We start from the raw sequence: 115,343 nt of genomic DNA, 5'->3' as shown, positions 1-115,343 counted from the left end.
ATAATAATTCTAGATTTTGGTGCACCGGGCGAGACTCGAACTCGCACGTCCTACGGACACCACCCCCTCAAGATGGCGTGTCTACCAATTCCACCACCGGTGCTAAATAGAGTACTTTATTTTTTCGTACTAGTAGAACTTTGATCAATCTCTTTTTGATATTGATCATATTGACTAGCTATAGAGTTATCAGTACTAACTGAACTTACGCTAGCGGTTGTATTTTGACTTTTACCTAAATATCCTAAAGTAAGGCAACATACAAAAAATACTGCCGTAAAGAATACCGTCATTTTAAATAAAAATGAAGCTGCTCCCTTACTACCAAAAACAGTATTAGAAGCACCTGCACCAAAAGAAACACCCATATTAGCGCCTTTACCTTGTTGTAGCAAAACTAGAGCTACAATAGCGATAGCTGCGATAATATCTATAGTTAAAATTATTCCGTACATATTTTATTTGCTTGATTTATTATTTCGTTAAACTCAGAAGCTTTCAAAGATGCTCCACCAATCAAGCCACCATCAACATCTGGCAAACTTAATATATCTTTAGCATTTTCAGCTTTTAGGCTACCACCATACACTATTTTCATATTTTTAGCAAGATTTTCATCAACTTTAGCTACAAGAGAACGAATAAATTGATGTGTCTCTTGTACTTGCTCTAATGATGCTACAACTCCTGTGCCTATAGCCCAAACAGGTTCGTAAGCTATTACAACCTTAGCAAGTTGCTCAATAGACAAATTTTCTAATATTAGACTTAATTGTGTTGTTAGTACTTTTTCTAACCTTCCGCCTTGTCTATCTTCTAGCGACTCACCTATACATACAACTGGCACAACTGTTATATCTATAATTTTATTAAGTTTTTTGAAAACATCTTGATCAGTTTCACCAAACAAAGATCTTCTCTCAGAATGTCCTATAAGTAGATAATTACAACCAACATCATGCAACATCTCTGCAGATAACTCTCCAGTATATGCACCATTATCATAGAAAGTAATATTTTGCAGACCTACCCCAATTTCTTTAGGAAGCTGCGCAAGCACCTCTTTAACATATACACTTGAAGGAAAAACAGCAACAACGACTTTTTCACTATTGTAATCGACTTCTGAAATACCCTTACAAAGCTCTTTAATGCTTGCAGAGCTACCATTCATTTTCCAATTTCCCATTATTAATTTTTGCATATCTACACCAATTTTTGTTTTACCTTTTCAACCAAATGCTCCGCTTCTTTTGTAGCTAAACCTTTAGCATCTGCCTCAACCATAACTCTCAGAACGGGCTCAGTTCCTGAAGGTCTCAACAGTACACGTCCTCGATTACCTAATCGCTCTTCAGCTTTAGCAACATCACTAGCTAGCTTAGCTAAATCATCAGATGTTACTTTAAAATTAAGTGGAACATTGATCATAGTCTGTTGCATTAATTCACCAGGTAATTTAAACGCTGATACTGGTTTATCACTTTGCGAAAAAATCGCTAACAACTGAATAGCTGTCGACAAACCATCACCTGTAGTTCCAAAATTTAGGTTGATAACATGCCCTGATGACTCTCCACCTATTTTATAGCCATGCTTAACCAAATCTTCTAGAACATATCTATCACCAACTTTAGAGCGAATAAATGGTATGTTATTTGCTTTATAATGATTTTCGTAACTCATATTTGTCATCTGTGTACCTACAATACCAATAGTACCACCACAAATATTACTATATTGAGCAATAATATTTAATATTCCATCACCATCAATTTCTTGAGCATTCTCATCAACAATAATAATTCTATCTGCATCCCCATCTAGAGAAATCCCTAAATCAGCATTATGCTCTTTAACTGCTTTTTTAATATTTGAGGTACAAGTCGCCCCACAATCAACATTTATATTTAAACCATCTGGATTAGATGCTATAGAAATATAGTCAATACCAAATCTATCAAGCAATGCTTCAAAATGATTCGAAGCAGCGCCATGAGCACAATCTATGACAACTTTACCTTTATAATTAACCAAAGAACCAAAACTTTCAAATAAGTTTTCAATATACCCATCTATAAAGTTTTCAGCAATCTTATAATTACCAAACTTACACTCTGCCTGATAAATAAAATCAGAGTCAATTTTAGCTTCTACTTCTTCTTCTAGAGCATCATCTAATTTAAACCCACTTGATGAAAAAAGCTTAACACCATTATCAGTAAACTTATTATGTGATGCTGTGATAACGAATCCAACAGCTGCTTTGTATTTAACAGTCATAAAAGCCACAATAGGTGTAGGGATTACACCTAGATCAATCACATCTATACCAGCTGCATTTAGACCTGAAACTAAAGCAAATTTTAAAAAATTACCAGAACTACGCGTATCTTGTCCGACAATAACAAACTTCGGATAATCCCTTTCATTTATTAATGCTCCAACCGCATTTCCAAGCTTTTGCATAAATTCTGCTTTTATAACAGATTTACCTACTTCACCACGAATACCATCTGTACCAAAATACTTAGCCACAATCATCTCCTAATATTTTACTAATGCTGAAACATTGTGTCCTTCAAGAACTTTTCTACCATTCAGATCTTCAAGCTCTATTACAAATATAAGACCTACGACACTTGCTTGAGTTTTTTCGATAAGCTGAACAGTTGCTTTTGCTGTGCCACCAGTTGCTAACAGATCATCGACAACCAGTACTTTATCTGTAGGCTTAAAAGCATCTTTATGAATCTCTAAGCTATCACTACCATACTCTAATTGATAGCTCACTTTGTAAGTTTCTCTAGGAAGCTTGCCTGGTTTTCTTACAGGAACAAATCCTAAGCCTAAAGCTTCTGCAAGTGCTACCCCAAAAATAAACCCTCTACTTTCAGTACCAGCAATAATTGTCGGCTTTATACCTTTCGACTTCAACTCTTCAGCCATAGCTTTTGCGGTCATTTTTAAACCTTGAGGATCTGCTAATAATGGAGTGATATCTCTAAATACTATACCAGGCTTCGGAAAGTCTGGCACAGCAACGATTCTGTCTTTTATAAAATCTAAATTCATGAGAAAAATACCTTTAGAATAAATTGAAAGAAAAATAATTAAACTTGCAGTAAAATTCTATTTGGATCTTCTAACAATTCTTTAATCATTTTCAGGAATCGTACAGATGTACCACCATCAATAATTCTATGATCATAAGATAATGCTAAATACATTATTGGACGGATTTTAATCTCGCCATTTACAACTACTGGTCTTTCAACGATATTATGCATACCTAAGATCGCACTTTGTGGTGAGTTAATGATTGGTGTAGATAACATAGATCCATAAGTACCACCATTAGTAATTGTAAACGTACCACCTTGCATATCCTCTAGGCTTAATTTACCATCGCGACCCTTAATTGCTTTATCAAGCACATCTGCTTCAAGCTCTGCTAAAGATTTACCATCTGTATCTCTTAAAACAGGTACTACTAAGCCTCTATCTGTACCAACAGCTATACCAATATCAAAGTAGTTATGATAAACAATCTCATCACCATCAATAGAAGCATTAACATCTGGGAACTTTTTAAGTGCTTCAGTTGCTGCTTTAATAAAGAAAGACATAAAACCAAGCTTTGTATCATGCTCTTTAAGGAATATATCTTTATATTTATTTCTAAGCGCCATAACTGCACTCATATCAACCTCGTTAAACGTCGTCAAGATTGCATTAGTATGCTGAACCTCAACCAATCTATTTGCTATAGTTTGACGTAAACGAGTCATCTTAACTCTTTTCTCGTATCTTGGACCTTGGTTAGCGACTATAGCAGGCTGTTGTGGCTTGCTACTAGATACCGCTTTTTTAACATCTTCAGATGTTATACGTCCTTTCTTACCAGTACCTTCAATACTTGCAGCAGAATCTAATCCACTTGCATTAAATGCTTTACGTGCAGAAGGAACTAAATGAGGATCATTGCCTTTATCCTCAGTCTGGGCTTTTGTTTCTGACTTAGGTGCTGCAGATGCCACTGCGCCCTCAATAACTTTTGCTATTAGCTCTGACGAAAGAACTGTTTCACCAGCAGGTTTTAATATTTTTGATAAAACTCCATTAGATGTCGCTGGAACTTCCATGACCACTTTGTCTGTTTCGATCTCAGCTAAAATATCACCTTCTGCTACAGCATCACCTTCTTGCTTATGCCACTCAGAAACTGTACCATCTGCAACAGACTCTGGGAAAACAGGTGCTTTAACATCTACTTCTTTGCCAGAAGTTTGTGAAGAAACCTCTGCAACAACTTCTTGCTTTGGCTCAGAAGCTGAAGCATTAGTATCAATATTTGCTAAAAATTCTTCAGACAAGACTGTATCACCTTCCTGCTTTTTGATTCCTTTTAGAATACCGCTAGCAGTAGCTGGAACTTCCATAACCACTTTATCGGTTTCGATTTCAGCAATTATATCGCCTTCTTCAACAAAATCACCTTCACTTTTATTCCACTGAGCTAATGTGCCATCTGCGACAGACTCTGGAAACATAGGTACTTTTAATTCAATCATTTCTTACTCCTAGTAACAACTTAAATTTTAAATTTCTAAAGCTCTATTAATAATTTCTTCTTGCTGTTTGACGTACAACGCATGATAGCCCACTGCAGGAGTAGATGATCTCTCTCTCGCGACACACAGCAACTCTTGGTTTTTTAATACAAGCTTTTCTATGAAGTGTCTAATATTATACCAAGCACCCTTATTCTGAGGCTCTTCTTGTAGCCACACCACCTTGTCAGCATGCTTATACTTAGCAAAAATATCTGCAAGTTCTTCTTGTGGGAACGGATACAACTCCTCAAGTCTTACTACAGCAACATCTTCATGAGCATCTTGCTTTTTAGCAATTAGATCATAATAAACCTTACCATTACAAAGTATAAGTTTTTTAACCTTCTCTTTATTGGCACTTGCATCATCTATAATAGATTCAAACTTACCTTTTGAGAGCTCTTCTAGTGTAGACACAGCCATAGGGTTTCTTAATAAACTCTTAGGTGTCATTACAATCAATGGCTTTCTAAGCGGTCTAATCACTTGACGTCTCAGCAAATGATAGATTTGTGCTGGAGTGGTAGGAGTACAAACTTGCATATTTCTATTCGCGCATGATTGTAAAAATCTCTCTAAACGTGCTGAAGAATGCTCAGCACCAGCACCTTCTTGGCCATGAGGTAAAAATAGTGTCAACCCTGACAAGATACCCCATTTTTCTTCAGCCGCCACCAAAAATTGATCAATAACTACTTGAGCTGTATTTACAAAATCACCAAACTGAGCTTCCCAAATTACTAACGAATCTGGACTATAACAACTATACCCATATTCAAATCCTAAAACACCATATTCCGATAATGTAGAATCTATAACATCAAATCGAACTTTTCCATTAATATGTTGAAGTGGAATATATTCTCTTAGTTGTGAGCTAGTATCCATATTTTTAACAACCGCATGACGATGAGAGAATGTTCCTCTACCACTATCTTCTCCAGATATCCTTACCGAATAACCTTCATCAAGCAATGTTGCATAAGCAAGAGATTCAGCAAACCCCCAGTTTAATGGAAGCTCGCCATTCGCCATCTTGACTCTATCTGTTATAGCTTTTTTAACCTGCATCTGAGCCTTGACTTCTTCAGATACTTCACTCATTCTCAAAGCTAACTCTTTGAGTTTATCCTCAGATATTGCATGGTAAGTATACTTAGTCTCCTGCTTACCAATATATGGCAACCAATCACAGACATTAAGCTTATCTTTTACAACTTTTCTATCAAGAATATCTATGGTAACTTGACCATTATCAAGCTTACTACGATAGTTAGCATTTAATTGTGCAAGAAGATTCTCATCAACAACTCCTTCTCTAAGAAGTTTTTCACTATATAATTTTAATGTCGAAGGAAGCTTTTTAATCACTTCATACATCTGTGGTTGAGTTCCTGAAGGCTCATCAGTTTCATTATGTCCGTTTCTACGATAGCAAACCAAATCAATAACTACATCCTTGTTAAATTTCATGCGATATTCAAGAGCTATATCAGCAACCTTAAGTACAGCCTCAGGATCATCACAATTTACATGAAAGATTGGTGCATCTACCATTTTTGCAATATCCGTTGAGTAGTTGCTACTTCTATTCACGCCAAATGTACTACTAGTAGTAAAACCAACTTGGTTATTTACAACAAGATGAACTGTACCGCCTGTTCCATACGCTTCAGTAAGAGAAAAACCAAAAGTCTCCATTACAATACCTTGCCCACAGAAAGCTGAGTCTCCATGTATCAATATAGGAAGCACTTTGTTATACACATTACCATCTAATTTATCTTGTATAGCTTTAGCAGCACCTTCTACAACAGGATCTACCGTTTCAAGATGAGATGGGTTAAACGCTAGTGCAATTTTTGCCTCTTTACCATCAATACATCTATAGTTCGAATATCCCATATGGTACTTGACGTCACCAGACAGGCTCTTTTCGCTTCTCTTACCTTCAAACTCTTCAAACAAATCTTTAGGATTTTTACCCATAACGTTCACAAGAACATTCAAGCGACCTCTATGAGCCATGCCTAATTGGATAAATCTCGTTGAATGTCTAGATACAGCTTTTTCTATAACATGTTGAAGAGATGGAATTAAAGATTCTCCACCCTCAAGGCCAAATCTTTTTTGACCCACATATCTTAATGCTAAATATTTCTCTAAGCCTTCTGCTGCAACCAACTGTTGCAAAATCCATTTTTTATCTGACTTCTCTGTAGATAAGTTTTTTTCAATCTTATCTTGAAGCCATAATTTTTCTTCTTTATTACCAATGTATCTATACTCATAACCTACACTAGATTCATAAATTGCCTTAGCTTTAGCTATTACTTCTTTCAGTGTAATAGCTTTATTATCAGTAAATTCACCAAGATTAACTTTCTCAGATAAATCTTTTTCAGATAGCCCATGCGCAGTTAACTCTAGATCAGAATCTCTTTGATACTTCATTAATCCTAATGGATCAATATTTGCTGATTTGTAGCCATGAGATCGATAAGCTTTTACAAGAGCTTTTGCTTTTAAGCTTACATCACCCTCACCACTAATAACTGTCGTAGCAGTAGATCTATTTTTAGCCAAAAATTTGAACTCATCAACCAAGTCGCGATGCACAGTATCAGTTGAACTAGCTATAGAATCAAAAAAGGACAACCATTTTGGATCAATGTCCTCATAGTTGCCCATAATATAATCATCATATATTGATTCAAGATATTCTAAATTACCTCCGAAGAGCTGGGTTGTTTCCAACCACTGACTAAAATCCGGTTGTTTTTTTTTCATATAAATACCTAAATGTCAGGTTTTAAATTTTACACATTTTTCTTTAATAGTGCAGATCTGATCTTACCGATAGCTTCCGTAGGATTAAGACCTTTAGGACACACAGAAACACAGTTCATAATAGTTCTACATCTAAATAGACTAAACGGATCTTTTAAGTCTTCAAGCCTTTGTTCCGTAGCAGTATCTCTTGAATCAGCAATAAATCTATATGCCTGTAACAAACCTGAAGGCCCTATAAATTTATCTGGATTCCACCAGAAAGACGGACATGATGTTGTACAACATGCACATAGAATACACTCATAAAGACCATCCAATTTAGCTCTATCTTCAGGTGATTGTAGTCTTTCTTTGACAGGAGGCTCTTCATCATTTATAAGATATGGTTTAACCTTTTCATAGTTCTTGTAGAACTGCTTCATATCAACAATCAAGTCTCTAACAACTGGTAAGCCCGGTAGAGGATTAACTTTAATTGGTTGTTTTAACTCTCCAACTGAGGTAATACATGCCAAACGGTTTTTACCATTAATGTTCATGCCATCAGAACCACAAACACCTTCTCTACAAGATCTTCTCATAGCTAATGTAGGGTCCTGTTCTTTGATAAGCTCCAAAGCAGTCAAGACTTTAACTCCCTCATTTTCTACTGTGACAGTATACTCATCATAATATGGCTTTTTATCTACTTCTGGATTATATCTATAAATTTTAAATCTTACATCCATTTATCAAATCCTCGTATTAATACTTACGTTCTGCTGGTTGGAAAGCTTTAACCTTAGTAGGAGACATATTCACATCACGTTGTGATGTCTTATCACCATCTAAGAAATACAACGTATGCTTCATCCAGTTCTTATCATCTCTTTCAGGATAGTCCACTCTCGAATGTGCACCTCTAGATTCTTTTCTCTCAAGTGCTAACTTCGCTGTAGCTATCGCAGTCAATACAAGATTATCCAGTTCCAAAGCTTCTATTCTCATCATATTGAAAATTCTAGAATTATCTTCCAAAACAGCATTATCAAGTCTTTCTCTAATTTTGAATAATTTATCAAGACCTTCTTTCATTGTACTTTCTTGTCTAAACACCGAGAAGTATTGTTGCATAGTCTGCTGAAGCTCTTTTCTAAGCACTGCTATTTTTTCTTGACAACCTCTTTGCTCAGAAGTATCCCACTTAGTGATTCTAGCAGTAGCTTTTTCAATATTCTCTTGCGAAACTTCTTTTGAAGGCATACCTTCTTTCAAGCTTTGCTCAGCATGCATGCCTGCAGCTCTACCAAACACAACCAAATCTAATAAAGAGTTACTACCAAGTCTATTTGCACCATGCACTGATACAGAAGCGCATTCACCAACAGCATATAAACCACCAATAACCTTATCTTCACCATTCACCTGAGTGATTACTTGGCCATGCTTATTAGTTGGTATTCCACCCATTTGATAATGGCATGTGGGTACAACTGGTATTGGCTTCTCAACAGGATCAATACCAGCAAAAGTTCTACCCAACTCTCTAACTGTAGGTAATCTCTCATCAATAACTTCTTCACCAAGATGAGTCAAATCCAACCATACACAACTTGTTCCAGAGAAAGTATCACCTCGACCTTCCATGATTTCTTGTTGAGATGCGCGCGACACAACATCGCGACAAGCAAGATCTTTGGCATTAGGAGCATATCGCTCCATAAATCTTTCACCATCCTTGTTACGCAGTACTCCACCTTCACCTCGGCAACCCTCAGTAACCAGAACTCCCGCTCCAGCAATACCCGTAGGGTGGAATTGCCAAAACTCCATATCCTGAAGTGGTAAATCTGCTCTTAAAGCAAGACCCATACCATCACCTGTGTTGATATAAGCATTAGTACTAGATTCGTATATACGACCTGCTCCGCCAGTAGCCAATATTGTAATTTTTGCCTTTAAGAAGACAGTTTCTCCTGTTTCTATACTAAGAGCTATTACACCAGCTACACTTCCATCATCAGCCTTGACCAAGTCAACAGCAAACCATTCTGTATAAAAATCAGTCTTATGAGAAAGATTACCCTGATACAGAGTATGCAAAAGCGCATGCCCAGTTCTATCAGCTGCAGCACAAGTTCTCTCTGCCTGATTAGCGGGATCATAATTTCTAGACATACCACCAAATGCTCGCTGATATATCTTACCGTTTTTTAGTCTTGAAAAAGGCATACCCATATGCTCTAACTCAATAATTGACTGCGGCGCATGTTCACACATATATTCGATCGCATCTTGATCACCAATATAGTCAGAACCTTTAACAGTATCATACATATGCCACTTCCAATCATCTGAAGGCAACCCGTCATTGAACTCAACATTCCCTAGTGCCGCTGCAATACCACCTTGAGCTGCAACAGTATGGGATCTAGTAGGAAAAACTTTAGAAACAACAGCTGTTTTAAAACCTGACTGCGACAACTGAAAAGATGCTCTTAAACCAGCACCACCAGCACCAATTACAATAGCATCAAATTCTTGCGTAGCTATACTCATAAAAATAACCTCTTAGTAGAAAAATAAAACCGCAAATAACCAAAAAAAGCAGAATGCATAGACCAATACAAAGCTCAGCATAATAAGAGCTGATGCCCAAGCACACTTAATATAGTCACCACAAATAATCCAAATACCTACCCAAGCATGAAAAAACATCGCCAAATAAGCCATCAATGTAGCAACTCTAAAAAACATGCTATCTGTGAACAATCCTCTCCAGCTATCATAGTTAAGCGCTCCAGCATGAGATAAACACAAAGTCTGAAGAATAAGATAACCAAAATAAACAGCAATAATTACAGCCGTCACTCTCTGTACAAAAAAGTCTTTAATTCCAGAAGAAGTTAATGAAATTACAGCCATAAGTAGCACCCCCATAAAATAGCCGATAAAACACCTAAAATGATAACAAGCAACGAAGTAATCTTAGCTGCTTTCATACTCTCACCAAAACCCATATCCATAATCATATGTCTAACACCCGCATAAACATGATAAGTTATAGATGATAAAAACAGCCAAAAGAATATACTGCACCAACCCTTAGTCAAAACAGCGACAGTTTGCTGATAACCATCGGGACCTGCAAGTGTATAATTCATACCAACAACTGCCAAAGGTATTGCAAAAATCAATACCACACCAGATATACGATGCAGTATAGAACTAATAGCAGTAATAGGAAACTTATAAGATTTAATTGACATCAAATCAACATTCGTAATTTTTTTCATGCTCGACATTCCTCCGAAGCAATTTATATGTATATCAGTAAATCGGATGTAAACCAATGTTATACAACAACTCTTAAATAATATATTTTTAGTAAAACAAATTCAAATACTTAAACAAATTTTTGATTCTATTTCGTCTCATAATCAAATGCAACAAACTATTAAGCAAAATAAATAATATTCACATCATACACAGCTAATGATTTTTTTATTTGCAAAAGAGAAATCTTTAGCTTATCATTCCCCTGTAATGATACCTTATTAGTATATTATTTTTTTAGAAAAGGTGTCTTTTTATTGCAAACCTTTGCATTGTATTTTTTGATCAACTCACTTGGAGGCCTATTAATGAGTAAATATGCAACTCTTAAGTATGCAGATAAAAATATTGAAATAGAATTACCAGTCTACTCTCCTAGCCTAGGTAATGACTGCATAGATGTATCATCTCTTGTAAAGCACGGTGTCTTTACTTACGATCCTGGCTTTATGTCGACAGCCGCATGTGAATCTAAAATCACATATATCGACGGTGGCAAAGGTATTCTTTTACACAGAGGCTATCCAATCGAAGAATGGACTCAGAAATCAAATTACAGAAACCTCTGCTATGCTTTAATTTATGGTGAATTGGGAACAGAAGCTCAAATCAAAGATTTTAGAGAAGAAATCATAACTAAGATGCCAGTATGTGAGCATGTTAAAGCTGCTATTTCAGCTATGCCACAACACACTCATCCTATGTCTGGATTAATTGCTGGTGTTAATGTTTTAGCCGCTGAGCATATTCACAATGGTCAAACTGAAGCACAAGATGAAGTTGCTAAAAATATAGTTGCTAAGATTGCGACTATGACAGCTATGGCTTATAGACATAATCAAGGCAAAAGATTCTTAGAGCCTAAAAAAGAGTATGGTTATGCAGAAAACTTTATCTACATGATGTTTGGTGAAGATGAAAGCTTTAAACCTGATGAGCTACATGTTAAAGCTATGGATACTATTTTCATGCTTCATGCTGATCACGAACAAAATGCTTCAACATCAACTGTTAGACTTTCTGGTTCAACTGGTAACTCTCCTTATGCAGCTATCATCGCTGGTATTACAGCTCTATGGGGTCCTGCTCATGGTGGTGCTAATGAAGCTGTATTAAAAATGCTATCAAAAATTGGTAGTGTTGATAATATCGATAAGTTTATCGAAAAAGCAAAAGATAAAGATGATCCATTTAGACTAATGGGATTCGGTCATAGAGTCTATAAAAATACTGACCCAAGAGCTACAGCCATGAAAGCTAATTGTGAAGAAATTCTAGCTAAACTAGGTAACAGTGATAACCCACTTCTTGCTATAGCTAAAAAACTAGAAGAGATTGCTTTACAAGATAGTTACTTCATTGATAGAAAGCTTTTCCCTAATGTGGATTTTTACTCTGGAATCATCTTAAAAGCTATGGGTATTCCAGAGAGCATGTTCACAGCAATATTTGCTCTTGCTAGAACTTCTGGTTGGATATCTCAATGGATCGAAATGGTTAATGATCCAGCACAAAAAATTGGTCGTCCGAGACAGTTATATACTGGCGCAACAAGCAGAGATTTATAATTTAATCAAAACCGCTTTCTTATTTTATTTACTTTTCTCCTTAATTAAACTACGATTCTTTTATCAAAAAATTTTTATTCTATAGATAATGAATAACTCTCCAACATTTAGTGACAAATTGGTTGCACCATTTAAACAGCCCAAAATGTTTACTATGCTAATTCTAGGTTACGCCTCTGGATTGCCTCTGATGCTTACCGCATCATCATTATTGCTTTGGTATAAAGATAGCGGCATCAATATTCAAAATATAAGTTTTTTAACACTTATAGCAATACCATATACATTTAAATACCTATGGGCTCCGTTCCTTGATAAAGTTAATATCTTAGGGATTGGTAGACGCAAAAGTTGGATACTTACAACACAGACAATCCTAATAATTCTAATAGCTCTCATGAGTCAATTATCTCCCGCAGCTCAACCATTTATGATTGCTTTTATCGGCTTTTTAATATGCTTTACATCTGCAACACAAGACATCGCTATAAATGCATATCAGACTGAAATTCTTAACGAGAGAGAGAAAGCTCTTGGTAATGCTATAGCAGTTATGGGCTATCGTATTGCAATGCTTGTAACAGGATCGTTAGTACTAATATTAGCTGATTATTATAGTGGCGGTGCTGAACCTATAGAGATATGTACACCTAAACTTACTGAACACTATGGTAGCAATGTCTTGTTTACTAATATTGATATTGTTTCTACTCAAAAACTTATATCTAGCAGTTGGAGCCTAGCACTAATAACAATTCTTGCATTTTTCATAATCTGTCCACTCTATTGCTTATTTTTAAAAGAGTCTTCATCAACCACAGTACCAAAAAGTTTCAAAGAAGCCTTCACACAACCGTTTATTGAGTTTTTTAAACGGCAAGGAATTAAAACTGCAATTATAATATTATTGATAATAATTGGATATAAACTTGCTGATGCAATCGCATTTTCACTTAATACGGTCTTTTTTGCTGACTTAGGATTTGATAAAACTACCATAGCTGTCTCATACAAAGCTTTTTCTTTAGCCGCGACTTTAATAGGTCTTATCGTAGGTGGGCTAATTGCAAGGAAAATAGGTATCTATAAAAGCTTTTTCTTCTTTAGCATTATTATGGCATCAGCAAATCTAATGTATGTACTACTAGCAGTTGTCGGTAAAAACTACTATCTAATGGTAAGTTCTGTTGCTGTTGAATATTTTTGTGGAGCAATGGGTACTGCAATACTTGTAGCAATGATTATGAGTCTTGTAAACATAAAGTTTTCAGCAACCCAGTTTGCTGTCCTTAGCTCAATCGATTCATTAGGAAGAGTCCTTGTAGGACCATTTGCAGGATATGTACAAAGCCACTATAAATGGGAAGGTCTTTTTATAGCAAGCTTTATCATAGGAATACTAATATCTGCTATCATCTATCTTTCTAGAAAAAGAATTAAATTAATGGCAAATATTGAATAAACTATCAAATATTCACTTATTTTTTCTAAAAAACAATAAAGAAATAATAAAAGCTATCCAAGGAAGTAAAAGAATTGCTAGTACAATATTTTTTGTGACAGCAGTTATCTGAAGACTTGGAAATAATATAATTACCACTAAAATAAATACTATAGACAATACTCCAACAGTAAAAGGATATAATGGCAAATTATTTTTACTCATTTGATATAGCCTACTTCTCAAATTGCTCAGAAACAAACTCCCAGTTCACTATATCCCATAAAGACTCAACATATTTAGGTCTTGCATTACGGTAATCGATATAATACGCATGCTCCCATACATCAAATGTTAGAAGTGGTTTTTTGTTATCTGTCAAAGGACAGCCTGCATTACTAGTAGTTACAATTTCTAACTTACCTTCCGTATTCTTTACCAGCCAAGCCCAACCAGATCCAAATGTAGCTACAGCAGCCTTAGAGAATTGATCCTTAAAGTTATCTATTGAACCAAAAGTTTCAATAATTGCTGCTTTCAATTGACTAGAAGGTTGAGTTTTACCTGGAGTTAAACAATTCCAATAAAATGTATGATTATATACTTGAGCTGAATTGTTAAATATGCCACCAGAAGAAGTTTTTATTATTTCTTCTAAATTTTTACCAGCATGCTCTGTTCCTTCAATCAGATTGTTTAAATTAGTTACATACGTTTGATGGTGCTTACCATAGTGATATTCAATCGTTTCTTTTGAGATAGTAGGCTCTAATGCATCCAATGCATAAGGTAGTTTTGGTAATTCAAATTTCATCTGATCATTCTCCCTGAACTAAGTTGAATTAATTTATTATAGCATCTCGGTACTATACCCGTTTAGTATAATATGCTATCATTTTTTAGATAAAATTTCTAAACTTAGTTGTCTAATCAAATAAAAAGGAAATAGATATGTACACACCAGAAGAGCAAAAAGTTGTTGATAGAATAGAAAAACAACTAAAAGAAAACGATATTATTCTATACATGAAGGGCTCTCCAAATATGCCACAATGTGGGTTCTCTGCTCATGCTGCTACGGCGATTAGAGCTTGCGGGAAGCCTTTTGCATTTGTTAATATTTTGGAGAACCCTGATATTCGCGCTGTTTTGCCAAAATACGCAGATTGGCCTACATTCCCTCAATTATGGGTAAAAGGTGAATTAATAGGTGGTTGCGATATAATCATGGAAATGAATGAATCTGGAGAACTTAAAGAGCTCATAGACTCCATCAAATAAGCAGCCATATAAAAATTATTTATTACTTATCTTTGTCCAAGCATCTGTACCATACTTACCCGTAGGCTTATATGCACTCATAGTACATAGACTCGATTCAGGACCGATATTACATCTATACAAATCTTTGTCAACGGCTACGACGGTACCTCCTTTATAATCCTCAATACCATAAGGATAGATATAATCAGCACCACTACTAGATTTAATATTCTGTTCTTCACTGGCAAAGTGAGAAATATCGTTTGTAATATTACTCCATGCCAAAAACCCTTTTTCTTTCATAGGACTATAAGAAGAGTCATTACAGTACTCTTCTTTCTGACACTCGAACTCTCTTCCATCAGCAATTACAATCTGACCAAATTTATAACTTCCTATACCTTTCGGATATGTAACAACTTCACCATCTTTTAATCTATATTTTTTCTTTTTTAAAACTTTTTTTGTACTCTGCAGCTTAAGCTCTTCCCAAGCAAGATCTCCATATAAACCATCTGGAATATATGCTTCATCGTTGCATAATTTAATTTCTAGCATAGATTTACACTTATACATCTTACCTGCAAAACTTACAACAGTGTCTGAACCATAACTACCTATTTGATATGGATATCTAACAATTTCTGTATCCAGAATATAGTTTTGTGGATTATCTGAAGAGTTTACTTTTTTTAGATATCTAGCACTATCATTAACAATTGAAGCTACTGGAGGTAGTTCGATACTTGCTATATTATTCGTAGAGCTCCAAGGTAAATGCTGATAGCCATTACTCAAATCTTCTGATTTAATATTTGTAGCGTCAAAGTCCATACTCCAAAGCGCAAATCCAGCAAAAGAAGCTTTGTTTTCTTTCATCAATGAAAGTATTTGCTTTATCTCTGGACTTGATAAAACATAAGTATCTCCTCCATGAGCTGCTCCTTTAGTAGCAGGAACGATAAAAACAAGCTTATTAGGAGGAATTTTGATAGGACTATCAACTTCATATTTTGGATAATTTGCTTCAAATCCTTGTGATGTTGTTAGAGCCCATGCAAGTGAAGCTAAAAATTTATCATATCCATCTAAAGGGGATACTTTAGTGAATTCATTATTTTTATCCTTATAGAATCCTAGAATTGCATCATATGGTCTTTCAGAAAAAGTATTAAGGAAAATATAATTTATCTTACTTATACCTATGTTATCTAATAACTCAATATAGCCATGGCTGACATACATATTGTCTTTATTGTTCTTAGCTAAGGGAGCTACAATATAATCCCACTCAGGAGAAAAAGTTAACCAAAAGTCTTTATCATTATTTCTAAGTGACGTTATGAGTCGATTTATTTTTAGAGCAGCAGTTTGAGCCTGTTTCTCATTTTTTGGTATAACCGTTTTTGGCAGGTCAAAATTTATACCATTGAAACCAAACTCTTTTACAATACTAATTAAATTATCAAAGTTTACGGTTTGCCAATCAATATGTGATGACTTTCCACCAAAAGAAATTAAAACATGCTTACCTTTTGACTCCATATAATTAATAAATTCTTTTAGATCTTTAGTATTGTATAACTTATTTGAGCTACCATTCTCATTATTAAACGATAATTCAAAACCCTTACTACTTGTATGTGTAACATATGCAGCTATTATCACATTATACTTACAGACATTCGGATTTTGATCGCAATATTCTTTATTTTTTGGCATCGATATATCGACTGGCGTTGTATTTATCTGTCTACCCAAGATATTATAGGAACTACTCTTTCCCCACAGTGGTAAGAAGCCGGCAATAACTGGTCCTCTAATTTTGCTATCAACTTGAACACAATCATTATCATAAATACACTTTCTGAGATTTTTAGCAAATATTCCAGAATTATGCAAAGAATCTCCATACAAATCTGCTGCATAATCTGTATTTAAAGACCAGCCTGTCACACCTGCAAATCTAGGTTTAAACTTAAGCTTTTCAAACTGAGGCAACATAAGCTCCACGGCCTGCTCAGTTGTTAATGATAAGGTTGCATTACCTTCAGGATGATATACTGTATTTGTACCTCCCGAGACTGCATTTGTTGGCTCACCTATTAAAATTTTGGTATGGATAGGAATATGTAAATCATTTACAATTTTTAAATAGCTATCCGCTATAAAGCCAGGCTCATACTCTGGATATGTATCATACTCTTGAATAAACAAATAATCTATATATCCGTTCCGAATAACTATATCATAATCAGTACTATTACCAGTTGTTACTAGTTTATAATCATTCACCTGAGGTTCCGCAACAATTACAATTTTGGGATCTAGTTTTTTGATATCTAAAGAAAGTTGATTAATAAAATCTGCTGATGTAAATTTCCTAAAACTATAAACAATTCCATCAATACTATTTTTATGTAAAAAATTAACTATATTACTTGCTAAAGCACTGATCTGTACATCTGGCATATCTTTACCAAAAATATTAGGGGTAATATCTGTTTTACTTACACCTGGATGAAAAGTATTTGGAATGCCTCCAACTGCTAATAAAACTTTCATACCAGCTTCTTTAGCTTGTTTTACTTTATCTATAATAGTTTGTATGGAAGTAGGGCTAGAAGTATAGAATCCAATATCTGTACCATAAACTTCGCCATAGGCTATAACAATAACGTTATATCCATCATCTTTTGCCTTATCAATATTAACTCTAGATGTTGAACTAGGAGTTCTAACATCTAAAAATCCAGCAATAATTCGCTTAGGAAGCAGATATATAGAGTCATTATTCTCCACATCCACATTCATGACCGATTGGGCAATTATATACGTAGGTATGATTAACCAACAAAACACAATTAAAGTAAAAACTTTTTTCATTACAAAATAACATAAATTCTAATCTTATAATTATAAATAATTCTAGATGAATATGTTAGTGATAGTGATTTTTAAATAGATTATTAAAGATAAACTTATAAGTAGAAATTTTTGAAAAATTAATAACTATCGCTATTAATCATCTTTTGAGTAATATAAGCCTTTAGATGAATTGAGAGCCTTAAGACGAGCATCTGCTTCTCTAAGTCTTTTATTTGCAGCTTCCACATCTAATTTAGAAGCATCTGGATTTTTAAGTGCTTCTTGAGCTCTAGCTCTAGCTTTTTCAGCTTCAGCTTGATTCAAGTTTTCTGCTCTCTCCATATCATCTACCATAATTGTAACACGAGTAGGAGTAACTTCTACAATACCACCTGAGACGTATAGTACATCAGTGTGTTCATCTTTTCTAACATTGACCACACCAGCTGGTAGAGTGGATAGAAGCTCTGTATGTCCATATGCTATACCCATTTCTCCAGCAGATCCACGTAGACTTACGATATCAGCCTCGCCTTTAAAAACTGAACCTTGGGGACTAACCACATCAACTTTTAGGTATTTTTTTGTCATATCTACACCCTATTATAGAGTTTTTGCCTTTTCGATTGCTTCTTGGATTGAACCAACCATGTAGAAAGCTTGCTCTGGTAAATGATCATACTCACCATTGACTATAGCTTTAAAACTAGCCACCGTGTCTTTAAGTGATACAAACTTACCAGGATTACCAGTAAACACCTCTGCAACATGGAATGGCTGAGATAAGAATCTCTGAATCTTACGAGCTCTATCAACTGTTCTTTTATCTTCATCAGAAAGCTCATCCATACCAAGGATAGCAATAATATCTTTTAATTCTTTGTATCTCTGAAGCACCTTCTGAACAGCACGAGCCGTCTCATAATGATCTTGTCCTACAACTAAAGGATCTAATTGTCTAGAAGTTGAATCTAGAGGGTCAACAGCAGGATAAATACCTAACTCTGCAATTTGACGCGATAATACAATCGTTGCATCTAAGTGAGAGAATGTTGTAGCTGGTGATGGATCTGTTAAATCATCCGCTGGTACATAAACAGCCTGAACTGAAGTAATAGAGCCCGTCTTAGTAGATGTAATACGCTCTTGTAAAGCACCCATCTCTGCTGCTAATGTTGGTTGATAGCCTACTGCAGATGGCATACGACCTAGCAATGCTGAAACTTCTGTACCTGCTAATGTGTAACGATAAATATTATCAATAAACATCAATACATCACGCTTCTCATCACGGAAGCCTTCTGCTATCGTTAAACCACTAAGAGCTACTCTTAATCTATTTCCTGGTGGCTCATTCATCTGACCATATACTAGGGCTACTTTATCTAGTACATTTGAGTCTTTCATTTCGTAATAAAAATCATTACCTTCACGAGTTCTTTCACCTACACCTGCAAATACTGAATATCCACTGTGTTCTTTTGCAATGTTGTTAATAAGCTCCATCATTGTTACAGTCTTACCAACACCTGCACCACCAAATAGACCCACTTTACCACCTTTTGCAAATGGACAAATAAGATCAACTACTTTAATACCTGTTTCTAATATTTCTGTACTTAATGCTAATTCATCATAAGCTGGAGGTGCCTGATGAATAGACCTAGTTTCTGTATACTGAATTGGTCCCGCTTCATCAATAGGTTCACCTAACACATTCATAATACGGCCTAAAGTACCATGCCCTACTGGTACAGAAATTGGTGCGTTTGTGTTCTCCACAACCATTCCACGTCTTAGACCATCACTAGAACCCATAGCAATAGTTCTTACAACACCATCACCAATTTGCTGCTGTACTTCTAGTACTAAATTTGCTTCTTTTACATTTAATGCATCATATACTTTTGGAGTGTTATCTCGAGAAAACTCTACATCAATAACAGCACCAATTACTTGAATAATTTTACCTGTACTCATTTATCTCTCCTAAACTGCTGCCGCACCTGAACAAATTTCTGCAAGCTCTTGAGTAATCATAGCTTGTCTTACTTTGTTGTAATCTAGTTTCAACTGATCGATTATATCACTTGCATTATCAGTCGCATTTTTCATAGCCATCATACGAGCAGCTTGCTCACATGCAGCATTCTCCAATATTGCTCCTCTTACTTGAGCTTCTATATATCGAATGCATAAAGCATTTAAAACTTCCTCAATATCTCTTTCGTATATATAATCCCAATGCCCCTTAGATGCTTGAGCCTTGTTAGCCTTAAGCTCTTCTTCTGAGAAGATGTCTTGGATAGGTAGTAATGTTTGCAATTTTGGCTTTTGTTTGATTGTACTAACAAATTCGTTATTACTCATATAAAGTCTATCTATCTCACCATTTGTGAACTTATCTAGCATAACTTTAAGTGCACCGCCAATAGCTCTAACACTGCCTTCATTATCCTTATCATTATAATGTGCTGTGGCAACTACGTTAACATCTTTAAGTTTTGCAAAAAATGTCGCCGCTTTTGAACCAATTGCGCAGACATCAATCTCAACTCTATCATCAAGATTCTTTTTGATATCTTTGAGAACGTGCTTAAATAAGTTGATATTAAGACCTCCACAAAGACCTCTATCTGTAGAAGTAACTATATACCCAACTCTTTTTACCTCTCTATCAAAAAGATATGGATTTGGATAGTCAATACTTGCCATTGTAACGTTTTTGATAATAGTATTTGCACTTTCAACATAAGGACGTACATTATTCATCTTGACTATTGCACCCCTCATCTTACTAGCTGCAACCAATTCCATAGCACCAGTGATTTTTTGGGTATTTTTAACACTCTGTACTTTAGAACGTATTTCTCTAGCATTAGACATAGTCTATACTCCTATTACCAAGCTTGATTTGCTTTACAATCTTCAACAATTGTTTTTAACTTCTCAGCAATCTCAGCATCATATTTGCCAGTTTCATTAATCTCAGCCACAACTTCTGCATATTTAGTTTCCGCAAGCGCATGTAATGCTGATTCGAAAGGAATAACCTCTGAAACTTCTAAGCTATCTAAATATCCATTATCAGCTGCATACAATGATAGTGCCATCAAAGCAATTGACAGTGTTGAGAACTGCTTTTGTTTTAAAAGTTCTGTCACTCTTTGACCTCTGTTAAGCTGTGCTCTAGTAGCTTCGTCAAGATCCGATGCAAACTGTGAGAATGCCTCTAGTTCTCTAAACTGTGCTAGGGCTAGACGAATACCACCACCTAACTTCTTGATAATCTTAGTCTGAGCAGCACCACCAACACGCGATACAGAGTTACCAGGGTTGATAGCTGGTCTTAGACCCGAGTTAAATAAATCAGTCTCTAAAAATATCTGTCCATCAGTAATTGAAATCACGTTTGTTGGTACAAATGCAGAAATATCACCTGCTTGTGTTTCAATTATTGGTAAAGCAGTCAAAGAACCTGTCTTACCTTTGACCTCACCATTAGTAAATTTCTCTACATACTCTTCATTTACTCTTGCAGCTCTTTCAAGAAGTCTTGAATGAAGATAGAATACGTCACCAGGGTAAGCTTCACGCCCTGGAGGTCTTCTCAATAGTAAAGAAATCTGTCTATATGCCCATGCTTGTTTAGTTAAATCATCGTACACAATTAGCGCATCTTCACCACGATCTCTAAAATATTCACCCATTGAACAACCAGCATAAGGTGCTATATATTGCAAAGCAGCAGAGTCAGAAGCTGTAGCTGCAACAATAATTGTATGCTCCATAGCACCGTGCTCTTCAAGCTGTCTCACAATATTAGCAATTGATGATGCTTTTTGACCAATAGCAACATAGATACATTTAACACCTGTACCTTTTTGATTAATAATTGCATCAATAGCTATGGCTGTCTTACCAATTTGTCTATCACCAATAATCAACTCTCTTTGACCCCTACCAATTGGAACCATAGAATCAATTGACTTAACACCTGTTTGTAAAGCTTGATCCACTGACTTTCTCCAAATTACACCTGGAGCTATCTTTTCTATTGGAGAAGAATGAGCAGTTTCAATCTCACCTTTACCATCAATTGGATTACCTAAAGCATCTACGACTCTACCCAACAAAGCCTCACCAACAGGAACTTCTAAAATCCTGCCTGTACAATATGCCTTATCACCTTCTTTTATATGTTCATAATCACCTAAAACAACTGCTCCGACAGAGTCAGTATTTAAGTTTAATGCCAGACCATACACATCTCCTGGCAACTTAATCATCTCACCAGCAGTTACATCATCTAAGCCATAAATTGTAACGATACCATCAGCTACGCTAACGATTGTACCTTCTGATTTAAGTTCGACTGAATTATCAAACTTTTCAATTCTTTTCTTTATTAAACCACTTATTTCTGATGGACTTAATTGCATAAGCTCACTTCCTATAATTTATGATAACAAAATACTTTTTAATGTCTCTATACGACCAGATACAGAATCATCTATTACTGTATCGCCAACTTTAATTACCGTTCCACCCACTATAATAGGATCAATAATCACATTCATATTTATCGAACAACTAAGCTTCTCTTCCAGTTTAGTTCTTAATTTAGCTAATGTATTTTTATCAACACTGTAAGCCAAAATAACATCAGCTACTTTTACATTATTATGAACGTTCTTTATAGTTTCAAACTGGAATGCTATTTCAGGTAGTATAGATAACTTTTTATTTTCGGCTATTAGTGCAACAAAGTTGAAAAACTTTTCATCTAGCTGATCTTTTACAGCATTAACAATCTCTGTTTGAGAAAATTCAGGACTAGAAATAATAGCTGCGACAGAGTCATCTTGAACCAGCTCGGCAAACGATTTTAGTTGTGCAGACCATTCTTGAAGTAGATTATATTCATTTGCAAACTCAAATGCAGCTTTGGCATACGGTTTAGCAATCACACTTAGATTTGTCATTTACCTACCTTCTTATCCAAAAGTTATACTTTCTCTACAAAGTCTTTCAAAATTTTTTTACTAGACTGTTCATCAACATTTGCTGATATTATCTTACTAGCAGCTGCCATCGCTAAACTAACAACTTCATGTTTAAGCTCTTCTTTTGCTTTCACTTTTTCTTGCTCTATTTCAGCCATAGCCATGCTCTTAATTTTATCAGCAGCTGCGATAGCCTCTTCTTTAGCTTGTTCATCTACCTTATGTGCTCTTACATAAGCGTTCTCAACTATCTCAGTAGCCTTTGCTTTAGCTTCACGCAAGATCTCAGCAGACTGCCTTTTTGCAACTTCTAACTCTCGAGATGCTCTATCAGCAGATGCCAAACCTTCAGCAATCTTTTCTCTACGCTCATCTAAAGCTTTGCGCAGTGGAGGCCATACAAACTTCATTGTAAATCCAACAAAGATTGCAAACGTTATCATCTGCCCAATTAGAGTTATATTAATATCCATCTACTTATCCTTTAGATAATAAAATTATGATTTTATATTACTTTATTATGCACCAATAACTTTCTGAGCAGCATCTGCTAGACCTGGAATAGCTAGAGGATTTGCGTACAACACTAAGAAACCAATAGCTATTGAAATAGCAGCGAACGCATCCACGAAAGCAGCAACGATAAACATACGACCTAATAACATACCACCTAATTCTGGCTGACGAGCAACACCTTCTAAGTACTTACCACCCAAAACACCAAAACCTACCGCAGTACCTAAAGCAGGTAGTGAGATTAATAAAGCGACTGCTATTGCTGTTAAACCATTTAAGTTGCCCAAAACTTGTAAAGACATATCCATTTTTTATTTCTCCTGTTTATTTATTTTTATTTAGGTTGATTTAAACTTAGTGAGCTTCCTGAGCCATATTCAGATAAACTACAGTCAGCATCATAAATACAAAAGCTTGTATTAATACTATTAATATATGAAATATCGCCCATATACCACCAAGAGTCCATTGGAACCACCATGGCAATAATGCTATCAGGATAAAGATAAGTTCTCCTGCAAAAATATTACCAAACAAACGCAGTGACAATGAAACTGGCTTAACTATCTCATCCACAAGTCTAAAGAATATATTTAGAGGAAATAACCATATTCCAAACGGAGCGCTTAAAATTTCTTTCAGCAGACCAAACCCTTTAGCTTTAAGATTATAAAAAATCACCAAGAAAAATACCGCGATAGACATCGCAAAAGTGACATTAGGATCTGCTGTAGGCACAACCCTAAAATACACATCATGACTACTAGTAAAGAAACTAATTAACCAACCGAAAAGATCTACAGGAAGTAAATCCATCAAATTCATAAGCACAACCCAAACAAATATTGTCAACGCTAGAGGTGTAACAAAATCTCTTTTATGATGATAGTTTTCTGCCACCATACCATCCATCCATTCCCACACTGCTTCAATCATATTTTGAAACTTACCAGGAACACCAGCATTAGCTCGTCTTGCAGCCATAAACATAGCCAAGATAAATACGATACCTAAAACCCCACTGACCAACAGTGAATCTACGTTTAGCTGCCAAAAAGAACCCTCACCTAGGCTTATTTGCCAATGATGTAAGTGATGCTGAACGTATTCTGTAGCTACTTGAGAACCCGCCTCTGTATTTGCCATTACTTATTCCACCAATAATTTAAATAAATTAGTATTTACAACCCTAAAATATACCTATCTTACCCTTCTGAACAAAATAGGTACGAAACACACGACTAATTGTAACAAAAGTAATCCAAAAATGTAAGAAAATAATTTTGGTTTGACATAAACTGCAAGCAGTATTGTAATCAATGCAACAATGCTTAATTTCAGGAGCTCACTCAAATAAAAAATAACTATCTCAATCCCTGGACTAAACTGTTTTTCGATAAACAATCTAAAGAAAAACACAAAATTAGCTAAAAACATTGTTAATGCACCAAGTGCAAATGAATTAGCATAAACATATCCATAAACCATGAGCGTAATAACATAACCCACAAAGCCTAAAAGAAATTGCATCAATACAAACTTCTTTTCGTCAATTCTAATATTTGCCAACATATCTAATATTAATATAAATAAATTTATTGAGCCTATAATATCAAAAATGCTTATATTAGACAAAGAAAAGCTTTAGGCTTGATTTATATATTTCAGGAACTTAAACTTATACTCTTAAGCCAACTAAAATAAATATAGTATGGAACAAAAAATTCACAATATTCGCGGATATGCATGGATAATTATCATTCTTAGTTCTTTTTTGCTTTTTGACAAATATATAATGCAGGTATTTCCTAGTCTTATCACAGATGATATGATGTCTAGCTTCCATACTAATGCAACTCAAACGGGAGCTTTAGGCTCTGCGTTTTTTTGGTCAATAATTATTTGTCAACTGTTTCTTGCCGGCCCAATTATAGATAAGTTTGGTTTTAGACTAATTAGTCCTATATCTATAACTATTTCTGCTATGGGAGTTATCCTGTTTGTTGTTGCCTGTAATCTCGGTAGCTTGAGCATGGCATATATAGCTAGAATTATCACAGGCATGGGTGTCTCTTTCGCTACCATCTCTTATCTTAAGGCCGTTTCAGTTTGGTTTGAGCCTCGTAAATTTGCTTTTGCTGCTAGTTTTCTAGCAACTGCTGCTATGATAGGAGCTCTTTGTGCGCAGGCTCCATTAGCATATTTGATAACATTATGTGGCGATTGGAAGATGGCGATGCTGTTATTTGCGGTAGCTAGCTTATTGATTGGTGTACTTTACTATATAATTGTACGTGACTTCAATCCAAAACAACCAGAAGCTAGCTCACCAAGTAATCAGCTAAAAACTATTGATGCACTCAAAGAAGTCATTAAAAATAAAAATAACTGGCTTTTAACTTTCTATGTCGGTCTAAGTTTTACAGCAGTAGATGCCTTTGCTGGATTCTGGGGCAATGCTTACTTTAGAGAAGCCTATCACCTATCACGTGAAGAAGCAGCCAGTATTATATCAATGATATTTATTGGCATGGCAATAGGCTCCCCGATTATAGGAAAGTTATCAGAGATCCTTGATAGTCGAAAAGGAGTAATGATTTTTTTTCACATAATAGGTTCTATTGCTTTAAGCTTTGTTTTACTTACTAAAACAAGTGCTACACTCTCAGCAATATTACTTTTCATTTTTGGATTATGTCTTGGAATATATATGCTTTCATTTGCCATAGGAAATCGTATAAACCCTATAATCATAACTGCAACAGTAGCAGCTTTTATTAATACAGGAGAACCTATATTAGGAGCGATCTTCGATCCTTTGATCGGCTATTTCTTAGATTGGTCATGGACTGGAAAATACCTAAACAAAGCCGGAGAAATTGTTTCACAACACACAAGTCCTAACGATATTAAATATTTTGATTTAAGTTCTTACCATTTTGCATTTACAACCCTTGTAATAAGCATGATAGCATCACTAGTAGTATTATTAATGATAAAAGACAATAAAGATTAAAATAAAACTATTTTGTTTTAACAAACTCATCAAACCTTGAATCTAATTTTGCTTCAATAGATATCAGCTTCCGCTGTTTCTCATCATAAAACTCTAATTTACCAGCATGAAGTAATAACTTATCAACTCCTTTAGCTAGTAGTTTTTTATCATCAATCATATAACCATATTTCTTATCAGCAACAATCGGATGTCCCATAGCTCTTGTATGAACTCTAATTTGATGTGTTCTACCAGTTTCTAACTTGATTTCTAGTAAGCTGTAATCGCCTATTTTTTGTACTGACAATATTCTTGTAAGAGCTCTTTTACCTTCTCGCTTGTCAACTTTAACTATTCGTTGACCATCTTTAGTTTCTGTACGACTTAACGGCAAGTCAATTGCATCTATTTTTTCATCCCAATGACCATGAACTAAAGCATAATAAATCTTATTTACTTTACGCTCTTTGAAAATATCAAAAAAATAAACCAATGAGCTATGTTTCTTCGCTAACAGCACACAACCTGATGTTTCTTTATCAAGTCTATGCACCAAATCCAAGCGTCTAACCTTAGGACGCAACTGTCTTAACCGTTCCACCAAACCCGAATTAATCCCAGAACCGCCATGGACAGCCATACCTGATGGTTTATCAACAACGATATAATCATCTGTCTCATATAAAATTCGTTGTTCTAAAAAATCCAAGTGAGATTTAGATACTTTTATAACTTCTACACTCTCTTCTAAGCTAAATGGCGGTACTCTAATAATATCTCCAGCACTTACACGACTGGTTTGTTTAACCCTTTTTTTATTAACTCGTAATTCACCTTTACGAATCCAGCGGTAAATTAATGATTTTGGTAAACGTGAAAACTTACTTATCAAGAAATTATCGATTCTTTGTTCTATAACATCATCAGCAACTTCAATAAATTGAACCTTATTCATCTAAAACACCAAAATTAGTATTCTGCATATCATTAAGCCGACTAATTGTTCGCTGAAATTCAAATCTCAGACGTTCACCTTCATATAATTCTGTAAAATCATTATTAGCCAAAATTACGACTTTCTTATTTTGATCATAAAACTCATCTATTAGAGCAATAAATCTTCTTGCCATATCTTCATTATATTGATCAAATCCTGTCAGATTGTATATAAAAATTTGTTCATACTTACTACAAATATCAATATAGTCATAAGAACTACGTCCATCACCACAAATGACTCTAAAATCAAAACATATGTCTTTATGGCTTACAAGCATAGCAAAAATCTTTCTACCCAAAACTTCTATATTAGTATCTTTGTCAAAGTACTGATTTCTAAGGAAAAATTTATCAAAAAAATTTTTACGGTTCTGCTCATTATATGGATAAATATAATTTAAATATTCATTTGGCAAACGGAATCTATAATCAACCCCAGAATCTAGATTTAAAACATGCACGTTTTTTATCAAAACATCAATAGCTGGTAAAAACAACTCTCTCTGCAAACCTCTCTTATACAAATTTTCTGGCTCAATATTTGAAGTTGCTACAAGAGTTACACCAAGTTTAAACAACTCCGTAAAAACATTTCCTAAAATCATAGCGTCAGCTATATCTTCGACAAAAAACTCATCAAAACAAATAACTCGCATATCTTTAGCCATATCATAAGCGACTTTTGATATAGGATTCTTATAACCTTGATACTTCCTTAGTTCAGAATGAATACCTTTCATAAAGTGTGAAAAATGCTGTCTTCTTTTTTGTTCTATCGGTAGATTATTATAGAAAATATCCATAATGAAAGTCTTTCCTCTACCAACACCTCCCCACATATACAATCCCTTTACAGATGGATATAGTGATCTTTTAAGAAAGCCAAATTTTGTTTTTTTATTTACTAATATCTGATCTATTATTTCTTGCAAACCTCTGATAGCTTCAAGCTGTAAAGAATCAACCTTTAAATCAAGCTCGCGAACTTTTTGGAGATAAATATCATCTAAATTCATTATTTAACTTCTTTATCTTTAACTAAAACAAGTAGAAAAAAAGATGCAATCATACTAAACACTAAAATCAAGAAAGCATTATGATAAGCACTTATGTGAAAATACCTATGAGCTCCTTCTGCAGCTACATTCGTAATCTGATTATGAACATCTATATATTGACCAGTCCATGTTAGATCAAGCAAATGCCCTATTAAAGGATCAAATAATGCCCCAAGCAATGGTTCACCAGTATTAATCAGAGCAGCTACAGTAGCAGCTACAACTATTGGATTTATACGATTACCTATCGCAAAAGCAAGCATGTATACTCCTAAACAGAATCCAAATACAAACAATAAAGCTCCTGAAATTCCTGGCGTAAGCTTAAATTGTAAAACCAAAGCCAAACAGATTGTAGCAATTATATGAAAAATTATCATAATTTTAACTCTATTATCAAATTTTTCAGATAACTTACCTATTACTGGTGAGCCTATGGCAAGTCCAAGAAACATCATTGATACAATAAACGAAGCTTCTTTTGCTGGAATAGCATACAATTCTCTGAAATAGTTATTACCCCAAATACCGCCAAAAACATCTATCGTTGTAAAGGTTAGTCCTGTATATAAAGTAAGATACCAATTATTTTTGTTCATAAGTACCTTTTTTATACCTGCAAGAGTCCCAGTATTTCCTTTTGAATCATTTGCAAATGATGCTTCGGGATTATAATCTCTTACTAAAGCCAAATATAATAAAGCCATAACTATACTAAAACAAGCATAACCAATTAATGCTCTATGCCATGACCCTGTAATTTCAATAAGATACACAAGCGGAACTTGCCCAAGCAAAGCACCCATCATTGCAGCAGTCATTAAAAAACTACAAACAAAAGCAAATTTACGTGGATCAAACCAAACTGCAGCAGCTTTAATATAACCAACCGTAGCAAATGAAGCACCTATTCCAATCATCAATCGAGAAACACAACCAAGCGCAAAGCTATGAATGTCAGCTGAAAGAACAAATAGTATCAATCCTATTGCAGATAGAATTAATGAAAAAAAACTGACCTTTCTAAATCCTAGCTTATCTATAATTGGCCCAGCTACAAAAAACTGACAAAACACTACTGACCATAAAAATAATGATACCATAGCGCTCATTTCTGTAGCATTTATCGAAAAACTAGTCATCAATTCATTTGCTATCAGACTAGGAGACACATTCATTATATATTTATCAATGAGTAAAAATGAGCTCAGACCTACAACTATCCAAGCATAACCTTTTATATTATGTAACTTCATATAGCTATTTTTTCTAGAAAATTTATTAATTCATTCAAAAGAATTTGCTCTTGTTGCTTATCTTGTTGTAAATATTTTACACCAACAGTCTGTTGCAATAATTCATCTTGACCGATTATTACAGCAATTTTAGCATCTGATTTATCTGCCTTTTTAAACTGTGATTTAAAGCTACCAAATTTCAAATCCATATCTATTTTTAATGCCGGCAATTCTTGACGAATATTCTCGACTACTAGTAACGATCTATGTAGATGATTATTATCTAATACGAAAAAAACATCACTTCTATTATCTTCAACTGGGAGTTCACCTTCATTCTCAAGTAAAAGCAATAGGCGTTCTAAGCCAATAGCAAAACCAATAGCACCTGCTTTTTGACCACCTAAATTTTCTATCAAATTATCATAACGACCGCCAGCACATACTGCTGCTTGAGCTCCTAACCGATCAGTTGTCCACTCAAAAACTAATCCACTATAATAATCTAAACCTCTAACCAATTTTTGATTAACTCGATAATTAACTCCCAAGTTATCAAGATACTCACATGTCTGCTCAAATCTCACCAATGAGTCTTTATCGATAAAATCAATAAGCTTAGGCGCATTAATCAATATTTGCTGAGTTTGTTCATTCTTAGAATCAAGTATTCTCAGAGGATTTTTGTCCAATCTCTTGATTGAATCTTCATCAAGCTGCGTATGATATGGTTTTAGATACTCTAACAATGCTTTTGTGTATTCTTGTCTATTAGAACTCGATCCAAGACTATTTAACTCTAGTGTTATACATTTAGAAATACCCAGATCTCTAAATAAGTTCCAGCCAATAGTAAGAATTTCTAAGTCTATCGCAACACTATCATAGCCATAAGCCTCAACACCAAGTTGGTAAAACTGTCTATACCTACCTTTTTGAGGTCTCTCATAGCGAAACATAGGACCAGAATACCAAAGCTTTTGTGTTTGTCCCCTATTAGCCAAACTATTTTCGATTACCATACGCACACAACCAGCCGTTCCTTCGGGTCTGAGCGTTAGACTTTCTCCACTTCTATCTACAAAATCATAGGTTTCTTTAGAAACTATATCCGATGTTTCTCCTACACTTCTATGAAATAGTTCACTTTTTTCTAAGACGGGCAGCCTTACCTCATCATAACTATATTTATCTAGAATTGATTTTATTTTTGACTCTAAAAACTGCCACTTGTAACTTTCTTGAGGAAGAATATCATTAAAACCGCGAATAATAGTAAGTTTGCTCATAAGCCACCTACCTTAATTTTTCAACTTTTGTTTCTTTATCACTATCTTTATAGTTTTCTTGTAACGACTTATCATCTTGCTTGATTATTTTAGAATCAGCTTCTAGAGCCTGCTGGATTTTTCCTTCCATTTCCATCCCATAATCAAGAGACTTATCGTAGATAAACTTAAGATTTGGAACTATTCTAAGATTTAGCGATTTAGCTATAGATGATCTAAAAAAACCTTTTGATTTTTCAAAGGCTTTGGCAATACTTTGAGCCTCTTGAATATCCAAACAAGTATAATACACTTTTGCATAAGATAGATCTTTAGAAAGCTCAATCTCGGTAATAGTTGCCGTAGCAAGCTTAGTATCTTTTATTTTTGTACGCAGTAGCAAAGATATCACCTTTTGAAGCTCACTCGCTACTCGCTGCACTCTACCTTCTGCTGCCATAATTATAGCTCCTTAGCAACTTCAATAACTTCAAATACTTCTATCTGGTCACCTTCACGCACATCGTTATAGTTTTTGACACCTATACCACACTCCATACCTTTTTTGACTTCACTTGCGTCATCTTTAAATCTCTTTAAGGATTCAAGTGTGCCTTCATATATTACAACGTTATCACGCAATACACGAATTGGATTTGTACGCTTAACAGTGCCTTCTATAACCATACAACCTGCAATCGATCCAAATTTAGAAGATCTATACACTTCTCTAACTTCAGCTATACCGATAATCTGCTCCTTCATATCTGGAGACAATAAACCAGTCATCGCTTTCTTAACATCATCAATTAAATCATAAATAATGTTATAGTAGCGAAGCTCTACGCCATCGCCTTCAGCTAGTTTCTTCGCTGCACTATCTGCCCTAACATTAAAACCAATAATTACAGCCGTTGATGCAACAGCTAATGTCACATCAGAAGACGTAATAGCTCCTATACCACTTGCAATTATGTCAACCTTAACCTCATCAGTAGAAAGTTTAAGCAATGACTCTCTAATAGCTTCAACTGAACCCTGTACATCACCTTTAAGGATAATTTTAAGAGTTTGTTGCTCACCTTCTTTGCCCATGTTGCTAAACATATTAGAAAGTTTAAGAGACTGCTCTTGAGCTATCTTAGCTTCTTTTTGTCTTTGAGATCTTTGAGCTGCTAACTCTTTAGCTTTTTTCTCATTCTCAATAACAACCATATCATCACCAGCTGCTGGAACACCTGATAAACCTAGTATTTCAACTGGAGTTGCCGGCCCTGCTGACTTGATCTGTTTGCCTAAATCATCATGCATAGCTCTGACTCTACCATACTCAGTACCACACAAGATATTATCACCTTGTTTAAGACTACCATTCTGAACTAGTACTGTTGCAACTGGACCACGTCCTTTTTCTAGACGAGACTCAATAACAACACCTTCAGCTAAACCTTCAGCAAATGCTTCTAATTCTAGAACTTCAGATTGTAATAACACAGCATCTAATAACTCTGCAACGCCTTCACCAGTTTTAGCAGAAACATTTGCAAACATAACTTCTCCACCCCAAGATTCTGGAATAACGTTACGTTGCGCTAACTCACCGACAACCTTATCAGGATCAGCATCTGGCTTATCAATTTTGTTGACAGCAACAACGATTGGAACACCTGCTGCTTTAGCATGCTGAATAGCTTCCTCAGTCTGAGGCATAACCCCGTCATCTGCTGCAACCACAAGGATTACGATATCTGTACTCTTAGCTCCGCGAGCACGCATTGATGTGAAAGCTTCATGACCAGGAGTATCTAAAAAAGTAATAGCTCCTTTACTTGTTTTAACAGAGTATGCACCAATATGCTGTGTTATACCACCAGCTTCTCCTGCCACAACTCTTGCTTTACGTATATAGTCTAATAGAGAGGTCTTACCATGATCTACGTGACCCATAATAGTTACAACAGGCGCACGAGATATTTTCTTATGTAAACTTCTATCAACAGTAGTCACAGCTTCTTCAAGAGCATTTTCATTATGTAATGTATATTTATGCCCCATTTCCTCAACAATCAAAACCGCAGTGTCTTGATCTAATGATTGGTTAATTGTGGCCATCACACCCATATTAAATAATACTTTAACAATCTCAGCGCCTTTGACTGCCATTCTATTAGCCAAATCACTAACTGTAATACCTTCACGTATTTCAACTGTTTTAACAGCACTTTCGACAGGCATTGTAAACTCTTGTTTTTTAACCTTAGGCGCTTTTAACTTACCTTTCTTACTACCAAACTCATCAAATGATTCCAAATCACCCGCAAGTTGTGACAACTGTCTTGGATTAGCTTTTTTGAAACCTTTACCACTAGCCTTTTTAGCTTTGGACTTCTTCTCTTCTTCTTCTCTTTTATATTTAGTATTAGTGCTGTTACTACTTTCAGTAAAGACTTTCTTCGGAGACTTTTTCTTACTATTTTTAGACTCTGTAGATTTATCTTCAGATGACTTTTCTTCATCCTGAGAGTTATTGTCTTGAGTTTTGACTTCAGGCATAGCAGTTATCTTAAAACCATTATCTTTTATAACTGGTTTAGTAACAGGCTTTTCTTGCTGAGGTTGTACAAGACTAACAGACTCTCTTTCTACACTTTCAACAACTTTATTATCTTTGGCATCAAGTGCTACTTGTGGCTTTTCAACAATAGACTCGTCTACTTTAGCCGGAGATTGTTCTTCTACTTTTTTTGCAACTCGTCTTTTTTTCTTGACCGAAACATTTATCTTATGCTTACCATCAAGTTTAAGAGAAGTTACTTTCTTTCTAGTAACAGTATTTTTAGCACTATTAATCTTATCTAAAAGAGTTTTCATTTCTTCCGGAGTCAAAGTATCTTTTTCACTACTTTTTTCTATACCAAAAGATTTAAGTTGCTTCAGTAACGCGCTTACTTCTTTATTTGTTTGTTGTGCCAATTGGCCAACTGTAATCTCTGCCATTTCCCTCTCCTTTGTACTATTTTGATTCGTACTTCCTATTCAAACCAAGGGGCTCTTGCTTGCATTATTAAATCTGTTGCTTGTTTCTCATCAATAGCAACAATGTCAAGCAACTCATCCACAGATAGTTCTGCCAGATTTTCCATTGTCACTATATTATTTTGAGCAAGCTTATCTGCCAACTCCTGATTCATGCTCTGCATATTAAGTAAATCTTCAGCTGGCTTCTTACCTCCTAATGCTTGAGATAAAATCACTGCCTTTGCTCTTTCTTGAAGCTCATCTACAATCTCTTCATCAAAGCCTTCAATTTCCAAAAGCTCGTCTCTATCTAAATATGCTAAATCTTCTAACGTTTCAATACCTTCTTCTATTAGTACTAAAGCAAAATCATGATCAATATCTAACGCTTCAACAAATTTCTCGACTATAGACATTTGCTTTTCTTCTTGCTCAGCATCAGATAAAACATTTATCTTCCAACCGATTAAAGCACTTGCCAATCTAACATTAACTCCACTCTTACCAATAGCTTTTGATAAACTTTCTTGTTTAACAACTATATCCATTGAATTAGTTTCTTCATCAACATTTACTTCCAAAATATCTTCAGAATCAACAGGTGATAAAGAGTTGATCGCATATTGAACCATATCTTCATCCCATAGAATAACATCGACTTTCTCACCATTTAGCTCACTCATAATAGAATGTATTCTTGATCCTCTAACACCCACACAAGCACCACATGGATCTATTCGCTGATCATTACTCTTGACAGTGACCTTTGATCTAAAACCAGGTTCACGCACAACATTTACAACATTTATAAGCTCTTCTTCAACTTCAGGAACTTCTAATTTAAATAAAGCTTTAAGCATCATGTTACTAGCACGACTAAGCATAACCGTGCTTGGTTTACCGAACTCATCAACCTCAACACTCTCAACACATGATCTAATCTTATCACCAACGCGGAATCTCTCTCTTGAGATCAAATCTTTCTTAGGTAGAATACCTTCAGCATTATTGCCAAGATCAATAACTAAAATCTCATAAGTTGCTCTTTTTACTTCTCCGTAGATGATATCTCCAATTTTACCTTGATAAAATCTAGCAGTCTTTTCTCTTTCGAAGTTTTTAATCTTTTTCATTAAGATCTGTTTTGCCATAGTAGCAGCGATACGCCCATACTCTTTAACTTCCACAGATTCACGTATCACATCACCAGCCTTCACATCGTAGCCTTTTTCTTGCGCAACATCTTCGTAAAGCTCTTTAGAATAATCAATCAAATCCTCATCTTCTGACACAATATGCCAAACTCTATCTGCTTTAAAGTCGCCTGTAACTCTATCGATTTTGACTTCGATATTCATGTGCTCGTCAAGCTCTTTTTTAGTTATAATAGCTAACGCTTCTTCCATAGCCTCAAACAAAAGATCTTTTGAAATATCTTTTTCATTTGCTACAGTTTCTAATACTAACAATAATTCTTTGCTCATACCTAATTCCTCTATCTAACTAAAATCTGGCGAAACTCTAAATTTCTTAAGCTCATCAAAATCAAAACTGACTTCTCTGCCATCATCAAGCTTTAGAATAACGTTATTGCCTTCAACTCTCTCAAGCGCACCTTTAAATTTTGTTTGAGACTCAACTGGAGTTATGGTAACTGCCTTAACATTAAATCCTACCAAAGCTTGCGCTTGAATAATATTAAAAATTTGGCGATTCATCCCTGGAGAAGACACTTCTAGAACATACTTATCTGAGATAGGATCTTCCACATCAAAAATCGCACTCACCTCTTTACTTACAACCTGACAATCATCAACCGAAACACCATTCTCATGGTCAATAAAAACACGTATAGTAAGCTTACCAGCACCCACGACCTCTATTCCCCATAAAATATAGCCTAAATCAGCTGTGATGGGTTCTACTATTTCATACAAATCATCTAGTAACATTTTCACCCCTTAGATTTTGCATACCCTTTAGATAGCAAAAAGGCCCTTGAAGGGCCTTTATAAAATAAAAACTTTTGGTAGCGGGGGCAGGATTTGAACCTACGACCTTCGGGTTATGAGCCCGACGAGCTACCAAGCTGCTCCACCCCGCGTCTATGACAATATATAATAACAACATTTTAACAGATGTCAAGCTTTATGACAGTTTGTTTTTTTAAACACTGAATTCTCTTATTGCATCTACCATAATTTTAACATTATCAGGATTAATATCTGGGTAAATGCCATGACCTAAATTAACAATATAGTTATTTAGCTTATCAGACTGAATAAATTCCATATTTTTCTTAACCGTGTTTCTAATACTATCAGATGTGCCATATAAAAATGCTGGATCAAAATTACCTTGCAGAACCTTACCCACACCTATTCTATGACGAGCTTGATCTAGAGTTACATTCCAATCAACACCAACACCATCACATGACTTGTCTTTCAACTCCTCAAAAAAGTTTGAACCTCCCTTTGTGAAGAAAACCACAGGAACATTGGATTTCTGCTTCACATTTTTAGCAATATACTCCATATACTTTAATGAAAATTCTTTATACTGCTCTAAAGGTAGAATTCCTCCCCAAGTATCGAAAATCATTAAAGAACTAGCACCGGCTTTGACTTGTTCAAGTAAGTAAATTACTGTTATATCAGCTAACCTTTGAAGAAGTGCATGCATCAATTGAGGATTTGCGTACATCATTTTTCTTAGTTTACCGAATTGTTTTGAGCCAGATCCTTCAACCATATACGCCGCAAGTGTCCATGGACTTCCAGTAAAGCCTATAAGAGGTACATTTATAGCAGTTTTTGTAGTTCTGACGGCATTATAAACATATTCCAAATCTCCCACGCTATCTTGCGCTGACTTTAACCTATTCAAATCCTTTTCTGACTCAATAGGATCAGAAAATACAGGACCAACTCCCTTAATAAATTTCAGATCCATACCCATTGCTTCAGGAATAGTTAAAATATCTGAAAACACAATTGCAGCATCAAGATCATATCTTTCTAATGGGTGTAGTGCCACCTCACAACAAGCCTCAGCATTGCGACACATATCCATAAAATTCTCAAACTTTGATCTTACTTCGCGATATTCTGGTAAGTATCTACCAGCTTGTCGCATTATCCATATTGGTGGCTTTTCTAATTTCTCATGCTTAAAAGCATCTAAAAACAACTCTCTCATACTTAAAACATACCTTTAAATTAAATTTATTTATGAAGGACTATTTAAAAAACTTGTCCATTTTTCTGTAACCTATAGCTTCTTGGATTGCTAGTTTTTCAATTTTCTTGCATCCGCTTAAATCAGCTATTGTTCGAGCAACTTTGAGTATTTTATAATACCCTCTAGCAGATAGTCCAAGCTTTTCTATAGCTAGTGTTAGCATCTTTTTACTTTCTTCGTTAAGATCACAAACCTCATCCAACTCTTTACTTGTTAGCATTGAATTTATTTTACCTTGCCTAGTGATCTGGATATCTCGTGCCTTTTTAACTCGCTTTCTAATTATATTACTTTTTTCGCCTCTTAATTCTTGATTTGTTAGATCCTCTTTTGCTAGCTCAAGAACCTCAACCTGCAAATCAATCCTATCTAAAAGAGGTCCCGAAAGCTTACTTTGATACCTTCTAATTGATTGAATTGAATCTGAGCACTCTTTATACTGCGATCCTAAATACCCACACGGACAAGGATTCATAGCAGCTATCAATTGGAAGTTAGCTGGATACTCTACCTGACATTTTGCCCTAGAGATATTAACTACACCTGTCTCGAGTGGCTCTCTTAAAACCTCTAGAACTTTACGATCAAACTCTGGCAACTCATCAAGGAATAATACTCCATTGTGAGCTAAAGATATTTCACCAGGCATAGGGTTGCTACCACCTCCGACCAAAGAAACACCTGAAGACGTATGATGAGGATGACGAAATGGTCTTTTATAAAAACTTTCTGCTATCCCTGCTTCACCTTTAATTGAAGCAATCATCGCCGATGAAAGGGCTTCTTTTTTATCTAATGGTGGCAAAATAGAGTTGAGCCTACTAGCAAGCATTGTCTTACCAGTTCCCGGCGGACCAACTAAAAGAATATTATGACCACCTGCCGCTGCAATCTCCAAAGCGCGTCTAGCCTGATACTGCCCTTTGACATCTTCTAAATCAGAATATAATCTTTCAAAATCAATTTCTTGCAATTGCTCTACCGGAGCTTTATCATCACCAGATAAAAAATCTACGATTTCTTTTAGAGTTTCAAAAGAATATGCGCAAACATCTTCAACTAAAGCAATCTCTTTTTCATTATGAACAGGTATCACAAGTTTTCTATCATTCGCAACACACTTAATAGCCATTGGTATCGCACTAGAAATTTTTCTTAGCTCTCCACCTAAAGACAACTCTCCAGCAAACTCAAAATCTTCAACATTTCTAACAATGTTTATTTGGCCTGACGCATATAAAATACCTAGTGCTATAGGCAAATCAAATCTTCCACTACTCTTTGGTAGATCAGCAGGAGCAAGATTAATTGTGATACGTTTATTTGGAAAATTAAATCCAGAATTTATAATAGCGCTTCTAACACGATCTTTACTTTCTTTAACAGCCGCCTCCGGTAAACCTACTATTGATAAACCTGGCAGACCATTTGACAAATGCACTTCTATAGAGACAAGTGGTGCTTCAATGCCCAGTTGAGCTCGACATCTTAGAATAGCTAAAGACATCTCATTCTTTCTCGGCTATTAATTTATCTAATTTAGCCTCGATCTGCTCTAATTTTTGACGTGTCTTCAAAAGAATTTTTTTCTGTATTTCAAACTCTTCTCTACTCACCACATCAAGTTTTTTTAAACTTTTATTGATAATATTATCTTTCGAGTTTTTGATTACATCGTTGATAGGACCTAAAATTTCTTTCATAGAAAAATAGTATTAAATTATCTTTATATAGAAGTATAAAAGTTATGACAAGAATAGGCAATAAACTATTGAAACTTAAATAACGTTAGTAACTTGAGTAAGAACCCCAAGAAGAAGCATTGGCATAATACCTAAAAATAAAAGAACTAAGCCGTTGATGCTTAGCGCTATAAGAGATGTCATTGGCGGTTTAACTGTCTCATTATTCTCTGGCTCATCAAAGTACATAGTCCTAATGACTCTTACATAATAGAATGATGCAACAACAGCCATAAATAGTACAAAACATGCTAATACATAACTACCATCATTAATTAAGCCCATGATGACAAATAATTTTGCTATGAAACCACCAAATGGAGGAATACCAGCCATAGAGAATAATACGATTAGTAATATAAATGCTAACCATGAATCTTTAGTATTAAAGCCTTTTAAATCTTTGAGATCTTGTACTTCATAGCCGCCAACAGAGATTGTAGTTAATACCCCAAATGCTGCTAGAGTAGTAAAAACATAAACTATTACATAGAAACTTGCCGCTGTTAAAGCATAACCTTGTGGATTAAGTGTAGTAGCCAATAAAACAAAACCTATTTGTGATACTGTTGAATAACCCAAAAGTCTCTTAACGTTTGTTTGCGATAAAGCTACTAAACTACCAAAGAATATCGACAATATACCTATAACTCTGAATAGGTATATCCAAGAGTCTTTAAGCGATGGAAAGCCTACAAATAAAATATTAACAAGCATAGCGAATGCCGCTACTTTTGGAATAGTCGCAACAATATTGGCAACAGCGTTTGGCGCACCCTGATAGACATCTGGCAACCACATATGAAATGGGAAAGCTCCTAGTTTGAATAAGAAGGTTGCTATCATCATAACTAAACATACAAGTAAGAACTGCTGTTCTAAGCCTGTGAAATTTCCTTGCGAAAGTGCAGTTGCAATATCTGTAATATCAAGTTGACCTGTCATACCATATACAAATGACATACCGAATAGCAATAAAGCTGAAGCAATAGCTCCTAGTACGAAATATTTAATAGCAGCTTCAAGACCTGTACTAGAATCTCTATAGATTGCTATTAATGCATACATTGGTAATGACAATAACTCTAAACCTATATAGATCGTAACCAAACTATGTGCTGCTGTAAGAACCATCGCACCTAACACACACAGCATCAAAAGTGTATAAAAATCACCGTCTGATATTTTTCTATCTGTTACATACTCTCTTGAATATAGTGCCACAAATACTGCTAATACAAGTATCACTAACTGTAGCGTATAAGCAAAACCACTAAATACAACTTGTCCTTCAAAAACAGAGCTACTATTTTGAATCAAATATTCTTTGGCAAAAGTAGCAACAAGAGCAAGTAGCGTAAATACTTGAAAGAATATGTAGTTAATATTCCTAATTTTACCGTGTAAAAAAAGCCCAGAAAACATTACAACTATCACACCTAGTGCTAATAGTATTTCTGGTAATATATAAAGAATTGATAAACTCATAATCAAAACACCACCCTATAGAGATAAACCAACAATATTAGCCGAAGCAGCTTCTGAAAGATGCAATATCGGTTCTGGATAAAAACCAAACAATAAAGTTGGTACCGCTAACAATATAAATACAAACAGCTCCATCTTATTTAAGTCAGTCAGGTTTGCTACTTGCGTAGATACCACTTCTCCAAAAAACACCCTCTTATACATCCACAGAGTATAAATTGGCGCTATGACCAAAGTTAAACCAGCAATTAATGCTATTAATGGAGAGTACTGGAATACAGCCAATAAAATCATAAACTCACCGACAAAGCCACTAGTACCAGGTAAACCTACATTAGCCATACAGAAAAGTAAGAAAAACATTGCAAATATAGGCATAGTCTTAGCTACGCCTGAGAAATCTGATATTTCTCTTGTATGCATCCTTAAGTACAGATAGCCAATACCGATAAACATACCACCAGAAGAAAACGCATGAGCAATCATCTGAAATACAGCACCCTGTAGTGCTAATTGCGCATTAGTTGTACCAAGCACAGGATCAGCACTCTTAAGTATGAATATAGAGAACAAACCTAATGTAACAAGACCCATATGCGAAATTGATGAATATGCTATTAGTCTTTTGACATCAGTCTGAGCAACTGCAACCACACCAACATAGACAATAGCTATCAAAGACATAATTATCAGTACATACTCTAATGACGCTGTAACTTCAGGTAGCATCGGTATTGCGAATCTTAAGAAACCATAAGCACCTAGTTTAAGCATAAGTGCTGCAAGTATAACAGAACCTCCAGCTGGAGCCTCTGAGTGAGCATCTGGTAACCATGAATGGAATGGCCACATCGGAATTTTAACTGCAAAAGCTAAGAAGAAAGCACCGAATATTAACCATTGAGCAGTAAGTGTAAACTTAACAGAGTCTGCTAACCCATTTGACTGAGCAGCCCATGCGATAAAGTTTTGGATTGAATATGTATCGGCACTTACTAATACATCAGCTGGAGATGCTGCCACTCTTGTTTGAATATATAAAATCGCAGCTAGTAAGAACACCGAACCAAAGAAAGTATACATAAAATATTTAACAGCAGCATACGCTTTATTCTTACCACCCCAAATACCAATACCCAAACAAGTTGGTATCAGTAGCGCTTCCCAAAAAACATAGTAGAGTATAGAGTCTGTAGCACAGAAAACACCATTTGTTAGACCACATGTGATCAAAAATATTGCCATGTATTGTCTAACTTTTGTTTTGATAGAAGTCCAAGCTGCTAGAACAATAACTAAAGTAGCAAAACTTGTTAAAACAATAAATAAGACTGAAAACCCATCAACACCTAGACCATAATAAATATCATGCATGCCAAATACTTTGAACCATTTTGCTGATTCTTGGAACTGCATTGCAGAACTACTATAATCAAAAGATGCTACCAAAGGTATGCATAAAGCTAAAGTTAAACAGCTAAATACCAAAGCTACCCAACGTGCAGCATCACCATGCAACTCTTTTGTTCTTGTCGCTAATACAACAAAGCCACCAACTATTGGAAGCCAAATTATTAAACTTAATAAGTAATTACCTAAATTCATAATACTAGTTTACCCTCTACCTATACTGATATTAGCAAAATCATAAATAACAACACACCGACCATCATTACAAAAGCATAGTCAAACAGATATCCACGCTGAATTTTTCTAAAACTATCGCCAGTATGATAAATTAGACTAGATGTGCCATGTACAATTGTTTTATCTATGATAAAGATATCTACCGCTTTCCATAGGAAAGTACTAATAGCCAAGAAGATATTAACAAATACAACATCATAAAGAGTATCAATAAAGTATTTCTTAACTAAAATATGATAAACAATACCAAACCCAGACTTAGCATTTGCAAGGACTCTTGGTATAACTGGCAACCATACATACAAGATATAAGCCAAAACTAAAGCACTAAAAGCTAACCAAAATGGTACTGTTGATATTGAATGTTTTATAAATGCTATAGAACTAGCAGTAGCAGGTTCACTAGCAAGATGAGCTGTGACCGATTCTCCACCTAGTCCCGCCTGAACATATGAAGTTATAGTATCACCAAATAATCCATGATTTTGCGATAAAATACTTGTGAAGAAATACTCTCCAACAAATACTGAAGGTATAGCCAACAATACTAATGGAATTAATATACTAAACGGCGACTCTTTGATATGAGACTTCTCTTCTTCTGACATTCTTTCTTTACCGTGAAATACCAAGAAAAACATTCTAAAAATATAAAAAGATGTCACAAATGCACATGCTAATACCATGTAGTATGCAAACTGGTGACCGTATACAGTCGTAGACTGCGCTGCTTCAATAATCAAATCTTTTGAAAAGAAACCTGAGAATGGAGGTAATGCTGCAAGTGCCCAAGCACCTATAAGCATACACAAATATGTAACAGGCATATACTTTCTCAAACCACCCATTCTACGAATATCTTGCTCGTGATGCATCGCAACTATTACAGAACCAGCCGCTAAGAATAACAATGCTTTAAACATAGCATGCGTCATCAGATGGAACATCCCAATAGAAAATGCTCCAGCACCTTGAGCTACCATCATATACCCAAGCTGAGAAAGGGTACAATATGCAATTACTCTTTTTATATCTGTCTGTACTATCGCAATTAAGCCCATAAACAAACATGTAATCGCACCAATAATAAGTACAAAACTTAGTGCAGCAGGTGATAGTACAAACATTGGAGAAAGTCTAGCAACCATAAACACACCCGCTGTAACCATTGTAGCAGCATGGATTAGTGCTGAAATAGGTGTTGGGCCTTCCATTGAACCCTCTAGCCATGAATGTAGCGGAAATTGTGCAGATTTACCCATAGCACCAATGAAAAGAAGCGAGCACATCAATGTAACAGGGCTAAAGCTCATACCTAAGAAGTGAATAGTCTGAGTATTATCAATATTTGATAAAGCTGCAAACACCGTTGTGTAGTCAATAGATCCAGTGTATAAAATAACTGCCCCAATACCTAGCAAAAAGCCTAAGTCACCAATTCTATTTACAATGAATGCTCTCAAACTAGCAACGTTAGCCTTATCTCTATTAAAATAAAAGCCAATTAGTAAGTATGAAAATAAACCAACGCCTTCCCATCCAAAAAATAGTAATAAGAAGTTATTACCCATAACTAGGCAGAGCATTGCAAAGGTAAATCCTGAAATATATGCAAAAAATCTTGCATAGCCTTCTTCACCTTTCATGTAACCAATAGAGTAAACATGCACTAATGTCGATACAAAAGTTACTATCAACATCATGTATACAGTTATTTTATTAACAGTAAAACCAACATCAAATGTAAACTTATCTGAAATCGGAGCCCACTGGTAATAACTTACAGAATAAACTTCTGATCCAGCAAAAACACCATAGGCTAAAATTACACTAAGGACAAAAGAAAGGCCACATAAAGAAATTGTAAAAAAGTTAACACCTGCATTCTTTACAGACTTGCCGCCAAATCCAGCAATCAGAGCACCAAGCAATGGTGATAACACTATGACTGCTATTAGTACAGCTGCTACTTGAGTATTTATTATCATAGTTTGCTCTTAACCTCTTAGTGTATTGAGTTTACTTAAATCAATAGTTTTACGTTTTCTAAATATTGCAACAACAATAGCTAAACCAATTGCTGTTTCTGCTGCTGCCACAGCCATTATAAAGAAAACAAAAACGCCGCCCATCGCTTGATGGTGCATATTAGCAAATATCAGAAAATTAGTGTTAACTGCTAGAAGCATCAATTCTATCGACATTAAAAGTATAAGAATATTTCTTCTGTTTATAATTATGCCTGCAACACTTATTACGAATAGCAATGTACTAAAAATCAAACCATTCGTAACTGAAACTGAAATACTATTCATCTCTAGCACCCTCTCTATTACTTGGTATCTTAACCATAGTTAGACGATCTTTTGCTCTAACTTTGACCTGTTGTGCAGGATTTACAGACTTGTTACCTTTACGCTTAGATCTCAATGTTAATGTAATTGCTGCTGTCATTGCTGCTAATAAAATGAAATCAACTAATTCAAACACATATAGATTACTATTATCAAACATTGTTAGACCTATAACTTTAAGTCCACCAACACCACCCTGCATAGAGTCTCCTGCGAATACTTTAGTAGCAGCATAGCTAATCACAGTAGCAAATATTGCACAAACTATAATAGCTGCGAAAGCATAGAAGAATCTTCCGACTCTACCTTGTTTCTCAACATGTAGATCCAGCATAAATACTACGAACAAAAACATTACTAAAACTGCACCAACATATACAACTATAAGCAACAATGCTAAGTATACTTGTTGAAAAATTATCCACACAGCTGCTGTAAATACAAATGTAAAAATCATTGCTATTACAGAGTTTACTGGATTATTCGCCAAAACTAGCACTAAAGCAGAAATAATAGCCAGTGATGCAAATATGTAAAATAAAATATCTGTTACTACCATTTCTCTACCTAAAATCCTTATCTTGTAATCTATCTGCTGCTATCTGTGCCTCGTATTTATCACCAATAGCTAAAAGCTTAGCTTTTGTCATAATATTTTCACCACGCTCTTCAAAGTGATACTCAAGAATATTGGTTTCAACAATAGAGTCTACTGGACAAGACTCTTCACAATAACCACAAAAAATACACTTAAATAAATCTATTTCATAACTAGATGTTCTACGTGACCCATCTTCTCTTTCAGTAGAGTTAATTGTAATTGCCAATGCTGGACATACAACCTCACATAGCTTACAAGCAATACATCTTTCTTCACCGTTCTCATAACGTCTTAAGGCATGTAACCCTCTAAATCTATTAGATATCGGAGTTTTTTCATCAGGATATTGCACAGTAACCTTACGTGTAAAAAAGTGCTTACCTGTGACCTTCATCCCTTTTAGAAGTTCCCAAAGTAGAAAGGTTTTAAAAAAACTTGTTATATTTCTCATAATATTATCCTTTTTACCACCAAGGTCCTACACCAAACCTAACCATACAAGCTACTACTACAACCCAAACAAATGTTAAAGGTATAAATATTTTCCAACCTAGACGCATGATTTGGTCATATCTATATCTAGGGAATGTCGCACGCACCCACAAAAACATAAACATAAATATACCGGTTTTAGCAAACAACCATACAACTCCAGGCACAAAGCTAAATACAGCTTCTAAAGGAGTAGCCTCGAATGGAGAACACCAGCCTCCTAGAAACATGATTGAAGTTAAAATACTAATCAAAATCATATTTGCATACTCTGCTAAGAAGAAAAGTGCAAATCTAGATCCTGTATACTCAATATGATGACCAGCAATAATTTCTGACTCACCTTCAACCACATCAAAAGGTGCTCTATTAGTCTCAGCAATACCTGCAATGAAATACACTACGAATAATGGGAACAAAGGTATAAAGTACCAATGCCACAAACCTCCAGTTTGAGATTCAATAATCCCAGTTATTCCCATAGATCCTGCTGCAATTACAACACCAACGATTGCAAATCCCATAGCTAATTCATAAGATACAACCTGCGCACCTGCTCTAAGAGCACCGAACAAAGAATATTTACTATTAGATGCCCATCCTGCTATTACAATCCCATACACTGAGAAAGATGTCATTGCTAATATATATAGAAGCCCCAAATTCATATCTGACAATACTACGCCTTTTGAAAAAGGAATAACTGCCCAAGCAGCATAAGCAGGAGCAAATGCTAATATCGGAGCTATGAAAAACAAATACCTATTTGAATTTGTTGGGACAATGATCTCTTTAAGAAAAAGTTTTAAAGCATCAAATATCGGCTGTAACAATCCAAACGATCCTACTCTATTTGGACCTATTCTATCTTGCATATAACCAATAACTTTACGCTCAGCGTATGTATAATAAGCAACTACAAGTATAAGAGGAATAACTATTAACAACACATAAAGCACTGTCCATAATATATATGCTAGCATATTATTTAACCTCCTTCACAAGCTTAATACTTACATTATCACCTGATAAAAACATCTTGTACAATGATCTTGGTATCATAATATTTTTAGCCTGCAAACTAGAATCAACAATTACTTCTGGCGTTATCTCATTATCAATGTCATAGATTTTAACAACACCAACTCCAGCTTTTAGACCAATTTCATCAGCCAGTTCTCGTGAAATTCTAACTCCAGAGAAACGCTTAGCATCACGAGTTTTCTGTAAAGGCTCGGCTCTTCTAAGTAAACTATTTGTACCATACATAGAATTTGATGCAACAAATGCAATTTCTTTTTGATAATCCAAATTTGCATTAAGAATCTGAGCAACATGATTAATACCCACTCTAGCTCTATGAGCATAAGCATCAACAGTGACTTCCGATATTGAGCTATACTCAAAACCTTCTAATTCTAAAAGATTACCAACGACTCTTAATACTCTCCACAGTTCTTTATTTTCAGCATATGGTTTTACCACTTGATTAAATGCTTTAGTATTACCAAATAAATCAACAAAACTTCCACTTGTTTCATAATGAGTAGCTACAGGTAAAATAATATCTGAAACATCTTTTGTAAACTTATCAGCAAATGCCGTAAAACTAACAACGATATCTATATTATCAAATGCCTCTCTTAGTTTCTGTTCACCATATAAACAATCTTTAGTTAACTCAGTATGAGCGGTGAATAAAAGCTTAGTAGCTGTTTGACCATTCAAACACTTATATGTACTAAATTTAGATTTAGAGGAACTAAATATTCTCTCAGCTGCGACCGAATTAACATCACTAGCTAACACCCCACCTTTTACACCAATAACTTTTTCTAGTATTTCCAAAATACTGAATACTGTTTCAAAGCCGCTACTGTTAACAATATCTTGACCAACAATGATTTTTGGATTCTCTGCTGCAACAATCCTATCTGCAGTTTCTCTAACTTCTGCTGCCGGATCAACTTTTCTCAAAATTTCATCTAAGTCACCATATGGTAGATTTGCTCTTACAAAAATTGCTTTTAATAAAGATAATGCAATATATTGAATATTATCAGCAGCTAGTTTGACTTGTTTAACATCATAGTTAAAATCATAATCACAAATATTCCAAGCTACCACTTTAGCATTATTTTTTTCTACAGCATCTTTAACTGCAATATTAACTAGTGGATACTCTTTTCTAATATTTGATCCAAAAACCAAAATAAAATCACTTTCACGAATATTATCTAATGAACAATTAAAGCCTTTACCTGCACTTATTCCAGCTATATCAGCATACTGCCTTACTCTACCATCAATATTAGTAGATCCAATACCAGCTAATAGCTTTTTCATTAAATACATCTCTTCAGATGTTGCAGACTCTGATACAATAGCTGATATAGCATCAGCACCATCTTTTTCTTTGGTTTTCTCAATTGCCACCTTGATAAAATCAAGCGCCTCTTCCCAAGATACTTCGACCCATCCACCAGATTTTTTAATCATCGGCTTTTCAATTCTTTCTGGGCTATATAATCCTGTATACTCAAATCTATCTCTGTCAGCTATCCACGTACCAGTAATTTCACTCTCTCTAGGAACAGTTCTGACAATTCTATTTTGATAAACATGAGCATTAATCTCTGTAGCTAAAGCATCTCCTGAGGATACTGTAGGAAATTGTTTTAACTCCCATGCTCTAGCTCTAAATCTAAAAGGCTTAGATGTCAACGCACCAACAGGACAAAGGTCAATCACATTCCCTGAAATTTCTGAGTCAACCATATCTCCTGAAACATATGTACTGATAGCAGAATGATCTCCCCTACCCATAACGCCTAATTCTTTAACTCCAGCAACCTCCTCACCAAAACGAACACAGCGTGTACACAAAATACATCTAGTCATATCCGTAGCAACTAAAGGACCTAGTTCAGGATCTTCAACGGCTCTTTTTGTCTCATGATATTCAGAAGTCGTATTACCATATCCCATAGCGATATCTTGAAGCTCGCACTCTCCACCCTGATCGCAAATCGGACAATCTAATGGATGATTTATTAATAAAAACTCCATTACATCTTTTTGCATTTGCAAAGCCTTCTCCGAACGAGTTTTGACTTTCATCCCATCCATAATTGGAGTAGCGCATGCAGGAGAAGCACGCCTAGCACCTTCTACATCAACTAAGCACATCCTACAATTAGCAGCTACAGATAGCTTTTTGTGATAGCAAAATCTAGGAATATAAATACCATTAGCATCTGCCACTTCTATTATTGACTGATTTGGCAAGGCTTCATAGCTTTTACCATCAATCTCTACATTTATTTTTTTGGATTCTTTATTGTCTGACACTGAACTACCTCAATCAACTATTGATCCACTATACTTTTACCACTATTCTCAATCATATACACAAATTCTTCTCTGAATTTATTTATATAACTTTGGACCGGCCATGCTGCAGCATCTCCAAGACCACAAATAGTGTTTCCTTCTATATTCGTTGCTACTCTCACTAGAGTGTCGATATCTTCAGGCTTTCCTTCACCAGCAACAATTCTATGCAATGTACGAGCTAACCAGCCAGTACCTTCTCTGCATGGTGTACACTGACCACAAGACTCCTCATAATAGAAATCTGCTAATCTAGCTAATGTTTTTACCATACAAGTTGTTTCATCTAAAACAACTACTGCTCCAGATCCCAGCATAGAGCCAGCTTCAGCTATAGACTCATAGTCCATAGTAACCTTAAGCATCTCTTCACCTGTAAGAATCTTAGAAGAACTTCCTCCAGGTATTACAGCCTTTAGCTTATGGCCATTACGAACACCACCACACATTTCTAAAACATCTTTGAAAGGAGTACCTAAACCTATTTCCATTACTTTTTGATGCTTGACATGGCCCGAGATACAAAAAAGCTTAGTACCACCACTTTTTTCAGTTCCAAGATTCTTAAACCATTGACCACCATGCTGTAAAATTACTGGTGCTGATGCGTAAGTCTCAGTATTATTTATGTTAGTTGGCCTGCCATAAAGACCTTTGAAAGCGGGAAATGGTGGCTTAAATCTTGGACGGCCTTTTTTGCCCTCCAAAGAATTAAGCAATGCTGTCTCTTCGCCACAAATATAGGCTCCTGCACCAGTTGCAGAATATAAATCAAATGAAATACCAGAAGATTTAATATTTGATCCCAACAACCCTGCTTGATAAGCCTCTATCAAAGCATCTTCAAACCTTGCAATAGGCTCGTAAAACTCTCCTCGCGTATAGTTATAACCAGCCGTAGCACCAACTACATATCCAGCAATAGCCATACCCTCTATTAACTGATGAGGATTGTTACGCATTATTTCTCTATCTTTACAGGTTCCTGGTTCACCTTCATCAGAGTTACAAACCACATATTTCTGACCTGGAGTATTGCGTGGCATAAAGCTCCACTTAAGACCAGTAGGGAAACCAGCTCCACCACGACCCCTAAGCCCTGATATCTTGAGCTCTTCAATAATCTGCTCAGGCGGAATCTTCTCCGTTAAAATTTTATTCCAATAAGAATAACCTCCTACAGATAGGTAAGACTCTAAGCTGTACGGCTTATCTAAATGCAGGGTACGAAAACAAACTTCATTTGCCATATATAACTACTCCAAAGAATCAATTATTTGATTCACTTTTTCTATAGTTAGATTTTCATAAAAAATCTTGTCAACCTCAAGCATAGGCGAGCCACAACAAGCTCCCTGGCACTCAACTTCTTTTAGAGTTATGCGACCATCTTTCGTAGTCTCTCCAGGCTTGATTCCAAGTTTTTTCTCAATATGCGCCAATATATCATATGCGCCATTTAACATGCATGAAACATTTGTACATAAATTCAATTTATGTCTACCCACAGGCTTTAATTCATACATACAGTAAAACGTAGCAACTTCATAAACATCGACTTTACTAACTTGCAAGTATTCAGCAAGAGCTGTTTGTAAGTCATCCGTTAAATAGCCACCATTTTGATCTTGTAAAATATGCAACCCTTCCAAAATCGCAGATCTACGCTGATCTGCTGGAAATTTACTCAAAACCCTGTCTATATCTTCTTTCGCTTGTGGCGATATCAAATCTACTAAAGACATCTTTTTCCTCTATCTATCTACATCACCAAACACAACATCTATCGTAGAGATAATCGCTGGAGTATCTGCCAACATATGCCCTGACAACAACTCATCCATAGCACTTATGTGAGTAAATCCTGGCGCTTTCATCTTAAGTCTATAAGGCTTATTTGCTCCATCAGACTTAATATATACACCAAACTCACCTTTAGGATGCTCTGTACCAACATAAACCTCTCCCTCAGGAGTACAATAACCTTCAGAAAAAAGCTTAAAATGATGAATAAGCTCTTCCATATTATTTTTCATTGCATTTCTTTTTGGAGGTGCAACTTTGTGGTTATCTGAAAGAACAGGTCCCGGATTAGCTCGCAACCAATCAATGCACTGTTTAATTAACTTATTTGATTCACGCATTTCTGCCATTCTGACAAGATATCTATCATAACAATCGCCATTAGTACCAACAGGAATATCAAAATCAAGCTTATCATAAACCTCATAAGGTTGAGATTTTCTAAGATCCCAAGCCACGCCACTACCTCTCAACATCGGTCCAGTGAAGCCAAGCTCAACTGCTCTCTCTGCTGTAACAACACCAATATCCACAGTTCTTTGTTTCCAAAGCCTGTTATCTGTTAAAAGCGTATCTATCTCATCTAGAGATTTATCAAAATCAACAACAAAAGAATCTAAAAAGTCCAACATACTACCTCGTCTGTTAGCATTGATTTTTTTGGTTTTTCTTTTACTTGTAAATCTAGTTTGCTTATATTGAGGCATTTGTATTGGTAAATCTCTAGCTACGCCTCCTGGTCTAAAATATGCAGCATGCATACGAGCACCAGAAACAGCCTCATAACAATCAAACAAGTCTTCTCTAACCCTAAAAGCATACAAAAATACTGTCATAGCACCTAAGTCAATACCACATGCAGCAACCCAAAGCAAATGATTAAGAATCCTTGTCATTTCAGCAAACATCACACGAATGTACTGAGCTCTTTCAGGAACCTCAAGTTCCAAAAGTTTCTCGATCGCCATCACATAAGCATGCTCATTACACATCATCGAGACATAATCTAATCTATCCATATAGCCAATACTTTGATTATATGGTTTAAACTCAGCAAGTTTTTCTGTTCCTCTATGAAGTAAGCCAACATGCGGATCAGCCCTAACAACCGTCTCTCCATCTAGCTCTAAAATAAGTCTAAGAACACCATGCGCAGCAGGATGGACTGGACCAAAATTTAGTGTATAGTTTTTATACTCTGCCATTGTTACAAACCCATAATTTTATTGATTGCGAATTACTCTTGGCGCATTAACCCTATCATCGATCTCTACAGGCTCATAAACAACCTTACCAAGATTTTCATCATAACGCATTTCCACATAACCTGTCTGAGGGAAATCTTTTCTCAAAGGGTGCCCCACAAACCCATAGTCAGTAAGCACCCTACGTAAGTCTGGGTGGTTATTGAAATAGATCCCAAACATATCATAAACCTCTCTCTCGGCCCAATTAGCCGAAGGCCAAAGATCCTCAACTGAGTCAACCATAATAATCTGAGCATCTTTTAACTTACATTTAACACGAACTCGAACGTTATTAGCCATACTTAGCAACTGATAAATAATCTCAAATCTATTATTAACATCAGCAGTTTTAAAATCTTGTTGCCTCCCTCTTGAAAAACCTTCTTGAGAGACAGCTTTACCAACTTGCCAATCAGACTGACCATAAGTCAAGTAATCAACAGCCGTAATATCAGTAAGTTGCTTGAAGTGATACTCTTTCTTAAGTTTTTTTAGCACAAGATGTATGTCACGCTGATCTTTGATAGAAACATTAATCTCACCATATGCAACATAGCACTCAACACCGAAGCCACTTAATATTTTTTCTACATTATTAAAATGATCTTGTAATCTAGCATTCACGATCACTTCCTCGCTATAGTATCTTTTCTAATAATTTTATTCTGCAGCTGTATTATCCCATAAACCAAAGCTTCTGCAGTCGGAGGACATCCTGGAACGTATATATCCACAGGAACAATTCTGTCACACCCCCTCACCACAGAATAAGAGTAGTGATAATATCCGCCACCATTTGCGCACGAACCCATAGAAATCACCCATTTAGGATCTGGCATTTGATCATACACTTGACGCAACGCTGGAGCCATCTTATTACAAAGTGTACCAGCAACAATAAGAACATCTGATTGCCTAGGAGATGGTCTGAAAACAATACCGAACCTATCTAAGTCATACCTAGCAGCACCAGCATGCATCATTTCAACCGCACAACAAGCCAAACCTGTAGTTACAGGCCACAATGAACCAGTACGTACCCAATTTATAAGTGCATCCGCACTTGCAGTTATAAAACCTTTATTCTCGTTACCTATTCCCACTCTAAAGCTCCTTTTTTCCAGGCATATATTAAGCCCAAGAATAGTACCACCAAAAATATAATCATCGCAAAAAAAGCATGATTTGAAATAGCAGGCATTCCAGCACTAGCCTTTAAATTTATACCCCAAGGAATAATGAACGCCAACTCCAAATCAAATACTAAAAACAGTACAGCTATTAGGTAAAAACGAACGTCCAACTTTTCTCTAGCATCTCCGAAGGTAGGAAACCCACACTCAAAAGTCTCTCCTTTCGTTGCATTCGGGTTATTGGCTCCAACAATCATCGATAAAATTTTACCGATCATTGCAAATGCTGCCCCCAAACCAAAGGCTATGATAAGAAATATCAATATTGGTGCAAATTCTGCATAAACATTAGCGCTCATAGAAAAAGATTGATAAAAATAATTAGTTCGTTAATGATAGCACAATTAGAGTTTAAGTACAAAGTCATAAGAAATTTAAAAGCTTATAGATACTATAAAATAATTATTAGAACTACAAAAACCTAAAATCGTAAAACACTATAGCCTCTAAAGGCTTTACTTAGTCAAGCTTTTCACATAATCTTTAATATTAGAATTTTATACATAATTTATAAACAACATAAGATGAACTCAAATAACTTTGATCTAAAACAATATGGCTTTAAGATTACTCAACCACGAGTTGAAATACTTAAACTTTTTGAAGAAAATACAGACAGGCACCTTAGTCCTGATGATGTTTTTTCTAAGCTCAAATCTCAAGGAAGTAGTACAGGCATAGCTACAGTTTATAGAGTACTTAATCAGTTTGAATCAGCAGGAATAATAAGCCGACTCAAGCTAGACTCTGATCAAGTTATGTATGAGCTAAATCAAGGAGATCACCACGATCATATCATCTGTGTCTCATGTAACAAAATACAAGAATTTTATAGTGAAGAAATCGAAGCCATGCAGAAAAAAATAATTGAGTCTCTCGGAGCTGAAATGGTTGACCATAGTCTAAATATATATATTAAATGCAAATCTTGCTTAAAAAAGTGACTTCTAGTACTCGAAAATTTGATCATATACTCTTTGCAAGAGAGTATCATCACTCTCTGTTAGAAAATATAAGCTATTACCTTTAGTCCCATAACCAACCAGCTTAGTACTCGAGATGCCTAGCCCATCCGAAAGATCCTTAAACAACTGAGGTATCTTATCTAAACCATTTCCAATCAAGGCAGTTAAAGATAAATTACGCTCAAATTCAAAACAATCAGGATGTAAGGCAGTTAAATCACTAATTACAGAATTTTCTATAAATTTATCTAGTCGATTAATAACAAATGAGAATTCTTTGTCACTCAAACTGACTATAACAGGCGTTACTCCATATTTTTTTAGCAGAGAAAAAATATCAGGGGCTACATCTGATATGTCTCTATCTTGAAGTTTTATTTTCATCAAAATTTGTTCATGCTTTTCTGTAATAGCTCTCACCCCACCTCTATTAACCAACTCCTGATTATCTACAATATAAGTTCCTCCTTTATTGGGATCAAATGTTGACCCGACAAATACTTTTGTTCCACTTCTTATTACAGGCCAAAGTGTATCAGGATGTAAAACCTTAGCACCAAAACTTATCAGTTCAATAGCCTCTTCAAAGTTTATCTGTCTTATTACTTGAGATTTAGGTATCAATCTTGGATCAGCTTGATGTATACCTGCAACATCTGTCCAAATATACAGCATATTTGCATTTATAGCTTCAGCAATCAATGCTGCTGAGTAGTCACTCCCTCCTCGACCTAACAATATTGTTTCATTATCTAAATTTGAACCAATAAAGCCGCCCATGACATATATCTTTTCCGGATCAGAAAAATATTTTCTCGTCTGATTTTTTATGTTTTCCAATAAAGGCTTAGCTTCAATATAGCTACCATCGGCTTTAATAATTTTTCTAGCATCTACATGCTCTGAATTTATGCCTTGCACTTGCAAAACCTGATTAAAAATATATGCTGAAACCCTCTCTCCAAAAGATAAGATCTGTGACTGCAATCGCAAATCTAATTCTTCACTTACATACAGTCTCTGACAAAGCTCCTCGAGCTCACTAGATAAGTATTCTATATTAAAACTCTCTGCTGGCAGAACAGATTCAACAATAGGATCTATGATAAGATGTAGGTCTGTACATATTCTTTTATAACCATGAATATCGCTTTTTATAAGCTCCTCTAATAAATTAGTAACTCCAGCTTGCGCACTGACAACAACAACTTTTATATCTTCATTTTTTTTGACTATATCAACGCACTTATATATAGCTGCGATAGTTGCGACACTAGTTCCACCAAATTTTGCTACACTGATTTGTTTTTTCATAAATTTTTTGCTGATTAATGTTGCATTTAAATATAATGTAAATGATAATCATTATCAATAAATAAACAGCAGAGATAAAATATGAATTTACAATCACAACAAACGATGTTAGAAAATCAAGCAACTTGGGAGTCTAATGCTAGAAGCTATCCTAGAAAAAACCCTTTAGTTATAAAAAAAGCTCAAGGTGTTTATTTAACAGACATCGAAAACAAAAAATATATAGATTGCCTAGCGGGAGCTGGAACTATTGCTCTTGGACACAATGATCCGGAAATTACAAATGCCATATCACAAACTCTAAACAAAGGAGTTCCGATACATACATTAGACTTGCTTACAGAAGAAAAACATAGCTTTATGGAAGAGCTACTAAATACTCTACCCCAATCTTACCATGGCAAAACAAAAGTTCAATTTTGTAGCCCAAGCGGTTCTGATGCAGTTGAAGCAGCAATCAAACTATGCAAAACGGCAACAGGTAGAGAGAATATAATTGCTTTTCATGGTGCCTATCATGGTATGACTCACGGAACACTTTCTCTTATGGGTAATTTAGAACCCAAACAAGATATTGCTGGACTCACTCCCTATGTACACTTCCTACCTTACCCTTATTCATATCGTTGCCCTTTTGGCCTCAAAGATGAACAAAGCATAGACATAAATATCCAAATGATCTCTCGTCTATTAAAAGATCCTGAAAGTGGTATAAAAAAACCAGCTGCAATCATACTGGAACCCGTCCAAGGTGAAGGAGGGGTAATCCCAGCACCTATAAAATGGTTAAAGGCAATAAGAGAGCTAACTAAAGAACTAGATATACCTCTAATTGTTGATGAAGTTCAGTGTGGTATTGGCAGAACGGGATACTTATATGCTTTTGAAAAAGCTGGTATTGATCCAGATGTAATTGTTCTATCTAAAGCACTTGGTGGAGGATTGCCAATATCTGTAATACTATACAAAAGTTATTTAGATACTTGGAAGCCTGGCGCTCATACAGGAACATTTCGTGGTAATGTGCTTGCAATGGTCGCGGGAAGCGTTGTTCTAAAAAGAGTAAACAATACTGACTTCCTAGAACAAGTAAGTAAAAAAGGTAATTATCTACTCGACAAACTCCATAGCCTAAAAAACAAATATAGCATTATTGGTGATGTTCGCGGTTCGGGCTTGATGGTTGGTATGGAAATAGTTGATGTATCTTCAAAGCCAGACTCAATCGGTAGTTTGCCTGCTGATGGAAAAAAAGCTCTAGCAATCAAAAAGACTTGTTTTGATATGGGATTGATAGTTGAGTTAGGCGGTCGCTTTGGAGGAACTATTAGACTATTACCCCCTTTAACAATAACTATTGAACAAATCAATGAAGTGGTTCAAATATTAGAAGACTCGATTAAGGAGAACATATGAGTCTAAATCTTGATAATTACTTTCTAAACAGCTCTATAGAAAGTACTAATGCATATAAACAAAGTATAAAAGATACATTAGAAATAATCATAGCCAACTTAAAGAGCTCTAACATTTTTAGTGGGCAAGAGGCAAGACAATTAGAAGGTCTAAGTGCTCAATATAAGATAAATAAAGAACCTAAAAAGTTAGAGAATATAATCCAGAATCAGCTTGGCGAGTTTTTTAAACATTCGCTGAATGTTAATTCTCCAACTTCTATGGCTCATTTACATTGCCCTGTAATGTTACCCTCATTAGTTGCTGAAATATTTATCTCAACTCTAAATCAATCTATGGATTCATGGGATCAAAGCCCTATTGCCACATATATTGAACAAGCTGTTATTAACTGGTTTAGCTCTTTAATTTACAAAGATAATCCATGCTCAGATGGTATATTTACAAGTGGTGGAACTCAGTCAAACCTAATGGGACTACTTTTAGCAAGAGATCATTACTGCGAAAATACCCTAAATCATAAAATAGCAGATTTAGGCTTGCCAAATATTGCTAATAAATTTCGTATCTTATGCACAGAAAAAACGCACTTCTCTGTGCATAAATCTCTATCAATATTGGGATTAGGTAAAAACTCAATCGAACTAATAAAAACAGATGAGAATCTTAAATTAGATGTTAAAGATTTAGCCTCAAGAATAGACTCTCTGAAAGCACAAGACTTAACTCCGATATGTATAGTTACAACTATTGGAGATACTGACTTTGGTTGTATTGATAGTATCAAGTCAATAGCAGAAATAGCAAATAAACATAACATATGGGTTCATGCAGATGCCGCTGTTGGCGGAGCTCTAATACTTTCAAATAAACACAAAGATCGATTGGCAGGTCTTGAACTTGTTGATTCTGTAACTATTGATTTTCATAAACTATTTTTCCAGCCTGTAAGTTGTGGTGCTTTTTTCTGTAAAGATAGACAAGCTTTTAAGCTTCTAAGCTACCATGCTGATTACTTAAACCCTGATGAAGATGGCTTTGATACTATAAATTTAGTAGATAAATCGATACAAACAACTCGTAGGTTTGATGCTCTGAAAATATTTGTCTCATTGCAAAATAGTGGTACTGAATTATTTGCAAAATGGATTGACCATATTATCGAGATTACAAATATAACGATAACAACTATAGAAGAAGACAATAGCCTACAACTAGCTTTTGAAGAGCAGCAACATTTAAACAATCATCTAAATACAATTGTTTTTAGGTATTATGATAAAAATTTAAGTTCTAAGACTCTAAATTTGATTAACAGAGAGGTTCATAAACTTATATTTCATAGTGGTAAATTTGCTATAGCTCAGACAAAAGTGAATAAGGATATTTACTTAAAAATCACCTTAGTTAATCCAATGATAACATCAGAACTAATAAATGCCTGTCTCAAGCAAATAAAACACTATGGCAACTTAGTCAAAAATCAAATAGAGGCAAGCCAACAATGAATAAGTACGCAAATAGAATAACTCTAAAGAATTTCTTAAATTGTTATTATCGTGAATTTAACAATTATAAATTATTCCGAAACAATGATGGTAGTTATAAGTTCAATATCCTTTTGAAATCTATAGGTTCTAGTTTTGAAACTAATGTAAAAATTTCTCCAATATTGAAATCACCAATATGGGAACTACCATGCTATTTAGTAAAACAAGATGAAAAAATAAAGCTTGACCCTCTTGAGGCTGTATTTTTAATTAGCAAGGAGTTAGAAAGCTCTAATGTAATCGCCTTCGATGAGTTATTAGAGAGGATAACCAACTCCGCAACAAATATTGCTCAGATATTACATTACAGAAAACACAAAATTGATGATGCCTTTGGATATGAAAACTCATTTATCACAAATGAGCAAAACTTAATAAGAGGCCATCGATTACAACCAGATCCTAAGAGTAGAGAAGGCTTTTCTAAGGAAGAGTTCGTACAATATTCTCCAGAAACAAATGGCAAGTTTCAGCTTTATTATATGTATATAAGTAAAGATATTTTAGAATCACAATCATTACTTGAAAAAAATACAGATGAGATTTTTTCAGACTTCCTAAAAAATGAGAGTATATACTATAAATCTGATAAAGATTACCAATTATTTGCTGTACATCCTTGGCAAGCAAAATACTTGGCAAAACATGATGAAATCCAAAAATATAAAGCTCAAAAAAAGATAATAGATATTGGCATAACAGGCCCTTGGTTTTATCCAACAACCTCTGTTAGAACTGTGTACTCTCCACAAGCCAACATTATGCTGAAATTCTCGCTAAATATCGCCATAACAAATTCAGTAAGAACGAATTTGGCCAAAGAATGTAACAGAAGTTTGACAGTTCATAAACTATATACAAATCATTTACAGACTATCTTAAATAATGAGTTCCCATTCTTTAAGCTAATTACAGATCCTGCTTATTGTGCAATAAAAGTTAATAATAAAATTTTTGATCCTAGTATCTGCATCATACGCAATGCCAATTTTAATCATCAAGATGATATCGCATGTATTGCAAGTCTAACTGAACCTAATCCTTTTAATGAAGCTACCCGTATTAGTTCATTAATCCAATATTTCAGTGTACACAACAATATCTCTACTTATGAAGCTGCTATCTATTGGTTTGAGACTTACTTAACAGTGGCTATTACCCCTATACTTTGGCTGTACTCAAAATATGGTATTGCTCTAGAAGCTCATCAACAAAACTTGCTAGTCAAACTAGAGCATGGACTACCTGTTGAAAGCTATTATCGTGATAGCCAAGGATATTATTATATAAAAGATCATCCAGAGCTCAAAAAAGCTAATTTTGGAGATATCAATAGTCTATGTGGAGAATCTGAGGACTTTATAGATCATCATTTTTGCTACTATTTCGTTGTAAATCAACTTCTTTCGGTAATAGAAGCCATTACAAATACTGGCTATATTAGTGAACAAGATTTAATAAAAATAACTATAGATTTCTTAGAAGGCTTCCTAGAAAAGTATAAAACCTGCGATAAATTTATCAAAAAGATTCTGAATATAGATCAATTACCTCTAAAGGCTAATCTACGCACAAGACTTAGCGGGCTTGATGAACTACAAGCTCCTTTAACTAATCAATCTATTTATGTAAATACAAACAATCCTTTTAAGGAGGTTATATGAAAATCTATGACATTATTGGCATAGGAATTGGTCCTTTTAATCTTGGACTAGCTGCATTATTAAACGATAAACCTATCAACTGCCTTTTCTTTGATAAAAAAGATAATTTCTCTTGGCACCCTGGGTTAATGATGAACTGGACAACATTGCAAGTACCATTTTTAGCTGATTTAGTAACTATGGCTAATCCAACTAGTGAGTTTACTTTTCTAAATTACTTACATCAAAAAAACCGTATGTATAAATTTTACTTCAAAGAAAATTTCTTTATACCTAGACAAGAGTATAATGACTATTGCTTATGGGTATCACAAAAGTGTAATTCTTGTAAATTTGGCTTTGAAGTTATAAATATAGAGCATCAAAAAGATTCGCTGAACGAGGCTTGGTGTATCACAGTAAAAGATAAAGATAATCTAAAACAGCAATATTTAACAAAGAACATTGTACTTGGGTTGGGTACATCTGCATATTTGCCAAGTAAACTTCGGAATAAAGCAAACATTCACCATAGTAGTGAATATCTGAATATAAAAGATCAAACTCTAAAAGATCAGCACATAACTCTAATAGGCTCTGGCCAAAGTGCTGGAGAGATATTTTTAGATTTAATGAAGTCAAAAGATGATTCTACAAAAATTAGCTGGCTGACTAGGAGTAAAGGCTTTTTCCCAATGGAGTATTCTAAACTTGGTCTAGAACACTTCTCACCTGATTATATTGAGTATTTTTATAACCTACCTAATTTAGAAAAGCCTAAACTTCTAAGTGAACAAGATCTACTCTATAAAGGAATTAGTGCTGAAACAATATCTGACATCTATGATGTCCTTTATGAACAATCTATCGAAGATAAAAACAATGCTGAATTGATTGCAAACTGTGAATGCCTAAATATTGATAACTCACAAGATAAACTTCTCTGCTCTTTTTATCATAGTCAGCAAAATCAAGAGTTCTCAATCGCAACAGATAGAGTTATTGCAGCAACCGGATATAAAGTAAATATAAATAATGTCCTCAAAAATATAGAAGCACTAATTCAACGAGATGATAGCAATAATCTCAAAATATCTCGTGATTATAAAATAATCACACAAAATACGTCCTTAAATATTTTTGTCCAAAATGCTGAGATCAACTCTCATGGTGTAGGTACTCCTGATTTAGGATTAGGGGGTTATAGAAATGCTGTGATAGTAAATACTCTTCTCAACAAAGAGATATACAAAGTATCTTCTCGAACTATTTTCTCAACATTTGGTGTTCCAAAAAAATACTTAACACAAAGAGCAAATATTAAAGTCGCATAAATTACAGGAGACTATTTATATGAAAAATCAAATAAACTACTACAAGATAGCTAGCACAAGACTATTGGAAAAGATAATTTCAGAATTTAGTTATGAAGGAATTTTTAAGCCACTACAAAAAGATATAGATCAAGAAGTATATACTTTAGAGATAAACTCAGATCTATGTTACAAATTTAAGGCTGTGCAAAGAATATACGGTAACTTAACTATTGAAAAGGACTCTGTAACAAGACATGAGAGTAATAGTACAAAACCTGCTGATGATGCTATAAGACTTATCATTGATACACTACCTATAACAAATATTGATTCTGTCACAACGGCACACTTCATAAAAGAGCTAAATAATACAATATTTGCTGATATAGCTATCTTACAAAAAGATAACATCTCAGCAAAAGACATCTACAAACTTCCATATGCCTACATAGAAGGAAACATGACTGGTCACCCTTGGTTTGTGATTAATAAAGGTCGTATTGGCTTTAATGCATCAGACTATGCAAACTACGCTCCAGAGATGCAAAAAATCATCAATTTAGTGTGGATTGCCGTAAACAAAGATTTAGTAACTTTTTCATCTATAGCAAGTACTGATTATCTACAAATTACTAATAAAGAAATTAACTCAGAAACCTTACTCAGTTTCAATAAAACGATAAAAATGAATGGCAAAGAGCCTAGTGATTTTTATATTTTACCTGTTCATCCATGGCAATGGAAAAACGCTGTAATGCAACAGTTCACAAAATATATAGCTGATAAAGATCTTATATTTCTTGGCAAGTCCACTGATCAGCACCTAGCTATGCAATCAATAAGAACTATGTCTAATATTTCTCATCCTGAAAAACATAGTATAAAGCTACCTCTGAATATACTAAATACTGCAGTTTATAGAGGCCTACCTAAAGACCAAACAATTAATGCTCCAATGCTTACAGAATGGGTTAAGAATATAGCCCAAAAAGATGATTTTTTAGCTAAATGTAATTTTATTCTTCTAGGAGAGTTAGCTAGTGCCTACTGCCATCATCCTTATCAGTCAGAAGTTCCTCAGGCACCATACTACTTTACAGAGCAGTTAGGTGCAATTTGGAGAGAAAGTATTCACACTAGACTTAAAAGTAGTGAACAGGCTATAACAATGGCCGCTTTAACTTATGTTGATGCTAATGGTAAAAGTATTATTTGTGAAATGATCAAAGAATCATCTTTAGATATTGATAAATGGCTAGAAATGTTTTTTGAAAATACTGTCCCTGCTCTACTACACTTCTTATACAAATATGGCATGGTTTTCTCTCCTCATGGAGAAAATAGTATATTAATCATAGATGACAATCTCCCTGTTGGTCTAGCGATGAAAGATTTTGTCGATGATATAAATATATGCAAAAATCCTGTTGATGAACTAAGATCCCTTCCACAACAGGTAAAAGATGCTATTCCTCAAGTTGAAGATGATTACCTTCTGCAATTTATTCATACAGGATTATTTGTTGTTCACTATAGATATATCTCCTCGCTACTAGCAGACAAACTAAACTACCCCGAACTTTACTTCTATCAAAAATTAGATGGATGTATACAAAAATATCAGACAAGCAATCCTGAGCTAAAATCTCGTTTTGAACGTTTTGATCTATATAAACCAACTTTTACAAAACTATGTCTAAATAGGCTAAGAATTTTTGAAGTTGGATATAGTGATTACTCAGCAAGACCTAAGGTAATATCTACAGGTCAACTTGATAATCCTCTTTATCTTGCCCAAAGCACCAAAAATATAGATAAGGACTTATTCAAGCATAATAGAGTGTCTTTTAGAACATTTGACTTAGAACATGATTTAGATACTATTCACTCATGGATGAATAAACCTCACGTAGCAAAATTCTGGAGCCTGAATAAATCAAAGTCAGAGCTAAAAAAACATTTTTGCAATATGCTTTCAAAGCCTAACCAAAAATTACTTATATTATCGGTAGATAACTCAGAAATCGCCTATGCTGAAATTTATAACACTCAGACTGATCGTATCGCTGATTATTTTTCCACTGATGATAATGAATATGGATGGCACCTACTAATTGGCCCTGAAGAAGCTATAGGCAAAGGATATTCTAAATTACTTGTAGAAGCTCTTAGCAAATATTGCTTTGATATGCTTAGCGCTAATAATGTTATCTTTGAACCTGATGTTAGAGTGATCCCTTTTCAAAAAATCGCTCCTAAAATCGGATATTCAAATCTTGGTGAGATAGCCTTACCTGAAAAACAAGCATATCTATTTAGTTGTTCAAAGAGCTCTTTTATAGAGGCTGAAACATTATGATAGACTGCGATATTTCAAAATGGCCAATAGTTAAAATGCATTTTGGTAGCTCCCCAAGCTATAAAGATGTACTTAATTGGTTAGATAAGTGTTCTCAAATACTAAAGAAACAACAAAAATTCTTAGTAATTAGTACTTTTTCTGAACAGTATCAGTTTGAACATAAGGCAAGATTAAAACAAGCAAAATGGTTTAAAGAATCTAAACCTGAACTTGCTAAATGGTGCCTAGGTATGATTCGTGTTACAAATGATCCTATCATGATCAAGAAGATTAATGCTCCAGCAATGACAAAGGGCATGCCCTTTAGCTGTATTGCTGTTGGTAATACATGCTCAGCATGGGAAAAAGCTCAACAAATTCTAATTGAAGATAACTTGATATGAAAAAACAACTTGATATAACTATCCTTTATTTAGCACAAGCTATATCACTATATTTCTGTACTTTTGGACTACCAACGATTCTACGTTCTGAAGGAGTCTCTTTAGAGAAAATAGGCCTTTTTAGTATTTTACTATTACCATGGGTTATCAAATTCCTATGGGCTCCTTATGTAGATAGGTTATATATCAAAAAAATAGGCCGAAGAAAAAGCTGGTTCATTGTAATGCAATTTTTGACCATAAGTCTATTTTTAATATTCTCTATTTACACTCCAAAAGACTATACCAACTATATTTTCTTATTTGCGTTTTTATTGTCCTCCATTGCAGCAACTCAAGATATAGCAATTGATGGATTTTCAATAGAACAAACAAAAGCTAAAAGCTTACAATGGAGCAACTTTTGTAGAGTAATTGGCACTACTCTAGGTAGCATGATTGGTGGAGCATCACTAATTGCGCTATACAAAATTTTAGGCTGGCATCAGATTACTCTATATATGACTTTAATAAGTATATGTATTTGTGCTTATATGTTTCTTATAAGAGAAAATCATCACAATGAACAATACCAGCGCCATATACCATCTCTAAAGTCTTTCTTCAGTAGAAAAGAAACCAGAATATTATTACTTATGTGTTTGAGTTATAGAGCCTGTGAAGGTTTGGTTATGGGAATGCAATCATCATTTTTGGTAGATTCTCATATTCCGCTAACAACGATAGGCATAGTTATGGGAACTGGTAGTGCATTAATAGGTGTTTGTGGTGCAGCTGTTATTAGTTACCTCTTTAACTTTTATAAAGAAACTATTCTTTTGACAATATTGGCAGTAATCAGAGGCTTTTGCTATTTCTCTCTAGGATTTATAAGTTTTTATGGCATTGATAATCAAATATTTATCTTTGGTATTGTATTATTGAATATGGCTTCTCGACTTATGGAGATGATAGTTCTATATACTATATTCATGAAATTTAGCTCAAAAGATCAAGCAGGCACTGACTTTACAGTTTTAGTATGTGCTGAACTTCTAATCTATATACTAGGAATGTCACTTAGTGGTTTCTTAGCTGCAAACATCGGTTACTCAATGCTTTTCATACTAGGTGGTATTATTTCCATACCAGGGTATTTAATATCCTTACTGTTATTACAAAAACTATTTCCTAGCGAGAGTGCTAAGCCTATTCTATTGAATAGATAATCTAATTTATTCATCTGCTATAAATGATATTGATTATCATTATCATAATGATATTATCTAAGTTCTAATTTGTTACTTCTAATGCAATAACATTCTTATGAGTTCTAAAATTACAGCGCCTATAATTATATGTATAGCTATTTTATTATCTTACAGCACAGCTTTTTCAAACACTAATGGTCAAGAGCTTAGCTTAAATGAAGAAGCCATCATTGAACTACAGCAGCAGATACGTAAATTACAAGCGGATATTAGTGATATGGAAGAAAACACACTAGACTCCAATCGATTAACAACATATGACTCAAAAATAACCGACCAAAAACCTAATGATATAAGCCTAATATTTGGAAATAGTACAAATGCTTACGAAATCAGCACCAGTATAAATACAAATAATTCAATCATAGATTTAAGAAATACCCTAGCAGGCGGTATCTTTACTCATGATGGTGCTATTAATGTCGGAAATGCCCCAGCAATTACAACCAGAGGACAAGTAACATTTTTAGGAGCCTACTCAGGTAATAATAGTATACCTATAGGAATGATATCAGGCAGTTTATTCTCATCTACGGTAATCGGACAACGCAACAAATTTAATGACTATGCTATATTTTTAGGTGGAAAAATAGAAGTCGATGCTCAAGTATGGTCTGGTAGTGAGGGAATCTCAAATGGCTATACTCTAAATGCTAATGGTCAAAATATTTCTTTAACATCCGCCACACTATACTTTTTAGCCAATGTAGGACACTACGTGACCGCTCAATTTGATATCAGCACTAGTGAGCTTAATAACTTTGGCTTAGGCAATGCTTTTGTCATATTTGGTAATCTAGATACATCGCCATTATTTGTAACTGCTGGAAGAAGTAGGCTTTCTGTGGGTGCTTTTGGAGGTGGTGGTCCATGGACTGGTGGTATAACAGGATTTCTGGCACCGGGTAGAACAACGAATATATCATTAAACTATAAAGATGACATTCTAAATGCTAATATAGCAGTCTTTGGATCTGATGATAATCGTATAAATTTTTCAACTGGATTGTTCTACGCAGAAAGTTGGACTGAGAGCCTAGCTGTTGGCTTTAATACAGGCTATGTCTTTAATATTGCAGGAGCTGGTAATGCTTCTTTTAGTAAGTTTTTGGAGAATCAAAATTCTTCAACTGATAATATAGGCAGTTTCAATATTAATGGTAACCTAACTTACACTATAGGTGGTGGTTTTTTAAACCTAGGAACAGGTTGGGCAAGTACTACAAATAGAAAAGACTTTAATGGTAGTAATCAAAATGTCTTAGCTGGAGGCTGGTATGCTGCAGCAAACTATTCATTACAACTTGGCGGCAGAAATACAAACTTTGGTGTATCATATGGTCAGACATATAATTCTGCTAATATACCGATGTCATTACCAGCATCTCCACTGCTATTTGGTCAATCTCCATCTGGAATCAAAAACCAGCTAATTTTATCAACTCAACGCGCATATTTTGACAACAATGTTTTAATAGGCCCAGAGTATTCATATCAAAAGTTATATAACGACAAGCATATGAATACTTTTACTATAGACATTGCTGTATACATGTAGTCACTGAGTTAATGCTAAGCTAAAGTATTACTATTATTTAGTTTATTTTTTGTATACATGAGAAAGCTTAGTCTGGTTTTTTTGACGTTAACCACTTCCTTAACTGAATTATGCTATGCTGATGCAAGATCACAAATTATTATAGAGAATAACTGTTCAGTCCCAATATCATTCAGTATATCTCCAGGAAATAGCACTGGAAGTGCCATAAACAATCAAGTATTAGATGCAAATCAGTATATCAATATTGGACAGTATACCAATGATAAGTTTGTAGATTATAACTCAACTATAGATATAAACTTCCATTCTGAGAATTTACAACATAGTGGCTCAATACAATATAATCTAAAAAATGGTTGGACAATTAATAGTGCAAATTTTAATAATTTGAATGGTGATATAGCTATAGAGCATCAAAACAATGATTTTAATTATAGTTGGCATAGCTATACAACAACACTAAAATATCGTATACCTATATTTACAATTTCTGCATGTCCAAAATTCACAAATCCACAAAATTCAAAACTCAATGACATACAAAGAATTCTTATATTTGGAGATAGCCTAAGCGATACAGGTAACTTATATGGTTATACAAATGGAATTATCCCAAGATCAACTCCTTATTATAGAGGTATGTTTTCTAATGGCTCAGTTTGGACAACAATGTTAAGTGGAACTCTAGAAAATAAAATCCCCATCAGTAATTATGCTGTTGGAGGTGCCACTGCTGTGTTTGAACCATCTTGGACAGATCTTGGACTACCCTATACAATAGGCACTGAACTTCAAGCATATTCTCTAGATGATGGGGCTCACGATACTACTAAAAATCTAGCAATATTTTTTATTGGTGCAAATGACTATTTAACAATATCAGCAAATCAAGACCCTAACTCACTCAAGAATATTGCTACTGAAGTTACTGACAAGATCATAGCTGCTATCAAAACTGTAAATGCACAAAAGACTCTAGTTATTGGACTACCTAATCTAGGATTGACACCAGAGTCAAAAAATATAGGCAACCAAAACCTCTTAAAAGAAGTATCTTCTCTACATAATCAAATTCTAAAACAGTTTGCTAAAGATCAAACTAATATAGAGTTTGTAGATATGAATCCAATATTTGAGATGCTTGTTAATGATACTGATAATTTCAACAAAAAATATCACACTTCGATAAACCCAAGTAAAACCAACCAAAGTTGCTGGAGTGGTGGTTATTTTTCTTATAATCCAGATGGTCAAAATCCAAAAGATTTTTATGAAAACCTATTAAGAAACAACTCCAAGCCTATTCTACTTCAAGAATCTGAGAATATTTCATCAGGAGAACTAGATATGGGCAAAATTCCTCTGACTCCAGATATTACTAGTGCAATTTTAGCTGCTGAAACTGGTAAATTATGTGATAATCCTCAAGAATATATATTCTGGGATGGTGTCCATCCAACCTGTCAAGTGCATAAAGCACTATTTGAGTATATTGCTAACGAGTATTTAGGAATAAATATATAGGCAGAAAATTACTCGAAATAACCACCAGCAACAAAACGATCAATAAAATGTTGGCTAAAGTGCATTTTATTCAATTTAACATTTTCCAAAAGTTGCTGATATTGACCTGACTTGAAAATATAATCAAGAACATAAAATACATTACCTTTACCAACTATCTTTTCAACCTTTTCTTCGAAATTAGAAAAATCTGTTTTTTCATCAATATAATCATCTAATAAAGAGCAAAGCTTATCTATAGTTTTCTCATCAGCTCTGTCAAAGTACTTTGCAACTTCATAATGAAACTCATACTTACTATCATGAAAAAATGGGTATACATTTCCTTTCCAAGCAACTTTATAAGCATCATCAACGTAGCTACTACTTAAAACATTCAGCTTCATAAGATGATAGTAAAATTTATTTGTATTCATTTGATTTTCCTATTTTATTTATTAAGCTCTTCTTGAACTATTTGATTAACCTGCTTAGGGTTTGCCTTACCTTTACTTGCTTTCATAGCTTGACCAACAAAGAAGCTCATAAGCTTAGTCTTACCAGCTTTAAAATCAGCTGCTTGTTGAGGGTTAGCCACAATTATACCTTGAACTAATTCTCTTATCGCGCCCTCATCTGATACTTGTTTCAAACCTAGTTTCTCGATGATATTAGCAACAGATGTTGCTGACTCAATGTACTCTGCTATGACTTTTTTGGCATTTGCTTGTGAGATAACATCTTTTTGTACATTATCAATAACCTCTAATAGAATCTCTACAGGAATAATATCTGCTGAGAATTCTTTTTCCGCTCTATTAAGAGTTGATATTAGATCAACTGTTATCCAGTTATACGCTGGCTTATAACCTATCACAGCTACTACTTTGTCATAGTAATCTGCTATTTCAAGATTTGATAATAAAAACTCAACTTCTTGATCAGCTAAATGCTCACGATATACCGCTTCACGCTCTTCTGGCTTAAGTGGCATCTGTTTTTTGATACTTTCGATATATTCATCAGTTATTACCAATGGTAATAGATCTGGATCCGGGAAGTAACGATAATCAAAAGCATCCTCTTTTGCGCGCATTGAGCGTGTTTCATTTGCATCAGCATCATATAGACGAGTTTCTTGAACAACTTCTCCTCCAGACTCCAGCACAGCTATTTGACGAGCATATTCATACTCAATCGCTTTATCAATAAATCTAAACGAGTTTATGTTTTTAAGTTCTGCACGAGTACCAAACTTATCTTGACCTTGTGGTCTTATTGACAAGTTGACATCACATCTAAACGAGCCTTCTTGCATATTACCATCACATATACCCAAATGCTTGACTAGCTGATGAAGCTTCTTAAGATAAGAAACTACTTCTTCAGATGACCTAAAGTCAGGATATGTCACAATCTCTAAAAGTGGTGTACCCGCACGGTTATAATCTAGACCTGTCTCGCCAGCAACATAACCATGAACTGATTTACCAGCATCTTCTTCTAGATGAGCTCGTTCTATTCTGATAGTTTTAGCTCCATTAGAAGTTTCAATCTCTAGACTACCCTCTTGTACTATTGGATTATGAGATTGACTAATCTGATAGCCTTTTGGCAAATCTGGATAAAAATAATTTTTACGTGCGAAGAAACTATCCTTTGATATTTTAGCATCTACAGCTAAACCAAATATAACAGCTTTACGAATAGCTTCTTTATTTACTACAGGCAAAGTTCCTGGCAAACCTAAATCTAAAAATGCAGCCTGAGTATTTTGATGCTGCCCATATTTTGTTGCAGAAGTCGAAAACAGCTTAGATTTAGTACTTAACTGAATATGGACCTCTAGTCCTATCACCATTTCCCAATTCACTATTAAATCCTCGCTTGTTCTAAAATAAATTCTTCAATACCATAACTATTTTGATATTGTGTGACCATTTGCGTCAAAACATTATCATTAAATGCTTTAGCCATGAATTGACCACCAACAGGTAAATCATTAGCAAAACCAATCGGAAAAGCTATTGCTGGCAAACCTGATATATTAGCAGGTATAGTATAAATATCTGATAAATATGCCGAAACAGGATCTAACTTATCACCTTTTTTGAAAGCTTCACTTGGAGCTGCAGGCATGAATATAACATCAACTTGCTCAAATATTTGATTAATTTGATCAGTCATTACCTTACGTAACTGCTGAGCCTTATTATAATAAGAGTCATACTGACTTGATGCTAACACATAGTTCCCTATCATAATTCTACGCTTAACTTCTTCACCAAAACCATCAGTACGAGATTTTCTGTATAGCTCATCTAAATCTCTAGCTTCTGGATTACGGTAGCCATATCTAATACCATCATATCTAGCTAGGTTAGCCGCTGCTTCTGCTGGCGTTATGATATAGTAAGTTGAAAGAGCCTCTTTTAAATCGGGAACTTTAACTGACTTTATTTCGGCTCCTAGCTTCTCAAAGTTTTTAAGTGTTGTTGCTACTGCTTGTTGGATTTGCTCTGGCAGGTCTTTGATCAAACTTTCATCAACACCAATTACTTTACCTGAAATATCTTTTTCTAAGTCTTGTGTGAAATGATTTTCTTTGACACCAACACAGGTAGAATCATACTGACACTCTCCAGCGATAGTATCCAACATAATAGCTACATCTTCAGCATAATGCCCAAAAACACCTGCTTGATCAAAAGATGATGCAAAGGCTACCATACCAAATCTTGAAGTACTTCCATAAGTTGGTTTCATAGCTGTTAGACCACAAAAACTCGCAGGCTGTCTTACAGATCCACCAGTATCTGAACCTGTACTAACAGGAGCAAAGCCTGCAGCAACTGCCGCTGCCGAGCCACCTGAAGATCCACCTGGTACTCTATCCAAGTCCCAAGGATTACTAACAGCTCCATAATAGCTATGCTCATTAGTTGAGCCCATAGCGAACTCATCCATATTTAGCTTACCAAGAGTCACCATACCTTGATCTTTACAGTTTTTTGTAACTGTTGAATCATATGGAGCTACAAAGTTATCTAGCATCTTAGAAGCTGCTGTTGTTTTGATACCTTTCGTACAAAAAAGATCTTTATGCAAAATAGGTATACCAGTCAACAAGCCTTGCTTACCTGCAGAAATAATAGCATCAGCATTTTCTGCTTCTTTTAGCGCCTCTGCTTCACATAGTGTAATTACAGAGTTTATATTTTTATCTTGGTCTTTTATTTTTGCTAGATATTGCTTAGCTAATTCAACCGCTGTGACTTCACCACTATCTAATCTAGCTCTCAATTTTTTAATATATGACATTGCTCACCCTATTTAATAACCTGTGGCACCATAAAATAATCATCAACTACTTCACAAGCAAATTTATCAAAACTTGTTCGATTATCTTGATCTTGAGGAATATCTTCACGAAATTTAAAATCAACACTAATTGGAGAAACCATCGGCGTAACTCCATTGGCATCAAAATCTTTGACGGCATCAAGAATCTTACAAATATTAGTAAGATCTTGAGTATATTGCTCTAACTGCTGCTCATTCAAATCAAAACAAGATAGCTTAGCAATATGTTTTACTAGTTTTTTATCCATTTAAACACCCAAATAAATCATTAGAAACAAATACCCATAAATTATAGAATACTCATAAACATAAAGAAAGGTGTAGCTATTGCTATTTTATATTTGATGGCTGATTCTGTATTTGCTCTTTCACTGTTACAGGCTTAATCACTGATTCACTCTTTTTGATACCTATATGTAGCTGGTTACTGTTTAGGTTTATCGGGAAACCATTATATCTACGCCATAGCTCATAACCTAGACTAACATCATTAAGTAATACCCAACCATGTACTTTGGTACCTAATCTTAATACATCAGGAGATGGCCAATCCCTACTACCACTTTGTTTAACAAATATCTTAAACTGTCCTTGGGCATTATTTTGTGGAGAGATAAATATAACCTCACCTTCAAAGGTACCGATTGCTACCTGAGGCCATCCACTAAATTGTATAGCAGGCCACCCCTCAAATTGTAGCATTACCTTATCTCCGACCTTGACCATAGGGACATCCATACTATTAACCCATAACTCAACTATTCTAGACTTACTCTCTGGAACTATAACCGCTAATACATCTGTATCTTTGACTATTACCCCTCCCATACCATGGATACGATCCATTATCACACCATCTGTAGGAGCTTTGACTAGACGACTTTGTTGACGTGCTATTTGTACCTTTACTTTCGCTAGATCAACATTAAGTTTTGATAGTTCTTGAGTATAGTTAACCATCTCCATCTGAGCCTGCTCATATATTCTTTGAGTACTAGCTCCTTTATCTATAAGATATTTATGTCTTTCAATATTGTTTTGAGTGTTCTTTATGGCTAACTTAACTGACTTGATACCTAGTTCAATCGCAGCTTTTTCTTCTTCTAAACGAGAGACAACCTCAGGATCAAGATCAAGTACCTCAACAATAGGATCACCTTTCTTGACAGTATCTCCTTCAAACACATACCACTTACCTAGCCTACCTCCAATAGGTGCAGATATATTTTGCTGGCGCTCAGATGGTGATAAAGTTGTAACATCTCCATAGCCATCAACTGTCTGTTGCCATGGAATCATAGCTAAGACAACTCCAACTACAATAATACTCAATAAAACTAAGAATATAATTTTTTTAAAGCTAGGATCTTTTCTAAGCATTTCTGATGATTTTAATTGCATCACTAAATCCTCATTTATTGAATAGATATGATTAATGTTGGTATTGCTATTTTACGTAGTATATGAGTAATCGCCATATCACCATTTCTATTTGTCAAACCATACGAATCTATTAATATTAATAGCTTAGGTTGTTTTAAAATAGCTCTTATCAAATTCATCTTTAATACCACCATCGTATTAAACTCTAAATTATATTTGATAGTTTGTGAGTCAATTTGTTTTTCAAAATGCTTTTCAAGAAAATTAACACCGAAAATATCTAATAACTCACTTAGATACCCAAGCCTCTCTTGAGAAAAATCACTCTCACATAAATTATCAAGCACAGTACCAGCAATGACTTCTATGCCACTAGCAATATGGATTTTGTCACTAATTTCTTGCTTGGAGTAGTTCGTCAGACAAACTCCATTTAATTTTATTACTCCAAGAGAATCATCATCAAAGAATGAATCTAGAAGCTTTTGTGCGCTATTTATAGATAAACAAAGTTCATAAAACTGATTTTGAGTGTAATCAAAAGTGTACTTTTGCTCATCATCTGCAGATACAACATCCAATGATACAACATTATCAGTCAGCTTAGCCTCTTTATGCTCTGCACGTACTTTATCTTCTTGAGAAATCTCCAATAAATCTAGAATCTTACGCACAGCAACAAGAAAACCATAACAATCATATAAGTATTGACTAAACTTCAGTAATCCAAGTAAAACTATATTGACCAAAAGCTCTGCAGCAATCAACTGTCCGATAGATAATTGTCCATTTATGATAAGATAACTACCGATACCTAATAATAGAATATTTATGAATATATATGTCAAACCTATGTAGACATGTTGTCTAAAAACAACACCGAAGAAATTAGATCTAGCATCTAAATAGTTACATAGTTTGGTATCGACCTTTTTCATAGAATTATTTAGAGGTCGTTGTTTAAATGATAAAAACTCTGCTGTTTTCTCTTCAAGAGAGTCAACAATATCATAAATATTACTCGACTCTTTAAGTCCTGCTCTATACCCAGCGTTCATCGGCACAAATATTGACAGTATGATACAAGTAATCAATAAAATATCGAAGACTAAAAATAATGGATGATAAAACGCTAAAATAATTACACAAAAAAGAGTCTGTAAGAATATATCCAAAAGGGTTATGAAAATAACTGATACCGACTTTTGCAAAAACTTAAGTTCAAAAGCCCTGTTAATTTTCTCGCGAACATTTATCTTATCTAATTTATTAAAATCAACTCGATAGATAGCTGTTATTACTCGCAGTACTACATCTACAAAAATTTTCCTTTGAATATCCTCAACAAGCTTTAGTTGAAAAATCCTCACAAAAAAAGCCGCTGTAAGCAGAATAAACAAAATCGTTATCAACGATATAACTGGCCTAATAGACAAGCTAACGCCAACAAGATTAACCAATGTCTGAACAGATACAGGGATCGTGAGTGATAAAAAGCCTAATAACAAACTATATATAACAAGTGTATATACAGTATGCTTAGGAATTTTCAAAACTGTTTTAATTTGTTTATACAGCATAATAAATAGAAGACAATACCAATAATAAATATACTACTTTAGTATAATATTGTTTTAAATAATGTCTACACTAGGATATTAATTTTATGTAATGATACTACATCGACATCCAGCAAAGATATATATTTACAGTGAAGAGATAATTGAAAACTGATTTAAACTATTCCTAAACATTGATTGACCTTGCAAAAACATGATCAATTTCTTTTAGATAAGTTTTCTTAATACCCTCAAAATCCATTTCTGGAACATCTAAAATAATACTATGTTCATCTTGCATGACTTTTTGTAAGTTCTTCGAGAATGACTCACCTTGCTTAAGATCAAAAGCAACTTGCTGAACAATCTTGTAACAATCCTCACGCATAAATGGTGTATTTGCTACTAAGAAATGTAAATAGAAGCTTGATAAATACGCACTTGTACTTCTTACTCTATCTTCGATAATATCTTTTTGAACTACAAGATTATCGATAGTATTTTTCATTCTACGTAACGCATAAACCATAATACCAAAGTTATCTGGTAAGTAAAAACGCTCTGCTGAAGAATGAGAAATATCTCTTTCATGCCATAGTACACAATTTTCTAATGCTATAGACACATGAGATCTTAACATTCTTGCCATACCAGTTAAATTCTCGGTAGAAATTGGGTTTTTCTTATGTGGCATAGTTGAAGAACCTTTTTGACCCTTAGAAAAACCTTCATAAACTTCAAAAACATCACTTCTGTGTAAATGTCTAATCTCAACTGCTAATCTCTCAATAGCAGAAGCAATAAGTCCATGAATAGATATTAACTTAGCGATTCTATCTCTTGGGATAACCTGAGTTGATACTTCTTCAACAGGTAAACCTAAAATATCAGCGGCTTTTTTCTCATCTTCTGTAGTTAAGATACAATAGTTACCTACTGCACCTGAGAACTGCACAGTCAAGCCATCTTTTTGGAATTCTTTAAGATCTTTCAACCTACGTTTAAACTCAACATAAGCGCCAAGGAATTTTTGCCCGAAACTCATAGGTTCTGCAAACATACCATGACTTCTACCCATTGTGATAATTTCTTTTGTTTCTTGAGCTTTTGCCAATAATGAATCACATAAAGACTCTAAGTCTCTAACAACATACTCCATTGACTCACGGATCTGTAAGCTAAGAGCTGAATCGATAATATCTGAAGATGTAACACCAAAATGAAAAAACTTACCAGTTTCAGCAGTGAATTGCTCAGCAATTGAAGTACAAAAAGCTATAATATCATGCTTGGTAACTTTCTCGATTTCATCAACTCTATCAGGTCTAACCTCTGCTTTAGCACGAATCTCAGCTGCCGTACCCTTAGGAACCATTTTGTCCTCTAAAGCTTCAAGAATTGCTAACTCAACCTCAAGCATTTTTGCATATTTATTTTCATCTGCCCAAATCTTTGAGATTTCTGCTACGTCATACCTTTTTATCATTTTACTATCCTATTCGATAAACATGTATAAGCACCCTCGACACATCAGACACAAAAACATATGGCTAAAAACAAGGTGTGACTATATACAATGATTTATTTGATTCAACATAAATATGTTTTAATTCTCTCAAATGGAGCTATATTGTCAACATTTTTATAAATATTACTCTCCAACGATTTTACTAATTTTTTTCAACTCATTTGCTATAATATTACTTAAAGATTATGACTGAAAATGCTTATTGTATTTAATATACAATTCAAAATAGATTACCTAGTAAAAGGAGATAGCATGAAAAAGCTTATATTCACATCAATCGCAATTATGACTCTAGCATCTACAGGCTATAGCTCGGTATTAAAAGGTAGTGACTATATTTCAACAGATGTTGGTACAACATATAATTTCGAACGTGTTGATGCTGATGATAAGGATAACTTCTTAGTTCAAACAACAATAAAGAACTGTAACGATGATAAGACATCATGTCAGTATTTCAGCGAAATTAAAGATCCATCAGGCAAAGAAGTATCTCAATTAAAATATGTGTATAGTTATATAACGAAAAATAATGGTGATGTATATATCCAATACCCTAATTCTGATAAAGAAACTCTACTTTTACCAGCTAATATAGAGTTTAATAAAATTAGAAAAGAAGAGATAACCATAGGTAACAGCAAGTTCTCAAATACTTACGAATTTAAAAAAGAAATTCCTAAACTGACTATTAACGGTAAAGATTATGAGAGCTGTATTGAGCTAGAAGCCAACTCAACTGTAAAATATAATGGACAGATTGAAAAAACTCAAAGTCTAGAAACATATTGTAAAAAAATTGGGCTAGTCAAAGATACCTTGAAAGAGACTTTTAATTCAGAGAAACCTATCGTCTACAAAAATATTCTTATGTCTATCACAAAGTAAAATATATGAAAAAAACACTCATACTCTTTACTTTAACTTCAATAGCATTATTATCAAGCTGTTCTACGACTATAATTAATGGTAGTGATTACATATCTATGCAACCTGGTACTCAGTACCACTACAAAAGAACAGCCCTAAAAGCAAACAAATCTATTTTTATTGATATAGATATTGAATCCTGTAGCAATAACAACACAAAATGTCAGTATTTTGTAACTGTAAAAAATAGTAAAGATAAAATACTAGAACAGTATTATGAGACTTATTATGTAAATTTCTTTGGTGATGTGTATTTAACCGACAAGGTGTATCCTAATAGCGCCCTACTTTTACCTGCCAGAATCACACTAGGTCAAGAGATGCTTTTGAATAATGGTGATAGGTATGGCGCTGTTAATGAAAAACTACTTGCTTACAAACTTATACGTGAAATACGAATAAATAATCATAACTATGAAAACTGTGTAAATATCTTGTTTGTTTCAACAACTCCAGCAGAGTCTGTTGATTTAAAACTAGTAACTGATGAGATCACTTGTAAAGATATCGGCTCCGTCCAAAAAGAAATGCAGATGTCATACAAACCGAAATATCCTAATACTAGTAAAGAGGAAATAAGTAATAGCGTGATGAAATTTGCAGAGACTAGATCTATGGGGCGCAATATGAGTGAAATAGGCTATCTAAAGCCATTTACACAAAAAAAATCGGCTCCAGACAGTGACGGGTTTATTCTTATCGATACATATTTAGATATATTAGAATCTATTACCCACACACAATAATCTATACTAACCATAGTATCTAAACATTAAACATCTAAAAAATATGTAATATTTAAAATAATTTACTAAGAGCCATTCCTATAGAGTTACTATTTACGATTTTCTCAAGAGGATTGCCATACTCTTCAAGATACTTCTTACCTAAAAGCTGAGAACCCAAATAGTTTAAATGATTTGAATCTGCAAAAATAGGAATACCATCAATAGAAGTATGGCATACATTTTCATCGCATATAGCCTTACTTGGATCTATTATAAATACACTATCTGGATACTTATGTTTTAATTTATTGTAAATGTTTAGCTGTGGCTGTAGCCACTTTCTATAAACCTTAGCAGAGACTCTACAATCTCCATGTATTCTATTAATAGCACAAAGATTCGAGACATTATTATTTGGCAAGAAATTAGGAGCAGGATAACCAAGGTATGGATTATCTACGATTAAGACTACTTTCTTACCATTTTTAAGCGCTTGTTCAGCAATTCTACCAAAAACATCAAAATCTTGTGTTCCTATACCAAATAAATTAGCTATGATTATAATCTGGTAGTTGCTATCCTTGCTTATCGCACTTTTAACAAAAGCAAACCTTTGATCCATAATATCATTACCTGTTTTTTGGTCTAGACTTTCAGGATACTCTACATAGTTATATTTATTTTTAGGATTATTTCTTGTTATTGATAATAATGTTGCATTCAAATCTGCATTTTTAACCCACTCAGATACCATTGGCCAAGCAGATCTAGCATGAGAATTACCAAATAATAGAATTGTTGACTTTTTGTTTGGATATATTTTACACAATTTTTCAGAATACTGTTTTCTATAAATTGTATAATAAGGATTAGTTGTGGTTACATTACTATCAACATCAAAGTTATAAAAACATCCATTTGCATCAACTTTTTCAAAACCATATTTAAAAGCTAATTTGTTTTGATCAATATTAGGTCGATTAAATCCAAATCCTTGATGTTTAGCTGCTGAATAAAATCCAATCGTTAAAATCAGTGGTAAAATCCATAAAAGAAATAAACTTTTAGAAAAATTAAACTTAAATTTATGTCTAAAAGGCTTCTCAACAAATAAATACGATATTGTTGCTAATAATAAACTAAGAATGACCACAAATGTAGAAGCAGATACCGAAATATTAATACTCAAATAATTTAAGTAAGCAATAATTGGCCAATGCCATAAATATAAAGAATAAGATATAAGACCAATAGCAACAAAAGGTTTCAAAGAAAAGAGTGTATTAATAATCGGAGTATAGTTAAAACTTCCTGAATAGATAAACAATACGGCCCCGAAACATGCAACAATCATCCAAATACTAGGATATGAAACTGCAACAACAAATATCGGAATCACCATAAGAGTCAAAGAAATAATTGAGAATATATTTAAGAGAAGTTTATTTGAAATATTATAATTCTGCTTATTTAGACCAATTGCCAAAAAGCAACCAAATAGAAGCTCAAAGCCTCTACTAACTGGAATATAATAAAACTTTGGATAATGTTTATAGAAAAAGAATGCTACTGAAACAATTATAAATAATGATGTAATTGCTAGTAAATTTTTTTTAGATGAGATTTTTAACTTAAAAAGAATAATTAAAACAATAGGCCATACAATATAAAATTGTTCTTCAACCCCTAATGACCATGTATGTAATAATGGAATAACAGATGAATCTGTCGCAAAATATCCAAAACTTAATGTCTCAAAAAAGAAGAGGTTCGAAACAGATGCAATAACACTCATCATAGATTTTGCATAGTTGATCAAATCCTGAGGAAGAAGTATTAGCCATGCAAAAAAACTTGAAAATACTAAAACAAAAATCAAAGCAGGAAGAATTCTACGTACTCTTCTAAGATAGAAATTCTTAATAGAAAATGTATCACTTTCTAAATCTCTAAGTATTATTTTTGTTATCAAATATCCTGATATTACAAAGAAAATATCAACACCAAGAAATCCCGATTTAACCCAACTAATTTCTAAATGATAAAAAATTACCGATAATACAGCGAAGGCTCTTAGCCCATCTATATCTTTTCTATACTTTATATTACTCACTATTTTTTTATCATGGAAATTTTAATATTTATATATTAACTTATAATCATAAAAATATAGAAGATTAAATTTATTAGATTTCCATATTAAAAATATATAAACATTCTGCTCTTGAAAAAATACTTTTACTTATAATCAAATCTGACTATTTAATCTCTTAATTTTAATACCCAAACTCTACAATATATGAGCGAGAAAAAGCCTGTTGCGGTTGTATATCAACATTACCTATACGATACTCAATATCAACATCCATACCTAGTGTATCACTTCTACCGCACCATGGTTCGATACATACATAAGGAGCATTTGCTTTAGGTTTTGACCACAAGCCAAGATATTCAAACCCATCAAAAGTCACTTCAATATATCTATTAGAGCCTTTCTCAGCTAGCCTAACCCTCTTATCTGTAAAACCACTATATACCAAAGCATCATTATCAAAAGTATGATTATCTAGCTCAATCTTAGATAGTTTGAAATGCTTGGTTTCACCAGTATAAAAAGCCTCCAGCGTAATAGCATGAAAATCTAACTTTTGTTCAGAGAATATAATCTCATAATCATTAATTTGATGCTTATCATCAAACGGACAAGCAAACGCCGGGTGAGCTCCAAAACCACATGATGCAACACCATCATCTAGGTTTATGATATTGTATTCTGTGATAAGTTTATTAGCTTCAAGAGTGTATGTAACTTCAAACCTTAATTTAAATGGATAGTTTTCTTTGGTAGTCTCCATAGCTAAGATGACACTATTTTCACTATGTAAGACGATATCAAATACAGTGTGACGTGCAAGACCATGATTACCCATAGGATATTCTTTACCTTGATATTTGATTTTATTATCGTGAGATTTTCCTACTACTGGAAATAGTACCGGTGACACTCCAGCCCATACGCGACCATCACCAGACCACATATACTCATGCTCTGTTACTGCATTGATAACAGCACGAACTTCAGCACCTAGCTCACTAATCTCTACTAATAAATTATCATTTTTGATTGTAATCATAACAATACCCCATCGTTATTAGTGAAGAGGTGTAATTGTATCAAATGTGGCATGTCATTCCGTCAGGCTTGACCGCGGAATCTAGGAAATAGGTTTTAAAATCTATTTCTGCAAATACCACTTACCAAACTATACCATCTTCAGGGTTAACATCAATATCTTCAGTGAAAATGAGTAATTGAAAATCAAAGATTTAAAACACTCTATTAGTATTTTAGCACAATATAAATGAATAGATTAAGTAGTAGTTCTATCTAACAGTTTAAATAGTATATGGGGTTAGATGCTCCTTTCTTTTTCTCTACTCTCTTATACATATACTCTTTTTCAAACATTTTTGAAACATCTTCACCTTTAAAACCATATCTATCAAGAACATCTTCATTAATATCTGGAAAGTTTTCTTTATTTGCTTCCAACCATTCTTTTGGTTCAAATACGCCAATTACAATACCATTTTCTGCTGCTAACACATATTCTGCTTTCTTTGCCCTCTTTACGTCAACTTTCCAGGCGAACCTAACCGCATCATAAATATCTTTTTCTAGTATTGTTCTATTTATTGTTATTACTAAAAGTTTTGTCTCTTTAACATCTAAGGATTCCGCACTATACCTCTTACATATATCCTCTACTGTAGCGATTCCTCTTATAGTACTTCCACGACCATTTTGTTTATTAGTTAATAAATCCATATAAACATCTATTAACGCTGCTTCAACCTCAAAAGCCTCACTTTCGCTTAGTCCATGTCTATGTATAAAGTAATCAACCTCTCTACCTTCAGACTTTATTTCTATAATTCGCTCAAGCTTCAAGCTTAATTCATTTTCACTAGGAGAATTTTTAACTAATTCTCTTACATGCTCAAAAATTCTGTTTCCTTTACCTTTACCAACATAAAATGTTTTACCATCTCTAGAATCTATTAACCGATAAACATAAAATCCTAGCTCACGACATATCTCTGAGCTAAACTCTTTGACTCTCATCATCCAACCCACTTCCTAGCATTTCTAAACATTCTCGTCCATACAGAATACTCATCATACTCTGCTGGGATATGCGAGTTTGTAATCGCTCTATAAACACGCTCTGGATGTGGCATCATTGCAAGGACACGACCATTTAGAGCTGTGACTGCTGTTAGACCATTTACTGCACCATTTGGATTATATGGATACATTTCTGTTGCTTGACCTTGTCCATCGATATATTTAAGAGCTACTTGCGAGCTCACTAGCATAGCTTGTTGCTGACTGTCATTTTCAAATAATGGACGACCTTCACCATGAGCTACGGCAATTGGTGCTTTTGTACCTGCCATATCAGCGAACCAAATAGAGTCAGATTCTTGAATCTCAACCATAGACACTCTTGCCTCAAACTGTTCTGATTTATTCTTTATAAATATCGGCCAGTTTTCAGCGCCTTTGATTAGTGATTTAAGCTGCGCAAGCATTTGGCAACCATTACACACACCTAGTGCTAACGTATCATCACGACCAAAGAATCTACTAAACTCATCTCTTAGCTTCTCTGTAAATAGGATGTTTTTAGCCCAGCCTCCGCCAGCACCTAAAACATCACCATACGAGAAACCACCACAAGCTACTAATACTTTAAAATCTGCCAAAGTTACACGCCCAGCATGTAAATCTGACATATGGACATCATGAGCTTCAAAACCAGCTGTAGTAAATGCTGCTGCCATCTCAACTTGACCGTTGACACCTTGCTCTCTTAGGATTGCTACTTTGGGCTTCTCAACATTGACAAACTTAGCTGTAATATCCTCTTCAAGATCAAAGCTCGCATCAACATGGATACCTTTATCGTTAGTGTTTAAAATACTATCAAACTCTTGCTTAGCACACTCGCTATTATCACGAATTGATTGGATTTGATAAGAAGTCTGAGCCCACCATCTCTGTAAATTCACACGTGAATTTGTGTATACTTTCTCACCATTTGCAAAGATGTTTAGCTCATCACTAGAGTTAAGATTAGCTATTGCACATAGGTGAGTTTGAGTGTCTTTAAATATCTCTTCAACTAATGCTACATCACTATTTTTGACTTGGATAACAACTCCTACTTCTTCAGCAAAGAGTTTCGCTAATGTGTCTTGAGTTTGTAGATTGATATCTAGACCTTTACGCCCAGCAAAAGACATTTCCACTAGACTTGCAAACACACCACCATCAGATACATCATGATATGCTAAGATTTTATTTTTAGCTTTTAGTTTAGTGATATTTTCAAATAGCACTTTCAACTTACTTGCTTCAACATCTGGTGCAACATTACCAACTTGATTATAAGCTTGGGCTAAACATGAAGCTCCAAGCCTACCAGCACCATTTGATAGATCTATATGCAAAAGAGTTGTATCATTATCATCAACTAAAACTGGTGTAAGAGTCTTACGCGCATTTGTCACAGGTGAGAAACCTGAGATCACTAACGATAATGGCGATGTAACAGATTTGGCTTGACCATTATCTGACCATTTAGTTTTCATTGACATTGAGTCTTTACCAACAGGTATTGCAATACCCAACGCTGGTGCAAACTCCATACCAACCGCTTTTACAGTCTCGTATAACTTTTGGTTTTCATCACCCTGATTTGCAGCAACCATCCAGTTTGCAGATAGGCGAATATCACTTAATTTATCTATATCAGAGGCTAATAAGTTTGTTACAGTCTCAGCAATTGCTAATCTACCAGAAGCAGCAGCATTAATAGCCGCAACAGGAGTTCTTTCACCCATAGCCATTGCTTCACCAGCTTGACTATCTACAGTAGCAGTTGTGACAGCACAGTCAGCCACAGGTACTTGCCATGGACCAACCATTTGATCACGAGCAACCATACCTGTAATACTTCTATCTCCAATTGTGATTAAGAAAGATTTAGAAGCTACAGCTGGTACTTTTAGCACTCTTTCAATTGCCTCATCAAGTTTGATAGCACTTGTATCAAAGACATCCTGCTCAACTTTTACAGTTTTCACATCAATATGCATTTGTGGTGTATTACCAAATAACAATCCCATTGGTAAATCAACTGGCTTCTTATTAAAATATTCATCATTCAACGTAATATGTTTCTCAGAGATTGCCTCACCAACCACAGCAAATGGACATCTTTCTCTATTACAAAGCTGTTCAAAAAACTCTAAGCTTTGTGGATCAACTGATAATACATATCTTTCTTGTGACTCATTTGACCATATTTCTAATGGAGAAAGTCCTTCTTCGCCGACATTAACTTTTCTAAGCTCAAAATGCCCACCAACATTACCATCTTTTACAAGCTCAGGAAACGCATTTGAGATACCACCAGCTCCAACATCATGGATAAATGTGATTGGATTATGCTCACCCATTTGCCAACATCTATCGATAACCTCTTGGCAACGACGCTCCATCTCAGCATTATCACGCTGAACTGATGCAAAATCTAGCTCTGAGTTAGTATCAGAAGATACTACAGAAGATGCCGCGCCACCCCCTAAACCAATACGCATTGCAGGTCCACCAAGACAGATTAGCTTAGCACCAACATTGATATCGCCTTTCTCAACATGCATTCTCTTGATATTGCCCATACCACCAGCAATCATAATCGGCTTATGATAACCAAACATCTCTTTACCTGCAGATGTGTTCACTTCTTGCTCAAAGGTGCGGAAATAACCATTTAGATTTGGACGACCAAATTCATTTGAATAATGAGCACCACCTATTGGAGCCTCTAGCATGATTTGAAGTGGTGTAACTATATGGTGTGGTTTACCATACTTGCTAGTCTCCCAAGCTTGCTCAAAACCTGGGATATTTAAGTTTGATACTGTAAATCCTGTCAAACCAGCTTTTGGCTTAGCTCCCAATCCAGTAGCTCCCTCATCACGAATCTCGCCACCAACACCAGTTGCCGAACCACTAAATGGCGCAATAGCAGTTGGGTGATTATGAGTTTCAACTTTCATCAAGATATCAACTTCTTCTTGATTGAAGTTATAAACACCAGTTTGCGTATTTGAATAGAATCTCTGAGCAGTTGTACCCTCTATCACAGCAGCATTATCCTTATATGCAGAAAGTACACCTTTCGGAGATTTCTCAGTAGTGTTGCGAATCATTTTAAACAATGACTTATCTTGCTCTTGACCGTCGATAGTCCATTTGGCATTAAAAATCTTATGTCTACAATGCTCTGAGTTTGCTTGAGCAAACATATATAGCTCTGTATCAGTAGGATTTCTGCCCAGCTTAGTATATTCATCGGCTAGATAGTCAATCTCTTGCTCACTTAGAGCTAAGCCAAGTTTTTTATCAGCATCTTTGATAGCTTGAGCACCATTTTCTAGTACATTAACACTCTCTAGTTCTTTTGGTGCTGCAACATCGAATAATCGCTGAAGATCTTTTTCACAAACAAAAACCTCTTCAACCATACGATCATGTACTAAATTTTCTATAGCTCTTAGCTCATTATCAGAAACCTGTCCCTCAATACCAAAAAGAACCGCTCTTTCTACTCTCTTAACAGCACTGATACCAGTATTACGGATAATATCAGTAGCTTTTGATGACCATGGCGAAATTGTCCCAACTCTTGGAGCAGTGATAAAAGTATGACCTTTTGGTTCAGCTGAGCCATACTCTCTATTATAGTTGAGTAAAGATTTGACTATATTTTCTTGCTCACTACTTAACTCTGACTCAAGTTCTACAACATGAATATATTGAGCAGATACAGACTCAACTTTATTAGATATTTTTTTAGCATCTGCTAAAATCTTCTCTCTTTTAAATGGAGATAATGCACTTAACCCTTCAAAAATTCTAATCATTAGCTATCAAACCCTTTATATTTCTTTTCTAACTCTTTTAACTCTTTTCTATGTCTTTCTAGCTCGTTCAAATAAGCTTCGTCAACATCACCTGTAATATAATTACCAGAGAAAACACTATCTTCAAACTCTGTGATTTTAGGATTTTGCTTTTGAACTATTTGCTTTAGATCCTCTAATGGTAAATAAATCAATCCATCAACTCCAATCCACTCACGAATTTCTTCTAACGATTTTCCATGCGCAATCAAGTCTGATTTAACAGGCATATCAATACCATATACATTTGGATAACAAACAGCTGGTGATACAGAAGCAAGATATACAGATTTTGCCCCTAAATCTCTAACCATTTCAATAATACGCTTAGATGTTGTACCTCTAACAATTGAGTCATCAACTAGCAAAACATTCTTATCCTTAAATTCCGCTGGAATTGGATTTAGCTTTCTTCTTACAAAATTCTTTCTATCGACATTCTCAGGCATGATAAATGTTCTACCAACATAGCGGTTTTTGACAAACCCCTCACGGTACTCAACACCCAAAGCAGTAGCTATCTCTTGTGCTGATGCTCTACCTGTCTCCGGTACTGGGATTACAATATCAATCTCTTTATCTTTCCATGTCTCTTTGATTCTTTGACTTAACACTTTACCCGCATCAACTCTAGCTTGATATACGCTTACGCCATTCATAATACTATCAGGACGTGCAAAATATACATACTCAAATAGACAAGGTGCTAAAACTGGATTTTTTGCACATATTTTAGAGTGAACTTGTCTATCTTCAGTGATAATTATTACTTCTCCAGGCTCAACATCTCTTAGTATTTTAAATCCTGATATATCTAAAGAAACACTCTCACTAGCAACCATATAAGCCTTCTCACCATTATCATACTCCTTAACACCTAGTATCAAAGGTCGAATACCATATGGATCTCTAAAAGCTACCAGTCCAAAATTTGCTATCATCGCTGTACAAGCATAGCCACCTTTAGCATGTTCAAAAACAAACTCACAAGCTTCATAGACTGCCTCAGGTGTTGGGCAACCTTTTGATTTATTCATACCGCATGCAAAAAAGTTCAGAAGCAATTCTGAATCAGAAGTTGTGTTTAGATGACGTCTTTCGATATCATGTAACATCTGCGCAAGCTCATCAACATTTGTCAAATTGCCATTGTGCGCAAACACTATACCATGGGGATTATTGACATAAAAAGGCTGACTATCTGCAGCCCCTAGGCTTCCAGCAGTTGGATATCTGACATGACCTATACCCATTTTACCTTTTGACTTTTCTAGCTTTTCATCTGTAAATACATCACTTACAAGTCCTGTATTTTTGCGAATAAAAAAATGTCCTTGATCCATAGTCGCGATACCTGCAGCATCTTGACCTCTATGCTGTAAAAGACTTAAACCATAAAACAATGGATAACTAACCTGATTTGGTCCAGCGACTCCTATAACTCCACACATAAAACTACCAACTACTTATTTATACCAATTTAATTAACAAACATATTATAGCAATATTTATCATGATAAATTAATCAAAATCATTGAATACTACTAATGCGAAAAACCACCTCTTTCGATATCTTTAGATTTATGCTCTAAAGAGTCAATAACATTTTTTAGATCCCTAATCATGAGCTCCGCTAAATCAAAGCTAAAGCCTCTTCTAACAAGCACTCGCATAACTACCAAGTCTTGTCTATCTTTTGGCATCGAATAAGCTGCTATCTGCCAACCTCTAGCTCGAATTTTTTCAGATATATCAAACAAATCATAACTTTTGCCTGCCTTAAGTGACCAACTCACCGCAGGAATACCACCTTTGCCAGCATGAATAATATCAAAGATACCTATACCCTTAATTTCTTTAGCAATATATTTTGCAACATCATAACTAAGCTGATGGATATTTTTATACCCTTCAAAACCAAGCCTGACAAAATTATAATACTGGGCAACTATCTGACCACCAGGTCTAGAGAAATTCAAAGCAAATGTCGGCATATCACCACCAAGATAATTAACATTAAAAATCAAATCTTGAGGCAAGTATTTCTTATCTGCCCAAACAACCCAACCCACTCCTAATGGCGATAAGCCAAACTTATGTCCTGATGAATTAATTGACTTAACTCTTGGTAATCTAAAATCCCACTTCAGCTCAGGCTCTACAAATGGTGCCAAAAAGCCTCCAGAAGCAGCATCTACATGTACTGGAATATCAATACTTGTCTCTCTCTCAAATTTATCAAGTGCTTCACAAACTGCCTCAACAGGCTCATACTGACCTGTAAAGGTAACACCCAAAGTAGGCACAACTCCGATTGTATTTTCATCACAGTACTTAAGCACAGTTTCTGGAGTCATTATTAAGCTTTCACTCGACATTGGAATCTCTCTAAGCTCAATATCCCAATATCTAGCAAATTTATGCCAGCAGACTTGTACAGGTCCTGTGACAAGATTAGGTTTTGTATAATCTTTACCTTGTGCTTTCATCTTATCTCTCCAGCGCCATTTCATCGCCATACCGCCAAGCATAGCTGCTTCAGATGAGCCAGTAGTTGAGCAGCCAATTGCACTTTCTGCTGAAGAGTTCCATAGGTTTGCTAGTATGTTGACACATCGCGACTCTATTTCTGCAGTTTGAGGATATTCATCTTTATCAATCATATTTTTATCAATGCAATCATCCATAAGCTTATGAATAAAATCATCAACTTCTGTTTGACAAAATGTCGCCAAATTCTGCTTTGAATTACCATCGAGCATTAACTCATCTTTGATTTGTTGGTATGCTTCAAAAGCATCATTTGATTTTTTGGGAATTTCAAATTTTGGTAATGATTCTTTATACAACTTATGTTTGATATTGTTTTTGGCATGTAAAGCCATAAAACTACCCCCTAGTAGTGTTTATTCTTATAAACTCAAAATTCTGAATTTCGTATAAATCTATTTTTTGATTAGTGATATTTTGACAACAAATCGAAATTATTAATTCTTGATAATTGAAAGTAAAAAAATCTTCCGGATAGTTATTACTTATCCAACTTATATTTTGCTTACTGAAGTTTGCATCAGACAGCCCCCTAGCAATACCTAGAGCGCTTCTTTTTACCTGAGCTTCTTTTAATGTCCATAATTTATAAAACTGATTATATGTGTCTTCGCTAGTTTTTAAACTTTGATACTCCTGTTTAGTGAAATATCGCTCTGCTATCAAAAGAACATTTCTCTTTGAGGATATCTCCTCTGCATCAACACCTATATCCTTATTCGCAAAGACTATTATCACTTTATTTTTAGTATGACTTATATTGAAATATAGTTCATGATCCTGTAGATATGGCTTACCATGCTTATACTCAAATATTGGAGTAGCAATATCATAAAATTTTTCTAATACAAAATAACGAATAAACTGAGAAAATATTTTCTGCTTGTTATTTAGCTTTAGCGAATCAATACTATTTTTATAAGAAAGATAATTTCTAAGATCCTCAGCTTTGTATTTTTCAAAATCTAAAATAAAAGCTGAAACTTGAGACATTGAAGTAATTACTCCGTTGCAATTTGCGATATTATATCTGTTTTGCCAAGAATATTGTTTATATACTCAACATCCTTATAAGTCAAACCACCTTGCAATTGCTTCAACCTAACATAGTCCTCAACATAGTTGAATATAGCATCTGCAAATGAAAGCTGTGCTTGTACAAGTATTGCCTGACGGTTAAGTAAGTCAACAATAGTTTGTGTTCCAGCTTCAAAGCCATCTAATATCGCTTTTACAGAAGCAATACCAGCATAGACTGACTTTCTATAAGCATCTATTCTGACAGCATCTAAAACAACCGTTTGATATGCCTCTACCGTACCAGCATAAACCTCTCTTTGTGTTTGAAGTAATGCATAATTAGCCGCTTGATTATTATAACTTGCTTGTTTAAGCTTCGCATAATCAGAACCTCCTCTTAATAAGTTCCAATTAGCTTCACCACCAACATTAGCAACATCATATTTAGTAGGAATGTGTGCTGTCTGTTCAGGACTTCCAGAAAGTGCATTTCGTGACATTAATATACCACCAGTTAAATTAACCTTAGGGAAAAAATTACCCCACTCAATACCTACACCCTCGCCAGCAGCTTCATACTCAAATTTTTTCTGCGCAATATCAAGATTATATTTCTCAGCAGTATTTAACCAGTAGTTGATATCATCTGGTACAGGATTACCAAACTCCGTATCTTTTGAAATATATAATATAGAGCTTATACGTTTACCAATAAGTTTAGCCATCACTGCTTTTGCATTAATGAAATTTCTTTGAGCATTAACTCTATCAGCAATAGCCTGACGATACTGAGCATCAGTAGTTTTAAAATCTGCGTACGAAACCATACCAGAGTTATATTGATACTTCTGTGTTAAATATAACTTCTTGTTCCATGCTTCGTTTGCAAACTGAAACTGTAGCGCCTGCTCTGCTCTAAGAAGCTCAAAATATGCTGTTACAGTATCAACGATAAGAGTCTGCTCTGCTTTTGCATAAATCATAGCATAGGATTTTTGCAAGTATGTAGCTTGAGTATATGTTTTCCATTTACTCCAATCAAAAAGCACTTGAGAACCACTAAAGTTAAGATTGTTTGCTGTATCATTAACTCTACCGCCGAACTGATTATACAGATCGCGTCTAAGATTATAGTTAAAATCAATTTGCGGTAATAACGCACCTAATGCTGCAGGAACTGTTTCAACATTAGCTGCAAATGTTGATCTAGCAGCTTGATAATCTGCATTATGCTCAGCAGCTAGCTTATAGATATCAACTAAACTGTAGAACTTATCTTCAGTATTGCCAACCATTGCAACTTCATCAGCTTTTTTAAGATCATAGAATTTGTTATCTACTTTAATCTCATCAGCCTTAGCATACTGTTTCTCTACACTATATGGATTCTGAGTTATATCTGTACCAAGAGGTCTTCCGGCATATTTGTATTCTGGTACAGGAGTATCCTCGTTGGCAAATGCCATAAAAACTCCCAAAAAACCAAAAATATATAGTGCTATTTTCTTCATACTTTTTTATCTATTATAAACATTAAAAAGAAAATTCTTCTGGTATGTTTCTTTTACTGCTTTAGTTACCAGATAAGCTTTGTCACACACATCAGTTCTGACAACAAAAACCAATCTACCACCGACTTCAAGAAGATCCAATAAAGACTCATCCACTTCATTTTCTTCTACAACATTTGATATATATATACAGTTATATTTTTTAGCATTTTTTATAATATTTGTCAGATGCTCAGCACTATTAAACTCGACATTATAGACATCTACTCTTGCTAAATTACGTCTTGCTATAGCTAATCTTTCCTCATCATAGTCAACAAGTTCAACACTATTACATAACTTTGCTATCAAGGCTACTGGATATCCAGTTTCTAAACCAAGCTTTAATACATTATCAGTCTTTTTCATGGCTAAAGCTTCTATTAGCCTAGCTGTAAACATTGGGCTTCTAAGCTCTCTATCATCTATCACAAGGTTAGTATCACAGTAAGCTAAAGATTGATATTCTTTGGGTAGAAAAATCTCTCGAGGGATATCTGCCATAATCTTTGCAACACCATCTAAAGAAAGACCTTCAGTGAGGACTTGTTGCTTTACCATATTCTCTCTAGCAAGCTCAAAATTCATATTTGATCCTATAAATTTAAGAAGTAGACTTCATCCACAGTTTAATTCATCTGATAATATCATAATAGCATACCAATGTGAACTATAGCATATTTTAGATTTGGCAAATCCATCAAAAGAAGCTAAAATTTCACGTTAGCAAATTTGAATATTTGAACTTAAATGTTTCATATAATTAACTTCTATTATAGATTAACAAATCAAAGGATATTTAACAAAAATGAAAAGACCCGAACTATTGTCACCAGCAGGCACCCTAAAAGCTATGCGCTACGCTTTTGCTTATGGGGCTGATGCAGTATATATTGGACAACCTCGCTATAGCCTAAGGGCTAGAAATAATGAGTTCTCAAAATTAGAAACTCTTGAGACAGCAATTACTGAAGCTCATGCGCAAGGCAAGAAGATAATGCTAGCTAATAATATTGCTCCACATAATGCTAAAATCAAAACTTACATCAAAGATATAGCTCCTGTACTTGCTCTTAAACCTGATGCTATGATTATGTCAGACCCTGGTATGATTATGCTAGTTAGAGAGAACTTCCCAGATCAAGAGATACATTTATCAGTTCAAGCCAATGCTGTGAACTATGAAACTGTTAGATTTTGGCAAAAGTTTGGTATTACACGCGTTGTATTATCAAGAGAACTATCTCTAAAAGAAATCGCAGAGATCAAAGAGCATGTTCCAGATATGGAAATTGAAACATTCGTTCATGGCTCATTATGTATGGCTTATTCAGGTAGATGTCTGCTATCAGGATACTACAGTCATAGAGATCCTAATCAAGGTGTATGTAATAATGCTTGTCGCAATAACTACAAAGTTGCTGAAGCAAAACAAAACGAGTGGGGTGATTTCGAGCCTGTTGAAGTCAAGTCAACTCTTGGTATAGGTACACCTTCTGATAAAGTAGTGCTTATAGAGAATGACAAAGAACCTGGACAATATAACCCAATGTTTGAAGATGAGCATGGTACTTACATCATGAACTCAAAAGACCTAAGAGCTATACAGCATGTAGAAGCAATGATGAAAATGGGTGTTGATTGCTTTAAGATAGAGGGTCGCACAAAATCATTTTTCTATGCTGCTAGAACTGCTCAGCTATATGATCAGGCTATCAAAGATGTTCTCGCAGGCAAACCGTTTGACATGACGCTTATGGATAAACTTGAAGGCCTGGCTCACAGAGGTTATACAGAAGGATTCTATCGTCGTCATGTTCATGATGAGTATCAAAAGTATGAAAACTCAGACTCACGTAGCTCTACTCAACAGTTTGTTGGTGAAGTAACAAACTTCGATGAACATACTGGCTATGCTGATATTAATGTCCGTAACAAAATGAAAATCGGCGATAGTATCGAACTTATGTTGCCATCTGGTAGTCGTGAGATAATACTAAACAATATGCTAGACAAAGATGGTAATCCTATGGAAGAGGCAAAAGGTAGTGGCTATCAAGCTAAAGTTAGATTTGATAATGTCACACCTGATGATATGAAGTTTGCCTTAATGATAAGAAATTTATGAAATAAATAGTGTCTAGATAGCTTTAGAGTATAGTTTTAATCATGGAGATTTTACGAGCAAACATTTTTTGATGGATTGTACTCTCTCCAAGGATCGCCATCTCCTGGAGTATTTGAGGCATCTGCATACCAGCAAGCCACATAAGACATATAGTTCTTACCTCCATCTACCGAATATAGTACTTTAGGGTATAAAGTTGGATTATACTTAACTTGATATATTTTTGAACTATCCCAGACACCCGCATCGTAAGTATACTCAGCTACTGGCTCAGGAGCTTTGCCTCCTGTGAGGGTAATATTAAGCTCGCTTGTTTTGGTGTTACAGTTTTGTATGAACCATTTGGAGACGAGATTTCAACATTCAAGTTTTGATAATATTGTGGATTCATTGGAACACTTTGCATAGTAAAAAAGCTTGCATCTTGCTTCAATGATCCTATTATTTGAACATTTGGTATACGGATCTCATACTGATTTTGAGTATCGAGATTAAAGGTATTAATGCCTTTTTCAAGATTCTTATCTCCATCAGTAGATGAATGAAGTTGCAATCCCGTTGTTTCAGATTGATTATCAATATTCAAAGTGAATGGCGTTGCTAAAGCTAATGTTGATGTAAATAGTGCCACTACAACCAGTGATGTTTTTTTCATAGTTTATCCTTTAGTTTCTTATGAAATCAATTTTTGAAATTAGAGTATCTAACTTTTGCCTTTGATCTATAAGAACATCTAGACTAATTCAAAAGGCAATAATTAATGTTATGATAACTCAATACCAGTGATTCTAATTTATTTCAAAATAGATAAAAATATCTATATGCGCATAGCTGTCATGCATATGCGCATATTAAAACTTAAAGATTGACAGAAACTAACCACAGTTCATAAGACTATGCTTCACAAGCATTATTAAGTTAAGATTTAAAGAAAACTTCGTATATTATTATCAATATCATAAGAAAAATACCAAAGTATCTTATTGGAGCAATTCTTCTCCACGAATCCATATACCAGTTCCAGTAGGAGCTCGATATTGATTTGACTGTACTAAATATAGTTTTTAATATTTTTAGCATAAGTAATTTCTAAGATTTACAAATATTAACTATTCTTTTGTCTGTGTAATTTTGACTAGAATTAACAGTGATGCAGCAATAATAGAAATGATAATCATTGTAATTGCTATTGGTAAAGAGCTAGTTGCTGGGAATAACATAGCTATGCTGCCTATAGTTCCACTAATAGCAAACTCCATAGTTCCAAACAGTGCTGCTGCAACACCCGCCATTTCATAGAAAGGCTCCATGCTACCACTAGCGCCAGTACCTGCGGTAAGAGCGCAACCAAATGTCGCTAAGAAACACGGCGCAAAAAAGCCCCATAAACTTAATCCCCATATCTCATATATACCAAATGACAAAACACCTGCGATAAACACACACACTACACCCAGAAATGCAGTGTTATAGACACCAAGCGCGTTAACAATAACTCCAGCAAATATTGAACCTATCAGAAATGCCACTCCTGCTGAACCAAATACAATATATATCTCTGAAATTGGATAACCCAAATAATTAATAATATATGGCGTCATTGAAAATAATATAAAAAACGAAACCATTCCTGATACTGCTGCCAACGAATATGCCCAAAACTGCAAAGACTTTAAGACATGTAAATATCTAGCAAAAACACTCCAAGTCATCTTTTTGCGTCTTTCAACAGGTAAGCTTTCTTTGACAAAAAATACTATTATCAAAAATGAAACAAAAGCTAATATAGTCAGAAATATAAAAGCGGAATACCATGGAAAATGTATCGCTAATTGCACTCCAATTAATGGCCCTATTATTGGTGAAATAGAGATTATCGCATTAATAAAACTATATATCATCGAACTTGTTTTACCGAAGAATGCATCTCTAATAATCGCAAAAGCACATACTGATAGACCACAACATCCAACAGCCTGAACAACTCTCGAAAATATCAAAAACTCAATATCTTGGGAGATTGCACATAAAACAGATCCTATCAAAAATATAATAGAAGATATTAAAATAATTTTGAATCTACCAAATTGATCTGATAATGGTCCTAGAATAAGCTGACCTACTCCTGTAACAACCAAAAACAAAGATAATGTGACTTGCACCATTTGCTGAGTTGTTTTAAAAGCCTCTCGCATATCTGGTAGAACAGGCATATAGACATCCATAGCTAGTGCAAAAGCAAAAACCATAGGTCCTAGAATAAGAATAGTTTTAATTGGAGAATATTTCCACATAGAAACACCCCTTGTATTTTATATGTAAGTAGCGGGTTATTATATCAGATTAATATAAATATGTTACCCATTTAGTATAGTAGTACTACCAAAGCTAAAAGCTTAGTTTATTTTCTTAACTCTCTAGCTGACAATGTTATAATAGCGCCATCGATAATTTTTATTTAAATATAATGTTTAAAAAACTCCTACTTATAGTATTTACAAGCATGTTACCTATATTATCATTTGCTGAAGGGGCTAAATCTCTAAGTGCAGTAAGTGTTCATGCTGTTAACCAACCACTAGCGATTGCTGCTGTTGTGGTTTTTGTAATTGCTTATTTATTTGTTATGACCGAAGACTTCACTAAACTCAATAAGTCTAAACCTGTAATTCTCGCAGCAGGTATTATATGGATATTGGTAGCAATAGTTGGCAAGTCAGTTGGTGCGGACAATATTGTACATTCAAACTTTGACCACATCATGACTGAATATGGAGAGCTTTTATTATTCTTATTAGTTGCAATGGCATATATCAATCTAATGGAAGATCGAAATGTCTTTGCTAAGCTAAAAAGTACATTGCTAAGAGCTGGTTTTGGATATCTGGCAACATTTTGGCTTACCGGTATTATAGCTTTTTTCTTATCGGCAGTTGCTGATAACCTAACAACTGCTCTAGTGATGAGTACTGTTGTAATATCTATTGGCAAAGACAATAAAAAATTTATTACTATGGCTTGTGTTAATATTGTAGTTGCAGCAAATGCAGGTGGAGCATTTTCTCCATTTGGAGATATTACTACGCTGATGGTCTGGCAAACTGGGGTTGTAAAATTCACAGAGTTCTTTGCTATATTTGTACCATCATTAGTGAACTTCTTAGTACCAGCTATTATTATGAGCTTTTTTATACCAAAAATGGAGTCTCAATCGATAATAGAGGAAAAAGTAGAGCTTAAACGTGGTGCTATTCCAGTTATTTTGCTATTTATCTTAACGATTGCTACTGCTGTATCATTTGAGCATTTACTTCACTTACCACCATCACTAGGAATGATGACTGGCTTCGGATATGTAATGATATACAACTATATCTACGGACTGAAAATTGCTTATGAGAATAGGAATCCTAAAAAACACAAAATGCCTCCTCATGCTTTTGATATCTTTGATAAAGTCAAAGAAGCAGAGTGGGATACACTGTTGTTTTTCTATGGAATATTAGTTTCTGTACAAGGACTAGCAGCTTTAGGCTATCTTGGTTTAGCATCTCAATATATCTATACAGATATGCAATCAATTGCACCAAGCCTTTTCTCTGCACATACTCAAGCAAATACGATTATTGGTATACTTTCAGCAATTATTGATAACATCCCTGTTATGTTTGCTGTCCTTAGCATGAATCCAACAATGGAACATGCTCAATGGCTACTAATAACTCTAACTGCTGGGGTTGGTGGTAGCTTACTAGCTATAGGCTCAGCAGCAGGTGTTGCTGTGATGGGTAAATCCAAAGGTAAATATACTTTTATGGGACACCTCAAGTGGACTTGGGTTATTGCCATAGGCTATTTCGCTAGTATTATTGTCCATCTTTTGATCAATCATTAGAAAAATCTAAAAAGCTATCATGGTATTCTCTAACTCTCTCACTATGACTTGTTGAGATATATGTAAATCCTTTTTCTTGTAGAATTTGATATATTTTTCTTTCAGAGTTTATGTCAATATTTGAAGTTGCCTCATCAAGTAACAGTAAATCATACTCTTTAACAAAAATCCTACAGAAATTAAGCTTTTGCTGCTCACCAGACGATAGAAAATTTCGCCAATCATTTATTGTATTTATGTATTTTGCTAAGTAGCCGACATTTAATAACTCAAGAATCTCGATAAACTTATCATCTGAAGGTATTCCCGACTGTATTGGATAAAAAATAGCTCGCTTAAAATCATCTTCAGGGTAATAAGGTTTCTGAGGTAATAAACAAATCTTGAGACACTTCTTGGCAAAGATAATATCTCCTTCATGACTACCACACCCCACCCCTGCAATAGCTCTTAACAGAGTACTTTTACCAATGCCAGAATGGCCACTTATAAGCAATCTTTCTTGACTCTTTAGCCTAAAACATATGTTATCCAACAAGAATGGTGAGTTTTGTGATTTTTGCAACGAAAAACTATTTACTTCTAAAATACTTTCTTCGCAATTAAGCATATCTATCTCATCAGCTTTTGCTTTTTCTGAGGATATTTCATGCTTTAACTCTGTAAGTCGTGACATACTAGCTCTTAAGCTAGCTAAGGTCTCATACACATATGTAAGATAAACCATAGGGAATATAACTTGCATTACTGCTGAGTTTACCTGCATCATCTGACCAAAACTTATCTGTTTTGCAAAATATCTAGGTAATGACAAGATTGTACCAATAATTGCATAGACTTGACTAAATAGCGTATTTACAACATCTATTTTTGCATTACGGAACATTAAACTATAGAAGTTAGTTACAATTGCTTTGAAATTCCTTCTAGAACGAGCATATTCATATCTTTCAGCATTGTAATCTCTAACTGAGAGTCTATTGTTTCTAATGGTAGATAAGTGGTATCTAAAGTTAGCTTGTAACTTCTGTTTTTGATACACTAGCTTTTTCAAGGGTCTACCAACCCAAAATACTACAACAATATTCAAAAGACCCAATAAAAAAGCCACCCAAAAAAGATAACCATAGATGGTAATATCTACACCTAAAATATTGAAAGTATAGTCTCCTGATAGTCCCCACAAAACTACCGCAAATGAGAAAAAACTAAAAATACTTCTTGTGATTCCTAAAAATAATGACTGTGAATCTGTAATAAATCTTGTGACATCTTCATCAATCCTTTCTTCTGGATTATCAACCTGTTTACTTCTATAGTATGATCGTGAGTACAGCCAATTTTTAGTATAAAAATCAGTCATTGGTTTACGGATAAAAATAACAAAAAACTGCTTAACTAAATATGATAGAAAGAAGTTGAACATCATTAATGATATTAAGACTGTAAAAATGATTAATTGATGTATCAACAATGCCTTGTTATATTCTTGAATTGAGTTATAGAACCCAACATTCCAAGAGTTTAAGTAAACACTCAGAGCAACACCAAGTCCCTCAAGAACTAGCAACAAGACTACTATTGCTAAAGCTATTTTACCGTACTTACTTTTCCAGAAAAAATCAGATATATGCCAGAAATTTCTAAAAAATCTCAACATCCGTTATTCTGCCTTATACGGTACAGAGATAACTACTCTAGTAGCTGTCTTATTATCTTTTTTATCCATCGCGGCAATAGCTAGCTTAACCATGCGCGAATTTTGGTTATGTAATAAGAAGTGCCACCATTTTGTATTTACAACCTCAGGAATTATTACTACAGAATATCCTTTTTCAGGATCTCTTAAGTCATTCTTATGCAAAATCTGTAATACAGGTGTGATAAATGAATTATAAACTGGTCGCATAACGAGAAGCTTTTCTTTGAATGCAAGATTCTTCCACTCAGTCTTTATTTTTTCTATTTTCTTTTCATTTGCTGAAACAAATACTGGTGTTATATCATCAGAGATATTTCTCGCCAATGTCAACGCATCTATTGTACCACGGTGAATACGAGAGATTAATATAACTATCTTTGGTTTTAAATTTTCATGTATACACGCATTTACAACAGCCTCATCAATACTTAAAGCTAGATTATGTTCTCTTTTAATGTAATGCATTTTAATTGAATATAAACCATACATTATTATTAATATAGCAATTATTACAATCCAGACACCCTCAAAAAATTTACTCTCAATAATAGTAGTCAACACAACAAAAGTTGCTACACAGCCAAAAGCATTAATAAAAGCTCTTAATCCCCAGCTTTTATAAAAACGCTTATTTTTATACCAGTATTTAACTAAACCTGCTTGGCAAAGAGTAAATGCAATAAAAACACCAAATGCGTATAAAGGAATCAATCTACTAACTTTAGCATCAAAAACAATAACTAAAATAGCTGATAAAACTGTCAAAATAAGAATACCATTTCTAAAAGCAAATCTATCACCTAGACGCTGAAGCTGTTCAGGTAGATAATTATCTTTACTCATAATTGCAGCAAGAATAGGAAACCCTGTAAAGCATGTATTAGCAGCCATAAGCAAAATCAAACATGTTGATGCTTGTAAAAAATAATAAAAAAATCCATTTCCTAAAACTTGGTGAGCCACCTGAGATAGAACGCTTTCAGAGAAATTAGGTAGTATCTGTGTTTTTGCAGCAATAAAAGTAACTCCAGCAAACATCACGATAGATAAGAAAACCATCAGTAATAGCCCAACAATAGCCCTAGATAGTCCTGGCGACCTATAAGCAGAAACACCATTAGCATAAGACTCTATACCAGTCAAAGCTGAACTTCCCGAAGAAAAAGCTCTAAGAACAAGAGTTATTGTCAACACACCCATCGATGCTTGCATTTGATTAAGATAATCTTCTTTATAGCTGAAAGTCTCTAGAGTGCCATGATTATACTGATATATGCCTACTATTATCATCACAATTATTGACACAATAAACATATAAGTTGGCCACACAAAGATTTTTGCTGTAGATTTTACCCCTCTTAAATTCATAACCATCAAAAAGACTAAAAAACATAAGGCTAACTTAGTACTATAATTCTCTAATCCTGGAAATGCTGAACTAATAGCTACAGCAGCTGTTGAAACAGAAACTGCTACGGTAAGTATATAATCAATAATCAATGATGCTGAAGTTAGTAATACTAATCTTTCACTAAAGTGTGCTTTTACTATTGAATAAGATCCGCCCCCTTCTGGATGCGCTTTTATGACTTGAGCATAAGAGAAACCCATCAATAGCATCAGTAGTATAACCATCACAGATACTCCTATAGAGTACTGTGAAACAGCTGCCGCACCTGCTGTAGCTAAAACTATAAAAACTTCTCCCGTTGCGTAAGAAACTGAAGATAAAGCATTTGATGATAATATTGCAAATCCGGCAAATAAACCTATTTTTTGATCTTGTTGCTTTGCATTAGGAATTGGTGAACCAAATATTAGATTCTTTATTTTCATCTATTATTTACTCTTGCTTCTGTAAAAACTCATTAAGCTTTTTAGCTAATTCTTCTGTTCCTTTTTTCATAGCTGCCGATATCATGTAATAATTACCTTCATAGCCTATCTGTTTGACAAACTCCTGGCACTTTTCTTCTACTTCATCAGCCAACAAATCAATCTTATTGATAACTAGAAATCTAGGCTTATCATATAGTTCTTCACTATATTTTTTAAGTTCTTTCTCAACTGCGAAATAGTTCTCTACAGGATCTGACTCATTAAATGGACAAATATCTACTACATGTAACACACATCTTGCTCGAGTTAAGTGCTTCAAAAATCTAAGACCAAGCCCAGCTCCTTCAGCAGCTCCTTCAATTACACCGGGGATATCCGCCATTACAAAACTATCTACACCGACCTTAACCACTCCTAGATGAGGATACATAGTTGTAAATGGATAGTCTGCAACTTTTGGTGTAGCTTCAGATACAGAACGAATAAGTGTTGATTTACCAGCATTTGGCAAGCCTAACAATGCGATATCTGCTAATAAATTTAGTTCTAGACGAACTTCTTTATACTCACCTTCTTCACCTAGAGTGAACTTTCTTGGAGCTTGATTTGTACTACTCTTGAAGTGGGTATTACCGATCCCTCTCTTACCGCCTGAAACTAACTTAAGAATTTCACCATTATTTAAAACTTCACCAATTTTTTTGTTCGTTTCAAGATCAAATACACTAGTACCAACCGGTACTATTAAATACATATCCTCACCAGCCTTGCCGTAGCAATTACGCCCTTCTCCTGGACGCCCATTTTCAGCGTAGTATTCTCTTTTATAGCGATAATCAATCAAAGTGTTTACATTCTCATCCGCCTTTAGATAAATACTACCTCCATGACCACCATCGCCACCATCTGGTCCACCACGAGGAACATATTTTTCTCTACGGAAACTAACACAACCATTACCGCCCTTACCGGCTTGAAGCTTAATCACTACTTCATCTACGAATCTCATAACTCTATAATCTTATACTTATAAAAACGCTAATCATACATTATATATGTTCTAGCTTAAATTATCATCGACTATTTAAAAACCCGTAAATGGATTGATATCAAAGCACAAATTAAAAATTTGAAAAAATATTACTATGCTTCCCATCGATATCACATAGATATTTGAATAATACACCTTAAGATCTGCCTTTCTACTTAAAAATGCTGGCGTATAAACAAATATTATCACAGCAAATATTGCCGCATATTGTAGTGCAAGTATAAACCCTCTAGGGTAAAAAACAGTAAATACCAAAGGAGGTACAAAGCAAATCAACCCTAAAATTATATTACCAATCTGTCTATTATAGCGAGAGAATAAGTCACGAATATAATGCATGAGAGAAATTCCCACACCAATAAAAGATGTAATAATTGCTATATGCATAAATACATTTAAACCAGATTCCAAGAAAGCAGATTTTGAAACATGTCTAATTTCTGAAGCAAGTCCCATAGGCGTGTTATTACTCGAAGAAAACAACGTTTGATAGCTATGTAATCCTTGTTGAGGAATAAGAGCCAAAGCCAATAAAATCCAAATTATATATATAATCAAAACACATAAACTACCAATAAGTATACTTTTTTTTAGACTTTTAATATCTCCTTTTTGATACTCGTAAATGACTGGAATTATATTATGAAAACCAAAAGATGGTAATAACGTTGGCCATGCAAAAATAAATGCCGAAAAACTAAGAGGTGCTCTACTTAAATAACTCGTATTTATGTAAAACAACATAATAACGACAGCTACTACAAAAAACACAAACTTAAGTATCACAAACAATCTATTTGCATAGTCACTAACTCTATAGCTAAACATTAGAGTACCAAATATTAGTGTAAAAATAATAGCCGATAACGCTACATCGAATTTCGAATAGCCTTCAAGACTTCCAATTGTAGCTACTAATGATGATCCTTGTGTCGTATATGCTGACATCAATGAATAAAGTAATAATAAGTATATAATGCTAAAAAATAATAAATATCCTTTAGATACTCGAGCTTGCATCATTGTTGTAAAATTAACCCCAAGAGGATATTCAGCACAAACTCTCAATAACTTAATAGCTGTTACATACATCACACTCCATGATAATATGAGAAGAATTATCGCCATAGTAAAACCACACGAAGCAACTATCAAAGGTAAAGATAGCATCCCTGCTCCAATAGTAGTACCTATTATCAAAAAAACTGAGCCGATAGATCTGGAGTTCATAAAATTTATTATAATTTTTTATTAAGCGCTGAAATAATAACTCTATTTTAACAACTAAGCAAATAATGCTGACTTATCTAACAATTTTTTCATATAATCACGGTCATAAAAACCAAATTTGTTAACACTATGGAACTATTCTCTAAGCTACTTAATATACAGCACTTTAAGTATGAATCCAAGAGCGGCAAAAACTCTCAAACAGGTTGGAATGGAGATGGATATGGTACTGTTATATCTCAACAAAAAGATAATTGTATATACTTCAAAGAAGAAGGATTTTTTATACTAAATAGCTCAAACAAACCTATAAGTATTTCTAACGAATATATCTGGCAAAAGATAAATCCACAACGTATAAGTTTATCTCATGCTCGATTTGGTTATAACAATCTCGTCAAACTTTTTGATTTAATACGTATAGATGATAATTTATGGCAAAGTGAGCAAGCTCATATATGTGTTGATGATTTATATTCAGCTAAACTTTATAATTTAGAGAGTGAGATTAGTCTAGTATGGAAAATATCCGGACCCAAAAAAGATGAGTTTCTAAAATATCGATACCATTTAATCTAAAAATACCATACTAAACCACCTGATACCATACTCATAGCAGCTCTTGCGTTAGGCTGATTCATTCCTGCGCCAGCAATAGGACTAGGAGCCATAGTCTGTATATATCTATAACTAGCAATAGCACTAAGTGTCTTTGATAGTGCAATATTGATACCACCTCCAACATCCCAAGCACCTTGTACAGGTCCTGACATGTTCGACCAACCAGCCCCAGCTGTAGCATATGGCATAATCATTGAACCAGTGGGAATCATAATGATTGCCTCGCCTATACCTGTAAAGGTTCCACTGTATGAAATCATTTGATTATACTGAATACCTAGATATTTGTTAAAGTTATATCCTGGCATAATCATCACATTGCCTGTAGCTCCACGCATTTTCATATTAGATCCCCCCATAGTTCCACCGAACATCAAGCCTAAGTGCCAGTGCCCAGCCCTATTTTGCATACCCCAACTATCTTCAGCATTTGTCAAAGAATCATAAGTATCTAAAAATGGATCTGTAAAATATTTTAAAGTATTGCTCTCTATTGTTTCTTTATTTAATTCATTTTCCTCATTACTAAAAGCTACTCTTATAATCAAAAAAATAAATAAAAATATAACTGTTTTTAGCACTTACTTTATTCTCAAAATACTTTTTGAGATATCATATACGCTTTTTAAAACTTTTATATTATTTAAATTTGATAACCATTATTTAAATTTGATAAACTCAATCAGCCATAATAAAGCGATAGCCTATAGCATTTTCTGTAACAATTAATGGTTGTTTTTTACAGGCAGAAAGCTTCTTTCTTAACTGTCCAATATACACTCTTAGATACTGAGCCCCATCTCCATAGCAATCTCCCCAAACCTCATGCAAAATAGCATTTTGCATTACTAACTTACCAGAGTGTCTGACTAGATATCTCAAAATCGAAAATTCTTTTTTTGATAAGTGAATTTCTTGATTATCCAAAATAACTTTATGATCATTTAAGTCGACTATGAGATTATCAAAGCTATATACATTAGCTATTTCAAGATCATTTTTAGTAACAGGAATCAACTGTCTTCTAACTCGAGCAATCAGCTCAGGCATATCAAAAGGCTTTTTAACATAATCATTTGCACCATTTTCTAAAGCTTTGACAACCTCTTCTGTATCATTTCTTGCTGACACTACAATAATAGGTACGTCATTACTAATTCTTACAGCCTTAAGCCAGTCTTGGCCATCTTGATCAGGAAGTCCAAGATCAAGAATGACAACATCAGGATGATATTGACTTAGCAGACTAGTCGCTACTGAAGCTGTTGGTGCACTCTCAACATCATACCCTAATACCAAAAAAGTTTTTTCTAAAAGCTTCTTAATTTGTGGCTCATCTTCTACTATTAGTATTTTTTTTATCATATTTAAACTATCTATATTTACTTATTGTTTAAGTTTAATTGCAAAGGTAATGTAACTTTAAAAACACTTCCTTTACCTTCGCCATCACTATAAACACGTATTTTACCATTATGTGCAGTAACAATCCCTTTACATATAGCCAAACCTAAACCGTTACCATGGGTATAGCTGTCTCTTTTTTCAATTCTATGAAAAATTGTAAATATCTTCTCCATATCTACCTCTTTTAAGCCAATACCTTGATCCTTTACTTCAAAAAGACAAGCTTCGTTACCTTTTCTTACAAGAGAAACAATGACTTCTTTGTCAAAAGCAGCTGTAAATTTAACCGCATTATCAATCAAATTAAGAATAACCTGCTGAAATAGGATAGGGTCCAACTGTATTTTAAATGACTCTCGTGGCACTATAAATTTAAACTTCTGCTTGCTATAGACTCTTTTACAAACCTGTTCAATTTCTGCAAGGAAATCATTACTATCAACATCTCTTATACTCAAAGATAGTTTTCCTGAGTCGACTTTTAACATCTGAATTATATTATCTATATAGTTGTCTAATCTTTTAGACTCTGTCAAAGCTAGATCAATCATTTCATCTTGTTGCTCCTGAGTAAAAGATTCTTTAAATGATTTAACACTACTTAAGGCACCCATTATAGATGCTAGAGGAGTCTTTAAATCATGAGAAACTGAAGATAACATCGATTTTTGTAATCTTCGCTGCTCATCAAGAACTAGAGACTTTTTCTCCTCCCTTTCAAGACTTCTTTTAAGTAATAAGTGAGATATATGAGATAGCATACTATTTAAAATCACACTGTCTGTGACTATTCTCTCCACAGCTTCTTCTGAGCTTAAATAAACAGCTATTACACCAAGAACTCTACTCTCTATAACTAGTGGCTCAACTGCCCAATCTAATCCTGCGAAAGTATTTGTCCCCTTACCGCAACTGTCTTTATACTTAAAACTCCACTTTGCCGCTGCCAACTCTTTTTGGTTAAAATTTGGATGTTGAGGAAATGCTGAAGATTCTAATTCACCATTTGAAACACTTAAAAATACAAAATCACACTTAAAATACTCTTCCAAAGCATTTAAAAATATTGGACGTAAATCTTTATCTAAACTTTTCTCATTAAATATTTTTGTAAATCGATATAATACGGAAATATTATTTTCTCTCTCTTTAAGAAGAGTAAATGCTCTTTTTGTACGTAGAATCACATGACTCGAAAATATAACGATCGCCATAAACAAAGCAAATGTAATTATTCCTGCTAAACTAGATATATGAAATACAAAGTTAGGCTCAAGATACAAATATACATATAAGAATAATCCTACTAGAGAAGATAATATTGATGGTATCAAACCATACCTATACGCACACGCAGCGAGAACTAATAAGAAACACAGTGTCTGAGACACTAGTCCAGCGATATTCAAACTAAAAAATATAAATACACCTGATATCGCAGTTATTGAAACCGATTTTATAGTATCTAAAACTAACTCTTTTATGTTTATCTTTTTATGTCGTGGAGGCTCTTCAGCCTTACATTCTTTTTTATTTATCGAAACAATATGGATTTGCATTCCCGTATTATTATTACGAACAACATCATAAACAAGAGATCCAAAGAACCTATCTTTCCATTTTGGACGTATTGACTTAGCTATGACTAAATCAGTAGCTCCTATAGACTTTGCGTATTCAAGTATCGTATCAGAAATCCTATCCCCAAGAATATGCTCAATATTATAACCCAAACTATTTGCTAACATCTTATAGCGTCTGATAACGGCAAAATTCAATCTGGTCTTTGTAACTTTATTTGGTTTTTGGACAAAGATAGCTATTAATCGAGCATTTAATGTTGTAGCTAAAAGCTTACCTTTACGCAGCAAACTAGGGGTTGCTTCATCATAACCACAACAAACTAATACGTATGGTGATGTAGGTATCGCACTGCCATTTTGATACAACTTTCTATATTGTTGAATATCTTGACCAACATGGTTTGCTGCCATCCTAAATGTATAGTCTCTCAATATAGTTAAGTTCGTATACTGAAAATATCTTTCTAACGCTCTATTTATTGCATCACTTTTATAGACTTTACCTTGTTTTAATCTCTTAATAAGCTCTTCTGGACTAACATCTACAACAACAAGCTCATCTGCAGACTGAATAAAATCATTAGGAACAATCTCATTCACATTAGCCTGTGTTAATTGAGTAACTTCATAAGATAAGCTAGCAATATGCTGAATATTTATCGCAGTATAAACAGAAATGCCTTCGTCAAGAAGCTCTTCGATATCAATATATCTTTTTTTATTTCGCGATGTTGGCAAATTTGAATGTGGTAATTCATCGATTATTACTATATCTGGCTTTCTTGCTTTTATTGCATCTATATCAAGCTCTTCAAACACCTTACCTCGATATGTCACTTTTTTAAGTGGCATCATCTCTAATCCCTCTAATAGTGCTTGCGTATCAGCTCTACCATGACTAACAAGAAGCCCAACGACCACATCTTTGTTATCTTTTTGTAGAGCTCTAGCATTATTAAGCATTGCATAGCTTTTACCAACACCAGGAGCATAGCCTAAAAAGATCTTTAGCTTACCTTTCTTAGATTCTTGACTTTTATTTGCTAGATTTAGTAGTGCATCTACTTTTTGCTGATTATCCATAGAGGCCTTAAGCAATGCTATTAAAGTTGTTGAGAACATTCACAGAATATAATTATATCAGACTAGATATACCTTGAGAATTTTTACCTATCAGTTGTAAAAGAGCTATATTTAACGGTAAAACATTTACAGTAGCCACATTAAAGAGATGCTCTTTAGTATTCTCTTTGATAAGTTTATTAACCTGATCTATAGAAAGGTTATTCTTTTGAGCTATATATTTTGATTGATATAGCGCAGCTTGCAAACTTATCTCTGGATCAACCCCACTACCAGATGCAAAAACCAAATCTTCTGGAATAGGCTTCCTAACACCATACTTAGCTTGTAAGTCTTTAATTCTATTTTTAACATCTTGTAACTGTGTCTGATTATTAACTGCATAATTAGTACCACCAGTAGCTAATGGATTATATCCTGATGCTGACGGTCTAGACTGGAACAGATTATCTGGCATAGTTTGCCCAATCAACTCTGAACCAACTACTTTGCCATTATAATAAACTTGTGATCCTGTAGCTTGATTATGTGCAACACCATATCCAATTGCCATTATAAAAAATGGATAAACTAAACCAAGTACAATGCTAAAGAAAAACATCGCCATAAAAGATTTAAATAAGTTTTTCATAAGATTAACTCCTTGCTTAAACTATATGCATAGCTGTTATAAGCATGTCTATAAGCTTAATAGCTATAAAAGGTACTATCACACCACCCAAACCATAATATAGAAGATTTCTTCTTAATAAAGTTTGTGATGATGCTACAACATTCTTCACACCAATCAATGCCATCGGTATCAGAAAGATAATGATTAGAGCATTAAATATAACTGCTGAAAGTATTGCACTTGTTGAAGAATGTAACCCCATAAAATTAAGCGCACCAAGACTAGGAAATGCTGTCACAAATAGCGCAGGAATCACCACAAAATACTTAGCGATATCATTAGTTATACTAAATGTTGTCAATGCTCCTCTAGTTACAAGTATTTGCTTACCAATTTTAACTATTTCAATTATCTTCTTAGGATCTGAATCTAGATCAACCATATTACCAGCTTCTCTAGCTGCAGACGTCCCTGTTGCCATAGCAATACCAACGTCAGCCTGTGCAAGAGCTGGTGCATCATTGGTACCATCTCCACACATTGCAACGGTTTTGCCATCTTTTTGTGCTTTGATTATAAAATCTAGTTTATCTTGAGGAGATGCTTGAGCAACGAAATCATCAACGCCCGCCTCTGCGGCTATCGCTGCGGCTGTTAATGGGTTATCTCCTGTTATCATAACAGTTTGCACACCCATTTTACGTAGCTCTTCGAAGCGCTCTTTGATATGTGGCTTTATAATATCTTTGAGATGGATCACACCCAAAAGTTTATCTTTATGAGCCACCGCTAAAGGAGTGCCTCCCTGCTCTGATATCTGCTCTGTTACTTTTCTAAACATCTTTAGAAGACCTTTATCAAGCTTATCTTTAAGATAATTTTCTATTGATGAGATTGCCCCTTTTCTTACTTCAAGACTTTGATAATTTATGCCACTCATTCTTGTATATGCTGAGAAAGGTATGATTTCAGCTTCAGATATATCTACAGAGGATTGTTTAAAGCCAAAACGCTGTTCTGCTAACTTAACTATAGATTTACCTTCTGGTGTTTCATCAACAAGTGAACTTATCCAAGCAGCATGTGCTAACTCATCTGGAGATGTTGCTCCTAAAGCAATAAAATCCGTAGCAAATCGATTGCCCAGAGTTATCGTACCTGTTTTATCTAAAAGTAATAAATCAATATTCCCTGAAGACTCGACAGCTCTCCCAGATAACGCCACAACATTAAACTTTAGAAGTCTATCCATACCAGATATACCAATAGCTGATAGTAGACCTGCTATTGTAGTTGGTATCAATGTCACAAAAAGAGCAATCAAAACAACTGCTGATAAAACTGTATTACTATACATTGCCATGCCATATAAAGAGCAAATCGCAAATATAAAGATTAGTGTTAATCCTGACAATAAAATAGTTAAAGCAATCTCATTTGGAGATTTAAGACGCTTTGCCCCCTCAACAAGTTCTATCATTTTATCTAAGAAGCTCTCACCTGGATTAGATGTAACTTTAACTTTGATAGCATCTGAAAGAACTTTTGTGCCTGTAGTCACAGCAGAGTTATCAGAACCTGCTTCTTTAACAACAGGTTCAGATTCACCAGTAATAGCAGATTCATCAATTGTTGCCATACCTTCAATAACATCACCATCACAAGGAATTAGAGTATTTGCTTCAACAATAACAGTATCGCCAATCTTTAAACTCTCTGCATCTACTTTTGTGACATTACCATCACTTTCAACTCTTAATGCAAAAAGCTTAGATTTTGCAGCTTTTAGAGTATCAGCTTGAGCTTTACCTCTTCCTTCAGCGATACCTTCAGCAAAGTTTGCAAATAATATTGTAAACCATAACCAAATTACAACTTGTAATGTAAAGCCAATATCTTGTTTATGTACAATTTCTGAAACTAGATATAGTGTACACAAAATAGTCACAACTTCGACACAGAACATTACTGGGTTTTTGATCATCTGACGAGGATCACATTTTGTAAAAGACTTCTTTATAGCTGGAACTACAAGTTCTTTTGACAATAAATTAGGAGATTTTTTTGTACTCATAGCTATCACCTATCAAAAATTTAAATTTAGTTGATCTAATATTGGTCCTAAACTCAAAGCTGGGAATATAGTTAGACCACCAATTAGTACTATTGTGAAAAACACTAAGATCGAGAAAATAAAACTAGTTGTATCAAGTGAGCTTATTTCACTCATTTGTGAACTACGTTTTTTCTTAACTAATGACCCTGCTAGCATTATTACCGCAAATATAACTCCAAAACGTCCGATAAGCATACTTAAAGCTATAGTTATATTTAGATAGCTAGTATTTGCTGATAAACCTGCAAAAGCACTACCATTATTATTAGATCCTGAGATATAAGCATAAAGTATCTCTGAAAAACCATGCGCACCACTATTAGTTAATGCTTGATGTACACTTGGAATAACTGCTGCCAAACCTGTGAACACTAATACACAACATGGTGATACAAGCAGAGCAAACATTGTCCATTTCATATCATTAGCTTCGATACGCTTACCCAAAAAGCTTGGTGCTCTACCTATCATCAATGATCCGATAAATACAGCTAACATCAAGAACATAAAGAAGCCATAAAATCCAGCACCAATACCTCCAAATATAACCTCTCCTATAGCCATATTTAACATAGCCATCATTCCACCTATAGCAGAATAACTATCCATGACACTATTTACACCACCATCTGAGGCAGATGTTGAAACAGTATTATATAAAGTCGAGTTAAATATCCCAAAGCGAGTCTCTTTACCTTCCATATTTGATAAATGACCAACCTGACCATAGATATCTTGGATATTATTATTATGTAAAAAATCTAAACCATGAAGCTCTGATATTGTCATAACCATTAGAGATATCACAAATAGCACTAACATTACTGCAAATATCATCCAACCTTGCTTGGTATTGCCAACCCACTTACCAAAGGTATAAGTTAATGCCGCAGCTATAGCAAATATTGAAACCATCTGAATATAGTTTGTAATTATCGTAGGGTTTTCATAAGGATGTGCAGAGTTTGCATTAAAGAAACCTCCGCCATTTGTACCCAAAGACTTAATAGCTTCTTGTGATGCTATAGGTCCCTGAGCAATGATTTGATCACTACCAGCTAAAGTATGTACATGTAAATATGCTATAATGTTTTGTGGCACGCCTTGGAATATATATACAATAGCGATTATGATAGATATTGGTAGTAAAACCCAAAATATAGCTTTGCCTAGATCATTCCAAAAGTTGCCAACTTTAGCAGCCTCATGCCTTGCTACAGATCTTATCAACACTATTGCAACACATAACCCAACTGCGGCTGAAACAAAGTTTTGGACAGTAAGAACAAGCATCTGTGAGAAATAGCTAACACCTGTCTCACCACTATAGCTCTGCCAATTAGTGTTGGTAACAAAACTTACTGCGGTATTAAATGCTTGAGAAAACCCCATTCCCTTAATTTCTTGTGGATTAAAAGGTAGTAGGCCTTGCAAAAGTAATACTACAAAAACAAAGATAAAGGCCATAATCGAAAAGCTTAGTAAACTAAAAAAATAACTTTTCGCTGATTGTTCTTTTTTTGAACTCTCTCCAAGTATTAATAGATATACTCTTTGAAAAGGCTTTGCAAACCAATCAAACCATGTTTTCTCATTATTAAATACTTTAAATATATAAGTTCCTAGTGGTTTAGTAATAATCACTAATGTAAATATAAAAACCACAAACAGAATAAAATTATAACTCATAGCTATACTCTCCTATAAGCTAAAATTTCTCTGGATATATAAGCGTAGCTGTCATATATATCGCCAAACTTATCATTGTAATTGCTGAAACAATAATCATATCAACCTCTTTAAACCTAAATTTTTAGGAGATAGATTATAATTTCAAGTGATATAAAAATTCTATTATGAACTTTAGCAAAGATATAAAATTTTTATAAAAATTAGTTCCTTTACTTATATTACTTTGAATTTAATTTATTGAAATCTACATTAGCTTGTTCAATCTTATATTGATTTTCTTCTACCCAACGTATTATGTTTTTCGTATGAATCAGTAAAGACTTTCCAAGATCCGTAAGAGAATAAAAGACACTAGGTGGAACCGTAGGTTCAACCTCGCGAAATACTAATCCACATCTTTCTAATTCTCTAAGCTTTAGTGATAGTATTCTTGGGGATATTTCTCTAAGATCTTTCTGAATCTGACTATATCTTTTAGTGCCATCTTCAAGTATTGATATCAATATAATACTCCATTTATCGCCTATTAGACCTAAGATCTCTCTAAAAGGTTTACAAGAATCTTTAGAGTACCCATCTTCAGTTACATTTTTGTTAGTACCTATCATAGTTGTGCATTCTTGTTTTATTTGGTAAATACAGTGATAATTATAAGTATATATTTTTTAACCTCAGGCATGGGAATAAAATGAAAAAACTACTACATATTAGATCAAGTATTAAAGAAGAAAATTCAGTTTCAAGAAAAATTGGTGATGATTTAATTAGTCATTTAAAAAGCACTGACAAGGTGAAAGTTTCAGAGAGAGATCTTGTAGATAACTCTGTAGAACATATAAATCCAGACTTTATTAATGCCATGGCAAATAATAATCAAGATAAACTTACTACCTCAAACAAGCTTATAGAAGAGCTTTTTGAAAATGATATTATTATTATCGAGTCGCCGATGTATAATTTTAGTATCCCTTCAACACTAAAATCTTGGATTGATAATATAATGATCGCAAGAAAAACATTCTTATATACAGCGAATGGGCCTGAAGGCTTAGTAAAAAATAAAAAAGCTATCCTTGTTCTTAGTAAAGGAAATATCTATAGTAAAGGAGCTACGAAACCTTTAGATTTTCAAGAAAATTATTTACGAACAATTCTTAATTTTATTGGTATAAATGACATAACTGTGATCTGTGCTGAAGGAGTTGATTTAAGTGCTGAAATACGAGAAAAATCTCTAAAACAAGTTGAGCAACAAATAAAAGATTTAACCCTTTAATGAATATGGAGAGTTGTATGAGGAAATATATATCATTAGGAATTTTAGCCACTCTAATACCTACGATATTACTAGCAAATAAACAAGATAATCCCGTACCAGAAATAATACCTAAATCTAATATTATCAAATGTAAATATAATGAAAAAAATGTTAACACTGTAATTGATTTTGAGAATGCTGTATTAAATGTAATATTTAATAAAGGTAATGTAGATGAGGTCTCTAAATATTTAGGAAAAACATACATTCAACATTACCCTTCAGCAGAGGATGGACCAGATGGTTTGATTACCTATCTTAAAGGACTTGGTGATAAAAAAGTATTTACACGGGTTGAGACAAAAAAAATATTTGCTTGTAATGATTATGTAATATTAGAAAATATTTTTTACTCATCAAAAAATGATTTAGGAACAGCTGCAATTAACACATTTAGAGTAAAAGATGGAAAGATTATTGAACATTGGGAGCTTATGGAACCTATTCCAAAAGAAACTAAAAATAATAATGGTATATTCTAGATCTCTATTTAGTTATGCCTTAGAATAATACTCTTTATTTCTTTTAATTTTTTTCTCTTCTGCAATAGCCACAAACATCATTAGCACGAAGCATACAATCGCAGCTAAATATAATGCTATAAAAGTTCCATACCAGCCATCGAAGCCAAATAAACTAATTTTTTTATCAGCAATCATACCCAAGCCAAGTTTAGCAAAACTATCGCCTAGCAAGTAAGCAAAAGTACCTTTTATACCATCTGCTACTGCAATCCCCTGTTTTGGAACAAATCCCACAGCAGCTACGCCTATAAGAAGTTGTGGTCCAAATACACAGAATCCTAAAAGAAACATTACAGTTAAATATACATATTGATTAGTCGCGGATTGATATAGGAAAATTAAAATGATAGTAACTATAAGACAAATAATAGCTGTTAATCCACGTCTACCATTAATAAGATCTGACAATAGCCCCCATAATAATGTTCCAGTTAAAGCTCCTGATTCAAATAATGCATAACTCCATGCAGAAGTTTCTTTTGTAAAACCTAAAACTTCATGAGCGTAAACTGGTGACCATTGATCCACACCTATTCTAACGACATATAGAAAGACATTTGCAAAACACAAGATCCAGATTATCTTATTGAAAACTACATATTTCTTAAAAATTTCCCATTTTGATATTTGTACTTTTTTAACATAAGCATCTTCTTCACTAATAGGTTCATCAAATATTTCCTCAACAGGTCCAAGACCATATGATTCAGGAGAGTCATTACCAATCCTCAGTCCAATAAAACCAATAATTAAGCAAAGAACCGATGGAAATATAAACATACCAACTACATTACCATCAAAGACTACATGTGCTCCAAAAAGTGCTATGGCCGCAGCTAATGCTCCACCAATATTATGAGACATATTCCACAGTCCCAAAAAGAATCCTCTTCTATTTCTAGGTGTCCATTTAGTAATAGTAGAATAACTGCATGAGCCTCCTGGACTTTGAAAAAAACCACTCATAGCATAAAAAGCAACCATAAGAAATATACTATATGTACTACTTCCTAAGCTTAGACCAAAGCCTATCATACATATCGCAGATAATATCAGCATAAACGGTAGTACCTGTTTAGTATTCTTACCATCAAAGTAATAAGTTGTCACAGTCTTACCAAGACCATAAGTAATCGAAAAACCTAAACCAATCAATCCTAAATCAGTAAAAGAGAGACCATAATCTTGAATCATGTCATTCTGAGCTATATTAAAATTCTTACGAATCATATACATACTAAGATAGCCGATAAATACAACTAAATATGATTTAATGAATTTATTTAGCCAAATTTTCTTTTTTTGTTCTTTAGATAACTCCATAGTAGGAATTCTTTGTTGCTCAAATATTTTTGATAGAGACATAGTTATATAAGTGATAAATATAAATATCAGGAGATTATAGATTAAATTTGCTATTTAATATAGCAGTAATAGTTTTAAAAATTATGATGTATAT

99 protein-coding genes and 2 tRNA genes are annotated in these 115,343 nt (G+C 34.4%); 21 read left to right on the top strand and 80 right to left on the bottom strand.

All coding sequences use genetic code 11. From position 1 onward, the window contains the following. Nucleotides 1–17: 17 nt before the first annotated feature. From ACKTR7_RS03090 to sdhC, 11 genes are all read right to left on the bottom strand, one after another. Nucleotides 18–103 (bottom strand) — tRNA-Leu (locus ACKTR7_RS03090). 13 nt (nt 104–116) lie between these two features. Further along, nucleotides 117–455: a preprotein translocase subunit SecG gene (gene secG / locus ACKTR7_RS03085; RefSeq protein WP_004287001.1), complete on the bottom strand. Its 339-nt coding sequence runs from the start codon at nt 453–455 to the stop codon at nt 117–119. Further along, entirely contained in the window at nt 443–1,204 is a 762-nt protein-coding gene (gene tpiA / locus ACKTR7_RS03080; protein ID WP_407876966.1) for a triose-phosphate isomerase, read from the bottom strand. Before tpiA ends, secG begins: the two co-directional genes overlap by 13 nt. A 2-nt stretch (nt 1,205–1,206) precedes the next feature. Beyond that, nucleotides 1,207–2,538, bottom strand: a complete 1,332-nt coding sequence (gene glmM / locus ACKTR7_RS03075; RefSeq protein ID WP_407876965.1) for a phosphoglucosamine mutase — start codon at nt 2,536–2,538, stop codon at nt 1,207–1,209. Between the two features lie 9 nt (nt 2,539–2,547). Beyond that, nucleotides 2,548–3,075, bottom strand: coding sequence for an adenine phosphoribosyltransferase (locus ACKTR7_RS03070; protein ID WP_407876964.1), 528 nt, complete (start codon nt 3,073–3,075; stop codon nt 2,548–2,550). 38 nt (nt 3,076–3,113) lie between these two features. Next, nucleotides 3,114–4,574 carry a 2-oxoglutarate dehydrogenase complex dihydrolipoyllysine-residue succinyltransferase gene (gene odhB, locus ACKTR7_RS03065; RefSeq protein ID WP_407876963.1) on the bottom strand — a complete coding sequence of 487 codons (1,461 nt, stop codon included), beginning with the start codon at nt 4,572–4,574 and terminating at the stop codon, nt 3,114–3,116. A gap of 27 nt (nt 4,575–4,601) precedes the next feature. Next, the gene (locus ACKTR7_RS03060; RefSeq protein ID WP_407876962.1) at nt 4,602–7,406 is read right to left on the bottom strand and encodes a 2-oxoglutarate dehydrogenase E1 component; all 2,805 of its coding nucleotides are present in this window, start codon (nt 7,404–7,406) and stop codon (nt 4,602–4,604) included. Nucleotides 7,407–7,435: 29 nt separating this feature from the next. Then, nucleotides 7,436–8,137 (bottom strand): succinate dehydrogenase iron-sulfur subunit, encoded by a 702-nt coding sequence (locus ACKTR7_RS03055; protein WP_044526930.1) that lies wholly within the window; start codon nt 8,135–8,137, stop codon nt 7,436–7,438. A 16-nt stretch (nt 8,138–8,153) separates the two neighbouring features. Beyond that, nucleotides 8,154–9,947, bottom strand: a complete 1,794-nt coding sequence (sdhA, locus tag ACKTR7_RS03050) for a succinate dehydrogenase flavoprotein subunit (RefSeq protein WP_407876961.1) — start codon at nt 9,945–9,947, stop codon at nt 8,154–8,156. Nucleotides 9,948–9,959: 12 nt separating this feature from the next. Then, nucleotides 9,960–10,328: a succinate dehydrogenase, hydrophobic membrane anchor protein gene (gene sdhD, locus ACKTR7_RS03045; protein WP_222830416.1), complete on the bottom strand. Its 369-nt coding sequence runs from the start codon at nt 10,326–10,328 to the stop codon at nt 9,960–9,962. Continuing rightward, entirely contained in the window at nt 10,304–10,684 is a 381-nt protein-coding gene (gene sdhC / locus ACKTR7_RS03040; RefSeq protein WP_222830415.1) for a succinate dehydrogenase, cytochrome b556 subunit, read from the bottom strand. The genes sdhD and sdhC overlap by 25 nt, the downstream gene beginning before the upstream one ends. Before the next feature lie 348 nt (nt 10,685–11,032). Between sdhC and ACKTR7_RS03035 the strand changes: the two genes are divergently transcribed. Beyond that, on the top strand, nt 11,033–12,292 hold the full coding sequence (locus ACKTR7_RS03035; RefSeq protein WP_407876960.1) for a citrate synthase: 1,260 nt from the start codon (nt 11,033–11,035) through the stop codon (nt 12,290–12,292). Nucleotides 12,293–12,380: 88 nt separating this feature from the next. Next, complete coding sequence (locus ACKTR7_RS03030; protein WP_407876959.1) at nt 12,381–13,754, top strand: AmpG family muropeptide MFS transporter; 1,374 nt, start codon at nt 12,381–12,383, stop codon at nt 13,752–13,754. Nucleotides 13,755–13,766: 12 nt separating this feature from the next. Here the strand turns inward: ACKTR7_RS03030 and ACKTR7_RS03025 are convergent, their stop codons facing one another. Together ACKTR7_RS03025 and ACKTR7_RS03020 are read right to left on the bottom strand one after the other, a co-directional pair. Continuing rightward, on the bottom strand, nt 13,767–13,958 hold the full coding sequence (locus ACKTR7_RS03025; RefSeq protein ID WP_407876958.1) for a hypothetical protein: 192 nt from the start codon (nt 13,956–13,958) through the stop codon (nt 13,767–13,769). Nucleotides 13,959–13,968: 10 nt separating this feature from the next. Continuing rightward, the gene (locus ACKTR7_RS03020) at nt 13,969–14,547 is read right to left on the bottom strand and encodes a superoxide dismutase (RefSeq protein WP_407876957.1); all 579 of its coding nucleotides are present in this window, start codon (nt 14,545–14,547) and stop codon (nt 13,969–13,971) included. Between the two features lie 137 nt (nt 14,548–14,684). On the opposite strand from ACKTR7_RS03020, the gene grxD reads away from it, so the two are divergent. Beyond that, complete coding sequence (gene grxD, locus ACKTR7_RS03015) at nt 14,685–15,014, top strand: Grx4 family monothiol glutaredoxin (RefSeq protein WP_407876956.1); 330 nt, start codon at nt 14,685–14,687, stop codon at nt 15,012–15,014. Nucleotides 15,015–15,029: 15 nt separating this feature from the next. Here the strand turns inward: grxD and ACKTR7_RS03010 are convergent, their stop codons facing one another. The 10 genes from ACKTR7_RS03010 to ACKTR7_RS02965 all read right to left on the bottom strand — a co-directional run bounded on the left by ACKTR7_RS03010 (nt 15,030) and on the right by ACKTR7_RS02965 (nt 24,958). Further along, nucleotides 15,030–17,882: a glycoside hydrolase family 18 protein gene (locus ACKTR7_RS03010; RefSeq protein ID WP_407876955.1), complete on the bottom strand. Its 2,853-nt coding sequence runs from the start codon at nt 17,880–17,882 to the stop codon at nt 15,030–15,032. Between the two features lie 135 nt (nt 17,883–18,017). Further along, on the bottom strand, nt 18,018–18,455 hold the full coding sequence (locus tag ACKTR7_RS03005) for a F0F1 ATP synthase subunit epsilon (RefSeq protein WP_407876954.1): 438 nt from the start codon (nt 18,453–18,455) through the stop codon (nt 18,018–18,020). A gap of 12 nt (nt 18,456–18,467) precedes the next feature. Continuing rightward, nucleotides 18,468–19,844 carry a F0F1 ATP synthase subunit beta gene (gene atpD, locus ACKTR7_RS03000; protein WP_014714621.1) on the bottom strand — a complete coding sequence of 459 codons (1,377 nt, stop codon included), beginning with the start codon at nt 19,842–19,844 and terminating at the stop codon, nt 18,468–18,470. 9 nt (nt 19,845–19,853) lie between these two features. Further along, nucleotides 19,854–20,750 (bottom strand): F0F1 ATP synthase subunit gamma, encoded by an 897-nt coding sequence (locus ACKTR7_RS02995; RefSeq protein ID WP_407876953.1) that lies wholly within the window; start codon nt 20,748–20,750, stop codon nt 19,854–19,856. Nucleotides 20,751–20,764: 14 nt separating this feature from the next. Then, nucleotides 20,765–22,306, bottom strand: coding sequence for a F0F1 ATP synthase subunit alpha (gene atpA, locus ACKTR7_RS02990; protein ID WP_044526942.1), 1,542 nt, complete (start codon nt 22,304–22,306; stop codon nt 20,765–20,767). 18 nt (nt 22,307–22,324) lie between these two features. Further along, entirely contained in the window at nt 22,325–22,849 is a 525-nt protein-coding gene (locus tag ACKTR7_RS02985; protein WP_407876952.1) for a F0F1 ATP synthase subunit delta, read from the bottom strand. A 23-nt stretch (nt 22,850–22,872) separates the two neighbouring features. Continuing rightward, entirely contained in the window at nt 22,873–23,343 is a 471-nt protein-coding gene (locus ACKTR7_RS02980) for a F0F1 ATP synthase subunit B (RefSeq protein WP_004286980.1), read from the bottom strand. Between the two features lie 45 nt (nt 23,344–23,388). Next, nucleotides 23,389–23,694 carry a F0F1 ATP synthase subunit B gene (locus ACKTR7_RS02975; protein ID WP_014714617.1) on the bottom strand — a complete coding sequence of 102 codons (306 nt, stop codon included), beginning with the start codon at nt 23,692–23,694 and terminating at the stop codon, nt 23,389–23,391. Nucleotides 23,695–23,740: 46 nt separating this feature from the next. Beyond that, nucleotides 23,741–24,532, bottom strand: a complete 792-nt coding sequence (gene atpB, locus ACKTR7_RS02970; RefSeq protein ID WP_044526944.1) for a F0F1 ATP synthase subunit A — start codon at nt 24,530–24,532, stop codon at nt 23,741–23,743. A 54-nt stretch (nt 24,533–24,586) separates the two neighbouring features. Continuing rightward, entirely contained in the window at nt 24,587–24,958 is a 372-nt protein-coding gene (locus ACKTR7_RS02965) for an ATP synthase subunit I (protein WP_407877134.1), read from the bottom strand. Between the two features lie 139 nt (nt 24,959–25,097). Between ACKTR7_RS02965 and ACKTR7_RS02960 the strand changes: the two genes are divergently transcribed. Continuing rightward, the gene (locus ACKTR7_RS02960; RefSeq protein ID WP_407876951.1) at nt 25,098–26,402 is read left to right on the top strand and encodes an MFS transporter; all 1,305 of its coding nucleotides are present in this window, start codon (nt 25,098–25,100) and stop codon (nt 26,400–26,402) included. A 7-nt stretch (nt 26,403–26,409) separates the two neighbouring features. Here ACKTR7_RS02960 and ACKTR7_RS02955 read toward each other — a convergent pair whose 3' ends face one another. The 26 genes from ACKTR7_RS02955 to ndhC form a co-directional block, all read right to left on the bottom strand. Further along, a complete protein-coding gene (locus ACKTR7_RS02955) occupies nt 26,410–27,339 on the bottom strand; it encodes an RluA family pseudouridine synthase (RefSeq protein WP_407876950.1) in 930 nt (309 codons plus the stop codon). Further along, the gene (gene zapE, locus ACKTR7_RS02950; protein WP_407876949.1) at nt 27,332–28,399 is read right to left on the bottom strand and encodes a cell division protein ZapE; all 1,068 of its coding nucleotides are present in this window, start codon (nt 28,397–28,399) and stop codon (nt 27,332–27,334) included. The genes ACKTR7_RS02955 and zapE overlap by 8 nt, the downstream gene beginning before the upstream one ends. Further along, nucleotides 28,399–29,697 (bottom strand): MFS transporter, encoded by a 1,299-nt coding sequence (locus ACKTR7_RS02945; RefSeq protein ID WP_407876948.1) that lies wholly within the window; start codon nt 29,695–29,697, stop codon nt 28,399–28,401. The genes zapE and ACKTR7_RS02945 overlap by 1 nt, the downstream gene beginning before the upstream one ends. Beyond that, on the bottom strand, nt 29,694–30,968 hold the full coding sequence (hisS, locus tag ACKTR7_RS02940) for a histidine--tRNA ligase (RefSeq protein WP_407876947.1): 1,275 nt from the start codon (nt 30,966–30,968) through the stop codon (nt 29,694–29,696). Before hisS ends, ACKTR7_RS02945 begins: the two co-directional genes overlap by 4 nt. A 7-nt stretch (nt 30,969–30,975) precedes the next feature. Then, complete coding sequence (gene rbfA, locus ACKTR7_RS02935; RefSeq protein WP_222830401.1) at nt 30,976–31,407, bottom strand: 30S ribosome-binding factor RbfA; 432 nt, start codon at nt 31,405–31,407, stop codon at nt 30,976–30,978. Nucleotides 31,408–31,409: 2 nt separating this feature from the next. Continuing rightward, nucleotides 31,410–33,944, bottom strand: a complete 2,535-nt coding sequence (gene infB / locus ACKTR7_RS02930; RefSeq protein ID WP_407876946.1) for a translation initiation factor IF-2 — start codon at nt 33,942–33,944, stop codon at nt 31,410–31,412. A 35-nt stretch (nt 33,945–33,979) separates the two neighbouring features. Continuing rightward, nucleotides 33,980–35,449 (bottom strand): transcription termination factor NusA, encoded by a 1,470-nt coding sequence (gene nusA, locus ACKTR7_RS02925; protein ID WP_407876945.1) that lies wholly within the window; start codon nt 35,447–35,449, stop codon nt 33,980–33,982. Between the two features lie 15 nt (nt 35,450–35,464). After that, complete coding sequence (rimP, locus tag ACKTR7_RS02920; RefSeq protein WP_407876944.1) at nt 35,465–35,917, bottom strand: ribosome maturation factor RimP; 453 nt, start codon at nt 35,915–35,917, stop codon at nt 35,465–35,467. Between the two features lie 75 nt (nt 35,918–35,992). After that, nucleotides 35,993–36,069, bottom strand: a tRNA-Met gene (locus tag ACKTR7_RS02915). 62 nt (nt 36,070–36,131) lie between these two features. Then, nucleotides 36,132–37,166, bottom strand: a complete 1,035-nt coding sequence (hemE, locus tag ACKTR7_RS02910; RefSeq protein ID WP_407876943.1) for a uroporphyrinogen decarboxylase — start codon at nt 37,164–37,166, stop codon at nt 36,132–36,134. A gap of 40 nt (nt 37,167–37,206) precedes the next feature. Then, a complete protein-coding gene (locus ACKTR7_RS02905) occupies nt 37,207–38,715 on the bottom strand; it encodes a YifB family Mg chelatase-like AAA ATPase (RefSeq protein WP_407876942.1) in 1,509 nt (502 codons plus the stop codon). A 1-nt stretch (nt 38,716) separates the two neighbouring features. Then, the gene (locus ACKTR7_RS02900; RefSeq protein ID WP_012280351.1) at nt 38,717–38,911 is read right to left on the bottom strand and encodes an accessory factor UbiK family protein; all 195 of its coding nucleotides are present in this window, start codon (nt 38,909–38,911) and stop codon (nt 38,717–38,719) included. Nucleotides 38,912–38,986: 75 nt separating this feature from the next. Further along, complete coding sequence (locus ACKTR7_RS02895; protein ID WP_407876941.1) at nt 38,987–40,438, bottom strand: NADH-quinone oxidoreductase subunit N; 1,452 nt, start codon at nt 40,436–40,438, stop codon at nt 38,987–38,989. A gap of 15 nt (nt 40,439–40,453) precedes the next feature. Then, the gene (locus ACKTR7_RS02890) at nt 40,454–42,043 is read right to left on the bottom strand and encodes a complex I subunit 4 family protein (protein WP_012280349.1); all 1,590 of its coding nucleotides are present in this window, start codon (nt 42,041–42,043) and stop codon (nt 40,454–40,456) included. 20 nt (nt 42,044–42,063) lie between these two features. Continuing rightward, nucleotides 42,064–44,073 (bottom strand): NADH-quinone oxidoreductase subunit L, encoded by a 2,010-nt coding sequence (gene nuoL, locus ACKTR7_RS02885; protein WP_407876940.1) that lies wholly within the window; start codon nt 44,071–44,073, stop codon nt 42,064–42,066. Between the two features lie 9 nt (nt 44,074–44,082). Next, nucleotides 44,083–44,400 (bottom strand): NADH-quinone oxidoreductase subunit NuoK, encoded by a 318-nt coding sequence (gene nuoK / locus ACKTR7_RS02880; protein ID WP_004286961.1) that lies wholly within the window; start codon nt 44,398–44,400, stop codon nt 44,083–44,085. Next, the gene (locus ACKTR7_RS02875) at nt 44,393–44,998 is read right to left on the bottom strand and encodes an NADH-quinone oxidoreductase subunit J (protein WP_044526967.1); all 606 of its coding nucleotides are present in this window, start codon (nt 44,996–44,998) and stop codon (nt 44,393–44,395) included. The genes nuoK and ACKTR7_RS02875 overlap by 8 nt, the downstream gene beginning before the upstream one ends. A 4-nt stretch (nt 44,999–45,002) precedes the next feature. After that, the gene (gene nuoI, locus ACKTR7_RS02870) at nt 45,003–45,491 is read right to left on the bottom strand and encodes an NADH-quinone oxidoreductase subunit NuoI (protein WP_012280348.1); all 489 of its coding nucleotides are present in this window, start codon (nt 45,489–45,491) and stop codon (nt 45,003–45,005) included. Between the two features lie 13 nt (nt 45,492–45,504). Then, a complete protein-coding gene (gene nuoH / locus ACKTR7_RS02865) occupies nt 45,505–46,515 on the bottom strand; it encodes an NADH-quinone oxidoreductase subunit NuoH (RefSeq protein ID WP_407876939.1) in 1,011 nt (336 codons plus the stop codon). A 1-nt stretch (nt 46,516) separates the two neighbouring features. Continuing rightward, nucleotides 46,517–48,883 (bottom strand): NADH-quinone oxidoreductase subunit NuoG, encoded by a 2,367-nt coding sequence (nuoG, locus tag ACKTR7_RS02860; protein ID WP_407876938.1) that lies wholly within the window; start codon nt 48,881–48,883, stop codon nt 46,517–46,519. Between the two features lie 17 nt (nt 48,884–48,900). Beyond that, nucleotides 48,901–50,175: an NADH-quinone oxidoreductase subunit NuoF gene (gene nuoF, locus ACKTR7_RS02855; protein WP_407876937.1), complete on the bottom strand. Its 1,275-nt coding sequence runs from the start codon at nt 50,173–50,175 to the stop codon at nt 48,901–48,903. Nucleotides 50,176–50,181: 6 nt separating this feature from the next. Next, on the bottom strand, nt 50,182–50,670 hold the full coding sequence (locus ACKTR7_RS02850) for an NADH-quinone oxidoreductase subunit NuoE family protein (protein WP_014550282.1): 489 nt from the start codon (nt 50,668–50,670) through the stop codon (nt 50,182–50,184). Nucleotides 50,671–50,679: 9 nt separating this feature from the next. Then, nucleotides 50,680–51,933: an NADH-quinone oxidoreductase subunit D gene (locus tag ACKTR7_RS02845; RefSeq protein ID WP_407876936.1), complete on the bottom strand. Its 1,254-nt coding sequence runs from the start codon at nt 51,931–51,933 to the stop codon at nt 50,680–50,682. An 18-nt stretch (nt 51,934–51,951) separates the two neighbouring features. Then, entirely contained in the window at nt 51,952–52,599 is a 648-nt protein-coding gene (locus ACKTR7_RS02840; protein WP_222830389.1) for an NADH-quinone oxidoreductase subunit C, read from the bottom strand. Nucleotides 52,600–52,601: 2 nt separating this feature from the next. Then, nucleotides 52,602–53,078 (bottom strand): NuoB/complex I 20 kDa subunit family protein, encoded by a 477-nt coding sequence (locus ACKTR7_RS02835; RefSeq protein ID WP_003017394.1) that lies wholly within the window; start codon nt 53,076–53,078, stop codon nt 52,602–52,604. Beyond that, on the bottom strand, nt 53,069–53,467 hold the full coding sequence (gene ndhC, locus ACKTR7_RS02830) for an NADH-quinone oxidoreductase subunit A (protein ID WP_004286950.1): 399 nt from the start codon (nt 53,465–53,467) through the stop codon (nt 53,069–53,071). Before ndhC ends, ACKTR7_RS02835 begins: the two co-directional genes overlap by 10 nt. A gap of 225 nt (nt 53,468–53,692) precedes the next feature. Between ndhC and ACKTR7_RS02825 the strand changes: the two genes are divergently transcribed. Continuing rightward, nucleotides 53,693–54,112 (top strand): Fur family transcriptional regulator, encoded by a 420-nt coding sequence (locus tag ACKTR7_RS02825; protein WP_407876935.1) that lies wholly within the window; start codon nt 53,693–53,695, stop codon nt 54,110–54,112. Between the two features lie 3 nt (nt 54,113–54,115). On the opposite strand, the gene ACKTR7_RS02820 is transcribed toward ACKTR7_RS02825, so the two are convergent. Continuing rightward, nucleotides 54,116–55,447 (bottom strand): aspartate kinase, encoded by a 1,332-nt coding sequence (locus tag ACKTR7_RS02820; RefSeq protein WP_407876934.1) that lies wholly within the window; start codon nt 55,445–55,447, stop codon nt 54,116–54,118. Between the two features lie 81 nt (nt 55,448–55,528). Here ACKTR7_RS02820 and ACKTR7_RS02815 point away from each other — a divergent pair, with 81 nt between their 5' ends. The 9 genes from ACKTR7_RS02815 to ACKTR7_RS02775 all read left to right on the top strand — a co-directional run bounded on the left by ACKTR7_RS02815 (nt 55,529) and on the right by ACKTR7_RS02775 (nt 68,452). Then, nucleotides 55,529–56,863, top strand: a complete 1,335-nt coding sequence (locus ACKTR7_RS02815) for a diaminobutyrate--2-oxoglutarate transaminase family protein (RefSeq protein ID WP_042524131.1) — start codon at nt 55,529–55,531, stop codon at nt 56,861–56,863. Continuing rightward, complete coding sequence (locus tag ACKTR7_RS02810) at nt 56,860–58,371, top strand: pyridoxal phosphate-dependent decarboxylase family protein (protein WP_407876933.1); 1,512 nt, start codon at nt 56,860–56,862, stop codon at nt 58,369–58,371. The genes ACKTR7_RS02815 and ACKTR7_RS02810 overlap by 4 nt, the downstream gene beginning before the upstream one ends. Next, on the top strand, nt 58,368–60,077 hold the full coding sequence (locus ACKTR7_RS02805) for an IucA/IucC family protein (RefSeq protein WP_407876932.1): 1,710 nt from the start codon (nt 58,368–58,370) through the stop codon (nt 60,075–60,077). The genes ACKTR7_RS02810 and ACKTR7_RS02805 overlap by 4 nt, the downstream gene beginning before the upstream one ends. Next, entirely contained in the window at nt 60,074–61,390 is a 1,317-nt protein-coding gene (locus ACKTR7_RS02800) for a lysine N(6)-hydroxylase/L-ornithine N(5)-oxygenase family protein (RefSeq protein ID WP_407876931.1), read from the top strand. Before ACKTR7_RS02805 ends, ACKTR7_RS02800 begins: the two co-directional genes overlap by 4 nt. A 19-nt stretch (nt 61,391–61,409) precedes the next feature. Then, nucleotides 61,410–63,731 (top strand): GNAT family N-acetyltransferase, encoded by a 2,322-nt coding sequence (locus ACKTR7_RS02795; RefSeq protein ID WP_407876930.1) that lies wholly within the window; start codon nt 61,410–61,412, stop codon nt 63,729–63,731. Beyond that, a complete protein-coding gene (locus tag ACKTR7_RS02790) occupies nt 63,728–64,117 on the top strand; it encodes a hypothetical protein (RefSeq protein ID WP_407876929.1) in 390 nt (129 codons plus the stop codon). Before ACKTR7_RS02795 ends, ACKTR7_RS02790 begins: the two co-directional genes overlap by 4 nt. Then, nucleotides 64,114–65,325 carry an MFS transporter gene (locus tag ACKTR7_RS02785; RefSeq protein ID WP_407876928.1) on the top strand — a complete coding sequence of 404 codons (1,212 nt, stop codon included), beginning with the start codon at nt 64,114–64,116 and terminating at the stop codon, nt 65,323–65,325. Before ACKTR7_RS02790 ends, ACKTR7_RS02785 begins: the two co-directional genes overlap by 4 nt. 97 nt (nt 65,326–65,422) lie before the next feature. After that, the gene (gene fslE, locus ACKTR7_RS02780) at nt 65,423–66,925 is read left to right on the top strand and encodes a rhizoferrin import outer membrane protein FslE (protein ID WP_407876927.1); all 1,503 of its coding nucleotides are present in this window, start codon (nt 65,423–65,425) and stop codon (nt 66,923–66,925) included. Between the two features lie 57 nt (nt 66,926–66,982). Continuing rightward, nucleotides 66,983–68,452, top strand: a complete 1,470-nt coding sequence (locus ACKTR7_RS02775; RefSeq protein WP_407876926.1) for an SGNH/GDSL hydrolase family protein — start codon at nt 66,983–66,985, stop codon at nt 68,450–68,452. An 8-nt stretch (nt 68,453–68,460) separates the two neighbouring features. On the opposite strand, the gene ACKTR7_RS02770 is transcribed toward ACKTR7_RS02775, so the two are convergent. The 7 genes from ACKTR7_RS02770 to purB form a co-directional block, all read right to left on the bottom strand. Further along, entirely contained in the window at nt 68,461–68,868 is a 408-nt protein-coding gene (locus tag ACKTR7_RS02770) for a hypothetical protein (protein ID WP_014714585.1), read from the bottom strand. A gap of 14 nt (nt 68,869–68,882) precedes the next feature. After that, on the bottom strand, nt 68,883–70,304 hold the full coding sequence (gene gatB / locus ACKTR7_RS02765) for an Asp-tRNA(Asn)/Glu-tRNA(Gln) amidotransferase subunit GatB (protein ID WP_407876925.1): 1,422 nt from the start codon (nt 70,302–70,304) through the stop codon (nt 68,883–68,885). Nucleotides 70,305–70,306: 2 nt separating this feature from the next. Beyond that, entirely contained in the window at nt 70,307–71,752 is a 1,446-nt protein-coding gene (gene gatA / locus ACKTR7_RS02760; protein WP_407876924.1) for an Asp-tRNA(Asn)/Glu-tRNA(Gln) amidotransferase subunit GatA, read from the bottom strand. Nucleotides 71,753–71,760: 8 nt separating this feature from the next. Beyond that, nucleotides 71,761–72,042 carry an Asp-tRNA(Asn)/Glu-tRNA(Gln) amidotransferase subunit GatC gene (gene gatC / locus ACKTR7_RS02755; protein ID WP_407876923.1) on the bottom strand — a complete coding sequence of 94 codons (282 nt, stop codon included), beginning with the start codon at nt 72,040–72,042 and terminating at the stop codon, nt 71,761–71,763. Nucleotides 72,043–72,124: 82 nt separating this feature from the next. Then, complete coding sequence (locus tag ACKTR7_RS02750; protein ID WP_042517017.1) at nt 72,125–73,195, bottom strand: HlyD family secretion protein; 1,071 nt, start codon at nt 73,193–73,195, stop codon at nt 72,125–72,127. Nucleotides 73,196–73,209: 14 nt separating this feature from the next. Beyond that, nucleotides 73,210–74,757: an ATP-binding cassette domain-containing protein gene (locus ACKTR7_RS02745; protein ID WP_222830375.1), complete on the bottom strand. Its 1,548-nt coding sequence runs from the start codon at nt 74,755–74,757 to the stop codon at nt 73,210–73,212. Nucleotides 74,758–74,923: 166 nt separating this feature from the next. Then, nucleotides 74,924–76,222, bottom strand: coding sequence for an adenylosuccinate lyase (gene purB, locus ACKTR7_RS02740; RefSeq protein ID WP_407876922.1), 1,299 nt, complete (start codon nt 76,220–76,222; stop codon nt 74,924–74,926). Nucleotides 76,223–76,516: 294 nt separating this feature from the next. Here purB and ACKTR7_RS02735 point away from each other — a divergent pair, with 294 nt between their 5' ends. Both ACKTR7_RS02735 and ACKTR7_RS02730 read left to right on the top strand, forming a co-directional pair. Next, a complete protein-coding gene (locus tag ACKTR7_RS02735) occupies nt 76,517–77,152 on the top strand; it encodes a hypothetical protein (RefSeq protein WP_407876921.1) in 636 nt (211 codons plus the stop codon). 5 nt (nt 77,153–77,157) lie between these two features. Continuing rightward, the gene (locus ACKTR7_RS02730; RefSeq protein ID WP_407876920.1) at nt 77,158–77,940 is read left to right on the top strand and encodes a hypothetical protein; all 783 of its coding nucleotides are present in this window, start codon (nt 77,158–77,160) and stop codon (nt 77,938–77,940) included. Nucleotides 77,941–77,992: 52 nt separating this feature from the next. Here the strand turns inward: ACKTR7_RS02730 and ACKTR7_RS02725 are convergent, their stop codons facing one another. From ACKTR7_RS02725 to ACKTR7_RS02685, 9 genes are all read right to left on the bottom strand, one after another. Further along, nucleotides 77,993–80,035: an acyltransferase family protein gene (locus ACKTR7_RS02725; protein ID WP_407876919.1), complete on the bottom strand. Its 2,043-nt coding sequence runs from the start codon at nt 80,033–80,035 to the stop codon at nt 77,993–77,995. Between the two features lie 163 nt (nt 80,036–80,198). Next, nucleotides 80,199–81,059, bottom strand: coding sequence for an aldose 1-epimerase family protein (locus tag ACKTR7_RS02720; protein WP_407876918.1), 861 nt, complete (start codon nt 81,057–81,059; stop codon nt 80,199–80,201). Nucleotides 81,060–81,313: 254 nt separating this feature from the next. Continuing rightward, entirely contained in the window at nt 81,314–82,054 is a 741-nt protein-coding gene (locus tag ACKTR7_RS02715) for an LEM-3-like GIY-YIG domain-containing protein (RefSeq protein WP_407876917.1), read from the bottom strand. Next, on the bottom strand, nt 82,051–85,923 hold the full coding sequence (purL, locus tag ACKTR7_RS02710) for a phosphoribosylformylglycinamidine synthase (RefSeq protein WP_407876916.1): 3,873 nt from the start codon (nt 85,921–85,923) through the stop codon (nt 82,051–82,053). The genes ACKTR7_RS02715 and purL overlap by 4 nt, the downstream gene beginning before the upstream one ends. Then, a complete protein-coding gene (purF, locus tag ACKTR7_RS02705) occupies nt 85,923–87,413 on the bottom strand; it encodes an amidophosphoribosyltransferase (protein WP_407876915.1) in 1,491 nt (496 codons plus the stop codon). The genes purL and purF overlap by 1 nt, the downstream gene beginning before the upstream one ends. Nucleotides 87,414–87,506: 93 nt before the next feature. Beyond that, complete coding sequence (locus tag ACKTR7_RS02700; protein ID WP_407876914.1) at nt 87,507–88,847, bottom strand: glutamate decarboxylase; 1,341 nt, start codon at nt 88,845–88,847, stop codon at nt 87,507–87,509. A 4-nt stretch (nt 88,848–88,851) separates the two neighbouring features. Further along, nucleotides 88,852–89,505: a 4'-phosphopantetheinyl transferase family protein gene (locus tag ACKTR7_RS02695; RefSeq protein ID WP_407876913.1), complete on the bottom strand. Its 654-nt coding sequence runs from the start codon at nt 89,503–89,505 to the stop codon at nt 88,852–88,854. Between the two features lie 8 nt (nt 89,506–89,513). Then, nucleotides 89,514–91,043 carry a TolC family protein gene (locus tag ACKTR7_RS02690; RefSeq protein ID WP_407876912.1) on the bottom strand — a complete coding sequence of 510 codons (1,530 nt, stop codon included), beginning with the start codon at nt 91,041–91,043 and terminating at the stop codon, nt 89,514–89,516. 6 nt (nt 91,044–91,049) lie between these two features. Beyond that, nucleotides 91,050–91,670 carry a protein-L-isoaspartate O-methyltransferase family protein gene (locus ACKTR7_RS02685; RefSeq protein ID WP_407876911.1) on the bottom strand — a complete coding sequence of 207 codons (621 nt, stop codon included), beginning with the start codon at nt 91,668–91,670 and terminating at the stop codon, nt 91,050–91,052. Between the two features lie 220 nt (nt 91,671–91,890). Here ACKTR7_RS02685 and trhP point away from each other — a divergent pair, with 220 nt between their 5' ends. Next, on the top strand, nt 91,891–93,210 hold the full coding sequence (gene trhP, locus ACKTR7_RS02680; RefSeq protein WP_407876910.1) for a prephenate-dependent tRNA uridine(34) hydroxylase TrhP: 1,320 nt from the start codon (nt 91,891–91,893) through the stop codon (nt 93,208–93,210). Between the two features lie 262 nt (nt 93,211–93,472). Here trhP and ACKTR7_RS02675 read toward each other — a convergent pair whose 3' ends face one another. Together ACKTR7_RS02675 and ACKTR7_RS02670 are read right to left on the bottom strand one after the other, a co-directional pair. Continuing rightward, the gene (locus tag ACKTR7_RS02675) at nt 93,473–93,865 is read right to left on the bottom strand and encodes a hypothetical protein (protein ID WP_407876909.1); all 393 of its coding nucleotides are present in this window, start codon (nt 93,863–93,865) and stop codon (nt 93,473–93,475) included. Between the two features lie 454 nt (nt 93,866–94,319). Continuing rightward, nucleotides 94,320–95,504 (bottom strand): multidrug effflux MFS transporter, encoded by a 1,185-nt coding sequence (locus tag ACKTR7_RS02670; RefSeq protein WP_407876908.1) that lies wholly within the window; start codon nt 95,502–95,504, stop codon nt 94,320–94,322. Between the two features lie 173 nt (nt 95,505–95,677). On the opposite strand from ACKTR7_RS02670, the gene nhaD reads away from it, so the two are divergent. Next, nucleotides 95,678–97,105: a sodium:proton antiporter NhaD gene (gene nhaD, locus ACKTR7_RS02665; protein ID WP_407876907.1), complete on the top strand. Its 1,428-nt coding sequence runs from the start codon at nt 95,678–95,680 to the stop codon at nt 97,103–97,105. Here the strand turns inward: nhaD and ACKTR7_RS02660 are convergent. From ACKTR7_RS02660 to ACKTR7_RS02645, 4 genes are all read right to left on the bottom strand, one after another. Beyond that, nucleotides 97,095–98,765 (bottom strand): ABC transporter ATP-binding protein/permease, encoded by a 1,671-nt coding sequence (locus ACKTR7_RS02660; protein WP_407876906.1) that lies wholly within the window; start codon nt 98,763–98,765, stop codon nt 97,095–97,097. The two genes, nhaD and ACKTR7_RS02660, sit on opposite strands and share 11 nt — an antisense overlap. A 3-nt stretch (nt 98,766–98,768) precedes the next feature. Continuing rightward, the gene (locus ACKTR7_RS02655) at nt 98,769–100,643 is read right to left on the bottom strand and encodes an APC family permease (protein WP_407876905.1); all 1,875 of its coding nucleotides are present in this window, start codon (nt 100,641–100,643) and stop codon (nt 98,769–98,771) included. A 7-nt stretch (nt 100,644–100,650) separates the two neighbouring features. Next, a complete protein-coding gene (gene cgtA / locus ACKTR7_RS02650; protein WP_407876904.1) occupies nt 100,651–101,655 on the bottom strand; it encodes an Obg family GTPase CgtA in 1,005 nt (334 codons plus the stop codon). A gap of 75 nt (nt 101,656–101,730) precedes the next feature. Beyond that, complete coding sequence (locus ACKTR7_RS02645) at nt 101,731–102,927, bottom strand: amino acid permease (RefSeq protein WP_407876903.1); 1,197 nt, start codon at nt 102,925–102,927, stop codon at nt 101,731–101,733. A gap of 129 nt (nt 102,928–103,056) precedes the next feature. Here ACKTR7_RS02645 and ACKTR7_RS02640 point away from each other — a divergent pair, with 129 nt between their 5' ends. Continuing rightward, on the top strand, nt 103,057–103,506 hold the full coding sequence (locus tag ACKTR7_RS02640; RefSeq protein WP_407876902.1) for a DUF6314 family protein: 450 nt from the start codon (nt 103,057–103,059) through the stop codon (nt 103,504–103,506). Here ACKTR7_RS02640 and ACKTR7_RS02635 read toward each other — a convergent pair. The 7 genes from ACKTR7_RS02635 to ACKTR7_RS02605 form a co-directional block, all read right to left on the bottom strand. Continuing rightward, a complete protein-coding gene (locus ACKTR7_RS02635) occupies nt 103,503–103,985 on the bottom strand; it encodes an outer membrane protein (protein WP_407877133.1) in 483 nt (160 codons plus the stop codon). The two genes, ACKTR7_RS02640 and ACKTR7_RS02635, sit on opposite strands and share 4 nt — an antisense overlap. Nucleotides 103,986–104,226: 241 nt before the next feature. Further along, nucleotides 104,227–104,913, bottom strand: coding sequence for a response regulator transcription factor (locus ACKTR7_RS02630; RefSeq protein WP_407876901.1), 687 nt, complete (start codon nt 104,911–104,913; stop codon nt 104,227–104,229). 17 nt (nt 104,914–104,930) lie between these two features. Continuing rightward, complete coding sequence (locus ACKTR7_RS02625; protein ID WP_407876900.1) at nt 104,931–107,621, bottom strand: sensor histidine kinase; 2,691 nt, start codon at nt 107,619–107,621, stop codon at nt 104,931–104,933. A gap of 52 nt (nt 107,622–107,673) precedes the next feature. After that, nucleotides 107,674–108,252: a potassium-transporting ATPase subunit C gene (locus ACKTR7_RS02620; protein ID WP_407876899.1), complete on the bottom strand. Its 579-nt coding sequence runs from the start codon at nt 108,250–108,252 to the stop codon at nt 107,674–107,676. A 16-nt stretch (nt 108,253–108,268) separates the two neighbouring features. After that, nucleotides 108,269–110,308: a potassium-transporting ATPase subunit KdpB gene (kdpB, locus tag ACKTR7_RS02615; protein WP_407876898.1), complete on the bottom strand. Its 2,040-nt coding sequence runs from the start codon at nt 110,306–110,308 to the stop codon at nt 108,269–108,271. A gap of 12 nt (nt 110,309–110,320) precedes the next feature. Next, nucleotides 110,321–112,039: a potassium-transporting ATPase subunit KdpA gene (kdpA, locus tag ACKTR7_RS02610; RefSeq protein ID WP_407876897.1), complete on the bottom strand. Its 1,719-nt coding sequence runs from the start codon at nt 112,037–112,039 to the stop codon at nt 110,321–110,323. 221 nt (nt 112,040–112,260) lie between these two features. Beyond that, on the bottom strand, nt 112,261–112,650 hold the full coding sequence (locus ACKTR7_RS02605) for a winged helix-turn-helix transcriptional regulator (RefSeq protein ID WP_044527014.1): 390 nt from the start codon (nt 112,648–112,650) through the stop codon (nt 112,261–112,263). Between the two features lie 80 nt (nt 112,651–112,730). On the opposite strand from ACKTR7_RS02605, the gene ACKTR7_RS02600 reads away from it, so the two are divergent. Next, nucleotides 112,731–113,318 (top strand): FMN-dependent NADH-azoreductase, encoded by a 588-nt coding sequence (locus ACKTR7_RS02600; protein WP_407876896.1) that lies wholly within the window; start codon nt 112,731–112,733, stop codon nt 113,316–113,318. A 17-nt stretch (nt 113,319–113,335) separates the two neighbouring features. Next, the gene (locus tag ACKTR7_RS02595; protein ID WP_407876895.1) at nt 113,336–113,842 is read left to right on the top strand and encodes a nuclear transport factor 2 family protein; all 507 of its coding nucleotides are present in this window, start codon (nt 113,336–113,338) and stop codon (nt 113,840–113,842) included. Nucleotides 113,843–113,854: 12 nt separating this feature from the next. Here the strand turns inward: ACKTR7_RS02595 and uhpT are convergent, their stop codons facing one another. Next, nucleotides 113,855–115,249 carry a hexose-6-phosphate:phosphate antiporter gene (gene uhpT / locus ACKTR7_RS02590; RefSeq protein ID WP_407876894.1) on the bottom strand — a complete coding sequence of 465 codons (1,395 nt, stop codon included), beginning with the start codon at nt 115,247–115,249 and terminating at the stop codon, nt 113,855–113,857. Nucleotides 115,250–115,343 lie beyond the last annotated feature (94 nt).

It is taken from the genome of Francisella sciaenopsi (assembly GCF_045862875.1).
Classification (GTDB): Bacteria; Pseudomonadota; Gammaproteobacteria; order Francisellales; family Francisellaceae; genus Francisella; species Francisella sciaenopsi.
This window is presented reverse-complemented; position numbering and strand designations above follow the sequence as displayed.

Excerpts from the sequence above, each read along its gene's own strand:
- secG (WP_004287001.1), bottom strand. The coding sequence starts at position 455 with ATGTACGGAATAATTTTAACTATAGATATTATCGCAGCTATCGCTATT.
- tpiA (WP_407876966.1), bottom strand. The coding sequence starts at position 1,204 with ATGCAAAAATTAATAATGGGAAATTGGAAAATGAATGGTAGCTCTGCA.
- ACKTR7_RS03070 (WP_407876964.1), bottom strand. The coding sequence starts at position 3,075 with ATGAATTTAGATTTTATAAAAGACAGAATCGTTGCTGTGCCAGACTTT.
- odhB (WP_407876963.1), bottom strand. The coding sequence starts at position 4,574 with ATGATTGAATTAAAAGTACCTATGTTTCCAGAGTCTGTCGCAGATGGC.
- ACKTR7_RS03060 (WP_407876962.1), bottom strand. The coding sequence starts at position 7,406 with ATGAAAAAAAAACAACCGGATTTTAGTCAGTGGTTGGAAACAACCCAG.
- ACKTR7_RS03055 (WP_044526930.1), bottom strand. The coding sequence starts at position 8,137 with ATGGATGTAAGATTTAAAATTTATAGATATAATCCAGAAGTAGATAAA.
- sdhA (WP_407876961.1), bottom strand. The coding sequence starts at position 9,947 with ATGAGTATAGCTACGCAAGAATTTGATGCTATTGTAATTGGTGCTGGT.
- sdhD (WP_222830416.1), bottom strand. The coding sequence starts at position 10,328 with ATGGGGGTGCTACTTATGGCTGTAATTTCATTAACTTCTTCTGGAATT.
- sdhC (WP_222830415.1), bottom strand. The coding sequence starts at position 10,684 with ATGAAAAAAATTACGAATGTTGATTTGATGTCAATTAAATCTTATAAG.
- ACKTR7_RS03035 (WP_407876960.1), top strand. The coding sequence starts at position 11,033 with ATGAGTAAATATGCAACTCTTAAGTATGCAGATAAAAATATTGAAATA.
- ACKTR7_RS03030 (WP_407876959.1), top strand. The coding sequence starts at position 12,381 with ATGAATAACTCTCCAACATTTAGTGACAAATTGGTTGCACCATTTAAA.
- ACKTR7_RS03025 (WP_407876958.1), bottom strand. The coding sequence starts at position 13,958 with ATGAGTAAAAATAATTTGCCATTATATCCTTTTACTGTTGGAGTATTG.
- ACKTR7_RS03020 (WP_407876957.1), bottom strand. The coding sequence starts at position 14,547 with ATGAAATTTGAATTACCAAAACTACCTTATGCATTGGATGCATTAGAG.
- grxD (WP_407876956.1), top strand. The coding sequence starts at position 14,685 with ATGTACACACCAGAAGAGCAAAAAGTTGTTGATAGAATAGAAAAACAA.
- ACKTR7_RS03010 (WP_407876955.1), bottom strand. The coding sequence starts at position 17,882 with ATGAAAAAAGTTTTTACTTTAATTGTGTTTTGTTGGTTAATCATACCT.
- ACKTR7_RS03005 (WP_407876954.1), bottom strand. The coding sequence starts at position 18,455 with ATGACAAAAAAATACCTAAAAGTTGATGTGGTTAGTCCCCAAGGTTCA.
- atpD (WP_014714621.1), bottom strand. The coding sequence starts at position 19,844 with ATGAGTACAGGTAAAATTATTCAAGTAATTGGTGCTGTTATTGATGTA.
- ACKTR7_RS02995 (WP_407876953.1), bottom strand. The coding sequence starts at position 20,750 with ATGTCTAATGCTAGAGAAATACGTTCTAAAGTACAGAGTGTTAAAAAT.
- atpA (WP_044526942.1), bottom strand. The coding sequence starts at position 22,306 with ATGCAATTAAGTCCATCAGAAATAAGTGGTTTAATAAAGAAAAGAATT.
- ACKTR7_RS02985 (WP_407876952.1), bottom strand. The coding sequence starts at position 22,849 with ATGACAAATCTAAGTGTGATTGCTAAACCGTATGCCAAAGCTGCATTT.
- ACKTR7_RS02980 (WP_004286980.1), bottom strand. The coding sequence starts at position 23,343 with ATGGATATTAATATAACTCTAATTGGGCAGATGATAACGTTTGCAATC.
- ACKTR7_RS02975 (WP_014714617.1), bottom strand. The coding sequence starts at position 23,694 with ATGGATATGTCTTTACAAGTTTTGGGCAACTTAAATGGTTTAACAGCA.
- atpB (WP_044526944.1), bottom strand. The coding sequence starts at position 24,532 with ATGGCAAATACAGAGGCGGGTTCTCAAGTAGCTACAGAATACGTTCAG.
- ACKTR7_RS02965 (WP_407877134.1), bottom strand. The coding sequence starts at position 24,958 with ATGTTGGCAAATATTAGAATTGACGAAAAGAAGTTTGTATTGATGCAA.
- ACKTR7_RS02960 (WP_407876951.1), top strand. The coding sequence starts at position 25,098 with ATGGAACAAAAAATTCACAATATTCGCGGATATGCATGGATAATTATC.
- ACKTR7_RS02955 (WP_407876950.1), bottom strand. The coding sequence starts at position 27,339 with ATGAATAAGGTTCAATTTATTGAAGTTGCTGATGATGTTATAGAACAA.
- zapE (WP_407876949.1), bottom strand. The coding sequence starts at position 28,399 with ATGAATTTAGATGATATTTATCTCCAAAAAGTTCGCGAGCTTGATTTA.
- ACKTR7_RS02945 (WP_407876948.1), bottom strand. The coding sequence starts at position 29,697 with ATGAAGTTACATAATATAAAAGGTTATGCTTGGATAGTTGTAGGTCTG.
- hisS (WP_407876947.1), bottom strand. The coding sequence starts at position 30,968 with ATGAGCAAACTTACTATTATTCGCGGTTTTAATGATATTCTTCCTCAA.
- rbfA (WP_222830401.1), bottom strand. The coding sequence starts at position 31,407 with ATGGCAGCAGAAGGTAGAGTGCAGCGAGTAGCGAGTGAGCTTCAAAAG.
- infB (WP_407876946.1), bottom strand. The coding sequence starts at position 33,944 with ATGGCAGAGATTACAGTTGGCCAATTGGCACAACAAACAAATAAAGAA.
- nusA (WP_407876945.1), bottom strand. The coding sequence starts at position 35,449 with ATGAGCAAAGAATTATTGTTAGTATTAGAAACTGTAGCAAATGAAAAA.
- rimP (WP_407876944.1), bottom strand. The coding sequence starts at position 35,917 with ATGTTACTAGATGATTTGTATGAAATAGTAGAACCCATCACAGCTGAT.
- hemE (WP_407876943.1), bottom strand. The coding sequence starts at position 37,166 with ATGAGAGAGTTGTTTTTAGATGCTTTTAAGCATGAGAAATTAGAAAAG.
- ACKTR7_RS02905 (WP_407876942.1), bottom strand. The coding sequence starts at position 38,715 with ATGTCTTTAGCTATTCTAAGATGTCGAGCTCAACTGGGCATTGAAGCA.
- ACKTR7_RS02900 (WP_012280351.1), bottom strand. The coding sequence starts at position 38,911 with ATGAAAGAAATTTTAGGTCCTATCAACGATGTAATCAAAAACTCGAAA.
- ACKTR7_RS02895 (WP_407876941.1), bottom strand. The coding sequence starts at position 40,438 with ATGAGTTTATCAATTCTTTATATATTACCAGAAATACTATTAGCACTA.
- ACKTR7_RS02890 (WP_012280349.1), bottom strand. The coding sequence starts at position 42,043 with ATGAATTTAGGTAATTACTTATTAAGTTTAATAATTTGGCTTCCAATA.
- nuoL (WP_407876940.1), bottom strand. The coding sequence starts at position 44,073 with ATGATAATAAATACTCAAGTAGCAGCTGTACTAATAGCAGTCATAGTG.
- nuoK (WP_004286961.1), bottom strand. The coding sequence starts at position 44,400 with ATGAATAGTATTTCAGTTTCAGTTACGAATGGTTTGATTTTTAGTACA.
- ACKTR7_RS02875 (WP_044526967.1), bottom strand. The coding sequence starts at position 44,998 with ATGGTAGTAACAGATATTTTATTTTACATATTTGCATCACTGGCTATT.
- nuoI (WP_012280348.1), bottom strand. The coding sequence starts at position 45,491 with ATGAGAAATATAACAAGTTTTTTTAAAACCTTTCTACTTTGGGAACTT.
- nuoH (WP_407876939.1), bottom strand. The coding sequence starts at position 46,515 with ATGCTAGCATATATATTATGGACAGTGCTTTATGTGTTGTTAATAGTT.
- nuoF (WP_407876937.1), bottom strand. The coding sequence starts at position 50,175 with ATGGCAAATGAAGTTTGTTTTCGTACCCTGCATTTAGATAAGCCGTAC.
- ACKTR7_RS02850 (WP_014550282.1), bottom strand. The coding sequence starts at position 50,670 with ATGTCTTTAGTAGATTTGATATCGCCACAAGCGAAAGAAGATATAGAC.
- ACKTR7_RS02845 (WP_407876936.1), bottom strand. The coding sequence starts at position 51,933 with ATGGCAGAGTATAAAAACTATACACTAAATTTTGGTCCAGTCCATCCT.
- ndhC (WP_004286950.1), bottom strand. The coding sequence starts at position 53,467 with ATGAGCGCTAATGTTTATGCAGAATTTGCACCAATATTGATATTTCTT.
- ACKTR7_RS02825 (WP_407876935.1), top strand. The coding sequence starts at position 53,693 with ATGAACTCAAATAACTTTGATCTAAAACAATATGGCTTTAAGATTACT.
- ACKTR7_RS02820 (WP_407876934.1), bottom strand. The coding sequence starts at position 55,447 with ATGAAAAAACAAATCAGTGTAGCAAAATTTGGTGGAACTAGTGTCGCA.
- ACKTR7_RS02815 (WP_042524131.1), top strand. The coding sequence starts at position 55,529 with ATGAATTTACAATCACAACAAACGATGTTAGAAAATCAAGCAACTTGG.
- ACKTR7_RS02810 (WP_407876933.1), top strand. The coding sequence starts at position 56,860 with ATGAGTCTAAATCTTGATAATTACTTTCTAAACAGCTCTATAGAAAGT.
- ACKTR7_RS02805 (WP_407876932.1), top strand. The coding sequence starts at position 58,368 with ATGAATAAGTACGCAAATAGAATAACTCTAAAGAATTTCTTAAATTGT.
- ACKTR7_RS02800 (WP_407876931.1), top strand. The coding sequence starts at position 60,074 with ATGAAAATCTATGACATTATTGGCATAGGAATTGGTCCTTTTAATCTT.
- ACKTR7_RS02795 (WP_407876930.1), top strand. The coding sequence starts at position 61,410 with ATGAAAAATCAAATAAACTACTACAAGATAGCTAGCACAAGACTATTG.
- ACKTR7_RS02790 (WP_407876929.1), top strand. The coding sequence starts at position 63,728 with ATGATAGACTGCGATATTTCAAAATGGCCAATAGTTAAAATGCATTTT.
- ACKTR7_RS02785 (WP_407876928.1), top strand. The coding sequence starts at position 64,114 with ATGAAAAAACAACTTGATATAACTATCCTTTATTTAGCACAAGCTATA.
- fslE (WP_407876927.1), top strand. The coding sequence starts at position 65,423 with ATGAGTTCTAAAATTACAGCGCCTATAATTATATGTATAGCTATTTTA.
- ACKTR7_RS02775 (WP_407876926.1), top strand. The coding sequence starts at position 66,983 with ATGAGAAAGCTTAGTCTGGTTTTTTTGACGTTAACCACTTCCTTAACT.
- ACKTR7_RS02770 (WP_014714585.1), bottom strand. The coding sequence starts at position 68,868 with ATGAATACAAATAAATTTTACTATCATCTTATGAAGCTGAATGTTTTA.
- gatA (WP_407876924.1), bottom strand. The coding sequence starts at position 71,752 with ATGTCATATATTAAAAAATTGAGAGCTAGATTAGATAGTGGTGAAGTC.
- gatC (WP_407876923.1), bottom strand. The coding sequence starts at position 72,042 with ATGGATAAAAAACTAGTAAAACATATTGCTAAGCTATCTTGTTTTGAT.
- ACKTR7_RS02750 (WP_042517017.1), bottom strand. The coding sequence starts at position 73,195 with ATGCAATTAAAATCATCAGAAATGCTTAGAAAAGATCCTAGCTTTAAA.
- ACKTR7_RS02745 (WP_222830375.1), bottom strand. The coding sequence starts at position 74,757 with ATGCTGTATAAACAAATTAAAACAGTTTTGAAAATTCCTAAGCATACT.
- purB (WP_407876922.1), bottom strand. The coding sequence starts at position 76,222 with ATGATAAAAAGGTATGACGTAGCAGAAATCTCAAAGATTTGGGCAGAT.
- ACKTR7_RS02735 (WP_407876921.1), top strand. The coding sequence starts at position 76,517 with ATGAAAAAGCTTATATTCACATCAATCGCAATTATGACTCTAGCATCT.
- ACKTR7_RS02730 (WP_407876920.1), top strand. The coding sequence starts at position 77,158 with ATGAAAAAAACACTCATACTCTTTACTTTAACTTCAATAGCATTATTA.
- ACKTR7_RS02720 (WP_407876918.1), bottom strand. The coding sequence starts at position 81,059 with ATGATTACAATCAAAAATGATAATTTATTAGTAGAGATTAGTGAGCTA.
- ACKTR7_RS02715 (WP_407876917.1), bottom strand. The coding sequence starts at position 82,054 with ATGATGAGAGTCAAAGAGTTTAGCTCAGAGATATGTCGTGAGCTAGGA.
- purL (WP_407876916.1), bottom strand. The coding sequence starts at position 85,923 with ATGATTAGAATTTTTGAAGGGTTAAGTGCATTATCTCCATTTAAAAGA.
- purF (WP_407876915.1), bottom strand. The coding sequence starts at position 87,413 with ATGTGTGGAGTTATAGGAGTCGCTGGACCAAATCAGGTTAGTTATCCA.
- ACKTR7_RS02700 (WP_407876914.1), bottom strand. The coding sequence starts at position 88,847 with ATGGCTTTACATGCCAAAAACAATATCAAACATAAGTTGTATAAAGAA.
- ACKTR7_RS02695 (WP_407876913.1), bottom strand. The coding sequence starts at position 89,505 with ATGTCTCAAGTTTCAGCTTTTATTTTAGATTTTGAAAAATACAAAGCT.
- ACKTR7_RS02690 (WP_407876912.1), bottom strand. The coding sequence starts at position 91,043 with ATGAAGAAAATAGCACTATATATTTTTGGTTTTTTGGGAGTTTTTATG.
- ACKTR7_RS02685 (WP_407876911.1), bottom strand. The coding sequence starts at position 91,670 with ATGAATTTTGAGCTTGCTAGAGAGAATATGGTAAAGCAACAAGTCCTC.
- trhP (WP_407876910.1), top strand. The coding sequence starts at position 91,891 with ATGAAAAGACCCGAACTATTGTCACCAGCAGGCACCCTAAAAGCTATG.
- ACKTR7_RS02675 (WP_407876909.1), bottom strand. The coding sequence starts at position 93,865 with ATGAAAAAAACATCACTGGTTGTAGTGGCACTATTTACATCAACATTA.
- ACKTR7_RS02670 (WP_407876908.1), bottom strand. The coding sequence starts at position 95,504 with ATGTGGAAATATTCTCCAATTAAAACTATTCTTATTCTAGGACCTATG.
- nhaD (WP_407876907.1), top strand. The coding sequence starts at position 95,678 with ATGTTTAAAAAACTCCTACTTATAGTATTTACAAGCATGTTACCTATA.
- ACKTR7_RS02660 (WP_407876906.1), bottom strand. The coding sequence starts at position 98,765 with ATGTTGAGATTTTTTAGAAATTTCTGGCATATATCTGATTTTTTCTGG.
- ACKTR7_RS02655 (WP_407876905.1), bottom strand. The coding sequence starts at position 100,643 with ATGAAAATAAAGAATCTAATATTTGGTTCACCAATTCCTAATGCAAAG.
- cgtA (WP_407876904.1), bottom strand. The coding sequence starts at position 101,655 with ATGAGATTCGTAGATGAAGTAGTGATTAAGCTTCAAGCCGGTAAGGGC.
- ACKTR7_RS02645 (WP_407876903.1), bottom strand. The coding sequence starts at position 102,927 with ATGAACTCCAGATCTATCGGCTCAGTTTTTTTGATAATAGGTACTACT.
- ACKTR7_RS02640 (WP_407876902.1), top strand. The coding sequence starts at position 103,057 with ATGGAACTATTCTCTAAGCTACTTAATATACAGCACTTTAAGTATGAA.
- ACKTR7_RS02630 (WP_407876901.1), bottom strand. The coding sequence starts at position 104,913 with ATGATAAAAAAAATACTAATAGTAGAAGATGAGCCACAAATTAAGAAG.
- ACKTR7_RS02625 (WP_407876900.1), bottom strand. The coding sequence starts at position 107,621 with ATGGATAATCAGCAAAAAGTAGATGCACTACTAAATCTAGCAAATAAA.
- ACKTR7_RS02620 (WP_407876899.1), bottom strand. The coding sequence starts at position 108,252 with ATGAAAAACTTATTTAAATCTTTTATGGCGATGTTTTTCTTTAGCATT.
- kdpB (WP_407876898.1), bottom strand. The coding sequence starts at position 110,308 with ATGAGTACAAAAAAATCTCCTAATTTATTGTCAAAAGAACTTGTAGTT.
- kdpA (WP_407876897.1), bottom strand. The coding sequence starts at position 112,039 with ATGAGTTATAATTTTATTCTGTTTGTGGTTTTTATATTTACATTAGTG.
- ACKTR7_RS02605 (WP_044527014.1), bottom strand. The coding sequence starts at position 112,650 with ATGATAGGTACTAACAAAAATGTAACTGAAGATGGGTACTCTAAAGAT.
- ACKTR7_RS02600 (WP_407876896.1), top strand. The coding sequence starts at position 112,731 with ATGAAAAAACTACTACATATTAGATCAAGTATTAAAGAAGAAAATTCA.
- ACKTR7_RS02595 (WP_407876895.1), top strand. The coding sequence starts at position 113,336 with ATGAGGAAATATATATCATTAGGAATTTTAGCCACTCTAATACCTACG.
- uhpT (WP_407876894.1), bottom strand. The coding sequence starts at position 115,249 with ATGTCTCTATCAAAAATATTTGAGCAACAAAGAATTCCTACTATGGAG.